This window comes from Escherichia sp. MOD1-EC6819, from assembly GCF_002965765.1.
GTDB classification, from domain to species: domain Bacteria; phylum Pseudomonadota; class Gammaproteobacteria; order Enterobacterales; family Enterobacteriaceae; genus Escherichia; species Escherichia ruysiae.
Map to the genome: position 1 here is coordinate 1 of NZ_PTRG01000002.1, position 115343 is coordinate 115343.

General features: G+C 53.1%; 88 protein-coding genes, 1 other RNA gene, 2 pseudogenes and 1 other annotated feature (1 of these 92 running past the window's edge). Of the genes and pseudogenes, 50 read left to right on the plus strand and 41 right to left on the minus strand.

Annotation, left to right across the window (positions count from 1 at the left end):
* From nrdR to pgpA, 6 genes are all read left to right on the plus strand, one after another.
* A partial coding sequence (nrdR, locus tag A7Z06_RS02565; RefSeq protein ID WP_097363765.1) for a transcriptional regulator NrdR occupies positions 1-350 on the plus strand: 350 nt, incomplete at its 5' end.
* A 3-nt stretch (positions 351-353) separates the two neighbouring features.
* Complete coding sequence (ribD, locus tag A7Z06_RS02570) at positions 354-1457, plus strand: bifunctional diaminohydroxyphosphoribosylaminopyrimidine deaminase/5-amino-6-(5-phosphoribosylamino)uracil reductase RibD (RefSeq protein ID WP_001150412.1); 1104 nt, start codon at positions 354-356, stop codon at positions 1455-1457.
* A gap of 88 nt (positions 1458-1545) precedes the next feature.
* A complete protein-coding gene (gene ribH / locus A7Z06_RS02575) occupies positions 1546-2016 on the plus strand; it encodes a 6,7-dimethyl-8-ribityllumazine synthase (protein ID WP_001021161.1) in 471 nt (156 codons plus the stop codon).
* 19 nt (positions 2017-2035) lie between these two features.
* Positions 2036-2455 carry a transcription antitermination factor NusB gene (nusB, locus tag A7Z06_RS02580; RefSeq protein WP_000801125.1) on the plus strand — a complete coding sequence of 140 codons (420 nt, stop codon included), beginning with the start codon at positions 2036-2038 and terminating at the stop codon, positions 2453-2455.
* A gap of 77 nt (positions 2456-2532) precedes the next feature.
* Entirely contained in the window at positions 2533-3510 is a 978-nt protein-coding gene (gene thiL / locus A7Z06_RS02585) for a thiamine-phosphate kinase (protein ID WP_105279331.1), read from the plus strand.
* Positions 3488-4006 (plus strand): phosphatidylglycerophosphatase A, encoded by a 519-nt coding sequence (gene pgpA / locus A7Z06_RS02590; RefSeq protein WP_000154038.1) that lies wholly within the window; start codon positions 3488-3490, stop codon positions 4004-4006. Before thiL ends, pgpA begins: the two co-directional genes overlap by 23 nt.
* Before the next feature lie 82 nt (positions 4007-4088).
* Here the strand turns inward: pgpA and yajO are convergent, their stop codons facing one another.
* The 4 genes from yajO to xseB are packed head-to-tail and all read right to left on the minus strand — an operon-like array spanning position 4089 to position 8146.
* On the minus strand, positions 4089-5063 hold the full coding sequence (yajO, locus tag A7Z06_RS02595) for a 1-deoxyxylulose-5-phosphate synthase YajO (protein WP_001199775.1): 975 nt from the start codon (positions 5061-5063) through the stop codon (positions 4089-4091).
* Between the two features lie 54 nt (positions 5064-5117).
* Positions 5118-6980: a 1-deoxy-D-xylulose-5-phosphate synthase gene (gene dxs / locus A7Z06_RS02600; RefSeq protein ID WP_000006803.1), complete on the minus strand. Its 1863-nt coding sequence runs from the start codon at positions 6978-6980 to the stop codon at positions 5118-5120.
* A gap of 24 nt (positions 6981-7004) precedes the next feature.
* A complete protein-coding gene (ispA, locus tag A7Z06_RS02605) occupies positions 7005-7904 on the minus strand; it encodes a (2E,6E)-farnesyl diphosphate synthase (RefSeq protein WP_000347245.1) in 900 nt (299 codons plus the stop codon).
* Positions 7904-8146, minus strand: coding sequence for an exodeoxyribonuclease VII small subunit (gene xseB, locus A7Z06_RS02610; protein WP_001124936.1), 243 nt, complete (start codon positions 8144-8146; stop codon positions 7904-7906). The genes ispA and xseB overlap by 1 nt, the downstream gene beginning before the upstream one ends.
* A 205-nt stretch (positions 8147-8351) precedes the next feature.
* Between xseB and A7Z06_RS02615 the strand changes: the two genes are divergently transcribed.
* Positions 8352-9800, plus strand: coding sequence for a tRNA 4-thiouridine(8) synthase ThiI (locus A7Z06_RS02615; protein WP_000668662.1), 1449 nt, complete (start codon positions 8352-8354; stop codon positions 9798-9800).
* Positions 9801-9853: 53 nt separating this feature from the next.
* On the opposite strand, the gene yajL is transcribed toward A7Z06_RS02615, so the two are convergent.
* Positions 9854-10444: a protein deglycase YajL gene (yajL, locus tag A7Z06_RS02620; RefSeq protein WP_001276330.1), complete on the minus strand. Its 591-nt coding sequence runs from the start codon at positions 10442-10444 to the stop codon at positions 9854-9856.
* On the minus strand, positions 10407-11318 hold the full coding sequence (gene panE / locus A7Z06_RS02625) for a 2-dehydropantoate 2-reductase (protein ID WP_000705825.1): 912 nt from the start codon (positions 11316-11318) through the stop codon (positions 10407-10409). The genes yajL and panE overlap by 38 nt, the downstream gene beginning before the upstream one ends.
* Before the next feature lie 167 nt (positions 11319-11485).
* Between panE and yajQ the strand changes: the two genes are divergently transcribed.
* The gene (gene yajQ / locus A7Z06_RS02630) at positions 11486-11977 is read left to right on the plus strand and encodes a nucleotide binding protein YajQ (protein ID WP_001138897.1); all 492 of its coding nucleotides are present in this window, start codon (positions 11486-11488) and stop codon (positions 11975-11977) included.
* Between the two features lie 138 nt (positions 11978-12115).
* On the opposite strand, the gene A7Z06_RS02635 is transcribed toward yajQ, so the two are convergent.
* The 8 genes from A7Z06_RS02635 to A7Z06_RS02670 all read right to left on the minus strand — a co-directional run bounded on the left by A7Z06_RS02635 (position 12116) and on the right by A7Z06_RS02670 (position 20983).
* Positions 12116-13480, minus strand: a complete 1365-nt coding sequence (locus tag A7Z06_RS02635; protein WP_001000994.1) for an MFS transporter — start codon at positions 13478-13480, stop codon at positions 12116-12118.
* Positions 13481-13630: 150 nt separating this feature from the next.
* Positions 13631-14521: a heme o synthase gene (gene cyoE / locus A7Z06_RS02640; RefSeq protein WP_000971334.1), complete on the minus strand. Its 891-nt coding sequence runs from the start codon at positions 14519-14521 to the stop codon at positions 13631-13633.
* A gap of 11 nt (positions 14522-14532) precedes the next feature.
* A complete protein-coding gene (locus tag A7Z06_RS02645) occupies positions 14533-14862 on the minus strand; it encodes a cytochrome o ubiquinol oxidase subunit IV (RefSeq protein ID WP_000019801.1) in 330 nt (109 codons plus the stop codon).
* Positions 14862-15476 (minus strand): cytochrome o ubiquinol oxidase subunit III, encoded by a 615-nt coding sequence (locus tag A7Z06_RS02650; protein WP_000179822.1) that lies wholly within the window; start codon positions 15474-15476, stop codon positions 14862-14864. Before A7Z06_RS02650 ends, A7Z06_RS02645 begins: the two co-directional genes overlap by 1 nt.
* Entirely contained in the window at positions 15466-17457 is a 1992-nt protein-coding gene (gene cyoB / locus A7Z06_RS02655; protein WP_000467154.1) for a cytochrome o ubiquinol oxidase subunit I, read from the minus strand. Before cyoB ends, A7Z06_RS02650 begins: the two co-directional genes overlap by 11 nt.
* 21 nt (positions 17458-17478) lie before the next feature.
* Positions 17479-18426: a cytochrome o ubiquinol oxidase subunit II gene (cyoA, locus tag A7Z06_RS02660; protein ID WP_001239436.1), complete on the minus strand. Its 948-nt coding sequence runs from the start codon at positions 18424-18426 to the stop codon at positions 17479-17481.
* A 459-nt stretch (positions 18427-18885) separates the two neighbouring features.
* On the minus strand, positions 18886-20361 hold the full coding sequence (gene ampG, locus A7Z06_RS02665; protein WP_105279332.1) for a muropeptide MFS transporter AmpG: 1476 nt from the start codon (positions 20359-20361) through the stop codon (positions 18886-18888).
* A 43-nt stretch (positions 20362-20404) separates the two neighbouring features.
* Positions 20405-20983, minus strand: coding sequence for a lipoprotein (locus A7Z06_RS02670; RefSeq protein WP_000473500.1), 579 nt, complete (start codon positions 20981-20983; stop codon positions 20405-20407).
* A gap of 304 nt (positions 20984-21287) precedes the next feature.
* Between A7Z06_RS02670 and bolA the strand changes: the two genes are divergently transcribed.
* The 9 genes from bolA (at position 21288) to fadM (ending at position 31626) form a co-directional block, all read left to right on the plus strand.
* On the plus strand, positions 21288-21605 hold the full coding sequence (gene bolA / locus A7Z06_RS02680; protein WP_000973458.1) for a transcriptional regulator BolA: 318 nt from the start codon (positions 21288-21290) through the stop codon (positions 21603-21605).
* A 341-nt stretch (positions 21606-21946) separates the two neighbouring features.
* On the plus strand, positions 21947-23245 hold the full coding sequence (gene tig / locus A7Z06_RS02690) for a trigger factor (RefSeq protein ID WP_001198383.1): 1299 nt from the start codon (positions 21947-21949) through the stop codon (positions 23243-23245).
* A 245-nt stretch (positions 23246-23490) separates the two neighbouring features.
* Positions 23491-24114 carry an ATP-dependent Clp endopeptidase proteolytic subunit ClpP gene (gene clpP, locus A7Z06_RS02695; protein WP_000122253.1) on the plus strand — a complete coding sequence of 208 codons (624 nt, stop codon included), beginning with the start codon at positions 23491-23493 and terminating at the stop codon, positions 24112-24114.
* A gap of 125 nt (positions 24115-24239) precedes the next feature.
* Positions 24240-25514, plus strand: coding sequence for an ATP-dependent protease ATP-binding subunit ClpX (gene clpX / locus A7Z06_RS02700; protein WP_000130305.1), 1275 nt, complete (start codon positions 24240-24242; stop codon positions 25512-25514).
* A gap of 187 nt (positions 25515-25701) precedes the next feature.
* The gene (lon, locus tag A7Z06_RS02705) at positions 25702-28056 is read left to right on the plus strand and encodes an endopeptidase La (protein ID WP_001295325.1); all 2355 of its coding nucleotides are present in this window, start codon (positions 25702-25704) and stop codon (positions 28054-28056) included.
* Between the two features lie 190 nt (positions 28057-28246).
* Positions 28247-28537 (plus strand): nucleoid-associated protein HU-beta, encoded by a 291-nt coding sequence (gene hupB, locus A7Z06_RS02710; RefSeq protein ID WP_254892905.1) that lies wholly within the window; start codon positions 28247-28249, stop codon positions 28535-28537.
* Between the two features lie 191 nt (positions 28538-28728).
* Positions 28729-30600 carry a peptidylprolyl isomerase gene (gene ppiD / locus A7Z06_RS02715; RefSeq protein WP_000969349.1) on the plus strand — a complete coding sequence of 624 codons (1872 nt, stop codon included), beginning with the start codon at positions 28729-28731 and terminating at the stop codon, positions 30598-30600.
* A 150-nt stretch (positions 30601-30750) separates the two neighbouring features.
* Complete coding sequence (locus A7Z06_RS02720; RefSeq protein WP_000680306.1) at positions 30751-31122, plus strand: helix-hairpin-helix domain-containing protein; 372 nt, start codon at positions 30751-30753, stop codon at positions 31120-31122.
* 105 nt (positions 31123-31227) lie between these two features.
* Positions 31228-31626 carry a long-chain acyl-CoA thioesterase FadM gene (gene fadM, locus A7Z06_RS02725; RefSeq protein ID WP_001194533.1) on the plus strand — a complete coding sequence of 133 codons (399 nt, stop codon included), beginning with the start codon at positions 31228-31230 and terminating at the stop codon, positions 31624-31626.
* A 50-nt stretch (positions 31627-31676) separates the two neighbouring features.
* On the opposite strand, the gene queC is transcribed toward fadM, so the two are convergent.
* Together queC and A7Z06_RS02735 are read right to left on the minus strand one after the other, a co-directional pair.
* Complete coding sequence (gene queC, locus A7Z06_RS02730) at positions 31677-32372, minus strand: 7-cyano-7-deazaguanine synthase QueC (protein ID WP_001250474.1); 696 nt, start codon at positions 32370-32372, stop codon at positions 31677-31679.
* Positions 32373-32436: 64 nt separating this feature from the next.
* On the minus strand, positions 32437-34137 hold the full coding sequence (locus A7Z06_RS02735; RefSeq protein WP_001238152.1) for an SgrR family transcriptional regulator: 1701 nt from the start codon (positions 34135-34137) through the stop codon (positions 32437-32439).
* 99 nt (positions 34138-34236) lie between these two features.
* On the opposite strand from A7Z06_RS02735, the pseudogene cof reads away from it, so the two are divergent.
* The 6 genes and pseudogenes from cof to amtB all read left to right on the plus strand — a co-directional run bounded on the left by cof (position 34237) and on the right by amtB (position 41076).
* A pseudogene (gene cof, locus A7Z06_RS02740) lies at positions 34237-35054 on the plus strand (HMP-PP phosphatase).
* 152 nt (positions 35055-35206) lie between these two features.
* Positions 35207-35665: a DNA-binding transcriptional regulator DecR gene (decR, locus tag A7Z06_RS02745; protein WP_000884589.1), complete on the plus strand. Its 459-nt coding sequence runs from the start codon at positions 35207-35209 to the stop codon at positions 35663-35665.
* A gap of 29 nt (positions 35666-35694) precedes the next feature.
* Positions 35695-37467 carry a SmdA family multidrug ABC transporter permease/ATP-binding protein gene (locus A7Z06_RS02750; RefSeq protein ID WP_105279333.1) on the plus strand — a complete coding sequence of 591 codons (1773 nt, stop codon included), beginning with the start codon at positions 35695-35697 and terminating at the stop codon, positions 37465-37467.
* Positions 37460-39241 carry a SmdB family multidrug efflux ABC transporter permease/ATP-binding protein gene (locus A7Z06_RS02755; protein WP_001256189.1) on the plus strand — a complete coding sequence of 594 codons (1782 nt, stop codon included), beginning with the start codon at positions 37460-37462 and terminating at the stop codon, positions 39239-39241. The genes A7Z06_RS02750 and A7Z06_RS02755 overlap by 8 nt, the downstream gene beginning before the upstream one ends.
* A gap of 180 nt (positions 39242-39421) precedes the next feature.
* Positions 39422-39760, plus strand: coding sequence for a P-II family nitrogen regulator (gene glnK / locus A7Z06_RS02760; protein ID WP_000780338.1), 339 nt, complete (start codon positions 39422-39424; stop codon positions 39758-39760).
* Positions 39761-39789: 29 nt separating this feature from the next.
* Complete coding sequence (amtB, locus tag A7Z06_RS02765; protein ID WP_000685049.1) at positions 39790-41076, plus strand: ammonium transporter AmtB; 1287 nt, start codon at positions 39790-39792, stop codon at positions 41074-41076.
* A gap of 49 nt (positions 41077-41125) precedes the next feature.
* On the opposite strand, the gene tesB is transcribed toward amtB, so the two are convergent.
* Positions 41126-41986 (minus strand): acyl-CoA thioesterase II, encoded by an 861-nt coding sequence (gene tesB / locus A7Z06_RS02770; RefSeq protein ID WP_010347651.1) that lies wholly within the window; start codon positions 41984-41986, stop codon positions 41126-41128.
* A 217-nt stretch (positions 41987-42203) separates the two neighbouring features.
* On the opposite strand from tesB, the gene A7Z06_RS02775 reads away from it, so the two are divergent.
* The gene (locus tag A7Z06_RS02775) at positions 42204-42776 is read left to right on the plus strand and encodes a YbaY family lipoprotein (protein WP_000779815.1); all 573 of its coding nucleotides are present in this window, start codon (positions 42204-42206) and stop codon (positions 42774-42776) included.
* A 29-nt stretch (positions 42777-42805) separates the two neighbouring features.
* Here the strand turns inward: A7Z06_RS02775 and A7Z06_RS02780 are convergent, their stop codons facing one another.
* Positions 42806-43117, minus strand: a complete 312-nt coding sequence (locus tag A7Z06_RS02780) for an MGMT family protein (RefSeq protein WP_000409910.1) — start codon at positions 43115-43117, stop codon at positions 42806-42808.
* 162 nt (positions 43118-43279) lie between these two features.
* Here A7Z06_RS02780 and ffs point away from each other — a divergent pair.
* Positions 43280-43376, plus strand: an RNA gene (gene ffs, locus A7Z06_RS02785) — signal recognition particle sRNA small type.
* Positions 43377-43494: 118 nt separating this feature from the next.
* Positions 43495-43848, plus strand: a complete 354-nt coding sequence (locus A7Z06_RS02790) for a DUF1428 domain-containing protein (protein ID WP_000878149.1) — start codon at positions 43495-43497, stop codon at positions 43846-43848.
* 38 nt (positions 43849-43886) lie between these two features.
* Here the strand turns inward: A7Z06_RS02790 and pdeB are convergent, their stop codons facing one another.
* The 7 genes from pdeB to acrA form a co-directional block, all read right to left on the minus strand.
* Positions 43887-45437 carry a cyclic-guanylate-specific phosphodiesterase PdeB gene (gene pdeB, locus A7Z06_RS02795; RefSeq protein ID WP_010347656.1) on the minus strand — a complete coding sequence of 517 codons (1551 nt, stop codon included), beginning with the start codon at positions 45435-45437 and terminating at the stop codon, positions 43887-43889.
* 162 nt (positions 45438-45599) lie between these two features.
* A complete protein-coding gene (locus tag A7Z06_RS02800; protein ID WP_010347658.1) occupies positions 45600-46070 on the minus strand; it encodes a YlaC family protein in 471 nt (156 codons plus the stop codon).
* 114 nt (positions 46071-46184) lie between these two features.
* On the minus strand, positions 46185-46736 hold the full coding sequence (gene maa / locus A7Z06_RS02805) for a maltose O-acetyltransferase (RefSeq protein ID WP_000102550.1): 552 nt from the start codon (positions 46734-46736) through the stop codon (positions 46185-46187).
* Positions 46737-46907: 171 nt separating this feature from the next.
* Entirely contained in the window at positions 46908-47126 is a 219-nt protein-coding gene (locus A7Z06_RS02810) for an HHA domain-containing protein (protein ID WP_001280991.1), read from the minus strand.
* Between the two features lie 4 nt (positions 47127-47130).
* Positions 47131-47526 (minus strand): Hha toxicity modulator TomB, encoded by a 396-nt coding sequence (gene tomB, locus A7Z06_RS02815; RefSeq protein WP_000344801.1) that lies wholly within the window; start codon positions 47524-47526, stop codon positions 47131-47133.
* A 555-nt stretch (positions 47527-48081) separates the two neighbouring features.
* Complete coding sequence (gene acrB / locus A7Z06_RS02820) at positions 48082-51231, minus strand: efflux RND transporter permease AcrB (protein WP_001132459.1); 3150 nt, start codon at positions 51229-51231, stop codon at positions 48082-48084.
* A 22-nt stretch (positions 51232-51253) separates the two neighbouring features.
* Positions 51254-52447, minus strand: coding sequence for a multidrug efflux RND transporter periplasmic adaptor subunit AcrA (gene acrA / locus A7Z06_RS02825; protein WP_010347661.1), 1194 nt, complete (start codon positions 52445-52447; stop codon positions 51254-51256).
* A gap of 141 nt (positions 52448-52588) precedes the next feature.
* On the opposite strand from acrA, the gene acrR reads away from it, so the two are divergent.
* The gene (acrR, locus tag A7Z06_RS02830) at positions 52589-53242 is read left to right on the plus strand and encodes a multidrug efflux transporter transcriptional repressor AcrR (RefSeq protein ID WP_000101734.1); all 654 of its coding nucleotides are present in this window, start codon (positions 52589-52591) and stop codon (positions 53240-53242) included.
* Positions 53243-53363: 121 nt separating this feature from the next.
* Entirely contained in the window at positions 53364-56726 is a 3363-nt protein-coding gene (gene mscK, locus A7Z06_RS02840) for a mechanosensitive channel MscK (protein ID WP_032224796.1), read from the plus strand.
* Between the two features lie 238 nt (positions 56727-56964).
* On the opposite strand, the gene rsmS is transcribed toward mscK, so the two are convergent.
* Both rsmS and priC read right to left on the minus strand, forming a co-directional pair.
* Complete coding sequence (gene rsmS / locus A7Z06_RS02850; protein ID WP_000051156.1) at positions 56965-57132, minus strand: pleiotropic regulatory protein RsmS; 168 nt, start codon at positions 57130-57132, stop codon at positions 56965-56967.
* A gap of 13 nt (positions 57133-57145) precedes the next feature.
* On the minus strand, positions 57146-57673 hold the full coding sequence (gene priC, locus A7Z06_RS02855; RefSeq protein ID WP_000858965.1) for a primosomal replication protein N'': 528 nt from the start codon (positions 57671-57673) through the stop codon (positions 57146-57148).
* Between the two features lie 69 nt (positions 57674-57742).
* Between priC and A7Z06_RS02860 the strand changes: the two genes are divergently transcribed.
* The 8 genes from A7Z06_RS02860 to hemH all read left to right on the plus strand — a co-directional run bounded on the left by A7Z06_RS02860 (position 57743) and on the right by hemH (position 65938).
* Positions 57743-58120, plus strand: coding sequence for a DUF454 family protein (locus A7Z06_RS02860; RefSeq protein WP_001188910.1), 378 nt, complete (start codon positions 57743-57745; stop codon positions 58118-58120).
* A 152-nt stretch (positions 58121-58272) separates the two neighbouring features.
* Positions 58273-58824, plus strand: coding sequence for an adenine phosphoribosyltransferase (gene apt / locus A7Z06_RS02870; protein ID WP_010347671.1), 552 nt, complete (start codon positions 58273-58275; stop codon positions 58822-58824).
* A gap of 118 nt (positions 58825-58942) precedes the next feature.
* Complete coding sequence (gene dnaX / locus A7Z06_RS02875; RefSeq protein WP_000122041.1) at positions 58943-60874, plus strand: DNA polymerase III subunit gamma/tau; 1932 nt, start codon at positions 58943-58945, stop codon at positions 60872-60874.
* Positions 60207-60271 (plus strand) — a sequence feature (DnaX frameshifting element). It overlaps the preceding gene by 65 nt.
* A 52-nt stretch (positions 60875-60926) precedes the next feature.
* Positions 60927-61256, plus strand: a complete 330-nt coding sequence (locus tag A7Z06_RS02880) for a YbaB/EbfC family nucleoid-associated protein (protein ID WP_001515903.1) — start codon at positions 60927-60929, stop codon at positions 61254-61256.
* The gene (recR, locus tag A7Z06_RS02885; RefSeq protein WP_001195025.1) at positions 61256-61861 is read left to right on the plus strand and encodes a recombination mediator RecR; all 606 of its coding nucleotides are present in this window, start codon (positions 61256-61258) and stop codon (positions 61859-61861) included. The genes A7Z06_RS02880 and recR overlap by 1 nt, the downstream gene beginning before the upstream one ends.
* Positions 61862-61970: 109 nt before the next feature.
* Positions 61971-63845: a molecular chaperone HtpG gene (gene htpG / locus A7Z06_RS02890; RefSeq protein ID WP_000678201.1), complete on the plus strand. Its 1875-nt coding sequence runs from the start codon at positions 61971-61973 to the stop codon at positions 63843-63845.
* A 258-nt stretch (positions 63846-64103) separates the two neighbouring features.
* Positions 64104-64748: an adenylate kinase gene (gene adk, locus A7Z06_RS02900; RefSeq protein ID WP_001313630.1), complete on the plus strand. Its 645-nt coding sequence runs from the start codon at positions 64104-64106 to the stop codon at positions 64746-64748.
* Positions 64749-64975: 227 nt separating this feature from the next.
* On the plus strand, positions 64976-65938 hold the full coding sequence (hemH, locus tag A7Z06_RS02905) for a ferrochelatase (protein ID WP_001250121.1): 963 nt from the start codon (positions 64976-64978) through the stop codon (positions 65936-65938).
* Here hemH and aes read toward each other — a convergent pair.
* Entirely contained in the window at positions 65935-66894 is a 960-nt protein-coding gene (gene aes, locus A7Z06_RS02910) for an acetyl esterase (protein WP_000801857.1), read from the minus strand. The two genes, hemH and aes, sit on opposite strands and share 4 nt — an antisense overlap.
* Positions 66895-67045: 151 nt before the next feature.
* Between aes and gsk the strand changes: the two genes are divergently transcribed.
* The gene (gene gsk, locus A7Z06_RS02915; protein WP_000671589.1) at positions 67046-68350 is read left to right on the plus strand and encodes an inosine/guanosine kinase; all 1305 of its coding nucleotides are present in this window, start codon (positions 67046-67048) and stop codon (positions 68348-68350) included.
* Positions 68351-68467: 117 nt separating this feature from the next.
* Here gsk and ybaL read toward each other — a convergent pair whose 3' ends face one another.
* Together ybaL and fsr are read right to left on the minus strand one after the other, a co-directional pair.
* Positions 68468-70144 carry a YbaL family putative K(+) efflux transporter gene (gene ybaL / locus A7Z06_RS02920; RefSeq protein ID WP_000546195.1) on the minus strand — a complete coding sequence of 559 codons (1677 nt, stop codon included), beginning with the start codon at positions 70142-70144 and terminating at the stop codon, positions 68468-68470.
* 237 nt (positions 70145-70381) lie between these two features.
* Positions 70382-71602 (minus strand): fosmidomycin MFS transporter, encoded by a 1221-nt coding sequence (gene fsr, locus A7Z06_RS02925; RefSeq protein ID WP_001251623.1) that lies wholly within the window; start codon positions 71600-71602, stop codon positions 70382-70384.
* Positions 71603-71822: 220 nt separating this feature from the next.
* Here fsr and ushA point away from each other — a divergent pair, with 220 nt between their 5' ends.
* The gene (gene ushA / locus A7Z06_RS02935; protein WP_105279335.1) at positions 71823-73475 is read left to right on the plus strand and encodes a bifunctional UDP-sugar hydrolase/5'-nucleotidase; all 1653 of its coding nucleotides are present in this window, start codon (positions 71823-71825) and stop codon (positions 73473-73475) included.
* A 36-nt stretch (positions 73476-73511) separates the two neighbouring features.
* On the opposite strand, the gene ybaK is transcribed toward ushA, so the two are convergent.
* Both ybaK and A7Z06_RS02945 read right to left on the minus strand, forming a co-directional pair.
* Positions 73512-73991 carry a Cys-tRNA(Pro)/Cys-tRNA(Cys) deacylase YbaK gene (ybaK, locus tag A7Z06_RS02940; RefSeq protein ID WP_000186623.1) on the minus strand — a complete coding sequence of 160 codons (480 nt, stop codon included), beginning with the start codon at positions 73989-73991 and terminating at the stop codon, positions 73512-73514.
* Positions 73992-74195: 204 nt separating this feature from the next.
* The gene (locus tag A7Z06_RS02945; protein WP_000365146.1) at positions 74196-74990 is read right to left on the minus strand and encodes a TraB/GumN family protein; all 795 of its coding nucleotides are present in this window, start codon (positions 74988-74990) and stop codon (positions 74196-74198) included.
* A gap of 132 nt (positions 74991-75122) precedes the next feature.
* On the opposite strand from A7Z06_RS02945, the gene A7Z06_RS02950 reads away from it, so the two are divergent.
* Together A7Z06_RS02950 and A7Z06_RS02955 are read left to right on the plus strand one after the other, a co-directional pair.
* Positions 75123-75425: a type II toxin-antitoxin system RelE/ParE family toxin gene (locus tag A7Z06_RS02950; RefSeq protein ID WP_000057517.1), complete on the plus strand. Its 303-nt coding sequence runs from the start codon at positions 75123-75125 to the stop codon at positions 75423-75425.
* A gap of 35 nt (positions 75426-75460) precedes the next feature.
* Entirely contained in the window at positions 75461-75802 is a 342-nt protein-coding gene (locus A7Z06_RS02955; protein ID WP_000806439.1) for a HigA family addiction module antitoxin, read from the plus strand.
* A gap of 57 nt (positions 75803-75859) precedes the next feature.
* On the opposite strand, the gene copA is transcribed toward A7Z06_RS02955, so the two are convergent.
* On the minus strand, positions 75860-78364 hold the full coding sequence (gene copA, locus A7Z06_RS02960) for a copper-exporting P-type ATPase CopA (RefSeq protein WP_000083930.1): 2505 nt from the start codon (positions 78362-78364) through the stop codon (positions 75860-75862).
* 261 nt (positions 78365-78625) lie between these two features.
* Between copA and glsA the strand changes: the two genes are divergently transcribed.
* From glsA to cueR, 7 genes and pseudogenes are all read left to right on the plus strand, one after another.
* Positions 78626-79558 (plus strand): glutaminase A, encoded by a 933-nt coding sequence (gene glsA, locus A7Z06_RS02965; protein WP_001278186.1) that lies wholly within the window; start codon positions 78626-78628, stop codon positions 79556-79558.
* Positions 79559-79560: 2 nt separating this feature from the next.
* The gene (locus tag A7Z06_RS02970) at positions 79561-80853 is read left to right on the plus strand and encodes an APC family permease (protein WP_000982146.1); all 1293 of its coding nucleotides are present in this window, start codon (positions 79561-79563) and stop codon (positions 80851-80853) included.
* A 343-nt stretch (positions 80854-81196) separates the two neighbouring features.
* Positions 81197-82552: a TolC family outer membrane protein gene (locus A7Z06_RS02975; RefSeq protein WP_000113318.1), complete on the plus strand. Its 1356-nt coding sequence runs from the start codon at positions 81197-81199 to the stop codon at positions 82550-82552.
* A 108-nt stretch (positions 82553-82660) separates the two neighbouring features.
* A pseudogene (gene siiEA, locus A7Z06_RS02985) lies at positions 82661-103437 on the plus strand (BapA-related adhesin SiiEA).
* Between the two features lie 3 nt (positions 103438-103440).
* Positions 103441-105603, plus strand: coding sequence for a type I secretion system permease/ATPase (locus A7Z06_RS02990; protein ID WP_000739042.1), 2163 nt, complete (start codon positions 103441-103443; stop codon positions 105601-105603).
* The gene (locus A7Z06_RS02995) at positions 105600-106775 is read left to right on the plus strand and encodes an HlyD family type I secretion periplasmic adaptor subunit (protein WP_001014325.1); all 1176 of its coding nucleotides are present in this window, start codon (positions 105600-105602) and stop codon (positions 106773-106775) included. Before A7Z06_RS02990 ends, A7Z06_RS02995 begins: the two co-directional genes overlap by 4 nt.
* Positions 106772-107179 (plus strand): Cu(I)-responsive transcriptional regulator, encoded by a 408-nt coding sequence (gene cueR / locus A7Z06_RS03000; RefSeq protein ID WP_001026747.1) that lies wholly within the window; start codon positions 106772-106774, stop codon positions 107177-107179. Before A7Z06_RS02995 ends, cueR begins: the two co-directional genes overlap by 4 nt.
* Before the next feature lie 4 nt (positions 107180-107183).
* Here the strand turns inward: cueR and A7Z06_RS03005 are convergent, their stop codons facing one another.
* The 3 genes from A7Z06_RS03005 to A7Z06_RS03015 all read right to left on the minus strand — a co-directional run bounded on the left by A7Z06_RS03005 (position 107184) and on the right by A7Z06_RS03015 (position 109193).
* Positions 107184-107387: a hypothetical protein gene (locus tag A7Z06_RS03005; RefSeq protein WP_000650964.1), complete on the minus strand. Its 204-nt coding sequence runs from the start codon at positions 107385-107387 to the stop codon at positions 107184-107186.
* The gene (locus A7Z06_RS03010; protein WP_024165217.1) at positions 107384-107806 is read right to left on the minus strand and encodes a hypothetical protein; all 423 of its coding nucleotides are present in this window, start codon (positions 107804-107806) and stop codon (positions 107384-107386) included. The genes A7Z06_RS03005 and A7Z06_RS03010 overlap by 4 nt, the downstream gene beginning before the upstream one ends.
* Positions 107807-107906: 100 nt before the next feature.
* A complete protein-coding gene (locus A7Z06_RS03015; RefSeq protein WP_000859594.1) occupies positions 107907-109193 on the minus strand; it encodes a YadA-like family protein in 1287 nt (428 codons plus the stop codon).
* 365 nt (positions 109194-109558) lie between these two features.
* On the opposite strand from A7Z06_RS03015, the gene A7Z06_RS03020 reads away from it, so the two are divergent.
* Positions 109559-109921: a hypothetical protein gene (locus tag A7Z06_RS03020; protein WP_001001645.1), complete on the plus strand. Its 363-nt coding sequence runs from the start codon at positions 109559-109561 to the stop codon at positions 109919-109921.
* A gap of 110 nt (positions 109922-110031) precedes the next feature.
* Here A7Z06_RS03020 and A7Z06_RS03025 read toward each other — a convergent pair whose 3' ends face one another.
* Positions 110032-110490, minus strand: coding sequence for an NfeD family protein (locus A7Z06_RS03025; RefSeq protein ID WP_000571572.1), 459 nt, complete (start codon positions 110488-110490; stop codon positions 110032-110034).
* Positions 110487-111404, minus strand: a complete 918-nt coding sequence (locus A7Z06_RS03030) for an SPFH domain-containing protein (protein WP_000904498.1) — start codon at positions 111402-111404, stop codon at positions 110487-110489. The genes A7Z06_RS03025 and A7Z06_RS03030 overlap by 4 nt, the downstream gene beginning before the upstream one ends.
* A 145-nt stretch (positions 111405-111549) precedes the next feature.
* Between A7Z06_RS03030 and fetA the strand changes: the two genes are divergently transcribed.
* Complete coding sequence (gene fetA, locus A7Z06_RS03035) at positions 111550-112227, plus strand: iron efflux ABC transporter ATP-binding subunit FetA (protein WP_001157528.1); 678 nt, start codon at positions 111550-111552, stop codon at positions 112225-112227.
* A complete protein-coding gene (gene fetB / locus A7Z06_RS03040) occupies positions 112214-112993 on the plus strand; it encodes an iron efflux ABC transporter permease subunit FetB (protein ID WP_010347707.1) in 780 nt (259 codons plus the stop codon). Before fetA ends, fetB begins: the two co-directional genes overlap by 14 nt.
* Before the next feature lie 62 nt (positions 112994-113055).
* Here the strand turns inward: fetB and cnoX are convergent, their stop codons facing one another.
* The 3 genes in view from cnoX to tesA are tightly spaced (at most 60 nt apart) and all read right to left on the minus strand, a layout consistent with a single transcriptional unit that may run on beyond the window.
* On the minus strand, positions 113056-113910 hold the full coding sequence (gene cnoX, locus A7Z06_RS03045; protein WP_010347709.1) for a chaperedoxin: 855 nt from the start codon (positions 113908-113910) through the stop codon (positions 113056-113058).
* 60 nt (positions 113911-113970) lie between these two features.
* Complete coding sequence (gene ybbO, locus A7Z06_RS03050) at positions 113971-114780, minus strand: NADP(+)-dependent aldehyde reductase (RefSeq protein ID WP_000148957.1); 810 nt, start codon at positions 114778-114780, stop codon at positions 113971-113973.
* Positions 114770-115343, minus strand: the 3' portion of a protein-coding gene (gene tesA / locus A7Z06_RS03055) for a multifunctional acyl-CoA thioesterase I/protease I/lysophospholipase L1 (RefSeq protein WP_024165218.1). The gene runs 50 nt beyond the window's last position; 574 of the gene's 624 nt are visible here — the last part of the coding sequence; its start codon lies off the right edge, out of view; its stop codon occupies positions 114770-114772. The genes ybbO and tesA overlap by 11 nt, the downstream gene beginning before the upstream one ends.

The window sequence follows — 115343 nt, forward strand, 5'->3', positions numbered from 1 at the left end:
GTAATGAACGTTTCACCACTTTTGAGGTGGCGGAACTGGTTATGCCGCGCGTTGTAAAAAGCAACGACGTGCGCGAACCGTTTAATGAAGAGAAATTGCGCAGCGGAATGTTGCGGGCGCTGGAAAAACGTCCGGTAAGTTCCGACGACGTCGAAATGGCGATCAACCATATAAAGTCACAGCTACGTGCCACCGGTGAGCGTGAAGTGCCGAGCAAGATGATTGGCAATCTGGTGATGGAACAATTGAAAAAACTCGATAAAGTCGCCTATATCCGTTTTGCCTCTGTCTATCGCAGTTTCGAAGATATCAAAGAATTTGGCGAAGAGATCGCGCGCCTGGAGGATTAAACCGTGCAGGACGAGTATTACATGGCGCGGGCGCTAAAGCTGGCGCAACGAGGACGTTTCACTACTCACCCAAACCCAAATGTTGGGTGTGTCATTGTGAAAGATGGTGAAATTGTCGGCGAAGGTTACCATCACCGTGCGGGTGAACCACATGCCGAAGTACACGCGTTGCGTATGGCGGGTGAAAAAGCCAAAGGTGCGACCGCCTATGTCACACTCGAACCTTGCAGTCATCATGGTCGAACGCCGCCGTGCTGTGACGCACTCATCGCCGCTGGCGTAGCGCGCGTGGTCGCTGCGATGCAGGATCCGAACCCGCAGGTCGCTGGACGTGGACTTTACCGTCTGCAACAGGCTGGCATTGACGTCAGCCACGGGCTGATGATGAGTGAAGCCGAGCAATTGAATAAAGGCTTTCTCAAGCGGATGCGCACTGGCTTTCCTTATATCCAGTTAAAACTTGGCGCATCGCTTGATGGTCGCACGGCGATGGCGAGCGGTGAGAGCCAGTGGATCACTTCGCCTCAGGCGCGGCGCGATGTACAACGTCTGCGTGCGCAAAGTCATGCCATTTTAACCAGTAGCGCCACGGTGCTGGCGGACGATCCGGCCTTAACGGTGCGTTGGTCTGAACTGGATGAACAAACTCAGGCGCTCTATCCGCAACAAAATCTCCGCCAGCCGGTACGCATCGTCATTGACAGTCAGAATCGCGTGACGCCGGAACACCGCATCGTGCAGCAGCCAGGCGAGACCTGGTTTGCCCGAACGCAGGATGACACCCGCGAGTGGCCGGAAACAGTGCGCACTTTGCTGATCCCGGAACATAAAGGTTATCTGGATTTGGTTGTGCTGATGATGCAACTGGGCAAGCAACAAATTAATAGTGTGTGGGTAGAGGCGGGGCCAACGCTCGCTGGCGCACTGCTACAGGCTGGTTTAGTCGATGAGCTGATTGTCTATATCGCACCTAAACTTTTAGGTAGCGACGCCCGTGGATTATGTACGCTGCCAGGGCTTGAGAAATTAGCTGACGCCCCCCAATTTAAATTCAAAGAGATACGTCATGTAGGCCCGGATGTTTGCCTGCATTTAGTGGGTGCATGATCTCCCGGCTCGAAAGGGAAGCAGCGCACGAAATATTATGCTAAAATCCGCCCCCCTGCGGGGCCATACTCGAACCCGAAGGAAAAAAATGAACATTATTGAAGCTAACGTTGCTACCCCGGACGCTCGCGTCGCCATCACCATTGCGCGTTTCAACAACTTTATCAATGACAGCCTGCTGGAAGGTGCGATTGACGCACTGAAACGTATTGGTCAGGTAAAAGATGAAAACATTACCGTTGTTTGGGTGCCAGGTGCCTATGAGCTGCCGCTGGCGGCTGGTGCACTGGCTAAAACCGGTAAATACGATGCGGTGATCGCGCTGGGTACGGTTATTCGTGGTGGCACTGCCCACTTTGAATACGTCGCTGGTGGTGCAAGCAACGGCCTGGCGCATGTTGCCCAGGACAGCGAAATTCCGGTTGCTTTTGGGGTTCTGACCACTGAAAGCATTGAACAAGCGATCGAACGTGCTGGCACCAAAGCTGGTAACAAAGGTGCAGAAGCTGCACTGACCGCGCTTGAAATGATTAATGTATTGAAAGCCATCAAGGCCTGAAATTAGTAAGGGGAAATCCGTGAAACCTGCTGCTCGTCGCCGCGCTCGTGAGTGTGCCGTCCAGGCGCTCTACTCCTGGCAGTTGTCCCAGAACGACATCGCTGATGTTGAATACCAGTTCCTGGCTGAACAGGATGTAAAAGACGTTGACGTCCTGTACTTCCGTGAGCTGCTGGCCGGGGTGGCGACTAACACCGCATACCTCGACGGACTGATGAAGCCATATCTTTCGCGCCTGCTGGAAGAGCTGGGCCAGGTAGAAAAAGCAGTACTACGCATTGCGCTGTACGAGCTGTCTAAACGTAGCGATGTGCCGTATAAAGTGGCCATTAACGAAGCGATCGAACTGGCGAAATCGTTCGGCGCAGAAGACAGCCATAAGTTCGTCAACGGCGTACTCGATAAAGCAGCACCTGTGATTCGCCCTAACAAAAAGTGATATCCAGGCCGGCAGAGTAACGGAAAGCATTTCCGTACTCTCCGGCCTTTTCTTTTTTACCTGCTGAGGCATAACGTATGGCATGTGGCGAGTTCTCCCTGATTGCCCGTTATTTTGACCGTGTAAGAAGCTCTCGTCTTGATGTCGAACTTGGCATCGGTGACGATTGTGCACTTCTCAATATCCCCGAGAAACAGACCCTGGCGATCAGTACCGATACGCTGGTGGCGGGCAACCACTTCCTCCCTGATATCGATCCTGCGGATCTGGCGTATAAAGCACTGGCAGTAAACTTAAGCGATCTGGCGGCGATGGGCGCTGATCCGGCCTGGTTGACGTTGGCATTGACTTTACCGAACGTAGACGAAGCGTGGCTTGAATCTTTCAGCGACAGTCTTTTCGATCTGCTTAATTATTACGATATGCAACTCATTGGCGGCGATACCACGCGTGGACCGCTGGCGATGACGTTGGGTATCCACGGCTTTGTTCCGATGGGACGCGCCTTAACGCGCTCTGGTGCTAAGCCGGGCGACTGGATTTACGTGACCGGTACGCCGGGCGATAGCGCCGCCGGGCTGGCGATTTTGCAAAATCGTTTGCAGGTTGCCGATGCTAAAGATGCGGAGTATTTAATCAAACGTCATCTCCGTCCGTCGCCGCGTATTTTACAGGGGCAGGCATTGCGCGATCTGGCAAATTCAGCTATCGATCTCTCTGACGGTCTGATCTCCGACCTCGGCCATATCGTGAAAGCCAGCGACTGCGGCGCACGTATTGATCTGGCGTTGTTGCCATTCTCTGATGCACTTTCACGTCATGTCGAACCGGAACAGGCGCTGCGTTGGGTGCTGTCTGGCGGTGAAGATTACGAGTTGTGTTTCACTGTACCAGAACTTAACCGTGGCGCGCTGGATGTGGCTCTCGGACACCTGGGCGTACCGTTTACCTGTATCGGGCAAATGACCGCCGATATCGAAGGGCTTTGTTTTATTCGTGACGGCGAACCTGTCACGTTAGACTGGAAAGGATATGACCATTTTGCCACGCCATAAAGATGTCGCGAAAAGTCGCCTGAAAATGAGTAACCCGTGGCACTTATTGGCTACGGGGTTCGGGAGTGGGTTAAGTCCGATTGTCCCTGGTACGATGGGCTCGCTGGCGGCGATTCCGTTCTGGTATCTGATGACCTTTTTGCCCTGGCAGCTCTATTCGCTGGTGGTGATGCTGGGGATCTGTATCGGTGTCTATCTTTGCCATCAGACGGCGAAAGATATGGGCGTGCACGATCACGGCAGTATCGTCTGGGACGAATTTATTGGCATGTGGATCACCCTGATGGCGCTGCCGACCAATGACTGGCAGTGGGTTGCCGCCGGGTTTGTGATTTTCCGTATTCTGGATATGTGGAAACCGTGGCCGATCCGCTGGTTTGATCGCAATGTGCATGGCGGCATGGGGATCATGATCGATGATATTGTCGCTGGGGTGATTTCCGCTGGAATACTCTATTTTATCGGCCATCACTGGCCGATGGGTATTCTGTCGTAGGCCGAATAAGGCGTTCACGCCGCATCCGGCGGTTGCGCGCCGATGCCTGATACGACGTGAACGCCTTATCAGGCCTGGATATCTATTTAAATCCTACTATCGGATGGGGTTTATACGGCGTTTCCAGTTCGGCAATCTGCTCTGGTTTTAGCGTGATATCCACCGCGTTCAGCAACTCATCAAGCTGTTCTTCCCGCGAAGTTCCGATAATCGGCGCGGCAATGCCCGGTTTGCTCAATAGCCACGCCAGCGCCACTTGTGCTCGCGTAGCCCCCAATTCTTCACTCACGCCCGTTAATCGTTCTGCAATCTGCGCGTCATTTTCGTCGCTTTCGTTGTAGAGATTTTTTCCTACTTCATCGGAAACTAATCGTGCGGTGGTTTCTCCCCACGGACGAGTCAGACGTCCCCGCGCCAGCGGGCTCCACGGGATCACCGCGACGCCCTCCTGATAACATAGCGGCAGCATCTCGCGTTCTTCTTCGCGATAAATCAGATTGTAGTGATCCTGCATACTGACAAACTGCGCCCAGCCGTGCTGTTTTTGCAGCTCCAGAGCCTGAGCAAACTGCGAGGCGTGCATGGATGACGCGCCGATATAACGCGCTTTCCCGGCTTTTACCACGTCGTTCAGGGCTTCCAGCGTCTCTTCGATCGGCGTGTTGTAATCCCAGCGATGAATTTGCAGGATATCAACATAATCCATGCCGAGACGGCGCAGGCTGTCGTCAATAGAGCGCAAAATTTGTGCGCGGGATAATCCTTCTGGCAAATCACCGACACGATGGAACACTTTGGTGGCAACGACCACGTCTTCACGGCGGGCGAAATCCCGCAATGCGCGACCGACTATCTCTTCGCTGCTGCCGTCAGAATAGCTGTTGGCGGTATCAAAGAAATTTATGCCGCCTTCCAGCGCACGTTTGATGATTGGACGGCTGCTCTCTTCCGGCAGTGTCCATGCGTGATTACCGCGATCTGGCTCGCCAAAGGTCATACAGCCAAGGCAAAGTCGGGAAATGCGAAGGTCGGTTTTTCCTAAGGGGTTGTATTGCATGCTGCCACTCCTGCCATGAATAATTTCTTAAGCATAGCAGGAGTGGAGTAGGGATTATGCCAGCCAGGCCTTGATTTTGGCTTCCATTCCGGCGGCATCGAGGCCGAGCTCGGCGCGCATTTCTTCCTGAGTTCCTTGCGGAATAAAGAAGTCCGGCAGGCCAATGTTCAGTACCGGCACCGGTTTACGATGAGCCATCAGCACTTCGTTCACGCCACTGCCCGCGCCGCCCATAATGGCGTTTTCTTCAACGGTGACCAGCGCCTCATGGCTGGCGGCCATTTCCAGAATTAACGCTTCATCAAGCGGCTTCACAAAACGCATATCGACCAGCGTAGCGTTCAGCGATTCGGCGACTTTCGCCGCTTCTGGCATTAGCGTACCAAAGTTGAGGATCGCTAGCTTTTCACCACGACGCTTCACGATGCCTTTGCCAATCGGCAGTTTTTCCAGCGGCGTCAGCTCCACGCCGACGGCATTGCCGCGCGGGTAGCGCACCGCTGACGGCCCCTCGTTATAGTGATAGCCGGTATGGAGCATTTGGCGACATTCGTTTTCATCGCTCGGGGTCATAATGACCATTTCCGGAATGCAGCGCAGGTAAGAGAGATCAAACGCGCCCTGATGGGTTTGACCGTCAGCACCAACAATGCCCGCGCGGTCGATGGCGAACAGAACCGGTAGCTTTTGAATCGCCACGTCATGCAGTACCTGATCATAGGCGCGTTGCAGGAAGGTGGAGTAGATCGCCACGATTGGTTTGTACCCCCCAATCGCCAGACCCGCAGCAAAGGTCACTGCGTGTTGCTCAGCGATTGCCACATCAAAATAGCGATCCGGGAATTTACGTGAGAATTCGACCATGCCAGAACCTTCACGCATCGCCGGAGTAATCGCCATCAGCTTGTTGTCTTTCGCTGCGGTTTCGCACAACCAGTCGCCAAAGATTTTTGAATAGCTCGGCAAACCGCCGCTACTTTTCGGCAAACAACCGCTGGAGGGATCAAATTTAGGCACGGCGTGGAAGGTGATAGGGTCTTTTTCTGCCGGTTCATAACCACGACCTTTTTTAGTCATGATATGCAGGAACTGTGGGCCTTTCAGGTCGCGCATGTTCTTAAGCGTAGTGATTAGCCCCAGCACATCGTGACCGTCCACCGGGCCGATGTAGTTAAAGCCCAGCTCTTCAAACAACGTGCCAGGCACTACCATGCCTTTAATATGTTCTTCGGTACGTTTGAGCAGCTCTTTAATGGGTGGCACGCCAGAGAAAACTTTTTTCCCGCCTTCGCGCAGTGAAGAGTAAAGCTTACCAGAAAGTAGCTGCGCCAGATGGTTGTTGAGCGCGCCGACATTTTCGGAAATCGACATTTCATTGTCGTTAAGGACAACCAGCATATCAGGACGGATATCACCCGCATGGTTCATTGCTTCAAACGCCATGCCAGCGGTAATCGCGCCATCGCCAATGACACAGACGGTGCGGCGATTTTTGCCTTCTTTCTCGGCAGCAACCGCAATACCAATTCCGGCACTGATGGAGGTTGATGAATGCCCGACGCTTAATACGTCATATTCGCTTTCGCCGCGCCACGGGAACGGATGCAGGCCGCCTTTCTGACGGATGGTGCCGATTTTGTCGCGGCGTCCGGTCAAAATTTTATGCGGATAAGCCTGATGCCCCACATCCCAAATCAATTGGTCAAAAGGAGTGTTGTAGACATAGTGCAGCGCCACGGTCAGTTCGACCGTGCCCAGCCCGGAGGCGAAGTGCCCGCTGGAACGGCTCACGCTGTCGAGTAAATAGCGGCGCAGTTCGTCGCAGAGTTTCGGTAAACTCTCTTTTGGCAACAGTCGTAACTCCTGGGTGGAGTCGACCAGTGCCAGGGTCGGGTATTTGGCAATATCAAAACTCATCAGGGGCCTATTAATACTTATTGTTTATTTATTACGCTGGATGATGTAGTCCGCTAGCGCTTCCAGTGCCGAGGTATCGAGTGACTGTTCAGCCAGTTGTTTCAGCGACTGACGGGCATCGTCGATCAGATCCCGGGCTTTCTTCCGGGCTTGCTCAAGACCCAGAAGTGCAGGGTAGGTACTTTTGCCAAGTTGCTGGTCGGCACCCTGGCGTTTACCCAACGTTGCAGTATCTCCCACCACATCCAGGATGTCATCCTGAACCTGGAAGGCAAGGCCGATGCTCTCTGCATACTTGTCGAGTATAGGCAGTGCATTTCGTCCTTTATCTCCGGCGCTTAATGCACCAAGGCGAACGGCGGCGCGAATCAATGCGCCGGTTTTATGGCGATGAATACGCTCAAGCGCCTCCAGAGGTATGTGTTTGCCTTCTGCGTCTAAATCTAATGCCTGACCGCCGCACATTCCGGCAATACCGCTGGCATTTGCCAGTTCAGAAATCATCGCAATTCTGTCGCGATCTGATACTTCCGGCATATCGGCATCGCTTAAAATCGAAAACGCCAGCGTTTGTAAAGCATCGCCAGCAAGAATTGCGTTCGCTTCGCCAAACTTCACATGGCAGGTCGGCAACCCGCGACGCAGATCGTCATCATCCATTGCCGGTAAATCATCATGAATTAATGAGTAAGCGTGGATACACTCTACGGCGGCAGCGGGTGCGTCTAACGTGCTCATGCTAACGCCGAGCATTTGACCAGTAGCATAAACCAGGAACGGTCGCAGGCGCTTACCACCTAATAATGCGCCATACTGCATGGTTTCTACCACGGGAGTGTTCTGAAAGGGCAGTGGGGCGATAAAACGGCTCAGCGCCTGGTTGGCCTGCTTAACACAGGCTTCGAGTTGCTGCGGAAAGTCCATTACTCATTGTCCGGTGTAAAAGGTGTAGGAGAGGCGTCTTCGTTGTCAGACAGCAGGATTTGTACGCGCTGTTCGGCTTGTTGTAATTTGGCCTGCCCTTGACGTGCCAGCTGCACGCCACGTTCGAACTCGTTCAGTGCCTCTTCCAGCGGCAGGTCGCCACTTTCCAGACGGGTCACAATCTGTTCCAGCTCGCTTAGCGCCTTTTCAAAGCTGGCGGGCGCCTCATTTTTCTTCGGCATAATGAATGTCTGACTCTCAATATTTTACGCCCCGCCATGGTAACGGACTCAGGGCAAATAGCAAATAACGCGCAATGGTAAGGTGATGTGCGCAGCAAAGCGATGTTAGTGGTATACTTCCGCGCCTGGATGCAGCCGCAGGTGTGGGCTGCTGTATTTTTCCCTATACAAGTCGCTTAAGACTTGCCAACGAACCATTGCCGCCATGAAGTTTATCATTAAATTGTTCCCGGAAATCACCATCAAGAGCCAATCTGTGCGCTTGCGCTTTATAAAAATCCTTACCGGGAATATTCGTAACGTTTTAAAGCACTATGATGAGACGCTCGCTGTCGTCCGCCACTGGGATAACATCGAAGTTCGCGCAAAAGATGAAAATCAGCGTCTGGCCATTCGCGATGCCCTGACCCGTATTCCGGGTATCCACCATATTCTCGAAGTCGAAGACGTGCCGTTTACTGACATGCACGATATTTTTGAGAAAGCGTTGGTTCAGTATCGCGATCAGCTGGAAGGTAAAACCTTCTGTGTACGCGTGAAGCGCCGTGGCAAACATGATTTTAGCTCGATTGATGTGGAACGTTACGTCGGCGGCGGTTTAAATCAGCATATTGAGTCCGCGCGCGTGAAGCTGACCAATCCGGATGTGACTGTCCATCTGGAAGTTGAGGACGATCGTCTCCTGCTGATCAAAGGCCGCTACGAAGGTATTGGCGGTTTCCCGATCGGCACCCAGGAAGATGTGCTGTCGCTGATCTCCGGCGGTTTCGACTCCGGTGTTTCCAGCTATATGTTGATGCGTCGCGGCTGCCGCGTGCATTACTGCTTCTTTAATCTCGGCGGCGCGGCGCACGAAATCGGCGTTCGTCAGGTGGCGCATTATCTGTGGAACCGTTTTGGCAGCTCTCACCGCGTGCGTTTTGTTGCGATTAACTTCGAGCCGGTCGTCGGGGAGATTCTTGAGAAAATCGACGACGGTCAGATGGGCGTTATCCTCAAACGTATGATGGTGCGTGCCGCGTCTAAAGTGGCTGAACGTTATGGCGTACAGGCGCTGGTCACCGGCGAGGCGCTGGGCCAGGTGTCCAGCCAGACGCTGACCAACCTGCGCCTGATTGATAACGTCTCTGATACGCTGATCCTGCGTCCGCTGATCTCTTACGACAAAGAGCACATCATCAACCTGGCTCGTCAGATTGGCACCGAAGACTTTGCCCGCACGATGCCGGAATATTGCGGTGTGATCTCCAAAAGCCCGACGGTGAAAGCGGTTAAATCGAAGATTGAAGCGGAAGAAGAGAAGTTCGACTTCAGCATTCTCGACAAAGTAGTTGAGGAAGCGAATAACGTTGATATCCGCGAAATCGCTCAGCAGACCGAGCAGGAAGTGGTGGAAGTGGAAACCGTCAATGGCTTCGGCCCGAACGACGTGATCCTCGATATTCGCTCTATCGATGAACAGGAAGATAAGCCGTTGAAAGTCGAAGGGATCGACGTGGTTTCTCTGCCGTTCTATAAACTGAGCACCAAATTTGGCGATCTCGACCAGAACAAAACCTGGCTGTTGTGGTGTGAGCGCGGGGTGATGAGCCGTCTGCAGGCGCTCTATCTGCGCGAGCAGGGCTTTAACAATGTGAAGGTGTATCGCCCGTAATTTGTGGTTTTTACGTCGCATCTGGTCAGATGCGACGTTTGCCGCATCCGACACTACTCGTAATAATTATAAATCCCTGCCGCCATCACTAGTTGTGATGCCACCTCATGGGCTTTCTCGCGCCCAACCAGCAGGTCAATAATTTTCAGACCAAAATCAATAGCCGTGCCCGGTCCCTGACTGGTCAACAGTTTTACCCGTGCATCCCAGACGACGCGCTTGTCCTGCCATTGTTCAGCGGGAATTTTGTCTTTCAGCGTTGGGAAGCCGGTCATATTGCCAATCGGGAAGATATCGTGCGGCACCAGCACGATAGCTGGTGTGGCGCAAATAGCGGCAACGATACGCCCGGAACGGTGGAACTGTTTAACAGTTTCGACCAGCAGGGTGCTATCGCGAAAACACTCCGCGCCTTTAATGCCGCCAGGCAGCACGATCACGTCATATTCGCCATCCGCCACTTCGACCAGCGGCGCATCCGCCAGCAGCTTCACGCCGCGCGAGCAGGTAATTGCCAGGTTGCCATCGCTGGCGACGCTGGCAGTGGTGACATTAATACCACCGCGAACCAACAGGTCGATGGTGGTGACCGCTTCAGTCTCTTCACTACCAGGGGCGAGGCAGACCAGTGCCGATGCGCTCATATTCACTCTCCTTTCTTTTTACCATTTCAAACAGGCGGGTGTTTTCCGGTACAGCAATCCCATGCGCGCGGGCGCGGCGTAAGAGAAAACCATTGATATAGTCGATTTCTGTATGGCGCATTGCGCGGATGTCCTGCAACATCGACGAAATGTTTTCTGCTGTGGCATCAATCACCTGCATCACGTAATCACGTAAATCTTCCGCTGAAGTATGATGCCCTTCGCGTTCGATCACCGCCGCGACTTCTTCGCATATCTGCATAATCTCTTGCGGGTGATGACGTAATTCACCGTTCGGGCAATTCCAGATGGCAGTGAGCGGATTAATCACACAGTTTACCGCCAGCTTGCGCCACAGCTCGGCGCGAATATTGTTATGCCAGGCAACGTCAGGCAACACGGTTTGCAAAATATCCGCCAGATAACTGTAATCACCGTCCTGTTGCCGTGCCGGGCCGATATGTGTGATACCGTTTGCCACGTGAATGATGACGTTGCCGTCGCGGCGCGCTGCATGGGTGGTCGTGCCCATCAGTAACGGTTGCCCGATATTCTGTAACTCTTCAATGGTGCCCATGCCGTTGTGGATCAGCAGAATTGGCGTGGTTACAGGTAGCGTCGACGCCAGGCTTTTGACGGCATCAGATACCTGCCAGGCTTTCAGCGTCACCAGGAGTAGATCGCTGGTGGCCAGAAAATCAGGATCATTGGCGGTCAGCGATTCGTTAAATATCGAACCGTCTGTCTCCACCAGATTCACGCTACAATAAGGTTGCGGTACGCGCAGCCAGCCCTGAACCTCGTGACCTTGTTTGCAAAATGCTGTAAGCCATAATTGCCCTAAGGCACCGCATCCCAATACGGTAATTTTCATTGTTCCTCCTCACCCGCAACCACACCGGGTGTTCAATAAGGCTATCCCTTAATTGTGCATGGTGTTGTGACTATGCACAATTAAGGGATACGTCCTGGCGCAGGACTGTCTGTTATTTAACTTTGCAGGTATTATGCTTCGCATCAAAAATGAAGGGAGAGAAAAAGATGCCATCTTTCGATATTGTCTCTGAAGTTGATCTTCAGGAAGCGCGTAACGCGGTCGATAACGCGAGTCGCGAAGTAGAGTCTCGTTTTGACTTCCGTAACGTTGAAGCGTCGTTTGAGCTGAACGACGCTAACAAAACTATCAAAGTGCTGAGTGAGTCCGATTTCCAGGTCAATCAGTTGCTGGATATTCTGCGTGCCAAACTGCTGAAACGCGGCATTGAAGGCAGTTCGCTGGATGTACCGGAAAATATCGTTCATAGCGGTAAAACCTGGTTTGTGGAAGCGAAGCTGAAGCAGGGCATTGAGAGTGCGACCCAGAAGAAAATCGTCAAGATGATCAAAGACAGCAAACTGAAAGTGCAGGCGCAAATTCAGGGTGATGAGATCCGTGTGACCGGTAAATCCCGTGATGATTTGCAGGCTGTTATGGCGATGGTACGCGGTGGCGATCTCGGCCAGCCGTTCCAGTTCAAAAACTTCCGCGATTAATCTCGATAACGTGCGCTCTGTTCATGCCGGATGCGGCATGATCGCCTTAACTGGCCTGCAAAAGTTTGTGATTTCAAAAGATTACAACAACTTTGTAGGCCTGATAAGCGTAGCGCATCAGGCAATTTAGCCTCGTTTTTATGCCTGGCGAATTGCCTGTTCAACCTCAAAGCGATTTGTCACTTTGCTGTCGATTTTCACGTAAGCCGAATGTTCTTCTTCTGCAATCAACACTTCTTTGACGCCAGCCGTTTCCAGTAAACGAACTTTTAACAAATCATTTGCGGCAACTTCAGCCGGGATTTCAATGCGCAAGCTGCTGACATACGGCGGTTCTTTCATCGTACTGGCGACCGCCAGCCACACCGCCGCCAGTATTGCACCTGCCAGAAAAACCCCCTGACCGTCAAACATGCCGTCAATCCAGCCGCCCAGAGAACCGCCAATCGCCACGCCAAGAAACTGGCTGGTGGAGTAAACACCCATCGCCGTGCCTTTGTAACCTGCTGGCGACTCTTTACTGATAAGTGAAGGCAGGAGGGCTTCCATCAGGTTAAACGCCACAAAGAAAAGCTGCACGCCGACCACTAACTGCCAGAACTGCGTTTGTGCGTTCCACAACACGATTTCCGCAATGACGATCAGCCCGACGCAGAAGATAAAGACCTGTTTCATTTTGCGCTTAACTTCGGCGTAGATAATGAAAGGCACAACCGAGCCAAAGGCGATTAACATCGTCGCCAGATAGACCTTCCAGTGTTCAGCTGCCGGAAAACCCGCGCCAGCCAGTTGCCCTGGCAGGGCAACAAACGTCGACATCAGCAACATGTGCAGACACATAATGCCGAAGTTGAGTTTCAGCAGGCGTGGTTCCGCCAGCACTTTACTGAAACTGCCTTTCACCATCCCGGACTCACGATTAAGTACGTGCGTGCGGCTGTTAGGCACAACCCAAATGGTCAACGCAATGCCGGTCGTTGCCAGAATAGCGATCATCCAGAATAGCGCATGTAGCCCAAGTTTGTGAGTGATGATCGGGCCAAGCACCATCGCAATGGCGAAGGTAATGCCAAAACTGACGCCGATAAATGCCATCGCTTTGGTACGGTTTTGTTCGCGAGTCAGATCAGAAAGTAGCGCCATAACGGCTGCGGCTATGGCGCCAGAACCTTGTAACGCACGACCCAGAATGATCCCCCAGATGGAGTCGGAAAGCGCGGCAATCACGCTACCCGCGACGAACACAGCTAACCCGCCAACGATAAGCGGTTTGCGGCCTATGCGGTCGGAAAGCAGGCCAAATGGAATCTGAAAAACGGCCTGAGTCAGACCATAAATGCCAATCGCAATACCGATCAACGCTTCACTGGCGCCTTGCAGAGCCATGCCGTACGTGGTCAGAACCGGCAGAACCATAAACATGCCCAGCATACGCAATGAAAATACGGTTCCTAAACCCCAGGTCGCGCGCCGCTCGCCTGGCGTCATTTTATAATCGTTCATTACCACCTCTGTTTTAAATTCGCGACTAGTGTAAAGCGGCAAACGAATGGGGTAAACATGCGGATTTTTTAGTAAATATTTCGTGAGGGATATGTTTCTAATGCTAAGAAAAAAGGTGCCGTAGCACCTTTTTTAACAGGGAAGTCGCAGTTACCAAACGCCAGCCAGCAGCGTATGCGAGTCTGGCACCATAAAATCAACTGACATCATTACCGAGAGGGCAGTGATGGCGATGATAGAGAAGCCGAATAGCTTGCGCGCCCAGATTCGGTCATCAGCAACTTTATAACCACGCAGGGCCATACCTAACCACCAGACGCTGACTGCCGCAGCGACCACCAGATATTTGTATCCAGCGTAACCGCCAAGAGAGAGCATTAGCGTGGCAACAGCAAAGGCGATGATATACAGCGTGATGTGATTCTTCGCCACTGAAATGCCTTTCACCACCGGCAGTACCGGAATGTTCGCCGCCTGATAATCCTTGAAGCGGAAAATGGCGATGGCATAAGAGTGGGGCATTTGCCACAGGCTGAAGATAGCCAGCAGGATTGCAGCGCCGCTATCGAAGTCGCCTGTCACCGCACAGTAGCCGATCACCGGCGGCGCAGCGCCGGAAAGCGAACCAATCAACGTGCCGTAGACAGAGTGGCGTTTCATGTACAGGCTATAAACGCCGACATACACCACAAAGCCCATCACCCCCAGCCAGCAGGCCAGCGGATTCGCGCCAAACCACAGCAGCATAAAGCCAGCAATACCCAGCAAGGTGGCGTACACCAGCGAGACAGCAGGAGAGATCAGGCCTTTAACCAGCACCCGATTCTTCGTCCTTTCCATCTTTCTGTCGATATCCCTGTCGATGTAGTTGTTAAACACACAACCCGACGCCACAACCAGTGACACCCCAACCAGCGTGTAGATAAACAGGGGATAATCAATGCTGCCCTTTGAGGCCAGCAGGAATCCCCCAATCACCGAGATCAGGTTGCCAAAGATGATGCCTGGTTTCGTTACTTGCAGGTATTGCTTAAACATCATAACCGCCGCTCTTAGTGCATCATCATGTTGTAGTTGAGGTTCCACATGATCCAGATGGAGCCTACAACCAGAATCGCGATGATTAGCACGGTGAAGACAAACGCCGTCATGTTCCAGCCTTCATCTGATTTAGTATTCATGTGCAGGAAGCACACCAGATGCACCAGAACCTGTACCACTGCCATTGCCAGGATTGTTCCCAGAATTACGGCCGGAGAGGCAGAACCTGACATCACCATCCAGAACGGAATCACCGTCAGAATGATCGACAGGATAAACCCTGTCATATAGGTTTTTACGCTGCCATGGGATGCGCCGCCGCTCACGTTAGAATGACTCATTACATCGCCCCCATCAGATAAACAACAGTGAACACACAGATCCACACCACATCCAGGAAGTGCCAGAACAGGCTCAGACACATGATGCGGGTACGGTTAGTGCTGGTCAGGCCACGACGGGCGATTTGCACCATCAGCACCGCCATCCAGATAAGACCGGAAGTGACGTGCAGACCGTGTGTCCCGACCAGCGCAAAGAACGCTGACAGGAAGCCGCTGCGATCCGGACCCATGTCGTTAACAATCAGATGATGGAATTCATAGAGTTCCATCCCGATAAATCCGGCACCAAACAACCAGGTCAACGCCAGCCAGGAGATAACCTGGCTTTTGTTGTTTTTGTACATGGCGATAGCCGCCATGCCGTAGGTGATGGAGCTGAACAACAGCAAGAAGGTTTCAACCAGAACGAACGGCAGTTCGAAAATGTCCTTACCTGTCGGGCCGCCTGCGGTGCCGTTCACCAGAACGGCATAGGTAGCAAACAAGATGGAGAACAGAATGCAGTCGCTCATCAGGTAGATCCAGAATCCGAAGATTTTGGTTCCGCCTGCATCGTGGTGCCCGTGTTCGTGCGCGTGGGCAGTCGCGTGCGTCAAAGTATCAGTTGCCATTTTTCAGCCCTGCCTTAGTAATCTCATCGAAATGCTGGTTTTCCAGTTTTTCGATTTCTGCCACCGGCACGTAGTAATCCACGTCCTCGTCGAAGCTTTTCACGATCCAGGTGATGATCATGCCTGCGAAGCCAACAATCGCCAGCCACCAGATATGCCAGATCATGGCGAAACCGAAGATGGTGGAGAAAGCCGCAATGACAATACCGGCGCCGCTGTTTTTCGGCATATGAATTTCTTCATAGTGGTCAGGCTTTTTGTACGCTTCGCCTTTCTCTTTCATTTCCCAGAATGCATCACGCTCGTGAACGTGCGGCACAACGGCAAAGTTATAGAACGGAGGCGGGGAAGAGGTTGCCCACTCCAGCGTACGGCCACCCCACGGGTCGCCAGTCAGATCACGGTTCTGGTCGCGGTCGCGAATAGAAACGTACATCTGAATCACGAGGCAGAGAATACCCAGCGCAATCAGTACCGCACCGCTGGCTGCAATCATCAGCATAGTGTGGAACTGCGGGTCAATCTGCTGGCTCAAACGACGGGTCATACCCATAAAGCCCAGCGCATACAGCGGCATAAAGGCAACGAAGAAGCCGATGATCCAGAACCAGAACGCGCGTTTACCCCAGGTTTCGTTCAGTTTGAAACCGAACGCTTTAGGCCACCAGTAGGTCATCCCTGCGAAGCAGCCGAAGACCACGCCGCCGATGATCACGTTATGGAAGTGCGCAATCAGGAACAGGCTGTTATGCAGAACGAAGTCCGCGCCCGGTACTGCCAGCAGCACGCCAGTCATACCGCCCACCGAGAAGGTGACGATAAAACCGATGGTCCACAGCATCGCGGAATGGAACACGATGCGACCCTGATACATGGTGAACAGCCAGTTGAAGATCTTCACCCCGGTCGGGATGGCGATAATCATTGTGGTGATACCAAAGAAGGCGTTTACGTTCGCGCCCGCACCCATCGTAAAGAAGTGGTGCAGCCAGACGATGAACGACAGCACGGTGATACAGACGGTTGCCCATACCAGCGAGGTATAACCAAACAGACGTTTACGCGAGAAGGTTGCCGCAATTTCGGAGAACACACCGAAAACAGGCAGGATCAGGATGTAAACTTCCGGATGTCCCCATGCCCAAATCAGGTTGATGTACATCATCATGTTGCCACCCATATCGTTGGTAAAGAAATGGGTGCCCAGATAGCGATCCAGGGTCAACAACGCGACGGTAACCGTCAGAATTGGGAAGGAAGCAATAATCAGAATGTTTGCGCACAATGATGCCCAGGTAAATACTGGCATCTTGAACATGGTCATGCCCGGTGCGCGCATCTTCAGAATGGTAACGAAGAAGTTGATACCAGTTAGCGTCGTACCAATACCGGATAGCTGGAGACTCCATATCCAGTAATCGACACCGACCCCCGGACTGTACTCTATTCCCGATAGCGGTGGATAGGCCAGCCAGCCGGTCTGCGCAAACTCGCCCACGCCGAGAGAAACGTTAACCAGAATCACACCAACAACGGTAAACCAGAAGCTTAAGTTGTTGAGGAACGGGAACGCAACGTCACGCGCGCCGATCTGCAGCGGAACCACCAGGTTCATCAGACCGATAACGAAAGGCATCGCCACGAAGAAGATCATAATCACGCCGTGCGCGGTGAAGATCTGATCGTAGTGGTGAGGCGGCAGGAAGCCCGCTTCGCCCGCTGAGGCAAGAGCCTGCTGGCTACGCATCATAATGGCGTCAGCAAAACCACGCAGCAGCATCACAATTGCCACGATGATATACATGATACCAAGGCGTTTATGGTCGACGGAGGTCAGCCACTCTTTCCACAGGTAGGTCCACTTACCGAAGTAAGTGATCAGGCCAACGAGCGCCAGACCTCCCAAAATAATGGCAGCGATCGTAACCATGACGATAGGTTCATGGAACGGGACTGCATCAAGTGATAATTTTCCGAACATCTTTATTCTTCCTCAACCCCTTTAATGGGCGGATTCCGCGTGGCTCATGTCCATGCCTTCCATACCTTCGTGTGCGCTGTGCTCACCTTCTGGCTGGGTCATGTCCATGCTCTTACCGTGAGCCATAAACTTGTTAATCACATCGGCAAACAAATCTGGTTTCACGTTGGAGAAATATTCCACCTGGTTGTATTCGCTAGGCGCGGCCAGTTTTTCGAACGCAGCCATGTCAGACATGGTGTTCGGCGACTGTTTGGCTTTTGCGACCCATTGGTCGAATGCGGCACGATCCGGTGTTGCGATAGCTTTGAACTTCATACCTGAGAAGCCCGGGCCGCTGTAGCTGGCGGAGATACCGTCATAAGTACCGGGTTCGTTGGCGATCAGATGCAGGCGAGTCTGCATACCGGCCATGGCATAAATCTGGCTACCCAGACGCGGAATAAAGAAGGAGTTCATCACGGAGTTGGAGGTCACTTTGAAGTACACCGGAGTGTTCGCCGGGAAAGCGATTTCATTCACGGTTGCAATGCCCTGTTCCGGGTAGATGAAGAACCATTTCCAGTCCATGGAAACCACTTCGATGGTAATGGGCTTCTCGTCGTGTGCCAGCGGCTTGCTAGGCTCAAGAGCGTGAGTGGTTTTCCAGGTTAGTACCGCAAGGAAGATGATGATTAAGATAGGCACCGTCCAGACCACAGCTTCCACTTTATTGGAGTGTGACCAGTTCGGGCTGTACTTAGCATCTTTATTGCTCGCACGGTACTTCCAGGCGAAACCAACAGCCATCAAGATTGCGGGAATAACGACAATCAACATCAGGCCAAATGCCGTCAGTATCAGTGAACGTTGCTCCAGACCAATCTGTCCTTTGGGATCTAACAGCGCAGAATTACAACCACTGAGCAATACAGTGCCTGCAAATAATGACAACCATCCCAAACTTTTATTGTATTTCCTGAGTCTCATTTAACGACCTCAATTCCACGGGATCTGGTGGCGTTTAAAGTGTGTGGGCATTTTACGGGAAGGTTACATTACTGTAAACATGATTAAATTCCTGTTACTTGGATTTGGTTGTCAGGTCACATATGTTGCAAAACATATCAGGTTGATTTTAAGAATCTGTTACAAAAGGGCGTTATAACGAAAGGGGACTACAGAAGGGGGTGGGGATGGCAATTGGTATAACCAATCTCAAAATAAAACAATTATTTAACAAATAATCATCATTGAGGTGACAAATCAGGCGTAGGGAAATAAAGAGTCATTAGCTGAATCGTGTAAAAAAATAAAACATATAGATTCAGTCAATAATTTCAGAAATCTAAGCCGCACAAAAGAACAAATATTATTAAGCGATGCTGATGTTTATTTAGCCGTAATAATTACGCCGGGTGATTACTACAGCTAAATTATATTCACAGATTACGTCAGATGCGTTTTTCGTAGCGCCAGATAATCCAGAAAACCACCAATCACGACGCCGCCCAGGGCGACTAAAACGCCGACTTCCAACAGCGCAGGCAGGAAAGAGAAGTGGGTCAAATCCAGCGCGTCCATTGTCAACAGCAGTAACCACACGGCTAACAGACCGACGCCCGCCGCCAGTGTCCACATGGCAAAAGCATAACCTGACGGATATTCGGTTCGTGGGATAAAGTTGTCGTTGACCCGTGTATATTCAAGCGTCTGGCGACAAACCAGTAGCAAAATAAGCCCTGGTACAGCGGCCGCAACAGAGAACAGATAAAACGTCGGCCAGCCGTGTGATTCAACAAACCAGCCCGCCACGGGGCCGACATATACCCGTCCGACAGCGGAAAGCGCCGAGAGCAGGGCAAACTGAGTAGCGGAGAATGACTTATTACACAGCGTCATTAACAGCGCCACAAATGCCGATGTGCCCATCCCGCCACACAGGTTTTCGAAAAAGACGGCTGCGCCCATGCTGTAGAGATGCTTATCAGTCACCGAAAGCAGCCAGTAACCGGCGTTGGACGCACCTTGTAAAAGGCCGAAAATCAGTAGTGCACGGAACAGCGAAAGACGCTGCATCAGAATACCACCGTACAACGCGCCGACGATGGTCGCCAGCAAACCGAGCGTTTTGTTAACCACGCCCACTTCACCGGCATCAAACCCGACGCCGCGAATCAAAAAGGTGGTAGTCAGACTCATGGCGAAAGCATCGCCCAGCTTATACAGCACGATTAAAAGCAGAATCAGCCATGCGTTATTGCGACCGAAGAAATCACGTAACGGTGCTACAACGGCTTGTTCTAGTGTTTTGGGAACAGGAATAGTGTCGGTTGGTTCTGGCGCAAGCAACGTTGCGATAATACAGGGGATCAGCAGAGCCGCCATCAACCAGTACATGCCTTGCCAGCCCAGCCATTTATCTGCCAGCCATAAGGCTAAACCACCAGAAACCAGCATCCCTAAACGGTAGCCCAGCACGCTGATTGCTGCACCTGCGCCACGTTCTTCCGCAGGAAGCACATCCGTTTTCCATGCATCAAAGACGATATCCTGAGAAGCGGAGCAAAAAGCGATAACCACCGCCAGTGCCGCCATCCAACGAAGTTGAGTACCCGGTTCGAGAAACCCCATCGCCGCAATCGCCAGTAACAGCAACGCTTGCGTAGCGAGCAGCCAACCGCGTCGACGTCCGAGGAACGGCGGGGTATAGCGGTCCATCAGCGGCGACCAGAGGAATTTAAAGACGTATGCCTGACCCACCAGAGAGAAGAAACCAATGGTTTTAAGATCGATATTCTCGACGGTCATCCACGCCTGTAAGGTGCCGGATGTCAGGGCGAGCGGCAGCCCGGAAGCAAAACCCAAGATCAGCAAAATAGCTGAACGTGGCTGTTGGAAAATACGTAAATATTGACTGGACATGGGCGTCTACAGGCCCGATTTACACCGGGCCAGAGGGCAGAAATTAACGTGCGTTCTGCTTGATAAATTCGTGGATGCTGGTGTCCTGAGACATATCAGCAATGGTGTCGGTCAGCACACTGTTAACCGCATCGGCGATGTTTTTGTTGGAGGCCTGGAATGCACCTTCAACGTTGTAGCTGGCACGATAGTTTTTAGTCATTTTGTTGCCATTCTGCGCGGTGGCAATGATGGCGATATCTGCTTTAGTAGCAATGTTGTAGCGCACGTTGCCCTGGGACACGTCGGCATACAGTTGGCTAACGATGATTTGCAGATTAACCGGGCCATTCGGGCCAACCATATAACCGCGAGCGGTCATCTGTTTTTCCAGCACTTCTTGCAGCAGGAAGCGCAGATCGCGGGAAGCGGTCAGGGTAACGATTTGATTATCGCGGGTGACTTTTGCCAGCGCCTGATCGGTACGCTGATCGGCACCATTAATGCTAACGGTGATGCCCATCAGACTAGGATCTTGCTGTGGCAGCGTCATCGTCGGAGAAACTTCAATGGTTGTTGGCGGTTTTGCACATCCTGCAAGCATAAACAGAGCAACTAACGGGAAGAGGATTTTTTTGAACATGTTCTGGCTCTCAGAGACTTTTTAGCGTGTTTGGTAAAGATTCCAGCCATCATAACATCGCCAACGACGAGGGGAAGTGGGTAAGACATGTAAATTCATTATGTTGACGAAATAATCGCCTTGGGTAAAAGAAACACCGATGTGAAGCCGGTGAATCAATCTTTAAATCAGTAAACTTCATACGCTTGACAGAAAAAATAGGATGAAAGCTAATTATTTGTTGTTAAGCTGTAATGGAAACGGTTAAAGCGGCTAGTATTTAAAGGGATGGGTGACATCTCAGCGTTGTCGGAGGAGATATTTCATGATGATACGTGAGCGGATAGAAGAAAAATTAAGGACGGCGTTCCAACCCGTATTCCTCGAAGTTGTGGATGAAAGCTATCGTCACAATGTCCCAGCCGGCTCTGAAAGCCATTTTAAAGTTGTGCTGGTCAGCGATCGTTTTATGGGTGAACGTTTTCTGAATCGTCATCGAATGATTTACAGTACTTTAGCGGAGGAACTCTCTACTACCGTTCATGCGCTGGCTCTGCATACTTATACCATTAAAGAGTGGGAAGGATTGCAGGATACCATCTTTGCTTCTCCTCCCTGTCGTGGAGCTGGAAGCATTGCCTAAACGCATTTGCAACAGTTAGCGTTTTTCCAGTATGTTGTTAAAGATTTTATGAAAAACGGCCTGCGGGCCGTTTTGTTTTGTCTGGATTTTGTGCTTTTTGCCCAGCATTCAGACGAAAATTACCTGAGAATTGTGAAAAAATACGCGGCAGCGCGCAATAACCGTTCTCGACTCATAAAAGTGATGCCGCTATAATGCCGCGTCCTATTTGAATGCTTTCGGGATGATTCTGGTAACAGGGAATGTGATTGATTATAAGAACATCCCGGTTCCGCGAAGCCAACAACCTGTGCTTGCGGGGTAAGAGTTGACCGAGCACTGTGATTTTTTGAGGTAACAAGATGCAAGTTTCAGTTGAAACCACTCAAGGCCTTGGCCGCCGTGTAACGATTACTATCGCTGCTGACAGCATCGAGACCGCTGTTAAAAGCGAGCTGGTCAACGTTGCGAAAAAAGTACGTATTGACGGCTTCCGCAAAGGCAAAGTGCCAATGAATATCGTTGCTCAGCGTTATGGCGCGTCTGTACGCCAGGACGTTCTGGGCGACCTGATGAGCCGTAACTTCATTGACGCCATCATTAAAGAAAAAATCAATCCGGCTGGCGCACCGACTTACGTTCCGGGCGAATACAAGTTGGGTGAAGACTTCACCTACTCTGTAGAGTTTGAAGTGTATCCGGAAGTTGAACTGCAGGGTCTGGAAGCGATTGAAGTTGAAAAACCGATCGTTGAAGTGACCGACGCTGACGTTGACGGTATGTTAGATACTCTGCGTAAACAGCAGGCGACCTGGAAAGAAAAAGACGGCGCTGTTGAAGCAGAAGACCGTGTGACCATCGACTTCACTGGTTCTGTAGACGGCGAAGAGTTCGAAGGCGGTAAAGCGTCTGATTTCGTACTGGCGATGGGCCAGGGTCGTATGATTCCGGGCTTTGAAGACGGTATCAAAGGCCACAAAGCGGGCGAAGAGTTCACCATCGACGTGACCTTCCCGGAAGAGTACCACGCAGAAAACCTGAAAGGTAAAGCAGCGAAATTTGCTATCAACCTGAAGAAAGTTGAAGAGCGTGAACTGCCGGAACTGACTGCTGAATTCATCAAACGTTTCGGCGTTGAAGATGGTTCCGTAGAAGGTCTGCGCGCTGAAGTGCGTAAAAACATGGAGCGCGAGCTGAAGAGCGCCATCCGTAACCGCGTTAAGTCTCAGGCGATCGAAGGTCTGGTAAAAGCTAACGACATCGACGTACCGGCTGCGCTGATCGATAGCGAAATCGACGTTCTGCGTCGCCAGGCTGCACAGCGTTTCGGTGGCAACGAAAAACAAGCTCTGGAACTGCCGCGCGAACTGTTCGAAGAACAGGCTAAACGCCGCGTAGTTGTTGGCCTGCTGCTGGGCGAAGTTATTCGCGCCAACGAGCTGAAAGCTGACGAAGAGCGCGTGAAAGGCCTGATCGAAGAGATGGCTTCTGCGTACGAAGATCCGAAAGAAGTTATCGAATTCTACAGCAAAAACAAAGAACTGATGGACAACATGCGCAATGTTGCTCTGGAAGAACAGGCTGTTGAAGCTGTACTGGCGAAAGCGAAAGTGACTGAAAAAGAAACCACTTTCAACGAGCTGATGAACCAGCAGGCGTAATTTAAGCAGCATAACGCGCTAAATTCGCACAAAGGCCCGTCACCGCCAGGTGGTGGGCTTTTTTTTGTCATGAATTTTGCATGGAACCGTGCGAAAACCCTCTTTCGGTGTTAGCGTAACAACAAAAGATTGTTATGCTTGAAATAGGATGATGCCGTACCCATAACACAGGGACTAGCTGATAATCCGTCCATAAGGTTACAATCGGTACAGCAGGTTTTTTCAATTTTATCCAGGAGACGGAAATGTCATACAGCGGCGAACGAGATAACTTTGCACCCCATATGGCGCTGGTGCCGATGGTCATTGAACAGACCTCACGCGGTGAGCGCTCTTTTGATATCTATTCTCGTCTACTTAAGGAACGCGTCATTTTTCTGACTGGCCAGGTTGAAGACCACATGGCTAACCTGATTGTGGCGCAGATGCTGTTCCTGGAAGCAGAAAATCCAGAAAAAGATATCTATCTGTACATTAACTCCCCAGGCGGGGTGATCACTGCCGGGATGTCTATCTATGACACCATGCAGTTTATCAAGCCTGATGTCAGCACCATTTGTATGGGCCAGGCGGCCTCGATGGGCGCTTTCTTGCTGACCGCAGGGGCAAAAGGTAAACGTTTCTGCCTGCCGAATTCGCGCGTGATGATTCACCAGCCGTTGGGCGGCTATCAGGGCCAGGCGACCGATATCGAAATTCATGCCCGTGAAATTCTGAAAGTTAAAGGGCGCATGAATGAACTTATGGCGCTTCATACGGGTCAATCATTAGAACAGATTGAACGTGATACCGAGCGCGATCGCTTCCTTTCCGCCCCTGAAGCGGTGGAATACGGTCTGGTCGATTCGATTCTGACCCATCGTAATTGATGCCAGAGGCGCAACTGTGCCGCTATACTTATCCAGGGCGGCACAACGCTGTAAGCGGCTTGCGCCTGAGAATGGCATTTGCGTCGTCGTGTGCGGCACAAAGAACAAAGAAGAGGTTTTGACCCATGACAGATAAACGCAAAGATGGCTCAGGCAAATTGCTGTATTGCTCTTTTTGCGGCAAAAGCCAGCATGAAGTGCGCAAGCTGATTGCCGGTCCATCCGTGTATATCTGCGACGAATGTGTTGATTTATGTAATGACATCATTCGCGAAGAGATTAAAGAAGTTGCACCGCATCGTGAACGCAGTGCGCTACCGACGCCGCATGAAATTCGCAACCACCTGGACGATTACGTTATCGGTCAGGAACAGGCGAAAAAAGTGCTGGCGGTCGCGGTATACAACCACTACAAACGTCTGCGCAACGGCGATACCAGCAATGGCGTCGAGTTGGGCAAAAGTAACATTCTGCTGATCGGTCCGACGGGTTCCGGTAAAACGCTGCTGGCCGAAACTCTGGCGCGTCTGCTGGACGTCCCATTCACCATGGCCGACGCGACCACGCTGACCGAAGCCGGTTATGTGGGCGAAGACGTTGAAAACATCATTCAGAAGCTGTTGCAAAAGTGCGATTACGACGTACAGAAAGCACAGCGTGGGATTGTCTACATCGATGAAATCGACAAGATTTCTCGTAAGTCGGACAATCCTTCTATTACCCGAGACGTTTCCGGTGAAGGCGTACAGCAGGCACTGTTGAAACTGATCGAAGGTACGGTTGCCGCCGTCCCACCGCAGGGTGGACGTAAGCATCCGCAGCAGGAATTCTTGCAGGTAGATACCTCTAAGATCCTGTTTATCTGTGGTGGTGCGTTCGCTGGTCTGGATAAAGTCATTTCCCATCGTGTAGAAACCGGCTCCGGCATTGGTTTTGGCGCGACGGTAAAAGCGAAATCTGACAAAGCAAGCGAAGGTGAACTGCTGGCGCAGGTTGAACCAGAAGATCTGATTAAGTTTGGTCTGATCCCTGAGTTCATCGGTCGTCTGCCAGTTGTCGCAACGCTGAATGAACTGAGCGAAGAAGCCCTGATTCAGATCCTCAAAGAGCCGAAAAACGCCCTGACCAAGCAGTATCAGGCGCTGTTTAATCTTGAGGGCGTGGATCTGGAATTCCGTGACGAGGCGCTGGATGCTATCGCTAAGAAAGCGATGGCGCGTAAAACCGGTGCTCGTGGTCTACGCTCCATCGTAGAAGCTGCGCTGCTCGATACCATGTACGATCTGCCGTCCATGGAAGATGTCGAAAAAGTGGTTATCGACGAGTCGGTAATTGATGGGCAAAGCAAACCGTTGCTGATTTATGGCAAGCCGGAAGCTCAGCAGGCATCTGGTGAATAATTAACCATTCCCATACAATTAGTTAACCAAAAAGGGGGGATTTTATCTCCCCTTTAATTTTTCCTCTATTCTCGGCGTTGAATGTGGGGGAAACATCCCCATATACTGACGTACATGTTAATAGATGGCGTGAAGCACAGTCGTGTCATCTGATTACCTGGCGGAAATTAAACTAAGAGAGAGCTCTATGAATCCTGAGCGTTCTGAACGCATTGAAATCCCCGTATTGCCGCTGCGCGATGTGGTGGTTTATCCGCACATGGTCATCCCCTTATTTGTTGGGCGGGAAAAGTCTATCCGTTGTCTGGAAGCGGCGATGGACCATGATAAAAAAATTATGCTGGTCGCGCAGAAAGAAGCTTCAACGGATGAGCCGGGTGTAAACGATCTTTTCACTGTCGGGACCGTGGCCTCTATATTGCAGATGCTGAAACTGCCTGACGGCACCGTCAAAGTGCTGGTTGAGGGGTTACAGCGCGCGCGTATTTCTGCGCTCTCTGACAATGGCGAACACTTTTCTGCGAAGGCGGAGTATCTGGAGTCGCCGACCATTGATGAGCGGGAACAGGAAGTGCTGGTGCGTACCGCAATCAGCCAGTTCGAAGGCTACATCAAGCTGAACAAAAAAATCCCACCAGAAGTGCTGACGTCGCTGAACAGCATCGACGATCCGGCGCGGCTGGCGGATACCATTGCCGCGCATATGCCGCTGAAACTGGCTGACAAACAGTCCGTTCTTGAGATGTCCGACGTTAACGAACGTCTGGAATATTTGATGGCGATGATGGAATCGGAAATCGATCTGCTGCAGGTTGAGAAACGCATTCGCAACCGCGTTAAAAAGCAGATGGAGAAATCCCAGCGTGAGTACTATCTGAACGAGCAAATGAAAGCTATTCAGAAAGAACTCGGTGAAATGGACGACGCACCGGACGAAAACGAAGCCCTGAAGCGCAAAATCGACGCGGCGAAGATGCCGAAAGAGGCAAAAGAGAAAGCGGAAGCAGAACTGCAGAAGCTGAAAATGATGTCTCCGATGTCGGCAGAAGCGACCGTGGTGCGTGGCTATATCGACTGGATGGTGCAGGTGCCGTGGAATGCGCGTAGCAAGGTCAAAAAAGACCTGCGTCAGGCGCAAGAAATCCTTGATACCGACCATTATGGTCTGGAGCGCGTGAAAGATCGTATCCTTGAGTATCTTGCGGTTCAAAGCCGTGTCAACAAAATCAAGGGACCGATCCTCTGCCTGGTTGGACCGCCGGGGGTAGGTAAAACCTCCCTGGGTCAGTCCATCGCCAAAGCCACCGGGCGTAAATATGTCCGTATGGCGCTGGGCGGCGTGCGTGATGAAGCGGAAATCCGTGGTCACCGCCGTACTTACATCGGTTCTATGCCGGGTAAACTGATCCAGAAAATGGCGAAAGTGGGCGTGAAAAACCCGCTGTTCCTGCTCGATGAGATCGACAAAATGTCTTCTGACATGCGTGGCGATCCTGCCTCCGCACTGCTTGAAGTGCTGGATCCAGAGCAGAACGTGGCGTTCAGCGACCACTACCTGGAAGTGGATTACGACCTTAGCGACGTGATGTTTGTCGCGACGTCGAACTCCATGAACATTCCGGCACCGCTGTTGGATCGTATGGAAGTGATTCGCCTCTCCGGTTATACCGAAGATGAAAAACTGAACATCGCCAAACGTCACCTGCTGCCGAAGCAGATTGAACGTAATGCGCTGAAAAAAGGTGAGTTGACCGTCGACGATAGCGCCATTATCGGCATTATTCGTTACTACACCCGTGAGGCGGGCGTGCGTGGTCTGGAGCGTGAAATCTCCAAACTGTGCCGTAAAGCGGTTAAGCAGTTACTGCTCGATAAGTCTCTAAAACATATCGAAATTAACGGCGATAACCTGCATGACTACCTCGGTGTTCAGCGTTTCGACTATGGTCGCGCGGATAACGAAAACCGTGTCGGTCAGGTAACGGGTCTGGCGTGGACGGAAGTGGGCGGTGACTTGCTGACCATCGAAACCGCGTGTGTACCGGGCAAAGGTAAACTGACCTATACCGGTTCGCTGGGTGAAGTCATGCAGGAGTCCATTCAGGCGGCGTTAACGGTGGTTCGTGCGCGTGCGGAAAAACTGGGGATCAACCCTGATTTTTACGAAAAACGCGACATCCACGTGCACGTACCGGAAGGTGCGACGCCAAAAGATGGTCCGAGTGCCGGTATTGCCATGTGCACCGCGCTGGTTTCTTGCCTGACCGGTAACCCGGTTCGTGCCGATGTGGCGATGACTGGCGAGATTACTCTGCGTGGTCAGGTGTTGCCAATCGGTGGTTTGAAAGAAAAACTGCTGGCGGCACATCGCGGCGGGATTAAAACAGTGTTAATTCCGTTCGAAAATAAACGCGATCTGGAAGAGATTCCGGACAACGTGATTGCCGATCTGGACATTCATCCTGTGAAGCGCATTGAGGAAGTTCTGACTCTGGCGCTGCAAAATGAACCGTCTGGTATGCAGGTTGTGACTGCAAAATAGTGACCTTGCGCAAATTGCACTAATAAAAAGAGGGCTGGCGGGCCAATTCGGACTTGCCAGCCTTTTTTTGTCTCGTTAAGTTAGAGGGCGGATTAGGCTTGCCCTTATTAAGGGGTGTTGTAAGGGGATGGCTGGCCTGATATAACTGCTGCGCGTTCGCACGTTGAAGGATTCAAGTGCGGGATAAATTATAAAGAGGAAGAGAAGAGTGAATAAATCTCAATTGATTGACAAGATTGCTGCAGGGGCTGATATCTCTAAAGCTGCGGCTGGCCGTGCGTTAGATGCTATTATTGCTTCCGTAACTGAATCCCTGAAAGAAGGGGATGATGTAGCACTGGTAGGTTTTGGTACTTTTGCCGTTAAAGAGCGTGCCGCCCGTACTGGTCGCAACCCGCAGACCGGTAAAGAGATCACCATCGCTGCAGCTAAAGTACCGAGCTTCCGTGCAGGTAAAGCACTGAAAGACGCGGTAAACTAAGGATTATCCCCATTGGGGATGTGACGAAGTTCAAGGGCGCATCTACTGATGTGCCTTTTTTATTTGTATTGCGTGACTTTCTGCGAGTTGTGGGCTGACAATTGCCCCCGTTTCTTGTCACAATAGGCCTTTGCGCGCAGCGATATGTTGCGTGAGGTACACAGTCATCTACAGCGGAGTGTTGTTACACCATGATGGACAGCTTACGCACGGCTGCAAACAGTCTCGTGCTCAAGATTATTTTCGGTATCATTATCGTGTCGTTCATATTGACCGGCGTGAGTGGTTACCTGATTGGCGCAGGCAATAACTACGCCGCAAAAGTGAATGACCAGGAAATCAGCCGTGGGCAGTTCGAGAACGCCTTCAACAGCGAGCGTAATCGTATGCAGCAACAGTTGGGCGATCAATACTCTGAGCTGGCGGCGAACGAAGGCTATATGAAAACCCTGCGTCAACAGGTGCTGAATCGTCTGATCGACGAGGCGCTGCTGGATCAGTACGCTCGCGAACTAAAACTGAGTATCAGCGATGAGCAGGTTAAACAGGCGATTTTCGCAACCCCAGCGTTTCAGGTTGACGGCAAGTTCGATAACAGCCGCTATAACGGTATCCTCAACCAGATGGGGATGAGTGCCGATCAGTACGCGCAGGCACTGCGTAATCAGCTCACTACCCAGCAGCTGATTAACGGCGTTGCGGGCACCGATTTTATGCTGAAAGGTGAAACCGACGAACTGGCTGCGCTGGTCGCTCAACAACGCGTGGTGCGTGAAGCGACTATCGACGTTAACGCGCTGGCGGCTAAACAAGCTGTGACCGAACCAGAAATCGCCAGCTACTACGAGCAAAACAAAAACAATTTCATGACTCCGGAACAATTCCGCGTGAGCTACATCAAGCTGGATGCCGCAACGATGCAGCAACCGGTTAGCGATGCGGATATCCAGAGCTACTACGATCAGCATCAGGATCAATTCACCCAGCCACAGCGTACTCGCTACAGCATCATCCAGACTAAAACTGAAGATGAAGCGAAAGCAGTACTTGAGGAGCTGAATAAAGGTGGTGATTTTGCTGCGTTAGCAAAAGAAAAATCTGCCGATATTATCTCTGCCCGTAACGGCGGCGATATGGGGTGGTTAGAAGATGCCACTATCCCGGATGAACTGAAAAATGCCGGTCTGAAAGAAAAAGGCCAACTGTCTGGCGTCATCAAATCTTCGGTCGGTTTCCTGATTGTGCGTCTGGATGATATTCAGCCGGCAAAAGTGAAGTCGTTAGACGAAGTGCGTGACGATATCGCGGCGAAAGTGAAACACGAAAAAGCCCTCGATGCTTATTACGCGCTGCAGCAGAAAGTGAGCGATGCGGCAAGCAATGACACCGAATCTCTGGCTGGCGCAGAGCAGGCTGCGGGCGTTAAAGCTACCCAGACTGGCTGGTTCAGCAAAGATAAACTGCCGGAAGAGTTGAACTTCAAGCCGGTTGCAGATGCTATCTTTAACGGCGGTCTGGTAGGTGAAAACGGCGCGCCGGGCATCAACTCTGACATTATCACCGTAGACGGCGATCGCGCATTCGTGTTGCGCATCAGCGAGCACAAACCGGAAGCGGTGAAACCGTTGGCAGATGTTCAGGAACAAGTTAAGGCACTGGTTCAGCACAACAAAGCTGAGCAACAGGCGAAAGTGGATGCTGAAAAACTGCTGGTTGAGCTGAAAGCGGGCAAAGGTGCGGAAGCTATGCAGGCTGCCGGTCTGAAATTTGGCGAGCCGAAAACCTTAAGCCGTTCCGGTCGTGACCCGATTAGCCAGGCGGCGTTTGCACTGCCACTGCCAGCGAAAGACAAACCAAGCTACGGTATGGCGACCGATATGCAAGGTAATGTGGTTCTGCTGGCGCTGGACGAAGTGAAACAAGGTTCTATGCCGGAAGATCAGAAAAAAGCGATGGTGCAGGGCATCACCCAGAACAACGCACAAATCGTCTTTGAAGCTCTGATGAGTAACCTGCGTAAAGAGGCGAAAATCAAAATTGGCGATGCGCTGGAACAGCAATAATCCGGAAGCCGCCTCGCAAAAAAATGCTTTGCAGCTGTAACAAGAAAAGGTCGCTTTCGCGGCCTTTTCCATTTCTGAACATTGCCATTTGTTTACTGTTTTCGCTGCCGTTAAGGTGATTCCACTGTTAACAAACAAGGAGAAAACAGTATGAAACACGGAATTAAAGCACTGCTCATCACCCTGTCTCTGGCCTGTGCCGGAATGTCTCATAGCGCGCTGGCGGCAGCTTCTGCGGTGAAACCGGCAGCGGTAGAAACCAAAGCGGAAGCTCCTGCAGCACAAAGCAAAGCGGCAGTACCGGCGAAAGCCAGTGACGAAGAAGGCACCAGGGTCAGCATTAATAATGCCAGCGCGGAAGAGCTAGCCCGCGCGATGAATGGCGTTGGTCTGAAGAAAGCGCAGGCAATTGTCAGTTATCGCGAAGAGTACGGCCCGTTTAAAACGGTGGAGGATTTAAAACAGGTGCCGGGAATGGGCAATTCGCTGGTGGAACGTAATCTGGCGGTATTAACCCTGTAATTAATTTGCATAGTGGCAATTTTTTGCCAGACTGAAGAGGTCATACCAGTTATGACCTCTGTACTTATAACAGTTCTTATAATAACAACGTAAGGTTATTGCGCTATGCAAACACAAATCAAAGTTCGTGGATATCATCTCGACGTCTACCAGCACGTCAACAACGCCCGCTACCTTGAGTTTCTCGAAGAAGCCCGCTGGGATGGGCTGGAAAATAGCGACAGCTTTCAATGGATGACTGCCCATAACATCGCTTTCGTGGTGGTTAATATCAATATCAACTATCGCCGCCCGGCGGTATTAAGCGACCTGTTAACCATTACCAGCCAGTTACAGCAATTAAATGGTAAAAGCGGCATTTTGAGTCAGGTCATCACTCTTGAGCCGGAAGGGCAGGTGGTGGCGGATGCACTTATCACGTTTGTTTGTATCGATCTCAAAACGCAGAAAGCATTAGCTCTGGAAGGGGAACTGCGCGAAAAACTGGATCTGATGGTTCAGTAAACGTTTTGTTGGCCGGATGCTCAAGCCGCATCCGGCGACACCACGAATAATTACTGCAACCCGGTTTTCTGCTTCATCGCTGCCATCACCGTCGGTTTGTCGGCCAGATAATGATTCAATCCGTTAGCGCGCAGATTACATGCAGCACAATGACCACAACCATCGCCTTTAATGCCGTTATAACAGGTCAGCGTTTCGTTACGCACTAAATCCAGTTTGCCGTAATAATCCGCGAGCGCCCAGGTTTCCGCTTTATCAATCCACATCAGCGGCGTTTCAAATCGAATATCTTTCGCCATGCCCAGACTGACGGCATGGTTCAGTGCTTTCACAAACTCATCGCGACAATCCGGGTAGCCGGAGAAATCCGTTTCGCAGACGCCAGTAATTACGGCTTCTGCTTTTACCTGATAAGCATATATTGCCGCCAGCGTCAGGAACAGAATATTACGCCCTGGGACAAACGTATTCGGGATACCATCGGCTTCAGGTTCATAATCAGGCACCGGAATGCTGTCACGCGTCAGGCTGCTGACCGCCAGCTCGTTGAGTAGCGTCACATCCAGCACCTTATGCGCGCGTGCACCCAGTTTCAATGCCAGTTCGCGTGCCACGTCAATCTCTGCGCGATGGCGCTGACCGTAATCGAACGTCACGCAATGGACTTCATCATATTGCTGCAATGCCTGTACCAGACAGGTGGTGGAATCCTGACCTCCACTAAACACAACGACGGCACGTCTCATAGGTAATCCTGCTAAATCGATAAAAGCGTTATGGTAACGCCTGCGGTTAACCCCGACCAGTGCTTCATTGCGACGGCGCGGGAAGCCAGGCTTCGGTAAATTCAAACCAGCCGCGCGGTGTTAGCCGCACACCGTTCACTCCGGGCGGGGCGCTAATGCGATAGTGATAATTGAACAACGGGGTCAGCGTTGCATCTTCCATTAACTGGCTAAACACGGTTTTCAGCGCGTTATTCCGCTTTTCCTCATCAGCCATCAACTGCACGGTATCCAGTGTCGATTGCTGATGTGCATATGCGGAAGCGTCGAAAACATATGACCAGAGTGGATCGCAACGCAGCCACTGCTCCAGGGTATATTCCGGCGCTTCGCCAATTAGCCTGTCGCCCATCATCAAATCTGCCTGTGCCAGCGGGGTCGTGTCGTCCCAGTTTTTCGCGTTATGAAAAACAATCGTTAATTCGCAACCTTCTGCTGCCAGCGTCGTTCGTAATTGTTCTGCCATTACATGAAGTTCCACTGGCAGGTGATAAACCAACGTCAGGTTTTCCGGTAATTTGACCTCATCCGGTACATCCCATTGTGGAATAGCCCAGCCAGGCAGCAATGCATTACTGGCAGTGATCAGGTTTTCTCCGACTTCTAACGTTTGTAGTAAACCGGATTGATGGATAATGGAAATCACTTTTCGCGCCTGCCAGAGGGAAAGGCGGGGGCTTTTGCGCAACGTTAAATAGCAAAAACCTAAACTGATGCCGCTACTGACCTGGCTGACCCGTGGCAACTCTTCAGGTTTACCGATGGTGATTTGTACTGGATGCTGACAACTGGTTCCCAAATCTTTTTCAAAAAGTGGTGGGGTTATCCAGTACTCAACCGCTTTTAGCAGTGGGTGACGCAAATGGTAATAATCATGGCTTTCGAGTCGCACCAGTTCTGCTGTGAATTTTGTTAAGCGAAAAGGACCGGTTCCCACCAGCGATAATTGCGGATGCGCCAGATGACTACAATAGCTCGCCAGCCTGTGTGCCAGCCAATAATCAGGGCGATGTAAAAAGAAGGTCAGACACTGCGGATGGGGGACTTCAATACGCTTCACGCTAGTCAATAATTTCCCCAACGCTGGCAGTTGTAGCAGCATCAATAATCGCTGGTGTAGTTGCGTTGCTTTTACCACATCGCCGTTATGCCAGTGCAGCGTTGAACGAAGATAAAAATCCCAGCGTAGCCCGTCAGCAGAGATTTCCCAGTGATGTGCTAAATCGCCAATCGGGCGTTGGGTATTATTGTCGAAGCGGGTCAGACCGGAAAATATCTGCCCGGCGAGATGCTGCTCGGCACGACCGGGTAAAAAGCCCGGTTGTAGCGGTTCGAGCGGGCGATAATAGGGAATACGCAACGTTGGCGTATCGTTTTGCCATTGCCCGCCCATAAACGGTTGTAATAGGGTGCGCAGTTCACCAGGAGCCAGTTGCGCCAGCTCCAGCACATCTTGCTGTTTTCCGGTTTCCAGTGCCTGTTCCATCATCGCGTTGCGCAGGGATCCCGGTGTCACCAGAAAACGCAGGTGCCCGCGTTTTCCGCGTCCTGATTGCGCCTGCCACTCCAGCCATCCCGACTCCTGAGCCTGACGTAACAGGGTGCGCACGTGGCGTTCGCTGCAAAAACAGCGTTCGGCCAGTTCGCTGACGGTGACGGATTGCGGCTCTCCGGCAGAAGGTTGCCACAGACGTTGATACTGGTTAAGACGGTTTAGCAGTCGCATATAAACCCGGAACAATATTATTTAACTATTCACTATTACTTCCGTATATATCAGGTAATACTCAATCACCATTAACCGTGTCACAGAGTGGAGAAAGAAATGGCTCGTCTGGCAGCATTTGATATGGACGGCACTTTATTGATGCCTGATCACCATTTAGGTGAGAAAACCCTCTCGACTCTGGCGCGTCTGCGTGAACGCGATATTACCCTCACTTTTGCTACGGGGCGTCATGCGCTGGAGATGCAGCATATTATCGGGGTGCTATCGCTGGATGCGTATTTAATTACCGGCAACGGTACGCGTGTGCACTCTCTGGAAGGCGAACTTTTACATCGTGATGATTTGCCTGCGGACGCGGCGGAATTAGTGCTGTACCAGAAATGGGATACCCAGGCCAGTATGCATATCTTCAATGACAATGGCTGGTTTACCGGGCAAGAGATCCCAGCATTGTTGCAGGCATTTGTGTATAGCGGTTTCCGTTATCAGATTATCGATGTCAAAAAAATGCCACTCGGCAGCGTCACCAAGATCTGTTTCTGTGGCGATCACGACGATCTTATGCGCTTGCATATCCAACTAAACGAAGCATTAGGCGAGCGCGCACATTTGTGTTTTTCTGCGATTAATTGCCTGGAAGTGCTGCCAGTGGGGTGTAATAAAGGCGCGGCGTTGGCGGTGCTGACCCAACATTTAGGTTTTCACTGCACGACTGCATGGCCTTTGGTGATGCGATGAACGATCGCGAAATGTTAGGCAGCGTCGGTAGCGGTTTTATCATGGGCAATGCGATGCCGCAACTGCGCGCGGAACTCCCTCATTTACCGGTGATTGGACATTGCCGAAATCAGGCGGTCTCTCACTATTTGACGCACTGGCTGGACAATCCACATCTACCTTATTCCCCCGAATAACGAGATCTCTTCCAGCGCCGGGCAATCGCCCGGTTTTTTTTACTTTGAATTTGTCATTTTGTGCAGTGGCGTTTAAACCGCACAGAATAAATTGTCGGTATTTCGTCTTTAAAATAGAATTAAAAGAGAAAAAAATTCTCTGCGGATTGGCTATGTTAGATAAAATTGACCGTAAGCTGCTGGCCTTACTACAGCAGGATTGCACCCTCTCTTTGCAGGCACTGGCAGAAGCCGTTAATCTGACAACCACGCCTTGCTGGAAGCGTCTGAAACGGCTGGAGGATGACGGTATCCTTATCGGCAAAGTCGCCCTGCTGGATCCGGAAAAAATTGGCCTTGGGCTGACTGCTTTTGTGCTGATTAAAACGCAACATCACAGCAGCGAATGGTATTGCCGCTTTGTCACGGTGGTAACGGAAATGCCAGAAGTGCTGGGGTTCTGGCGCATGGCCGGTGAATATGATTATCTGATGCGTGTTCAGGTTGCCGATATGAAACGCTATGACGAATTTTATAAGCGTCTGGTAAACAGCGTTCCAGGTCTGTCGGACGTTACTTCCAGCTTCGCGATGGAACAGATTAAATACACCACTTCTTTACCCATCGAATAAATATCCAGAATCAGGTCAGGACACAACGCGTGCGATTATTTGCTCAACTAAGCTGGTATTTCCGTCGGGAATGGCGTCGCTATCTCGGGGCTGTGGCCTTGCTTGTTATTATCGCGATGCTGCAACTGGTTCCGCCGAAAGTGGTCGGTATTGTTGTCGATGGCGTGACGGAACAACACTTTACTACCGGGCAGATCCTGATGTGGATCGCCACCATGGTGCTGATTGCAGTCGTGGTTTATCTCCTGCGTTATGTCTGGCGCGTACTGCTGTTTGGCGCGTCTTATCAACTGGCTGTTGAACTGCGTGAAGATTATTACCGCCAGCTAAGCCGCCAGCATCCAGAGTTTTACCTGCGTCATCGTACGGGCGACCTCATGGCTCGTGCGACCAATGACGTCGATCGGGTCGTGTTTGCCGCCGGAGAAGGGGTGCTGACGCTAGTGGATTCACTGGTGATGGGCTGCGCAGTGTTGATTATGATGTCAACGCAAATTAGCTGGCAGTTGACCTTATTTGCACTATTGCCGATGCCAGTGATGGCAATCATGATTAAGCGCAACGGCGATGCTTTGCATGAACGCTTTAAGCTGGCGCAGGCGGCGTTTTCCAGCCTCAACGATCGCACCCAGGAGAGCCTCACCAGTATCCGCATGATCAAAGCCTTTGGTCTGGAAGATCGCCAGTCGGCGCTATTTGCCGCAGATGCTGAAGACACTGGCAAGAAAAACATGCGGGTGGCGCGTATTGATGCCCGTTTTGATCCGACTATCTATATCGCGATTGGCATGGCGAATTTGCTGGCGATTGGTGGGGGAAGCTGGATGGTGGTGCAGGGCAGCTTAACGCTGGGGCAGCTCACCAGTTTTATGATGTATCTGGGGTTAATGATTTGGCCGATGCTGGCGCTGGCCTGGATGTTTAACATTGTGGAACGCGGCAGCGCGGCATATAGCCGTATTCGGACGATGCTGGCTGAAGCGCCGGTGGTGAATGATGGTAGCGAACCAGTGCCGCAAGGGCGTGGCGAACTGGATGTAAATATTCGCCAGTTTACTTATCCACAAACTGATCATCCTGCGCTGGAGAATGTCAGTTTCGCACTCAAACCCGGTCAGATGCTGGGGATTTGCGGACCGACCGGTTCTGGCAAAAGTACTCTGCTGTCACTCATTCAGCGTCATTTCGACGTCAGCGAGGGGGATATCCGCTTTCATGATATTCCCTTGACGCAGCTGCAACTCGATAGCTGGCGTAGCCGCCTGGCGGTGGTCAGCCAGACGCCGTTCCTTTTTTCCGACACCGTGGCGAATAACATCGCGCTGGGTTGCCCGAATGCCACCCAGCAAGAGATTGAACACGTAGCGCGGTTAGCCAGCGTACATGACGATATTTTGCGTCTACCGCAAGGTTACGACACAGAAGTGGGCGAGCGCGGCGTGATGCTTTCCGGTGGACAAAAGCAGCGCATATCCATTGCTCGTGCGTTATTAGTCAACGCAGAAATCCTTATCCTTGATGATGCGCTTTCGGCGGTGGACGGACGCACAGAGCATCAGATCCTGCATAACCTGCGCCAGTGGGGGCAGGGAAGAACAGTAATCATCAGTGCCCATCGCCTTTCTGCGCTGACGGAGGCCAGTGAGATTATTGTGATGCAGCACGGACATATCGCCCAGCGTGGCAATCATGATGCGCTGGCGCAACAAAGCGGCTGGTATCGCGATATGTATCGCTATCAACAACTGGAGGCGGCGCTTGACGATGCTCCGGAAATTCGTGAGGAGGCCGTCGATGCGTAGTTTTAGCCAACTCTGGCCGACTCTCAAACGCCTGTTAGCGTATGGTTCGCCGTGGCGTAAACCACTAGGGATTGCGGTTCTGATGATGTGGGTTGCGGCAGCGGCAGAAGTCAGTGGACCGCTACTCATCAGCTATTTCATCGATAATATGGTGGCGAAAAATAATCTGCCGTTGAAAGTGGTTGCCGGTCTGGCGGCGGCGTATGTTGGGCTGCAACTGTTTGCCGCTGGATTGCACTACGCACAGTCGCTGCTGTTTAATCGGGCGGCAGTTGGCGTTGTACAACAGTTGCGTACCGATGTAATGGATGCTGCGCTACGCCAGCCATTAAGCGAGTTTGATATCCAGCCTGTCGGGCAGGTGATTTCCCGCGTCACTAATGATACTGAAGTGATCCGCGACCTCTACGTTACTGTGGTTGCGACCGTTCTGCGTAGCGCCGCACTGGTGGGCGCGATGCTGGTAGCGATGTTCAGCCTCGACTGGCGGATGGCGCTGGTGGCGATAATGATTTTTCCGGTCGTGCTGGTGGTGATGGTGATATACCAGCGTTACAGTACGCCGATTGTCCGCCGTGTGCGCGCCTATCTGGCGGATATCAACGACGGCTTTAACGAAATCATCAACGGTATGAGCGTCATCCAGCAGTTCCGTCAGCAGGCACGATTTGGTGAACGCATGGGTGAGGCCAGTCGGTCGCACTATATGGCGAGGATGCAAACCCTGCGCCTCGACGGTTTTTTACTGCGGCCATTACTGAGTCTTTTTTCGTCGCTCATCCTTTGTGGCTTGTTGATGCTGTTTGGCTTCTCCGCCAGCGGCACCATTGAAGTGGGCGTGCTGTATGCGTTTATCAGCTATCTTGGGCGGCTTAACGAACCATTAATCGAACTGACCACGCAACAGGCGATGCTGCAACAGGCTGTTGTTGCTGGTGAGCGCGTGTTTGAGCTGATGGACGGACCGCGCCAGCAATATGGCAATGATGATCGCCCGTTACAGAGCGGCACCATCGAAGTCGATAATGTGTCGTTTGCTTATCGCGACAACAATCTGGTACTGAAGAACATTAATCTCTCTGTGCCTTCGCGTAACTTTGTGGCGCTGGTCGGGCATACCGGCAGTGGCAAAAGCACCCTTGCAAGTTTATTGATGGGCTATTACCCGCTAACGGAAGGTGAGATTCATCTCGACGGTCGTCCATTAAATTCGCTAAGTCACAGCGCATTACGTCAGGGCGTGGCGATGGTGCAGCAAGATCCGGTGGTGCTGGCGGATACCTTCCTCGCCAACGTGACGCTGGGGCGTGATATCTCCGAAGAACGCGTCTGGCAGGCGCTGGAAACCGTGCAACTGGCGGAGCTGGCGCGTAGCATGAGCGACGGTATTTACACGCCGCTTGGCGAGCAGGGGAATAATCTCTCAGTCGGGCAAAAGCAACTGCTGGCACTGGCACGCGTGTTGGTGGAGACGCCGCAAATCCTGATTCTTGATGAGGCAACCGCCAGCATTGACTCCGGTACTGAACAGGCGATTCAACATGCTCTGGCGGCGGTGCGTGAGCATACCACGCTGGTGGTGATTGCTCACCGCTTATCAACTATTGTTGATGCCGACACTATTCTGGTGCTTCATCGTGGGCAAGCCGTGGAGCAGGGCACGCACCAGCAACTGCTGGCGGCCCAGGGGCGTTACTGGCAGATGTATCAACTGCAACTTGCGGGCGAAGAGCTGGCAGCCAGCGTGCGTGAAGAGGAATCATTGAGCGCCTGAATAGCGCAAAATTTCATCGTTGGTGCAAAAATGTAACGCACTGTGCACTGTCATAGTGCGTTTTCATTTTCAATCTTCTTAACTTCCTGCTCTCTTTCTCGTTTTTCATTTCTGGCACACCGCTTGCAATACCTTCTTCGTGTAGCAGAACCATTACCGAATTCTGACCGGAGGGGATCTATGAAGCTGGTGACCGTGATAATCAAACCATTCAAGCTGGAAGACGTTCGTGAAGCGTTATCTTCCATTGGTATTCAGGGGCTGACCGTCACCGAAGTGAAAGGTTTCGGGCGTCAGAAAGGACATGCTGAGCTGTACCGGGGGGCGGAATACAGCGTCAACTTCCTGCCAAAAGTAAAAATTGATGTGGCGATTGCTGATGACCAACTCGATGAAGTGATCGATATCGTCAGCAAGGCGGCTTACACCGGAAAAATTGGTGACGGCAAAATCTTCGTCGCTGAATTGCAACGCGTCATTCGAATTCGTACCGGCGAAGCCGACGAAGCGGCGCTGTAATCTCTGGCACACAGCAACAGGAACGAAAAATGAAGATAGCGACGATAAAAACTGGGCTTGCTTCACTGGCGATGCTGCCGGGACTGGTAACGGCTGCACCTGCGGTGGCCGATAAAGCCGACAATGCGTTTATGATGATTTGTACTGCGCTGGTGCTGTTTATGACTATTCCGGGAATTGCCCTGTTTTACGGTGGGTTGATTCGCGGCAAAAACGTGCTGTCGATGCTGACGCAGGTGACCGTGACGTTTGCACTGGTCTGTATTCTCTGGGTGGTTTACGGCTACTCGCTGGCGTTTGGTGAAGGCAACAATTTCTTTGGCAACATTAACTGGTTAATGCTGAAAAACATCGAACTGACGGCGGTGATGGGCAGCATTTATCAGTATATCCACGTAGCGTTTCAGGGATCGTTTGCCTGCATTACCGTAGGCTTGATCGTTGGGGCGCTGGCGGAACGAATCCGCTTCTCAGCTGTGTTGATCTTCGTGGTAGTGTGGCTGACGCTCTCTTACATTCCGATTGCGCATATGGTCTGGGGCGGCGGTTTGCTGGCTTCTCACGGTGCGCTGGATTTCGCGGGCGGCACGGTGGTGCACATTAACGCCGCAATTGCCGGTCTGGTGGGCGCATATCTGATAGGCAAACGCGTGGGCTTCGGCAAAGAGGCGTTTAAACCGCACAACCTGCCGATGGTCTTTACCGGGACTGCCATTCTCTATATCGGTTGGTTTGGCTTTAACGCCGGGTCAGCGGGCACGGCGAATGAAATCGCGGCACTGGCATTTGTGAATACTGTGGTCGCAACGGCAGCGGCAATTCTTGGCTGGATCTTCGGTGAATGGGCGCTGCGTGGTAAGCCTTCACTGCTGGGAGCGTGTTCTGGCGCGATTGCCGGTCTGGTCGGCGTGACGCCAGCCTGTGGCTATATTGGGGTTGGCGGTGCGTTGATTATCGGCGGGGTAGCTGGTCTGGCGGGCTTGTGGGGCGTTACCATGTTGAAACGCCTGCTGCGGGTGGATGATCCCTGCGATGTCTTCGGGGTACACGGTGTTTGTGGCATTGTCGGCTGTATCATGACCGGGATTTTTGCCGCCAGTTCGCTGGGGGGGGTGGGCTTCGCCGAAGGTGTGACGATGGGACATCAGCTGTTGGTACAGCTGGAAAGCATCGCCATTACGATTGTCTGGTCTGGTGTGGTGGCATTTATTGGCTACAAACTGGCGGATTTGACAGTTGGCCTGCGCGTGCCGGAAGAGCAGGAGCGCGAAGGACTGGACGTCAACAGCCACGGTGAAAATGCTTATAACGCGTAACAAGCACTGCAAAAAAATAGCCGGACGGTTTTCACCTCCGGCTGTTTTTTTAATTGTGATTACGCATTACCCCTTCCTGAACGGTCGAGGCAACCAGCACGCCGTCCTGGGTATAAAACTCCCCGCGCACAAAGCCGCGTGCGCTGGACGCCGAGGTGCTCTCCACGCTATACAACAGCCATTCGTTCAAATTAAACGGGCGATGGAACCACATGGAATGGTCAATGGTGGCAATCTGAATCCCCGGTTCAAGAAAACCGATGCCGTGCGGCTGTAAAGCAACCGGCAGGAAGTTAAGGTCAGAAGCGTAACCGAGCAGATACTGATGAACGCGCAGATCATCCGGCACGCTACCATTTGCGCGGATCCATACCTGACGATGCGGTTCTGCAACGTGCCCTTTCAGCGGGTTATGAAACTCTACCGGACGAACCTCCAGCGGACGATCGCAGATGAATTTATCTTTTAGCACCGGCGGCAGCAGGTGCGCCAGCGATTGGGCGATTTGCGTTTCCGAAGGCAGGCCATCAGGCGCTGGCGCGGGCGGCATCTCTTTTTGGTGCTCGAATCCAGCCTCTGGCGCCTGGAAAGAGGCCGTCATATAGAAAATCGGTTTACCGTTTTGAATAGCAGCAACCCGGCGGGCGCTGAAGCTGTTGCCGTCGCGTAGCGTTTCTACATCATAAATAATGGGTTTTTTGCTATCGCCAGGGCGAAGAAAGTAGCTATGAAACGAATGCACCAGACGCTCTTCCGGGACCGTCTCTTTTGCTGCATATAGCGCCTGACCAACAACCTGGCCGCCAAAGACCTGGCGTAAACCTAAATCCTCACTCTGGCCGCGAAAGAGTCCTTCCTCAATTTTTTCCAGATTTAACAATGTCAGTAAATTTTTTAGCGCCTGACTCATATAACTCTCCAGTAACAAAGCTGCCGCAGCAAGCCAAAGTGAGTTGAGTATAACGCAATTTTGGTACTGGTCCGATGGGTGCAATGGTCTGAATTACGGGCCAAATGCAGGCGTTAATACGTGACATGTGCCACACTTATTGACGTTACTATTTTGTTAACCACTCTTCCGGCGAGGAAAGTTAGCCCGCTGGTGCATTGATAATAAGGAGAAGTGAATGAAACTCGTGCACATGGCCAGTGGTTTAGCGGTTGCAATTGCGTTGGCAGCTTGCGCGGATAAAAGCGCGGATATCCAGACGCCAGCACCGGCTGCAAATACGTCTATTGCAGCGACACAGCAACCTGCTATACAACAACCGAATGTTTCCGGTACGGTCTGGATCCGTCAGAAAGTCGCACTGCCGCCTGATGCTGTGCTGACCGTGACACTTTCTGACGCGTCGTTAGCCGATGCGCCTTCTAAAGTTCTGGCGCAGAAAGCAGTACGTACCGAAGGTAAACAGTCACCGTTCAGTTTTGTTCTGCCATTTAACCCGGCAGACGTTCAGCCGAACGCACGTATCCTGTTGAGTGCGGCGGTTACCGTGAACGACAAATTGGTGTTTATCACCGATACCGTTCAACCGGTGATCAATCAGGGCGGAACCAAAGCTGACCTGACATTAGTGCCGGTTCAGCAAACCGCTGTACCGGTTCAGGCCAGCGGTGGCGCAACGACCACCGTACCTTCGACTTCACCAACCCAGGTGAATCCGTCTTCGGCAGTTCCAGCCCCTACGCAATACTAAGCGCCACTAACCCTCTCCGCTGGAGAGGGTTAGTAAATCCAGCGATAACGCTGTAAGTCGATTTGCCCGCTTCCCGACACCATCACTCCTTCTGCCAGTAATGCCTGCCGTTGACGCTGCAAATCCGGGCCGGTTAACGAGATTGTGCCGTGGCGATTAACCACCCGATGCCAGGGGAGGGTGCTGCCTTCGGGTAGACGCTTTAACACACCGCCCACCTGGCGCGCAGCACGGGGTGATCCTGCCAGTTTTGCGACGTCGCCGTAAGTGGTGACGTAGCCTTCGGGAATAGCGGCTACGATTTGCCAGACGCGTTGGGGAAATGAATCTTCTTTTTCCATCTTTTCTTCCTGAGGTAATTTTTCAGCATAATCTGGAAAAACCTCTGAGTGAAGCCGCATTGCGCAAGAAACCAGCATCCGGCACGCAATGGGTTGCAATTAGCCGGGGCAGCAGTGATAATGCGCCTGCGCGTTGGTTCTCAACGCTCTCAATGGGGGCTCTGTTGGTTCTCCCGCAACGCTACTCTGTTTACCAGGTCAGGTCCGGAAGGAAGCAGCCAAGGCAGATGACGCGTGTGCCGGGATGTAGCTGGCAGGGCCCCCACCCATTTCTGCTCCTGCCGTTTCGTCAAAAAATCCCAATGTGGCTAAACTTTAACCACGACTGACGCCGCAAGAATTGTCTGGCTGCGCAGTACGCTTCGGAGGTATTTCTGATGAAGTATGTTGATGGTTTTGTGGTTGCTGTTCCTGCCGAAAATAAAGATGCCTATCGAGAAATGGCCGCAAAGGCCGCGCCATTGTTTAAAGAGTTCGGCGCGCTTCGTATTGTTGAATGTTGGGCCAGCGATGTGCCAAACGGCAAAGTGACCGATTTTCGCATGGCAGTGAAAGCGGAAGAGAATGAGGAAGTGGTGTTTAGCTGGATTGAATACCCTTCAAAAGAGGTCCGCGACGCTGCCAATCAAAAAATGATGTCTGACCCACGAATGAAAGAGTTCGGCGAATCAATGCCGTTTGATGGCAAACGGATGATTTACGGCGGGTTTGAGTCAATCATCGACGAGTAGCGTGACGGGCTGTGCGGCGTGCCGCCAGCCCCCAAAATTTACAGATGGTAATCTGCCCAGCGTATGAAATCTTCTTTTGGCAACGCTTTGCTGTACAGCCAGCCCTGACCGTAATGCACGCCATGCTGACGTAGCCACTCTTCCTGTTTACCCGTTTCGATCCCTTCCGCCACCATTTTCAGTTTCAACGTTTTTGCCATTTCGATGATATGCGGTGTGACATTTTTATATTCCAACGCATCAACGAAGGATTTATCGATCTTCAGAATGTCGACATCCAGATCCTGTAAATAACTTAAACTTGAATACCCCGTACCAAAATCATCCAGGTAAATATCATGACCCGCTTCCCGGTAGCGCGAAATTATCGGGGCGCTGGTTTTCGGATCGGCAAATTCGCGCTCTGTGAGTTCAAGAGCGATCTGTTTGGGGTTAACCTGGTAGTGATTGATCATGTCTCGCAGCAGTTGCGGAATTTTTTCCGAGGCGAGCACGGTGGATTCAAGATTGATGGAAATATGTTGTTCCGGGTGTTGTCGCAGCCAGTCGCCCATATCTTCAAACACGTTTCTTATAATCAGCAGCGTCAGAGGCTCAGAAAGACCCGTTTGCTGTGCCAGCGGAATAAAACTATCTGGCGACAACCAACTACCGTCTGTCTGCGGCCAGCGCGCCAGTGCTTCGGCACCGACAATTTTGCCATTGGCTAAGGAGACAATCGGCTGATAGTGCACACAAATATCACGATTTTCGATGGCATCCTGCAAGCGATGATGCGGAGACTGGATACGACGCAAAATACGCAGCACAAACATGGCTGCCAGCAGGCCAATTAACAACCCTACAGGTAACCAGATAAAGACCTGCCGATGCCAGCCTTTTTGCAACGTTTTCGTTGAAGCCCAGGTGATGATGGAAATATTCATCTCTGGTAAGGGCAGAATGTCGTAAATGATCCCATTATTTTCGATGTGCTCACCGGGTGTTTTTTGCAATTGGGTAATAATACCCCGGGCAATTTCGTCGCTGCTGGTTATGACTATATTACGGGCATTGCCAATAATAGCGGCATCAATTTGCCATGAGCTATAAGGAATCACGTCGATAAAGGAGGCGGGGTCGATCATCACTACGTAATGTGCGGTTCCCATAGCAACCATGTAACGGGTAATACCTAAGTCATTGTGTGAGGTTAACCAGACCCGATAACCATCTTTTGAAATCTTCCCCGGCTCCGGAAAGGTATCCGGTGGGCTTTCGTGTTCCAGAGAAGAGCATTGGGGAACGTTGTTATCGATATAAACCACTTCCTGAATATAGCGATAGCTGTATGAAACCCGCCGCATTTCCATGAGATGCTCTTCACTACAGGCTCCGCCTTGCCATCTTTCCAGCTCTTGTAGTGCATCTTTCCCTTGCGTCGCCACTTTATTGGCTCGAATAGCGACGCGGGAGGAATAGGTATTCAGCTCTTCAACAAACGACGCTTCTACCTGCTGATGAGCCAGCCAGATGCTTAAGCCGACAGGCAGTAGTACTGAAAGTATAAGCACTCCCGAAATCAGGCCGACCAGATGTCGTGTTCTCACCAACATGTCCTTATCAACACAATGTAGGGAAAGTATATCTGATTGTGGAAAAAGGCTGGCAGGAGATAAGTGGGTAAGGTCAGTATTTCATGAAATGATGGGTGGCAACGATCATTGTCAATTGACCAGGCGCAGAGCTTACGCCTGGTGTGAAAGTCTGACTTAAGTTGTTGATTCGGCGCGAGCGAGAGTGAAAATATCGTAAAAAGACAGCTCGCCTTTACGGGCGATCATTTTTTGCAGTTGTTCTTTATGAACATCTGCGACACGCGGCGAGTTCAGTATGGTTTCAACCAGCGCGGCAGGGACAAAGCGCGTGTTATACCATTCGCCGTTATAGCAAACTCGAAAATCCAGCACGTCGATGTCTTCGTAGCGGTAGCGTGGGTAAACATCGAAAAAGAAGAAACCGTTGAGCAGGATGAATAGCACGACAAGGAGCCAGACTGAACCTGATAGCGTTTCGGACTGCAACATCACTGCCAGCGTAGCAAAAAAGGCAACATACATGCCAATAAACAGCCCCGGATGTTTGCGGATAAAACTGATACTAAAGCGGGGCTTGTTGTCGCGTTTTTCGCGCGTATTCAGAGATTCAATTGTTTCGGTCAGCAGGCGTTGTATTTCGGTCATCTTTTGCCTTCGTGGTATCTGCAACTCTCCAGGGAACACCCTATTTTAACGTGGGAATGACATGAGAAAAGTAACAGATTAACTACAATTTTGCATAACAGTTGCAAATTATAGTTACAGTTTTTTAATGACTCTGGCTGGGTTACCGCCTACGACAACATTATCAGGGACATCTTTGGTGACGACGGCACCTGATGCCACTACGACGTTATCGCCAATGGTAACGCCCGGGTTAATGATGGCACGACCACCAATCCAGACGTTGTTACCGATAGTCACCGGTTTCCCCAGTTCAACACCGCTATTACGTGCTACAGGGTCGATGGGATGTGTTGCCGTGTAGATATGGACACCAGGCGCCAGCATACAATTATCGCCGATATGAATAGGGCAGACATCAAGCATCACGCAATCGAAGTTCGCGTAAAACCCTTTACCGAGAAAAATGTTATAGCCATAGTCGCAGCGAAAGGAGGGCTCAATATACGCATCCGCAACCTGACCGAGTAAATCGGCGAGGATTTTTTGGCGTAAGGATTGATCTTCCGGCGAGGAATGATTGTATTGGTGAATAAGCTGACGAGCGCGCAGGCGATCGCGAGATAAAGTCTCATCTGCCGATCGATACAACTCACCAGCAATCATCTTTTCTTTTTCTGTGCTCATTACTGACGACCCGGTTGCTGGAAATGGGGCAACACAGTAATACGAAATGTCAGTGATGAGAACGTTCCCGTCACCTCTGTGTGACAGAAGTCACACGCGGCATGTCGTCATAGTAAAAATAAAATATATCTAATAAACAGATGGTTATAGTCCAGTGCTTATACTGTTTAATTATCGAATAAATTTCCACACCGAGGAAGGGATCTTGTCGTAAAGCTTATTCATGGTCAATTCTGCAAGACGGTGATCTGCGGCTGAGTAAAATACCGCCAGTTCATTATCTGATAATTCGTATTTATTTTTCTCGATAACACGTTCCAGCGTGTCAATTGTCTGACAACGACGCAAACGCATCAAATAATCGGTTTTCGTTAAAGGCTTATCGGACATACTTCTACCCATGGTTGTAATAATTAGAACAAGATAAACTCGCAGGATTCTCTTTAGTGGCGTTCACAAAACAACGGAACAGTCGGTTACCTGACTTCCGCCATTTCTGGAGATCCTGCATATTAATACCATAACTACTGAACAACATAAAGGTGTCGTCCAGATATTCATCTATCTGCTCAATGAGCTTATTGTCTTCATTATACTTAATTTTGTAATTAAGTGCGAAGGTCGCAATATGCTCAATGAGTTCATTAAGCTGCAGATTGATAGCCGAGGTAGGGTCGTTAACCCAACCATGGTTACTTTCTTCAAGGTTTGCAAGACAGTCATGATACAGGGTTTCGCAGAGAAATTTAAGCTGTGCAATATCATGTCTTTTTGGTGAGTATTCATCCATAACGCGTCCCCTTCTTAGTGGTTGAACTAACGGACACCTTTCGGGGTGGGAAAACTTACTGACCTGGACTTGCCCTCACAGTTGTTAGATTAACTATAATCCACTCTATGAAGGTTTTCATCGCATTATTACGAAAAATTACAATTAGTGGGAGGAGAGGGAAAAGGCTTACTTTTTCACCCTGCATCAACCACGTAAAGGCTAAAGCAGTTTGTTTGATGCTATTCATAACGTAATCAGGATCCTTGCGTCGGGGGTGATAAAATGAGACGGGAATTTGTCACACTAATACCCAGGATTACTCTGATTATGATGTAATTGATATGAATAAATAAAGGATTGCCGCAAATAAGTAAGAATAGCCTCTAGATGTCTATGGGTTATTATACCTATTACTGTCACTTAATATAAATTAACTAACAATAAGCATTTTTTATGAATTTTATGTAGCGTTAAAACTAACTTCCGTTTGCGAGATTAGCTGTAAACATTGTTATTTTAAGATTATACGTATTAAAAAGGCCGCTTGCGCGGCCTTAGTGATTACGAGATCTATCAATGATGATCGACAGTATGGTTATGTTCGATATCTTCATTTTTGCGGCTAAAGCGGCGGCGAACCACCACGAAGAACACCGGAACAAAGAAGATCGCCAGTACCGTTGCCGTCACCATCCCACCCATTACGCCAGTACCTACCGCATTTTGTGCGCCAGAGCCAGCACCAGTGCTGATAACCAACGGCATAACACCGAGGATAAACGCCAGTGAGGTCATCAGGATTGGGCGTAAACGCATACGCACCGCGTCCAGAGTTGCTTCAATCAGACCTTTACCTTCTTTATCCATCAAGTCTTTGGCGAATTCGACGATAAGTATCGCGTTCTTCGCCGACAACCCAATGGTTGTAAGCAGGCCCACCTGGAAGTATACGTCATTGGTTAAGCCACGGAAGGTGGCTGCCAGCAACGCACCGATAACCCCTAGCGGAACAACCAGCATAACGGAGAACGGAATCGACCAGCTCTCATACAGCGCCGCCAGACACAGGAACACCACAATCAACGAAATTGCGTACAGCGAAGGCGCCTGGTTGCCGGAGAGACGTTCCTGATAGGACATCCCCGTCCAGTCGTAGCCAACCCCCGTAGGCAGTTTGCTCGCCAGTTGCTCCATCAACGCCATCGCTTCACCGGTACTCTTGCCTGGTGCTGCCTGGCCTAAGATCTCCATGGATGGCAGACCGTTGTAACGTTCCAGACGCGGCGAACCGTATTCCCAACGGGAAGAGGAGAACGCCGAGAATGGCACCATCTGACCATTAGCCGCGCGGACATACCAGTTACCGATATCTTCTGGCAACATGCGGTATTTCGCTTCTGACATCACGTAAACTTTCTTCACGCGACCACGGTCGATAAAGTCGTTCACGTAGCTGCCGCCCCATGCAGCACCCAGAGTGGTGTTAATGTCGTTGATAGAAACACCCAGCGCCTGAGCTTTTTCCTGGTCGATATCAATTTTAAACTGCGGCGTGTCTTCCAGACCGTTCGGACGCACGCTGGTCAGCATATCAGGATGCTTCGCCGCTTCGCCCAGCAACTGGTTACGTGCCTGAGTCAGTTTTTCGTGACCGAGGCCGGCCTGGTCAATCAACTCAAAGTCAAAACCGGTTGCCGTACCCAGTTCTACAATCGCTGGCAGGTTAAAGGCGAACACCATCGCATCTTTAATCTGCGAGAAAGCGCGCGTTGCACGCGTGGTAATTGCTTCAACTTTGTTCTCATCACCCGGACGGTCAGCCCAGTCCTTCAACGAAACGAACGCAATACCCGTGTTCTGACCACGTCCTGCAAAACCGAAGCCGTTAACGGCGAACACCGATTCAACGTTGTTCTTTTCTTTGGTCAGATAGTAATTCGTCACTTCGTTGAGCACTTTCTGCGTGCGTTCCTGCGTTGCGCCTGCAGGCAGCTGAACCATGGTCATAAATACGCCCTGGTCTTCATCTGGCAAGAAGGAGCTTGGCAGACGCACGAACAGATAGGCCATGCCGACCACGATGATCAGATACAGCACCAGATAACGCCCCGTACTGCGCAGAATTCCGCCTACGCTGTCGGTGTAGTGGTGCGTGCTCTTCTCGAACATGCGGTTAAACCAGCCGAAGAAGCCTTTCTTGCCTTCCCCGTGATCGCCTTTGGCAATCGGTTTCAGCATGGTCGCACAAAGCGCCGGAGTCAGGATCAATGCCACCAGTACCGACAGTGCCATTGCCGAAACAATGGTAATGGAGAACTGACGATAGATTGCACCAGTCGAACCGCCGAAGAAGGCCATTGGTACGAATACCGCAGACAGCACCATCGCGATACCCACCAGTGCGCCCTGAATCTGCCCCATCGATTTACGTGTAGCTTCTTTCGGCGGCAAACCTTCTTCCGCCATCACACGTTCCACGTTTTCTACTACAACGATGGCGTCATCCACCAACAGGCCGATAGCGAGCACCATCCCGAACATCGTTAGCGTGTTTATCGAGAAGCCAAAGGCAGCAAGAACCGCAAAGGTTCCCAGCAATACCACCGGTACGGCAATGGTCGGAATCAACGTCGCGCGGAAGTTCTGCAAGAACAGATACATGACCAGGAACACGAGGATGATCGCTTCAACCAGCGTTTTAACCACTTCGTGAATGGAAATTTTCACGAACGGCGTAGTATCGTATGGATAAACGATTTTCAGACCCGATGGGAAGAACGGCTCCATCTTCGCCAGTTCAGCACGGATTGCCGCAGCCGTATCCAGCGCGTTCGCACCGGTCGCCAGTTTGATACCCAGACCAGAAGCGGGTTGTCCGTTAAACTCTGCGATGATGTCGTAGTTCTCACCACCCAGCTCAATTTTCGCCACATCACGCAGCAGTACGCGGGAACCATCCTGATTCACTTTCAGCAGAATTTTGCCGAACTCTTCAGTGGAGGTCAGACGCGTCTGAGCAATAATAGAGGCGTTAAGCTGCTGGCCTTTCACCGGCGGCGTACCACCGAGCTGACCGGCAGCGACCTGGGCGTTTTGTGCTTTGATAGCGGTAATGACATCAACCGGCGTTAACTGGTATTTGTTCAGCTCATTCGGGTTCATCCAGATACGCATCGCATACTGTGAACCGAACAGCTGAACGTCACCGACGCCTGATGTACGGCTGATGGCATCTTTCATATTCGCCGCTACATAGTCGGAGATATCCTCCTGCGTCATGGAGCCATCGGTGTTGATAACGCCGACAACCATCAGGAAGCTACTGGAGGATTTCTCAACGCTCACCCCTTGCTGCTGTACTTCCTGCGGCAGTAATGGCATCGCCAGTTGCAGTTTGTTCTGCACCTGAACCTGCGCAATATCCGCATCAGTACCAGACTCAAAGGTCAGGGTGATCTGCACAGTACCCGTGGAGTCACTGTTGGAGGACATGTACATCAGGTTATCGATACCGTTCATATTCTGTTCGATAACCTGTGTAACAGTGTCCTGCACCGTTTTTGCATCAGCGCCAGGATAGGAAGCGGAGATCGTTACTGCCGGCGGTGCAATCGTAGGATATTGCGCCACCGGCAGTTTGAGGATCGCCAGCCCCCCTGCCAACATGATGATGATGGCGATCACCCACGCAAAAATCGGGCGATCAATAAAGAAATTAGGCATGTCTTAACGGCTCCTGTTTAAGTTAAGACTTGGACTGTTCAGGCTGAGCACCGCTTGCGTCTTGCTGGTTGTTATCAGCGGTTATCTCTTGTGCTTTCACCTGGACACCAGGACGCACTTTCTGCAGCCCACTTACTACTACTCGTTCGCCTGCTTTCAGACCCTCAGTCACCAGCCACTTATCGCCAATGGCCTGGCTTGCGACGATCGGACGAGTTTCCACTTTGTCATCCGCGCCAACTACCAGAACGGTAGCTTCGCCGCGTGGTGTACGAGTTACACCTTGTTGCGGAACTAAAATGGCGGTTGGATTAAGCCCTTCTTCCAGACGTGCGCGCACGAACATACCCGGCAGCAGGGTGTGATCCGGGTTCGGGAAGATAGCGCGTAAAGTGATAGAACCGGTGGTCTGATCAACGGTAACGTCAGAGAACTCCAGCGTACCGTCCTGCGGGAACTTAATACCGTCACTGGTGATTAGCGAGACTTTGGCTTTACCGTTCTCTTGCTTCAGTGTGCCGTTGGCGAGTTCTTGTTTCAGACGCAGGAAATCGTTACTGGACTGAGTAACATCAACGTAGATCGGATCAAGTTGCTGTACGGTCGCCAGCGCAGTCGCCTGGCCGTTTTGCACCAATGCGCCTTCCGTCACGTTCGATTTACCAATACGGCCGGTAATCGGAGAGGTGACTTTGGTGTAAGCCAGATTGATGCGCGCGGTTTCAACAGCCGCTTTCGCCGCAGTAACAGCCGCATTTGCCTGTTGCGCATCAGCCAGCGCCTGATCGTACTCTTGCTTACTGATGTACTGAGTACCCAGCAGCTTCTGGTAACGATTAACAGTCAACTGCGCGATATTGGCTGCTGCCTGCGCTTTAGCCAGATCGCCTTTTGCACTGTCGTACGCTGCCTGATAGGTCGCAGGATCAATCTGATAGAGAGAGACACCTGCTTCGATGTCGCTACCTTCTTTGAAATTACGCTTCAGGATAATCCCGCTAACTTGAGGACGAACTTCTGCGATCCGGTAGGCACTGGTGCGACCCGGAAGCTCGGTTGTGATCTGCAGAGGTTCAGTTTTGACTGTTACTACCCCAACAGCGGGCATCTGCTGGCCACCTTGTTGGGCCTGTTTGTCGTCACATCCTGTAAGCGCTAAGCTGCCTGAGAGCATCAGAACGATCGCCAGAGGCGTAAACCCTCTGTTTTTGTTCATATGTAAACCTCGAGTGTCCGATTTCAAATTGGTCAATGGTCAAAAGTCGATAAACCCATTGCTGCGTTTATATTATCGTCGTGCTATGGTACATACATTCATAAATGTATGTAAATCTAACGCCTGTAAATTCACGAACATATGGCACGAAAAACCAAACAAGAAGCGCAAGAAACGCGTCAACACATCCTCGATGTGGCTTTACGTCTTTTCTCACAGCAGGGGGTATCATCCACCTCACTGGGAGAGATTGCAAAAGCAGCAGGCGTTACGCGTGGTGCAATCTACTGGCATTTTAAAGATAAGTCGGATTTGTTCAGTGAGATCTGGGAGCTGTCAGAATCCAATATTGGTGAACTAGAGCTTGAGTATCAGGCAAAATTCCCTGACGATCCACTCTCAGTATTAAGAGAAATACTAATTCATGTTCTTGAATCGACGGTGACTGAAGAGCGGCGGCGATTATTGATGGAGATTATTTTCCACAAATGCGAATTTGTCGGAGAAATGGCTGTTGTTCAACAGGCACAACGTAATCTCTGTCTGGAAAGTTATGACCGTATAGAACAAACGTTAAGACATTGTATTGAAGCGAAAATGCTGCCCGCAGATTTAATGACGCGTCGCGCAGCCATTATTATGCGCGGCTATATTTCCGGCTTAATGGAAAATTGGCTCTTTGCCCCGCAATCTTTTGACCTCAAAAAAGAAGCCCGCGATTACGTTGCCATATTGTTGGAAATGTATCTTCTTTGCCCTACGCTTCGTACACCGGCCACCAACGAAAAATCCTGAATCAGACTCCAGGATTTTTCCTGGACATTTTCTCTGTTGCTATTCTGGCTCTCTACGGCGTGCTATTCTAGCCGCTTGACTATTTCAGGTCGTCCTTCAGGTTCAGAAACCTTCATTCATCATGACTATGTTCCAGTATTACAAACGATCACGGCATTTTGTTTTTTCAGCATTTATTGCTTTTGTTTTGGTCTTGTTATGCCAGAACACGGCCTTTGCGCGGGCGTCATCAAATGGTGACTTACCGACGAAAGCGGATCTACAGGCACAGCTTGACTCGCTTAATAAACAAAAAGATCTTTCTGCTCAGGACAAACTGGTTCAGCAGGATCTGACAGACACATTAGCCACTCTCGATAAAATCGATCGCGTAAAAGAAGAGACGGTTCAGTTACGACAAAAAGTGGCTGAAGCGCCAGAAAAAATGCGCCAGGCGACCGCAGCGTTAACCGCACTTAGCGATGTGGACAACGACGACGAAACGCGCAAAATTCTGAGCACGCTTTCGTTGCGCCAACTGGAAACTCGCGTTGCCCAGGCGCTGGACGATTTGCAAAACGCACAAAACGATCTGGCGTCTTATAACAGCCAGTTAGTTTCTTTACAGACGCAGCCTGAACGCGTGCAAAATGCGATGTATACCGCCTCACAGCAGCTGCAACAAATTCGCAGCCGCCTGGATGGCACGGAAGTCGGTGAGACAGCCTTACGTCCCAGCCAGAAAGTGCTGATGCAGGCGCAGCAGGCTTTGTTGAATGCCGAGATTGACCAGCAACGTAAAAGCCTGGAAGGGAACACCGTCTTACAGGATACCCTGCAAAAGCAACGCGATTATGTGACGGCGAACAGCACTCGTCTGGAACATGAGCTGCAACTATTGCAGGAGGCGGTTAACAGCAAGCGTCTGACATTAACTGAAAAAACGGCGCAGGAAGCGGTAACGCCGGACGAAGCTGCGCGTATTCAGGCTAATCCGCTGGTGAAACAAGAGCTGGAAATTAACCAGCAGTTAAGTCAGCGTCTGATTAGCGCCACTGAAAACGGCAATTTGCTGATGCAGCAAAACATAAAAGTCAAAAACTGGCTGGAGCGGGCGCTGCAATCGGAACGCAATATCAAAGAGCAGATTTCTGTCCTGAAGGGCAGTCTGCTGCTGTCACGTATTCTTTATCAGCAACAACAAACGCTGCCCTCGGCGGACGAACTGGAAAATATGACCAACCGCATTGCGGATTTGCGTCTCGAACAGTTCGAAGTGAACCAGCAGCGTGACGCACTCTTCCAGAGCGATGCTTATGTCGCCAAACTGGAAGAGGGTCATGCGAATGAAGTCAACGACGAAGTCCGTGACGCATTGTTGCAAGTAGTTGATATGCGTCGCGAATTGCTGGATCAGCTTAACAAACAGTTGGGCAACCAACTCATGATGGCCATTAACCTGCAAATCAACCAGCAACAGTTAATGAGCGTATCGAAAAACCTGAAATCCATCCTGACCCAGCAGATTTTCTGGGTGAACAGTAACCGCCCGATGGACTGGGACTGGATTAAAGCGTTCCCACAAACGCTGCAGGATGAATTCAAGTCGATGAAAATTACGGTGAACTGGGAAAAAGCCTGGCCTGCCGTCTTTATCGCTTTCCTCGCTGGTTTGCCGCTGCTGCTCATCGCCGGGTTGATTCACTGGCGTCTGGGATGGCTGAAAGCGTATCAACAAAAACTGGCTTCCGCCGTAGGTTCCCTGCGTAACGACAGCCAGCTCAACACACCAAAAGCGATCCTTATCGATCTGATCCGCGCGCTGCCGGTGTGTCTGATTATTCTTGCCGTCGGTTTGATTCTGCTCACCATGCAGCTCAACATCAGTGAATTACTGTGGTCGTTCAGCAAAAAACTGGCGATTTTCTGGCTGGTGTTTGGCCTGTGCTGGAAGGTGCTGGAGAAAAATGGCGTTGCTGTTCGTCACTTTGGTATGCCGGAACAGCAGACCAGCCACTGGCGTCGGCAAATTGTCCGCATCAGCCTCGCGTTGCTGCCAATCCATTTCTGGTCTGTGGTGGCAGAACTTTCCCCGCTGCATCTGATGGATGATGTGCTGGGGCAGGCGATGATTTTCTTCAACCTGCTGCTGATTGCCTTCCTGGTATGGCCGATGTGCCGCGAAAGCTGGCGCGATAAAGAGTCGCACACCATGCGACTGGTCACCATTACCGTGCTGTCGATTATCCCGATTGCGTTGATGGTGCTGACCGCCACAGGTTATTTCTACACCACGCTGCGCCTCTCCGGGCGTTGGATTGAAACCGTTTATCTGGTGATCATCTGGAACCTGCTGTACCAGACGGTATTGCGCGGCTTAAGCGTAGCGGCGCGGCGTATCGCCTGGCGTCGTGCGCTGGCGCGTCGGCAGAATCTGGTGAAAGAGGGCGCAGAAGGTGCCGAACCGCCGGAAGAACCCACCATTGCACTGGAGCAGGTTAACCAGCAGACGCTGCGTATTACCATGTTGCTGATGTTTGCGCTGTTCGGTGTCATGTTCTGGGCAATTTGGTCCGATTTGATCACCGTGTTCAGCTATCTCGACAGCATCACGCTCTGGCATTACAACGGCACTGAAGCCGGGGTTGCGGTGGTGAAAAGCGTCACTATGGGCAGTCTGTTGTTTGCGATTATCGCATCGATGGTTGCCTGGGCGCTGATCCGCAACCTGCCTGGTTTGCTGGAAGTGCTGGTGCTCTCGCGACTGAATATGCGGCAGGGCGCGTCGTATGCCATTACTACCATCCTTAACTACATCATCATTGCCGTTGGTGCGATGACGGTGTTCGGATCGCTGGGCGTCTCGTGGGATAAACTCCAGTGGCTGGCAGCGGCATTATCTGTAGGTCTGGGTTTTGGTTTACAAGAGATCTTCGGTAACTTCGTTTCTGGTTTGATCATCCTGTTCGAACGTCCGGTGCGCATTGGCGATACGGTAACCATCGGTACTTTCTCCGGGACAGTCAGTAAGATTCGTATTCGTGCAACGACTATTACGGACTTCGATCGCAAAGAAGTGATCATCCCGAACAAAGCGTTCGTAACCGAGCGTCTGATCAACTGGTCGTTAACCGATACCACCACTCGTCTGGTGATCCGCCTGGGTGTGGCTTACGGTTCTGATCTGGAAAAAGTACGCAGAGTCCTGCTTCAGGCAGCGACTGAGCATCCAAGGGTGATGCACGAACCGATGCCGGAAGTCTTCTTTACTGCGTTTGGCGCCAGCACCCTGGATCACGAGCTGCGCCTGTACGTTCGTGAACTGCGCGACCGTAGCCGTACTGTCGATGAACTGAACCGTACCATTGATCAGCTGTGCCGTGAAAACGACATCAACATTGCCTTTAACCAGCTTGAAGTGCATCTGCACAACGAGAAGGGCGATGAGGTGACGGAAGTAAAACGCGACTACAAAGGCGACGATCCGACGCCAGCGGTAGGGTAATAACGAAAGGGGGCGACATTTATCCGCCCCCGAGATTGCTGACAAAGCCCGGCATATGCACGGACGATCCCCTCGCCCCATCGGGGAGAGGGCTAGGGTGAGGGGGCAGGCCAGCGCCTGTGCGAATAATACCCTCACCCCGACCCTCTCTCTAAAAGGGCGAGGGGGAAAGCCGTGCCCGTTTTGACCCGTAAGCGAGTTTGTCAGCAATCGCAGGGACGGCATCTAGCCACCCCATTTATTTTTCGCTTTGCGCCTCATCATCGCGCGTTAATTTCTTTTCATAATCACGTTTTACAATATCAAGGGCGCGCAGCACGGTACTGGCAGGGATCTGATTTTCCTCCAGCAGCACAATCAAATCGACGGCCAGTTTGACATCGTCAGGGGCATTTTCCAGTGACATACTCTCTCCATTGTTAGCGGGTTAAACGCGCTAACCTGTTTTCGATTTTTTCCAGCGCATGGCGACACCGCGCCAGACGCGCTTCATAGGCTTCTACTTCACGATGCAGCGTTTGCTGCTCTACGAGATCGGTTGCCTGCGCCAGACGGGATTTACGTTCCGCTACCATCTCACGTAATCGCCGTTCAAAATCCTGATGTTGAATCCTTTTTCGTTGCCAGCGGGCAATTTTTGGTGGCGCGCTGTCCCACTCGCGCAGTGACCAGGATGCCGCTTCACGGGCAATCGCTTCCAGTTGGGCGACCAGGTGTTCTGCCAGCCAGGCTACTTGCGGCAGCTGCTGCTGTTCGACTGCGTGACGAAGCGCAGCCATGTTATCGCCCGCCTCATCAAGACAAGCCTGTAACGTTGTCGCGCGAGTCTGAAAAAGATGCCTGTCGAAACGGGCGCTTAACGTGCTGAACTGCGCCACCGGGACACAACGCTGGCGCAGCGTGGCGAGCTGACTTTCCAGTTTTTCCAGCAGCAAGGTAGTTTTCACGATAAGACCTCAATGAAAATGATAATTGTTATGCTAAAGTAGCCACTCTGTAAGCTGACAACACTCAATATGCAACGAATCATTTTAATCATCATTGGCTGGCTGGCGGTAGTGTTGGGTACGCTGGGCGTGGTATTACCGGTATTGCCGACTACGCCGTTTATCCTGTTGGCGGCCTGGTGCTTTGCGCGCTCTTCCCCGCGTTTTCACGCCTGGCTGTTGTACCGCTCATGGTTTGGCAGCTATTTACGTTTCTGGCAGAAATACCATGCAATGCCGCGTGGCGCAAAACCACGGGCGATTTTATTGATACTCGTGACTTTTGCTATTTCACTATGGTTTGTGCATATGGTGTGGGTACGCATTTTGTTGCTGGTGATCCTCACTTGTTTGCTGATTTTTATGTGGCGAATCCCGGTGATTGATGAAAAGCAAGAAAAGCACTGAAGCACAACAATCGCTGTTGCAATTATCGCGCACAGCCAGTACATTCTGGCGTTTTCGAGCACAGGCGCAGGCGGTCAAAGGTTAAACAAAAGTTACTTTTGATACGTTTAAAACGCGCCGTGAGTACCACCGTAACAAGCAGGCATACACTTATGACCGCGACTGCACAGCAGCTTGAGTATCTCAAAAATAGCATCAAAAGCATTCAGGACTACCCAAAACCCGGCATTCTGTTCCGTGATGTCACCAGCTTACTGGAAGACCCGAAAGCTTACGCTCTCAGCATCGACCTGCTGGTTGAGCGTTACAAAAATGCGGGTATTACCAAAGTTGTCGGCACCGAAGCACGTGGCTTCTTGTTTGGTGCTCCGGTAGCATTGGGTCTGGGCGTAGGTTTTGTACCGGTACGTAAACCGGGCAAACTGCCGCGCGAAACCACCAGCGAAACTTACGAACTGGAATACGGCACCGATAAGCTGGAAATCCACGTTGATGCCATTAAACCAGGTGACAAAGTATTGGTAGTCGACGATTTGCTGGCAACTGGGGGCACCATTGAGGCGACAGTGAAATTGATCCGTCGTCTGGGCGGTGAAGTCACTGACGCTGCATTCATCATTAATTTGTTCGACCTCGGCGGTGAACAGCGTCTCGAAAATCAAGGCATTACCTGTTATAGCCTTGTCCCGTTCCCGGGCCACTAATTTTCGACAGCCCGCGCCATGGGCAGCACAAGATGTACATTCAGCCTCGCCGTTCTGACGGGGCTGTGTTAGCATTACCCCTTCGTGAATCCACCTTCCAGCGTTTCAGAGCCTGCCAATGAGTTATCAGGTCTTAGCCCGAAAATGGCGCCCACAAACCTTTGCTGACGTCGTCGGCCAGGAACATGTGCTGACCGCACTGGCGAACGGCTTGTCGTTAGGGCGTATTCATCATGCTTATCTTTTTTCCGGCACCCGTGGCGTCGGAAAAACCTCTATCGCCCGACTGCTGGCGAAGGGGCTAAACTGCGAAACAGGCATTACCGCGACGCCGTGCGGCGTATGCGATAACTGCCGCGAAATCGAACAGGGGCGCTTTGTTGATCTGATTGAGATCGATGCCGCCTCGCGCACCAAAGTCGAAGATACCCGCGACCTGCTGGATAACGTTCAGTACGCGCCAGCGCGCGGTCGCTTTAAAGTCTATCTGATCGACGAAGTGCATATGCTGTCGCGCCACAGCTTCAACGCACTGTTAAAAACCCTTGAAGAGCCACCAGAGCATGTGAAGTTTCTGCTGGCAACCACCGATCCGCAGAAATTGCCGGTGACGATTTTGTCGCGCTGTCTGCAATTTCATCTCAAGGCGCTGGATGTCGAGCAAATTCGTCATCAGCTTGAGCACATTCTCAACGAAGAACATATCGCCCACGAGCCTCGGGCGCTGCAACTGCTGGCGCGCGCCGCTGAAGGCAGCCTGCGAGACGCGTTAAGTCTGACTGACCAGGCGATTGCCAGCGGTGATGGTCAGGTTTCGACCCAGGCGGTCAGTTCGATGCTCGGTACTCTCGACGACGATCAGGCGCTGTCGCTGGTAGAAGCGATGGTGGAAGCCAACGGCGAGCGCGTAATGGCGCTGATTAACGAAGCCGCTGCCCGTGGTATCGAGTGGGAAGCGTTGCTGGTGGAAATGCTCGGCCTGCTGCACCGCATTGCGATGGTACAGCTTTCGCCTGCTGCGCTTGGCAATGACATGGCTGCCATTGAGCTGCGGATGCGTGAATTGGCACGTACCGTGCCGCCAACAGATATTCAGCTTTACTACCAGACGCTATTGATTGGTCGCAAAGAATTACCGTATGCGCCGGACAGACGGATGGGCGTTGAAATGACGCTATTGCGCGCGCTGGCGTTCCATCCGCGTATGCCTCTACCCGAACCGGAAGTGCCGCGCCAGTCCTTTGCGCCAGTCGCGCCGACGGCGGTAATGACGCCAATGCAGGTGCCGCCACAGCCGCAATCAGCGCCGCAGCAGGCACCGACCGTACCGCTCTCAGAAACCACCAGCCAGGTGCTGGCGGCGCGCCAACAACTACAGCGCGCACAGGGAGCAACCAAAGCAAAAAAGAGTGAACCGGCAGCCGCTACCCGCGCGCGGCCGGTGAATAACGCTGCGCTGGAAAGACTGGCTTCGGTCACCGATCGCGTTCAGTCGCGTCCGGCACCATCGGCGCTGGAAAAAGCGCCAGCCAAAAAAGAAGCGTATCGCTGGAAGGCAACCACCCCAGTGATGCAACAAAAAGAAGTCGTCGCCACGCCGAAGGCGCTGAAAAAGGCGCTGGAACATGAAAAAACGCCAGAGCTGGCGGCGAAGCTGGCGGCAGAAGCCATTGAGCGCGATCCGTGGGCAGCACAGGTGAGTCAACTTTCGCTACCAAAACTGGTCGAACAGGTGGCGTTAAATGCCTGGAAAGAGGAGAACGGCAACACGGTGTGTCTGCATTTGCGCTCCTCTCAGCGTCATTTGAATAACAGCGGTGCACAACAAAAACTGGCTGAAGCGTTGAGTACGTTAAATGGCTCAACGGTTGAACTGACTATCGTTGAAGATGATAATCCAGCGGTGCGTACTCCGCTGGAGTGGCGTCAGGCGATATACGAAGAAAAACTTGCGCAGGCGCGCGAGTCCATTATTGCGGATAATAATATTCAGACCCTGCGTCGATTCTTCGATGCGGAGCTGGATGAAGAAAGTATCCGCCCCATTTGATCGTAAGCACAGCTTACGATCGTCATCCTTAACGTGATTGAGAGAGAAACCTATGTTTGGTAAAGGCGGTCTGGGCAACCTGATGAAGCAGGCCCAGCAGATGCAAGAAAAAATGCAGCAGATGCAGGAAGAAATCGCGAAGCTGGAAGTGACCGGCGAATCCGGCGCAGGTCTGGTGAAAGTGACCATCAACGGCGCACACAACTGCCGTCGCGTTGAGATCGACCCAAGCCTGCTGGAAGATGACAAAGAGATGCTGGAAGATCTGGTTGCAGCGGCATTCAACGATGCGGCGCGTCGTATCGAAGAAACTCAGAAAGAAAAAATGGCCTCTGTTTCCTCCGGAATGCAGTTGCCGCCAGGCTTTAAGATGCCGTTCTGATGCAAACCAGCCCGCTGTTAACACAGCTTATGGAAGCACTGCGCTGTCTGCCGGGCGTTGGCCCGAAGTCGGCGCAGCGTATGGCGTTCACGCTGCTTCAGCGCGATCGTAGCGGCGGGATGCGTCTGGCGCAGGCGCTCACCCGGGCGATGTCGGAAATCGGTCACTGCGCCGATTGCCGCACCTTCACTGAACAGGAAGTCTGTAACATCTGTTCAAACCCGCGTCGTCAGGAAAACGGTCAGATTTGCGTGGTAGAGAGTCCTGCGGATATCTACGCCATTGAGCAGACGGGGCAGTTTTCCGGTCGTTATTTTGTGTTGATGGGGCACCTGTCACCGCTGGACGGCATTGGCCCGGATGATATCGGACTTGATCGTCTGGAACAGCGTCTGGCGGAGGAAAAAATCACCGAAGTGATCCTCGCCACCAACCCAACGGTCGAAGGTGAAGCCACCGCTAACTACATTGCCGAGCTTTGCGCGCAGTATGACGTGGAAGCCAGCCGTATTGCCCACGGCGTACCGGTTGGCGGCGAACTGGAAATGGTCGATGGCACCACGCTGTCGCACTCACTCGCCGGGCGTCATAAGATTCGTTTTTAAGCAAACGAGAGCAGGATCACCTGCTCTCGCTTGAAATTATCCCCCCTTGTCCCCATCTCTCCCTCATCCTGTTTTTAACCTTAAAATGGCATCATTGAGGTAGACCTACATGAAAGGACAAGAAACTCGTGGTTTTCAGTCAGAAGTGAAGCAGCTTCTGCATCTGATGATCCATTCTCTCTATTCCAATAAAGAAATCTTCCTGCGTGAGCTTATCTCTAACGCCTCCGATGCGGCGGACAAGCTGCGTTTCCGCGCGCTCTCTAATCCGGATCTGTACGAAGGTGATGGCGAACTGCGCGTTCGTGTCTCTTTCGATAAAGACAAGCGCACGCTGACTATTTCCGACAACGGCGTGGGGATGACCCGCGACGAAGTGATCGACCACCTGGGGACTATCGCTAAATCCGGCACCAAATCGTTCCTCGAATCTCTGGGATCTGATCAGGCGAAAGACAGCCAGCTGATCGGTCAGTTTGGTGTTGGTTTCTACTCCGCATTTATCGTGGCCGATAAAGTGACCGTGCGTACTCGCGCGGCAGGCGAAAAACCAGAAAACGGCGTGTTCTGGGAATCGGCTGGCGAAGGTGAATACACCGTTGCCGACATCACCAAAGAAGATCGCGGTACTGAAATCACCCTGCATCTGCGTGAAGGCGAAGACGAGTTTCTCGATGACTGGCGTGTGCGTTCCATCATCAGCAAATACTCCGACCATATCGCGCTGCCGGTAGAGATCGAAAAACGCGAAGAGAAAGACGGCGAAACCGTTATCTCCTGGGAGAAAATCAACAAAGCGCAGGCGCTGTGGACTCGTAACAAGTCGGAAATCACCGATGAAGAGTACAAAGAGTTCTACAAACACATCGCCCACGACTTTAACGATCCGCTGACCTGGAGCCACAACCGCGTTGAAGGTAAGCAGGAGTACACCAGCCTGCTGTACATCCCGTCCCAGGCTCCGTGGGATATGTGGAACCGCGATCATAAACACGGCCTGAAACTGTATGTTCAGCGTGTGTTCATCATGGACGACGCAGAACAGTTCATGCCGAACTATCTGCGCTTCGTGCGTGGTCTGATTGACTCCAGCGATCTGCCGCTGAACGTTTCCCGTGAAATCCTCCAGGACAGCACGGTAACGCGTAACCTGCGCAATGCGCTGACCAAGCGTGTGCTGCAAATGCTGGAAAAACTGGCGAAAGACGACGCGGAAAAATACCAGACCTTCTGGCAACAGTTTGGTCTGGTACTGAAAGAAGGTCCGGCGGAAGATTTCGCTAACCAGGAAGCGATCGCCAAACTGCTGCGTTTTGCTTCTACTCATACCGACTCTTCTGCGCAGACCGTGTCTCTGGAAGACTATGTTTCCCGCATGAAAGAAGGGCAGGAGAAAATCTACTACATCACCGCAGACAGCTACGCGGCAGCGAAGAGCAGCCCGCACCTGGAACTGCTGCGTAAGAAAGGCATCGAAGTTCTGCTCCTTTCTGACCGCATCGATGAGTGGATGATGAACTATCTGACTGAGTTCGACGGTAAACCTTTCCAGTCTGTGTCCAAAGTTGACGAGTCGCTGGAAAAACTGGCTGACGAAGTTGATGAGAGCGCGAAAGAAGCGGAGAAAGCACTGACTCCGTTTATCGACCGTGTGAAAGCCCTGCTCGGCGAGCGTGTGAAAGATGTCCGTCTGACTCACCGTCTGACCGATACGCCAGCGATTGTGTCTACTGACGCGGACGAAATGAGCACTCAGATGGCGAAACTGTTCGCTGCGGCGGGCCAGAAAGTGCCAGAAGTGAAATATATCTTCGAACTGAACCCGGATCACGTACTGGTGAAACGTGCGGCAGATACTGAAGATGAAGCGAAGTTCAGCGAGTGGGTAGAACTGCTGCTGGATCAGGCGCTGCTGGCAGAACGCGGTACGCTGGAAGATCCGAACCTGTTTATTCGTCGTATGAACCAGCTGCTGGTGTCGTAAACCTTTTACCCCCTTACCCTAACCCTCTCCTCAAAGGGGAGAGGGGATCGATCGTGCAGATATTAAAGAACTGCGCTGGTTTTCACCCTCGCCCCTTTGGGGAGAGGGCCGGGGTGAGGGGCTTCAACCGCACTTTCCCCCAAACTTTCTCCCCTTAACCGTTTCAGCCCCATGTGCCTTTCTTGAGGCAATTGCCTGTTGGTGGTATCGTTTATCGCTTTTTCAAAAAATTCGACACATTTTAAGGGGATTTTCGCAATGCGTATCATTCTGCTTGGCGCTCCGGGCGCGGGGAAAGGGACTCAGGCTCAGTTCATCATGGAGAAATATGGTATTCCGCAAATCTCCACTGGCGATATGCTGCGTGCTGCGGTCAAATCTGGCTCCGAGCTGGGTAAACAAGCAAAAGACATTATGGATGCTGGCAAACTGGTCACCGACGAACTGGTGATCGCGCTGGTTAAAGAGCGCATTGCTCAGGAAGACTGCCGTAATGGTTTCCTGTTGGACGGCTTCCCGCGTACCATTCCGCAGGCAGACGCGATGAAAGAAGCGGGCATTAATGTTGATTACGTTCTGGAATTCGACGTACCGGACGAACTGATCGTTGACCGTATTGTCGGTCGCCGCGTTCATGCGCCGTCTGGTCGTGTTTATCACGTTAAATTCAATCCGCCGAAAGTAGAAGGCAAAGACGACGTTACCGGTGAAGAACTGACTACCCGTAAAGACGATCAGGAAGAAACCGTGCGTAAACGTCTGGTTGAATACCATCAGATGACTGCGCCGCTGATTGGCTACTACTCTAAAGAAGCGGAAGCGGGCAACACCAAATACGCAAAAGTCGACGGCACCAAACCGGTTGCTGAAGTTCGCGCGGCTCTGGAAAAAATCCTCGGTTAATTCGAAAGCGCGCACGGATAGTCCCCTTGCCCTCGGGGAGAGGGTGAGGGGAACAGGCTTGCACAAGCAAACTTATCAGCAATCTCAGGCCGGATTTTCATTCGGCCTTTTACAAAAACCTCAATCTGCGTTATTCCTTTTTCTGATTTGACCTCTCACAGCAATTAGTTCTTCTTCCTCACTTTTCCGCTACAATTATCAACAAGTTGAATCGATAAGAGGCGGTAATGCGTCAGACAAAAACCGGTATCCTGCTGGCAAACCTGGGCACACCCGATGCCCCCACACCTGAAGCGGTAAAACGCTACCTGAAACAATTTTTAAGCGACAGACGCGTAGTCGATACTTCACGGCTGTTGTGGTGGCCATTGCTGCGCGGCGTGATTTTGCCGCTGCGCTCGCCGCGTGTGGCGAAGCTGTATGCCTCTGTCTGGATGGAAGGTGGCTCGCCGCTGATGGTTTACAGCCGCCAGCAACAACAGGCGCTGGCACAACGTTTACCGGAGACGCCCGTGGCGCTGGGAATGAGCTACGGCACGCCATCGCTGGAAAGCGCCGTAGATGAACTACTGGCTGAACATGTTGATCATATCGTGGTACTGCCGCTCTACCCGCAATACTCCTGTTCAACGGTCGGTGCGGTGTGGGATGAACTGGCTCGCATTCTGGCGCGCAAACGTAGCATTCCGGGGATATCGTTTATTCGTGATTACGCCGATAACCACGATTACATTAATGCGCTGGCGAATAGCGTTCGCGCCTCTTTCGCTAAACATGGCGAACCGGATCTGCTGTTGCTTTCTTATCATGGCATTCCGCAACGTTATGCGGATGAAGGCGATGATTATCCGCAACGTTGTCGCACAACGACTCGTGAACTGGCGTCTGCGCTGGGAATGGCACCGGAAAAAGTGATGATGACTTTCCAGTCGCGCTTTGGTCGGGAACCCTGGTTGATGCCTTATACCGACGAAACGCTGAAAATGCTGGGAGAAAAAGGTGTCGGCCATATTCAGGTGATGTGTCCGGGCTTTGCTGCGGATTGTCTGGAAACACTGGAAGAGATTGCCGAGCAAAACCGTGAAGTCTTCCTCGGTGCAGGCGGAAAAAAATATGAATATATTCCGGCGCTTAATGCCACACCGGAACATATCGAAATGATGGCTAATCTTGTTGCCGCGTATCGCTAAAGCTGAGCGGTAAAGAATTGAGCGCCGTCGCGAAGAGCATCGTCGGCGGTTTTCATCATCCGTGAATAATGCAAAAAGGCGTGCAGCGTGCCTGGGTAGAGTTTGAACTCACAGGGCTGCTGATGCGCCGCTAACGTCTGGTAAAGCAGACGGCTGTCATCCAGCAGCGGATCGAACTCCGCCCCGGCAATAAAACAGGGCGGAACTTCGCGAGTGAGATCATTATTAAACAGACAGTAATACGGCGACTCGCGGTCCGCGTCGTTGCTTAAATACGCCTCTTCATACATCTGCAAATCCTGTTGCGTTAAGCCATCCCAGTCCCCCCCCAACAGACGACGAGTCACGGAATCGCGTAATCCGTAAAGCCCATACCACAGCAAAACACCCACAACTTTGCCGCAATCGATCTGCTTATCACGCAACCATAAAGCACTGGCGAGCGCCAGCATGGCGCCAGCGGAATCACCGGCAAAACCAATGCGTGACATATTGATCTGATAATCGCCCGCCTGCTGGTGGAAGTGACAACAAGACGCCACGATTTCCTCTATCGCTTGCGGAAAACGCGCTTCTGGCGAAAGGGTGTAATCAATGCCAATCACCGTACACTGGGTGTACTTTGCCAGCAGACGCATAATGCGATCGTGGGTATCGAGATTGCCGAGAATAAAACCGCCGCCATGTAGATAAAACAGCGTCGCCGGACTATCCGGGTTCGGACAAAATTGCCGTGCTTCTACCTGACCATATTTTGTCGGAACCGCGTAAGCTCTGGTTTCCATTTCTGGAGCGCCAGCGTTCCAGAATCGGCGCTCAAGCGTGTAATGCTGGCGTTGTTCGGCAATCGTTCCCGTTGCGGGCCAGGGCGGTAAATCGGGCTGATGAGTGTTAACAACCGCCTTCATTTCGGCAGAGATTAGCTCCAGCACGGGTAGTTTGTTTTCCGGCTTCATGCAAAAACTCCTTTCAAATGGCACCATTGTAAGGAACATCTCCCATGAAAATGCGATCCCGTCGGCTGATATTGAAACTGCCTGCGTCTCGCGCGTTCAGGCATGATTGTGTTAACATTCGCCGCTCAGTTAACCACCCGTAAAAACAACCATGAAATTTCCCGGCAAACGTAAATCCAAACATTACTTCCCCGTAAATGCACGCGATCCGCTGTTGCAGCAAATCCAACCAGAAAACGAAACCAGCGCAGCCTGGGTGGTCGGTATCGACCAGACGCTGGTGGATATTGAAGCCAAAGTGGAAGACGATTTTATTGAACGTTATGGATTAAGCGCCGGGCATTCACTGGTCATTGAAGATGATGTTGCTGAAGCACTTTATCAGGAGCTGAAACAGAAAAACCTGATTACTCATCAGTTTGCAGGTGGCACTATTGGCAATACCATGCACAACTATTCTGTACTGGCAGACGACCGTTCGGTGCTGCTGGGCGTGATGTGCAGCAATATTGAAATTGGCAGCTACGCCTATCGTTACTTGTGCAATACATCCAGCCGTACCGATCTTAACTATCTGCAGGGTGTGGATGGCCCGATTGGTCGTTGCTTTACGCTGATTGGCGAGTCTGGCGAACGTACCTTTGCTATCAGTCCAGGTCATATGAACCAGTTACGGGCAGAAAGCATTCCGGAAGATGTTATCGCCGGAGCGTCGGCTCTGGTATTAACGTCCTATCTGGTGCGTTGCAAGCCGGGTGAACCGATGCCGGAAGCGACCATGAAAGCCATTGAGTATGCGAAGAAATATAACGTACCGGTGGTGCTGACGCTGGGCACTAAATTTGTCATCGCCGAGAATCCGCAATGGTGGCAGCAATTCCTCAAAGAACATGTCTCCATCCTTGCGATGAACGAAGAAGAAGCTGAAGCGTTGACCGGAGAGAGCGATCCGCTGCTGGCATCTGATAAGGCGCTGGACTGGGTTGATCTGGTGCTGTGCACCGCCGGGCCAATCGGCTTGTATATGGCGGGCTTTACGGAAGACGAAGCGAAACGCAAAACCCAGCATCCGCTGTTGCCGGGCGCTATCGCGGAATTTAACCAGTATGAGTTTAGCCGCGCCATGCGCCACAAAGATTGCCAGAATCCGCTGCGCGTCTATTCGCACATTGCGCCGTATATGGGCGGGCCAGAAAAAATCATGAACACTAACGGTGCCGGTGATGGGGCGCTGGCGGCGCTGTTGCATGACATTACCGCCAATAGCTATCACCGCACTAACGTGCCAAATTCCAGCAAGCATAAATTCACCTGGCTGACTTATTCGTCGTTAGCGCAGGTGTGTAAATATGCTAACCGTGTGAGCTATCAGGTACTGAACCAGCATTCACCACGTTTAACGCGCGGTCTGCCGGAGCGAGAAGACAGCCTGGAAGAGTCTTACTGGGATCGTTAAGCCATTGAACCAATGACAGTCGGATGCGGCGTAAACGCCTTATCCGACCTACGGAAGATGGCACCTGTGGGCCGGATAAGATGCGGCAGCATCGCATCCGGCAATGGCGTCAATGTATTACCCCGTCACCACTTCACCCGCCGGTGGCGTTTCCAGCAGTTCCAGCATAGTACGGGCGATTTCACGTTCACCCATCACTACCTGATTCGCGCCACGTTCGGTGATATACGCCACCTCATCGTCATAATGGGCGCGGGCGATAATCTCAATATCCGGGTTTTTGGCGCGAGCAGAGGCCACAATCTCGCCAGCTTCGTAACCGTTAGGAATGGTCAGAATCAGCCATTTCGCGCACTCCAGATGCGCCAGTTGCATGATCTCTTCATTCGCCGCGTTGCCCAGTACCGCGCGAACGCCGCGCTCACGCAGTTCATCGACGCGGGTTCGTGATGTTTCAATCACCACTAACGGAATATCAGAGGCGAGTAATTTCTCCCCCAGCAGACTGCCTACACGACCGTAGCCCACCAGTAGCGCATGGTTGCAAATATCCACCGGGATCTGCTTCTCTTCTTCGATTGCTTCTTCCAGCGTCTGTTCTTCCAGCGTTTCGGTTTTTGCCAGATATTTCTCCAGCAGCGCGAACAGCACCGGGTTGAGCATAATCGACAGGATCGCGCCTGCCAGTACCAGGTTTTGTCCGGCCTGCGGCAGTAAATTCAATGCCATTCCCAGTCCCGCCAGGATAAACGCGAACTCACCAATCTGCGCGAGGCTGGCGGCGATGGTTAACGCCGTGCGCTGGGAGTGACCAAACAGCCGGACGAGGAACAGTGCCGCGACAGATTTACCAAACAGAATAATTGCCAGCGTTGCCAGCACTGCCAGCGGTTGCTGAATCAGAATTAACGGATCAAATAACATCCCGACGGAGACAAAAAACAGCACCGCAAAGGCGTCGCGCAATGGCAGCGTATCGTGTGCGGCGCGGTGGCTAAGTTCGGATTCATTCAGCACCATCCCGGCGAAGAATGCACCGAGCGCAAAGGAGACGTCAAACAGTTCTACCGCACCAAAAGCAATGCCTAACGCCAGTGCCAGCACCGACAGGGTAAACAGTTCACGCGAACCGGTTGCCGCGCTGCGTGCCATAATCCACGGCACCAGACGGCGACCCACTAACATCATTATGGCGATAAATGCTACCACCTTGCCGATGGTGATCCCCATATCAACCGCCAGCGTCGCGAAGCCCACATCGCCCTGTTCCAGCATCCCTGCCACTGCGGGCAGCAACACCAGCGTCAGAACCATCACCAAATCTTCCACAATCAACCAGCCGATGGCGATTTGCCCACGCTGACTGTCTATTAATTGCCGTTCTTCAAGTGCGCGCAGTAACACCACGGTACTGGCGGTGGAAAGACATAAACCGAACACGATACCGGTCATTAACGACCAGCCCAGCACGGCAGAGAGCGCCATACCCAGCAGCGTCGCCACGGCTATCTGGGCGATCGCGCCGGGAATGGCAATGGACTTTACCGCCATCAAATCCTTGAGCGAAAAATGCAAACCGACGCCGAACATCAGCAAAATAACGCCCAGCTCCGCCAGTTCCGGCGCCAGCTTGGTATCGGCAACAAACCCTGGAGTGAATGGCCCTGCCAGCACGCCCGCTAACAGATATCCCACCAGAGGAGAAATACGCAGTTTATTAGCAATCATGCCGAGGATAAAAGCGAGCACAAGGCCGCCAACAATGGTGGTGATAAGCGGGGTGGCGTGATGCATTCCGTCTCCTGTTCCTGGTGGTTGTTGTCCATTTTTGGCTGGGAAAACCAAAATTACAGGTAATAGTTTATGACAATTTCATGGTTGATGTTTATGAATAATTGTTGAATTTTGCAGAAAAATGGAATTAACCGCAAAAAAGGCACGGATCGGAAAAGTGATAAGGTGTATGAAGAGGAAAGGCTTATGGCTACTGCAAAATGAAGCAGCCAAAGTTTACCTTTGGCTGCATGGAAATCAGGATTTATGCCGGTTATCAGGCAGGAATATGGTCAACATACCAAGAAGTGGAAGGAAAGCACAGATTTTATAAACTAACTCGATACTGGTATGATCGGCGATAAGCCCCAGAACCGCAGCGCCCAGCCCCCCCATACCGAAAGCAAAACCGAAAAACAGTCCAGAAACCATGCCGATACGTCCCGGAAGTAGCTCCTGAGCGTAGACCAGAATGGCGGAAAACGCCGAGGCGAGGATAAATCCAATAATCACCGTTAAAACCCCCGTCCAGTACAGGCTGGCGTAGGGTAAAATCAAGGTAAATGGCGCAACGCCGAGGATAGAGCCCCAAATTACATATTTTCGACCGATTTTATCCCCGACAGGCCCGCCAATCACCGTACCCGCCGCGACGGCAAACAGGAAGGCAAACAGATGAAGCTGGGCATTCTGGATAGATAATCCGAATTTTTGCATCAGATAAAAGGTGTAATAGCTGCTGATGCTCGCCATATAGAAATATTTCGAGAAAATCAGCACTAACAGCACACAAACAGCCAGCACGACCTTATTACGCGGCAGTGGATTGATTATTATTGCTTTCGGTTTGCCTTTACTCATCCGATGCTGTGCAGAGTACCAACGGCTGATTTGCGCCAGTACCACGATAGCCAGCAACGCCGCCAGCACAAACCATGCAACGTTGCCTTTGCCGTAAGGGGCGATGATCACCGCCGCCAGCAATGGCCCCAACGAACTACCAAAGTTACCGCCTACCTGGAAGATAGATTGCGCCAGGCCATGACGTCCACCAGACGCCATACGCGCCACGCGGGAAGATTCCGGGTGAAAGACCGACGAACCCGTACCGACCAGCGCCGCCGCCAGCAGAACCGTGCCAAAACTACCCGCCAGCGCCAGCAGTATCAGGCCGCTCATGGTAAAGCACATGCCAATCGGTAATGACCACGGCATTGGGTATTTATCTGTCCAGTAGCCGACTACCGGTTGCAGCAGCGAAGAAGCGAGCTGAAAGGTGAGGGTAATCATCCCAATCTGCATAAATGTCAGAGAAAATTCAGACTGGAGCAGAGGATAAATCGCCAGAATCAGCGATTGGATCATGTCGTTCAGCAGATGCGAGAGGCTAATTGCGCCTAAAATACCAAATGATGTACGAGCCTTAGTGGTCGATGCAGCCGCGCCCGCCGCAGGCTGGGTTTGTTCACTCATTGCCATAGGAAAGTCACTTTTTCAGAGTTGCGATGTAAAGAATGATCTTATTTGTGATTATTACCCGACTAACATACCTGTATGCGCTGTCTGAAGGAAGTCTCAATGCTTAATACAGAATTTCCATTTTTGTATGTAGATTTACCATCACCGAACACAGACTTGTCTATTATGTCGCGTCATACTAATTTTCAACACGTTGATATCTGGTCAGGGAGAGAGAAATATGAAGTTTTTGCAGCGGGGTGTGGCATTAGCACTATTAGCCGCATTTACACTGGCGAGTGAAACCGCCCAAGCTTATGAGCAGGATAAAACCTACAAAATTACGGTACTTCATACCAACGACCACCACAGTCATTTCTGGCGTAATGAATATGGCGAATATGGTCTGGCGGCGCAAAAAACGCTGGTGGATGGTATCCGCAAAGAAGTCGCGGCTGAAGGCGGTAGCGTGCTGTTACTTTCTGGAGGTGACATTAACACTGGTGTTCCAGAGTCTGATTTACAGGACGCCGAACCGGATTTTCGCGGCATGAATCTGGTGGGTTATGACGCGATGGCAATCGGTAATCATGAATTTGATAACCCGCTCACCGTATTACGTCAGCAGGAAAAATGGGCAAAGTTCCCGTTGCTCTCCGCCAATATCTATCAAAAAAGTACCGGCGAGCGTTTGTTTAAACCCTGGGCGTTGTTTAAGCGTCAGGATCTGAAAATCGCGGTAATTGGTCTGACGACCGATGACACGGCGAAAATTGGTAACCCGGAATATTTCACCGACATTGAATTTCGTAAACCTGCCGACGAAGCGAAGCTGGTGATTCAGGAACTGCAACAGACAGAAAAGCCGGACATTATTATTGCAGCCACGCATATGGGGCATTACGACAATGGTGAACACGGTTCAAACGCACCGGGCGATGTAGAGATGGCGCGCAGCCTGCCTGCCGGATCGTTGGCGATGATTGTCGGCGGTCACTCGCAAGATCCGGTCTGCATGGCAGCAGAAAATAAAAAACAGGTCGATTATGTGCCGGGTACACCTTGCAAGCCGGATCAACAAAACGGCATCTGGATTGTCCAGGCGCATGAGTGGGGCAAGTATGTGGGACGAGCCGATTTTGAGTTTCGCAATGGCGAAATGAAAATGGTCAATTACCAGTTGATTCCGGTGAACCTGAAGAAAAAAGTGACCTGGGAAGACGGAAAAAGCGAACGCGTGCTGTACACCCCGGAAATCGCCGAAAACCAGCAAATGATCTCGCTGTTATCACCGTTCCAGAACAAAGGCAAAGCACAGCTGGAAGTGAAAATTGGTGAGGTTAGTGACCGTCTTGAAGGCGACCGCAGCAAAGTTCGTTTCGTACAGACCAATATGGGACGGTTGATTCTGGCAGCACAAATGGATCGCACCGGAGCCGACTTTGCGGTGATGAGCGGAGGCGGAATTCGTGACTCCATCGACGCGGGTAACATCAGTTATAAAAACGTGCTGAAAGTGCAGCCGTTCGGCAATGTGGTGGTGTATGCCGACATGAGCGGTAAGGAGGTGATTGATTACCTGACCGCCGTTGCACAAATGAAGCCGGATTCCGGTGCCTATCCGCAATTTGCCAACGTCAGCTTTGTGGCGAAAGATGGCAAACTTAACGACCTGAAAATCAAAGGCGAACCGGTCGATCCGGCAAAAACTTACCGCATGGCGACGTTAAACTTCAATGCCACCGGCGGTGATGGTTATCCGCGCCTTGATAACAAACCGGGCTATGTCAATACCGGCTTTATAGATGCTGAAGTGCTGAAAGACTATATCCAGAAAAACTCGCCGCTGGATGCGAGCGCGTATGAGCCGAAAGGTGAGGTGAGCTGGCAGTAATCTGAAAGTGCCGGATGTTTGCATCCGGCACAATGCTTAATCCCGGCGGGCGATATCGGCAAATTTCGCATCGAGGATCTTCGCCAGATCGCCTGCCGCAAGTTCAATATCCAGTCCGCGCTTGCCACCGGAAACATAAATAGTGGCAAATTCTTGCGCGGGGGCATCAATAATCGTCGGCAGACGTTTTTTCTGTCCTAGTGGGCTAATTCCCCCAACTAAATATCCCGTCGAACGCTGTGCCACCATCGGATCGGCCATCTCTACCTTTTTGGCACCCAGCGCCTTTGCCACCTTTTTAAGATCCAGTTGACCGGCGACCGGCGTAACGGCCACCGCCAGATGTTTCATATCGCCGTTCACTGCGACCAGCAGCGTTTTGTAGACCTGATCTGCATTCAAGCCTAATTTTTTGACCACTTCATCGCCAAAGTTGGTTTCAGCCGGATCGTGATCGTAGGTATGAATCTGGAATGAAATTTTGTTTTTTTCGAGTAATTTAACTGCGGGTGTCATCGTAATTTTCCTGCCTTAAACAAAAAAACGGAGAAAGCATACGCCTGATGGCGGCTCAAAAAAAAGAGTCATCTTGCCTAATAGTATTGGCAGGATGGTGAGATTGAGCGACAATCGAGTTACACCGTCGCTTAAAGTGACGGCATAATAATAAAAATATGAAATTCCTCTTTGACGGGCCAATAGCGATATTGGCCATTTTTTTTAGCGCAACATTTGTGGCAAATTCCCTTCTCCATACAGATGTAACGCACCGACCGCGACCACATAGCGCCCCGGTGGCATGGCCCGTAATTTATCCCGCCAGGCAAGATTTCGCTGATGCATCAACACGTCGTACAGCGACTGGCTGAACGTATTGGGCAGCGTTATTTCATTATTTTGTGGCGGCGCATTCAGCCACCAGCTCATCATTTGTTGTAGTAGCCGTGCGTTGGTATGCCAGTGGGTCAGCGTATCGTCCAGCAGCGCCAGTCCTTTGTCGGGGAGCTGGAGCAACATGGCAATCTGATTTTCTGCCCCTTCCAGTTCAATCACGGGCTTATGTTGTTGTTTCGCCGCCTGCAATAGCTGGTAATCGATACCATATTCTGCCCGCAGCCCCAGTTTTTGCGCCTGCGTCGCCTGGAGAACCATCGCGATTTGCCACAGTGGTTGGGTAGAAAAGAGCGACGGAGAAATGCCCATTTCCTGGCTGATGTGCTGCAGATTTTGTAATTGTTCTTCGCTGATGCGCTCTTCCAGCGCCTCGCAGGCAGGCAAATTAGCAAAAGGCGTATCGCTGGTGGAAACATCTGCCTCGACAATCAGCGCATCGGCTTGTTTGAGCTTTTTAAGCAAACGGGCGGGTAGAGGAGCCATATCGTGGCTACCCATATGAATACTGCCAATCAGATGAAAATGGCGATTGCCGGGGAGGGAGATATCGATGGCAGGCCAGGTGTAATGATTACCGCGCAGCGCGGCCCAAAGTGTTTTTACCCGGTACAACAGATCCATACGACCTCCCTTTGTGAAATATCATGCTAGCGCGCGGGGAGGGATGGCGCAAATGGAGTTGATTGTTGCACTTGTGCACAGTGCTTGTGTGCATTATAATGATTAAATAATGGACAAGGAGATGAGAATGGAATGGCTCAAAAAATCAACATAAGGAGTTTTCGTGATGCCTGGCTGGCTGATTTTTTTGTCCACTCAACGCCACATCGAAAGATCCCTGCTGAAATCCATAACGCGTTATCAAGAAAATTGGACATCATTAATGCTGCCACTTCCCATCGGGATTTACGTTCCCCACCAGGGAACCGGTACGAAGAGTTATCGGGGAAATTGCAGGAATACTCCTCCATTAGAGTGAATAAACAGTACCGACTGATATTTAAATGGGTTAATGGCAAGGCCGAAGAATTGTTTTTAGATCCACACAACTACTAAAACATAGCTGTCGTATTGACGAGAAAGGTAAAACCATGAAACAGGCAACAAGAAAACCGACGACACCCGGAGATATTCTTCTCTATGAATATCTGGAACCGCTCGATTTGAAAATCAATGAGTTAGCAGAGTTGCTGCATGTTCATCGTAATAGCGTCAGTGCACTGATCAATAATAATCGTAAACTCACCACTGATATGGCATTTCGTCTGGCGAAAGTTTTTGATACCACAGTCGATTTTTGGCTAAACCTCCAGGCGGCAGTTGATCTTTGGGAAGTTGAAAACAACATGCGCACCCAGGAAGAATTGGGACGGATTGAAACAGTGGCTGAATATTTGGCACGCCGTGAAGAGCGTGCAAAAAAGGTCGCGTAGAATCATTTCCCTATAACGGATGCGCCACCCTAAAGCAGCGCATCCGCAATGACATACTTATTCCTTCGGTTTAAACCGCAGCAATCGGTTAGCGTTACTCACCACCGTAATCGACGAGAGCGCCATTGCCGCTCCGGCGACCACCGGGTTAAGCAGTGTTCCGGTGAACGGCCACAAAATACCGGCGGCGACCGGAATACCGATACTGTTGTAGATAAACGCGCCAAGCAGGTTTTGCTTCATATTGCGTAGCGTCGCGCGGGAGATGGCGAGTGCGTCTGCAACTCCCATCAGGCTATGGCGCATCAGGGTAATCGCCGCTGTTTCAATGGCAACATCACTCCCGCCACCCATTGCAATACCGACATCCGCCTGGGCCAGCGCCGGCGCATCGTTAATGCCGTCGCCCACCATTGCTACCTGGCGACCCTCGCTTTGCAGACGTTTAATCGCTTCGGCTTTACCATCCGGCAATACACCCGCAATCACTTCATCAATCCCTGCTTCTTTGGCGATCGCATTGGCGGTGGTTGGGTTATCGCCGGTTAACATTACCAGACGATATCCCGCTTTATGCAGACGTTGCAGCGCCGCCACGCTATCGCTACGCAATGGATCGCGTACCGCCAACAGAGCCACCGCTTTGCCATCAACGGCCAGTAACACCGGCGTTGCGCCTTGTGATGCCTGGGCTGAAATATCAGCTTCAATCGCTTTCGTATCGACTTGCTGGTCATTTAACAGAGCCTGATTCCCCAGCAGCAGTGAATGGCCTTCCGCTTCGCCACTTACCCCCAGTCCGCGCAATGTACGGAAGCTATTGACCTGTGGCAGCGTGATATCGCCTGCTTTATCGAGGATTGCCCGCGCCAGCGGATGGCTGGAACCTTGCTCCAGTGCCGCCGCCAGACGCAATGCCTGCGCTTCATCAATATCAGCAAACGTTTTTACTGCGACAACCTGTGGTTTACCTTCGGTCAGCGTCCCGGTTTTATCGAACACCACGGTGTCGAGCGTACTGGCACGTTGCAGCGCATCGGCGTCACGCACCAGCACCCCAAATTCTGCCGCGCGCCCGACGCCGGAAATAATCGACATCGGCGTTGCCAGCCCCAGCGCACACGGACAGGCGATAATCAGCACCGTGGTGGCAATCACCAGGGTATAAACAATTTGCGGTGCGGGTCCAAAGAAATACCAGATTGCCGCACTGATCAACGCAATCACCACTACCACCGGCACAAACACGGCAGAGATTTTATCCGCCAGTTGACCGATTTCTGGCTTACTGCTCTGAGCCTGGCGCACCATGCGAATGATCCGCGACAGCGTGGTATGGCTGCCGACTGCGCTGGCGCGAAACAGCACACTACCGTCCTGTACCACTGTCCCGGCATGAACGCTATCGCCTTCGCCTTTTTGCTGTGGAATAGGTTCGCCCGTTAACATCGCCTCATCCAGCCACGCTTCGCCCTGAGTGATTTCGCCATCCACCGGCACACGGTCACCGGTTGTCAGGCGCAGCAACATACCTGGCTGAACGTCTGCCAGCGGCACACTCTTTTCACCTTCGTCAGTAACCAGTCGCGCCGTCGGCGGGGTTAAATCGAGTAATTTCTCCAGCGCCTTCGATGAACGCTGGCGCGCACGCGCTTCCAGCATATGACCGAGGTTGATCAGACCGATAATCATCGCGCTGGCTTCGTAATAAAGATGTCGCGCTTCCATCGGGAACCACTGCGGCCACAGGTTAACGCTCATTGAATAGAGCCATGCCACGCCAGTACCCAGCGCCACCAGCGTATCCATCGTCGCCGCGCCGTTGAGCAGGCTCTTCCATGCACTGCGGTAAAAATGTCCGCCAGCGAAAACCATAACCGCCAGGGTTATCAGCCCAATAACCAGCCACAGGCTGCGGTTGTCGGCGGTGACCATCATGTTATCGCCGATCATCCCCCAGACCATTACCGGGATACCCACCGCCAGAGCGACAATTGCCTGCCAGCGGAAGCGTTTCATGGTAGCGACGGCTGTTTCCTGCTGGCGCTCACGGCGTTTAGCGTCATCTTCAATCGCTTCCGCGCCGTAGCCTGCTTTTTCCACCGCCTGCACTAAATCTTGTGCGGAGGCACTGCCCATCACCAGCGCAGTGCGCTCCGCCAGGTTTACCCGTGCCTGGGTGACGCCCGGTACGCTTTGCAGCGCATTTTGTACGCGGGTGACACAGCTGGCGCAGCTCATGCCGCTCAACAGCAACTGCTGGCTATCGTCGTCATCGGCGGTTGCTGCCGGAAGCTCATCAGAAACCGCTGTCAGTGCTTCCGACGGGATTGATGACTCCGCCAGCGGTTTAGCCTTTGGGTGGCTTACAGATGCGTCATAACCCGCTTGCTTGATGGTTTCGATAAGCTGTTCCGCGCTGGCAGTACCTGTGACGTGCGCTTCAGTAATTGACACATCTGCCTGCTCAACGTCCGGGCGCTGTTCGAGACTTTCTTTCACGCGTTTAACGCAGTGACCGCAGGACAGGCCGTCCAGGGTCAGGTCGATAGTTTGTGACATAACGTACTCCTTTAAGACAGTTTTGACTGACTGTGATAAAGGGTAAACCTTCCAGCAAGGGGAAGGTCAAGAAATTATTTCGTAGCGCAATGAAAACGCGGTGGAGATTAAAAGATTGGCTCAATTTGCATCAGGATTAGACATTTATCTCTTTGTTTTCCTTTGGTTAAGTTGCGGGTGCTAAGTTAAATCAGGATGCCTGAAAATTGGCATCGGGATGAGGAATAGCCTCCCGCATCTATAAAAAGGAGTTAACAACAGATGTCAGATGCAAAAAATTTACAGCAGGCAGTGGATCAGGCATATGCCCAATTTCACTCACTTAGCGGCGGGCAAAATGCCGATTACATTCCCTTTCTGGCGAATGTCCCCAGCCAACTGGCGGGGGTAGCTATTGTGACTTGCGATGGCAACGTCTATCGCGCGGGTGATAGTGATTACCGCTTTGCGCTGGAATCCATCTCGAAAGTCTGTACTTTAGCCCTCGCGCTGGAAGATGTCGGCCCGCAGGCGGTGCAGGACAAAATTGGCGCTGATCCGACCGGATTACCTTTTAATTCAGTCATTGCCTTAGAACTTCATGGTGGCAAGCCGTTGTCGCCGCTGGTAAATGCAGGCGCTATCGCCACTACCAGTCTGATCAAAGCCGATAATGCTGAACAACGCTGGCAGAGAATTTTACACATCCAACAACAACTTGCTGGTGAGCAGGTGGCGCTTTCTGAGGAAGTGAACCAGTCGGAACAGACCACCAACTTCCACAACCGGGCGATTGCCTGGCTGCTGTATTCCTCTGGATATCTCTATTGCGATGCGATGGAGGCCTGTGATGTGTACACCCGCCAGTGCTCCACGCTTATCAATACCGTTGAGCTGGCTACGCTTGGCGCGACACTGGCGGCGGGCGGTGTTAATCCGCTAAGCCAAAAACGCGTTCTCCAGGCTGACAATGTGCCGTACATCCTGGCCGAAATGATGATGGAAGGGCTGTATGGTCGCTCCGGTGACTGGGCGTATCGCGTTGGCTTACCCGGCAAAAGCGGCGTCGGTGGCGGCATTCTGGCGGTAGTGCCTGGCGTGATGGGGATTGCCGCGTTCTCGCCACCGTTGGATGAAGAAGGCAACAGTGTTCGTGGACAAAAAATGGTGGCATCGGTCGCTAAACAACTCAGCTATAACGTGTTTAAGGGCTGATCATGATGAACACGGAAGGTAATAACGGTGACAAACCTCTGGGACTATGGAATGTGGTTTCCATAGGTATCGGGGCGATGGTGGGGGCGGGGATCTTTGCCCTGTTGGGGCAAGCGGCGTTGCTAATGGAAGCCTCGACCTGGGTCGCTTTTGCTTTTGGCGGCATTGTGGCGATGTTTTCCGGATATGCCTATGCGCGCCTTGGTGCAAGTTATCCCAGCAATGGCGGGATTATTGACTTCTTTCGCCGGGGGTTAGGCAACGGTGTTTTTTCGCTGGCGCTCTCGTTGCTGTACCTGATGACGCTGGCGGTGAGTATCGCGATGGTTGCCCGTGCCTTTGGTGCTTATGCTGTGCAGTTTTTGCATGAGGGCAGCCAGGATGAGCATCTTATTTTGCTCTACGCGCTGGCGATCATTGCCCTGATGACGCTGTTCAACTCCTTAAGCAACCATGCGGTAGGGCGACTGGAAGTGATCCTTGTCGGCATCAAAATGATGATCCTGTTGTTGCTGATTATTGCGGGCGTCTGGTCGCTGCAACCGGCGCATATTTCCGTCTCTGCGCCCCCCAGCTCCGGCGCATTCTTCTCTTGTATCGGGATTACCTTCCTTGCTTATGCGGGCTTTGGCATGATGGCAAACGCGGCGGATAAAGTGAAAGATCCGGCGGTCATTATGCCGCGAGCATTTTTGCTGGCGATAGGCGTTACCACACTGCTCTATATTTCCCTGGCACTGGTGCTGCTTAGTGATGTTTCGGCATTAGAGTTAGAAAAATATGCCGATACCGCCGTAGCACAGGCCGCTTCTCCACTGCTTGGGCATGTGGGTTATGTGATAGTGGTGATAGGTGCTTTGCTGGCGACGGCATCAGCCATCAACGCAAACCTGTTTGCGGTGTTTAATATCATGGACAACATGGGCAGCGAGCGTGAACTGCCGAAGCTAATGAATAAATCCCTGTGGCGGCAGAGTACGTGGGGCAACATCATCATAGTGGTGTTGATCATGCTGATGACGGCGGCGCTTAATTTAGGTTCCCTGGCCAGTGTTGCCAGCGCCACCTTTTTGATCTGCTACCTTGCGGTGTTTGTGGTGGCGATCCGTCTGCGTCATGATATTCACGCCTCGTTGCCAATCCTCGTTGTCGGTATGATGGTCATGCTATTGGTAATCATCGGTTTTATTTACAGTCTATGGTCCCAGGGCAGCAGCGCACTGATGTGGATTATTGGCGCACTATTACTAAGCCTTATTGTGGCAATGGTAATGAAACGCAATAAAACCATATAAAATCTACCTGCGCGCAGTGCTTTCTGTGCTGCGCCTTTATTTTTTTTCTTAATCAAATCCTCCGTCTTATACTTTTAATAAATAAGTCACAAAAAAATGGTATATACACGATAAAACTGTGATTCTTATCACTTCTTACTATGGATTATTCTCAATGCGGATGATGGTAATCTAAAACTCGTAGTGTATTCTTAATAAATAACGTATAAGCTTTTTAGCTGCATTTCTTTTAATAGGGGGAATAAAAACGAAAGAGATGCACAAGTTATTACCCTTCTTAAATAAAATGAGGCTGGTTATAAAAACCAGTTAAAATAATGACCTGGAAGGAAGTGACTTATCTATGGCGCGATTACAATTAAAAAACCGTAAAAATAAATGCCTGATATTTTTAATAAGTTTTATTGTGATGGGAGAAAACGCGCTTGCAGCGCCATTACCACAATGGGCTAACGCCCCTGCGGTTACGTCGGTTGCCAGTTTATCCTTACAGGAAAGTATATTACGCGCATTTGCGCGAAACCCCGACGTCACCCAACAGGCGGCGCAGATAGGTATTGGCGAAGCGCAAATCGATGAAGCCAAAAGTGCCTGGTATCCGCACGTTGGCTTAACCGGTAACGCGGGGCCGTCCCGACAAACGGACTCCAGCGGCAGGCTTGATAACAACGTTTCGTATGGCATAACCCTGACGCAGTTGGTGTATGACTTTGGTAAAACGAACAACGATATCAAACTGCAAACTGCCGCTCGTGACAGCTACCGATTTAAATTGATGGCAACCCTAACCGATGTCGCAGAGAAAACGGCGACCACCTATATGGAAGTTAGCCGTTATCAGGCTTTGTGCGATGCGGCTCAACGTAATATCCACTCGCTGGAAAATGTCTACAACATGGCGGCACTACGCGCCAACGCCGGCCTGAACTCATCTTCTGATGAATTGCAGGCTCAGACACGCATTGCCGGAATGCGCTCGACGCTGGAGCAATATCAGGCGCAAATGGCGAGCGCCAAAGCGCAACTGGCGGTGCTGACTGGCGTACAGCCGGAGGCGATAGCCGCGCCACCTGCGGAATTAGCCGAGCAGCCGGTATCGCTAAAAAATATTGATTACCAGTCCATTCCGCTGGTGCTGGCGGCAGAAAATTTACGCCAGTCGGCACAGTACGGCGTGGAAAAAACCAAAGCGCAATACTGGCCGACGCTCAGTATTCAGGGAGGCAAAACGCGCTACCAGACCAGCGATCGCTCGTACTGGGACGACCAGTTACAACTGAACGTTAACGCGCCGCTGTATCAGGGCGGCGCAGTTTCTGCCCAGGTGCAACAGGCCGAAGGGCAACAAAAAATCTCTGCCTCGCAGGTCGAACAGGCAAAACTGGATGTGCTGCAACGAGCGTCTGTGGCATATGCGAACTGGACCGGCGCACGGGGTCGTGAAGAAGCCGGTTTAGCGCAATCCGAAAGTGCGCACAAAACGCGAGATGTGTATCAAAATGAATATAAATTAGGTAAACGCAGTCTGAATGATCTATTAACCGTCGAGCAAGATGTCTTTCAGGCGCAATCTGCTGAAATAAATGCCAGTTATGATGGCTGGGTTGCCGCAGTAAATTATGCCGCTGCGGTTAATAACCTTATTCCATTAGCGGGAATTAAACAGGGCTTATACAACGACTTACCCGATTTAAAATAATCCTGCCATTATTAATATCAGGTAGGCATCGTTGTTGAGTTATTACCTTTGTCTTATTTAGATAAATGGACTCGCTAAGGATGTGCGCCATTTATCAGGAATGCCATTATGAGCCTGATTATTGATGTTATTTCGCGTAAAACATCCGTCAAACAAACGCTGATTAATCCTGGCGACGTTACGGTTGTTATTTATGAGCCCTCTGTGGTGCAGGTTCATGCTCAGGCATCTGCCGTTGCGCGTTACGTTCGCGAAGGAAATGATCTGTTGATCTATATGCAGGATGGCACGGTTATCCGTTGCAACGGCTATTTCCTGCAAGCGGCAAATACCACTGAACAATCGGAACTGGTCTTTGCCGATGGACAACAGCTAACTCACGTAACGTTTGCCGATGCCGCAGCGGGGGGATTAGCCCCCGTAGAACTGAGCGCCCAGACCACCGCTATTGAAAGCATTGCGCCATTTCTTGATACCGTTGCTCAGACCAGCACCTTCCCGTGGGGATGGTTAGCCGGTGCGGCGGTAGGTGGCGGTGCGCTTGGCGCTTTACTGGCAAGCGGTGGCGATGACGATTCAAAAACTGAAGTGGTTAACAACCCTCCGCCACCCGCCGAGCCAGGCAATGCGACCCCATCATTTTTAGTCACCGATAATCAGGGCGATCAGCGCGGTATTCTTGCCACCAATGACATCACCGATGACACCACGCCAACCTTTAGCGGTAGCGGGCAGGCGGGTGCGACCATCCAAATCAAAGACAGCAACGGCAATACTATTGCCAGTACTCAGGTAGACAGCAACGGGCACTGGAGCGTCTCTTTACCCACGCAAAGTGCAGGTGAACATACCTGGTCAGTGGTGCAAATTGTCGGCAGCACCATCACTGACGCTGGTTCGATAACGTTAACCATCGACGACAGACAGGCCAGCGTGCAGGTCGCCACCACCGCAGGCGATAACATTATTAACGTCAGCGAACAGGCCGCCGGATTTACGCTTTCAGGCACGACGAGCAACTTGTCGCAGGGAACAGAACTCAGCGTCACGCTAAACGGTAAAACCTACACCACCAGCGTAGGTGCTAACGGCGCGTGGAGCGTGCAGGTGCCGACCGCTGACGCCCAGGCGTTAGGCGAAGGGAATCAGGCAGTGCTGGTCAGCGGGAAAGATGCCACGGGCAATACGGTCACCGGCGCGCAGCTGTTAACCGTCGATACTCAGCCGCCGACGCTTGCTATCAACACTATCGCCCAGGACAACATTGTCAGCGCCGCAGAACATAACGCCGCGCTGGTATTGAGCGGGACTTCGAATGCTGAAGCCGGGCAAATCGTTACACTGACAGTAAATGGTAAAAGCCATACAGCAACCGTCGGTAGCGATGGCACATGGCAGGTGGCGCTGCCTGCCGCAGAAGTGCAGGCGCTGGCAGATGGTAACTACGCCGTAAATGCCAGCGTCAGCGACCGGGCAGGAAACACCACCAGCAACAGCGCGAATTTCGTGGTAGATACCAGCGCGCCGACGATTAACGTCAACACCGTGGCGGGCGACGATATTCTTAATAATGCCGAACAGGCCGTCGCACAGATCATCTCCGGAAATGTCAGCGGTGCTTCTCCTGGCGATACGGTGACTGTGAAATTGGGCGCTCATGTCCTGACGGGCGTCGTGCTGGCAGACGGTAGCTGGAATGTGGCGCTGGATCCGGCGGTAACCCGCACGCTGGATCGCGGAGCCAATACGATTTTCGTCACCGTGACAGATGCCGCCGGAAATACCGGCGCGGCGTCTCGTGCAATCACGCTGGTAGGTGTTTCTCCGTTGATCACCATTAACACCGTCTCCGGCGATGACATTATCAGTGGCGCAGAAAAAGGTGCGCCACTGACCCTTACCGGTAGCACTCAACAGGCCGAGACAGGACAAACCGTCACAGTAACCCTGGCTGGACAGAGTTTTACCACTACCGTGCAGGCCGATGGCTCCGGAGTCTGACAGTACCCGCTGCCAATATGGGTGATCTGCCTGACGGTGCCGTAGCGATTACCGCTTCTGTGACGGATCTCAGTGGTAATACCGGCAACACCTCCCGCACCATTACCGTCGATAGCCAGGCGCCGGCCTTAAGCATTGATCCACTGACCGCCGACAACATCATCAACGCCGCCGAAAGCGGGCAGGATCTGCCCATCACTGGCACCACTGACGCCCAGCCGGGGCAGACGGTAACGGTGACGCTTAACGGGCAGACGTATCAGGGCATCGTGCAACCAGATGGCACATGGAGTGTGACTGTTCCTGCCGCCAACGTTGACGCACTGGCTGACGGCAACGCCACGGTCACCGCCAGCGTGAACGATGTTGCTGGTAACCCGAGCAGCGTTTCACGCGTGGCGCTGGTCGATGCCACGCCGCCTGTGGTGACCATTAATCCGGTGGCGACTGATAACGTCATTAACACGCCGGAACATACCCAGGCGCAAATCATCAGCGGCACGGTTACCGGCGCGCAGGCTGGCGATATTGTCACCGTTACGCTGAATAATGTGGATTACACCACGGTGGTGGATGCTTCCGGCAACTGGAGCCTGGGCGTTCCGGCTTCCGTTGTCAGCGGGCTGGTGGACGGCAGTTATCCGATCAACGTTTCAGTGACTGACCGCGCCGGAAACAGCGGCAGCCAGGCACTCACCGTCACGGTTAATACCGCCGCGCCAGTGGTTGGAATTAATACCATTGCTGGCGATGATGTGATTAACGCCAGCGAAAAAGGAGCCGATGTTCAAATTACCGGCACCAGCGATCAACCTGTTAATACCGCCATCACCGTGACGCTGAACGGGCAAAATTACACAACCACGACCGATGCCTCTGGTAACTGGAGCGTCACCGTTCCGGCGTCGGCGGTAACCGCATTAGGCCAGGCCAACTACACGGTGACGGCAGCGGTGACCAGTAGTATTGGCAACAGCGCCACCGCCAGCCATAACGTGCTGGTCGATAGCGCGCTGCCCGGCGTGACCATTAATCCTGTGGCGAGCGACGATATTATTAACGCCGCCGAAGCGGGCGCTGCGCAAACCATCAGCGGACAGGTGACTGGTGCAGCCGTTGGCGACGCGGTAACTATTACGTTGGGCGGTAATACCTACACGACTACCGTTCAGGCTGGTTTAAGCTGGAGCGTGAGCGTTCCGGCAGCAGATATTCAGGCGCTGGGTAATGGTGATTTAACGGTTAATGCCTCGGTCACCAATCAAAACGGCAACACCGGTAGCGGCTCGCGGGATATCACCATCGACGCCAATCTGCCTGGCCTGCGGGTCGATACGGTAGCGGGTGATGATGTGGTCAATATCATCGAGCACGGGCAGGCACTGGTGGTCACTGGCAGCAGCTCGGGGCTGGCTGAAGGCACGCCGCTTACCGTCACGATTAATAACGTCGAATACACCACTGCGGTGCAGGCCGATGGTAGCTGGAGCGTGGGCGTGACGGCGGCGCAGGTTAGCGCCTGGCCTGCGGGGACGGTGACGGTTGCCGTGTCCGGGGAAAGTAGCGCGGGAAATCCGGTGAGCATCGCCCATTCCGTTACGGTCGATCTCACACCGGCGGCGATCGCCATCAATACCATCGCCACGGACGATGTGATTAACGCCGCAGAAAAAGGCGCTGATTTAACCCTTTCCGGCACCACCACTAACGTAGAACCCGGACAAACGGTCACCGTCACTTTTGGCGGTAAAAATTACACAGCCACGGTTGCAGGCGATGGTAGCTGGACAACCACTGTACCCGCTGCCGATTTAGCGTCATTAACCGATGGTAGCGCCACCGCGCAGGCCAGCGTCAGCAACGTCAACGGCAATAGCGCCTCGGCGGTGCATAACTACAGCGTCGATAGCAGCGCGCCGACCATCATTATCAATACTGTTGCCAGCGACAATATCGTTAACGCCAGTGAAGCCGACGCGGGCGTGACGGTGAGCGGTAGCACCACCGCCGAAGCGGGGCAGATTGTTACGATAACGCTCAATAGCCCGACCGTGCAGACGTATCAGGCGACGGTACAGGCCGATGGCAGCTGGAGTATTACTATTCCGGCGGCAGATCTTGAGGCATTGACGGATGGCAGCCACACCCTGACCGCGACGGTCAATGACAAAGCGGGCAACCCGGCGAGCACCACGCATAATCTGGCGGTGGATCTCACCGTTCCGGTACTGACTATCAACACCATTGCGGGCGACGATATTATTAACGCCGCCGAACACGGGCAGGCGCTGGTGATTTCCGGTTCCAGCACCGGCGGGGAAGCGGGGGATGTCGTTACCGTCACGCTAAACAGTAAAACCTATACCACGACGCTGGATGCCTCCGGCAACTGGAGCGTCGGCGTTCCGGCAGCGGATGTCACCGCGCTGGGCAGCGGTTCACAAACCGTAACGGCGAGCGTTACCGATGCGGCGGGCAATAACGATATTGAGACGCACACGGTCACCGTTAACCTTACCGCGCCGACCATTGGCATTAACACCATCGCCACCGATGACGTGATTAACGCCACGGAAAAAGGCGCGGATCTGCAAATCAGCGGCACCAGCAACCAGCCCGCAGGCACCGCAATTACGGTGACGCTTAACGGGCAAAATTACACCGCCACGACGGACGCAGCAGGTAACTGGAGCACCACGGTGCCCGCTTCCGCAGTAGGTGCGCTGGGCGAAGCCAGCTACACGGTGACGGCGAACGTCACCGACAGCGCAGGTAACAGCAATTCCGCCAGCCATAACGTGCAGGTCAATACCGCGCTGCCTGGTGTCACCATTAATCCGGTGGCGAGCGACGATATTATTAACGCCGCCGAATCGGGCGTGGCGCAGACCATCAGCGGCCAGGTGACGGGCGCGGCGGCGGGCGATACCGTCACCGTAACGCTTGGCGGGAAAACCTACACCGCCACCGTGCAGGGCAATTTAAGCTGGAGCGTGGACGTTCCGGCGGCGGATATTCAGGCCATCGGTAATGGCGATCTGACGGTTAACGCTTCGGTGACCAACGGCGTTGGCAACACCGGCAGCGGTTCGCGAGATATTACTATCGACGCCAATTTGCCGGGTCTGCGCGTTGATACCGTGGCGGGCGATGATGTGGTCAACAGCATCGAGCACGCTCAGGCGCTGGTGATCACCGGTAGCAGCAGTGGGCTGGCGACGGGCGCGGCACTGACGGTGGTGATTAACACGGTCACTTACGCTGCAACAGTATTAGCCGATGGCACATGGAGCGTTGGCGTTCCGGCGGCAGATGTGGGCAACTGGCCTGCGGGGACGGTGAATATCACGGTTTCAGGTGCCAGTAGCGCCGGAAACCCGGTCACTATTACCCACCCGGTCACCGTCGATCTGGCGGCGGTGGCGATCTCCATTAACACCGTTTCCGGTGATGATGTGATTAACGCCGCCGAAAAAGGGGCAGATTTAACCCTGTCCGGCAGCACCTCTGGCGTGGAAGCGGGGCAAACGGTCACCGTCACCTTTGGCGGAAAAACCTATACCGCGACCGTAGCGGGCGATGGTAGCTGGACAACCACCGTGCCTGCCGCCGATCTCAACGCGTTACGCGATGGCGACGCCACGGTACAGGCCAGCGTCAGCAACGTTAACGGCAACACGGCTTCGGCGACGCACGCCTATAGCGTCGATGCCACGGCACCGACACTTGCCATTAACACCATCGCCACTGACGATATTCTTAACGCCGCCGAGGCGGGCAATCCGTTAACCATCAGCGGCACCACTACCGCCGAAGCGGGGCAGATGGTTACCGTTACCCTTAATGGCGTGACTTATACTGGCACCGTCCAGGCGGACGGAAGCTGGAGCGTCAGCGTGCCGACAACGGATCTCAGCAATCTGACCGCCAGCCCGTACACCGTCAGCGCCTCGGTAAACGACAAAGCGGGTAACCCGGCGTCCGCAACTCACGGTCTGGCGGTGGATCTCACCGTGCCGGTGCTGACCATCAACATCGTCTCCGGCGATGACATTATTAACGCCGCCGAACACGGACAGGCGCTGGTGATCTCCGGTTCCAGCACTGGCGGCGAAGCGGGCGATGTCATCACCGTCACGCTAAACAGTAAAACCTACACCACCTCGCTGGATGCTTCCGGCAACTGGAGCGTCGGCGTTCCGGCGGCAGATGTCACCGCGCTTGACAGCGGTCCGCAAACCATCACTGCGACCATTACCGACGCGGCAGGCAACAGCGACGACGCCAGCCGCACGGTTACTGTGAATCTGACCTCACCAACCATTGGCATCAACACCATTGCTACAGATGACGTGATTAACGCCACGGAAAAAGGTGCGGATCTGCAAATCACCGGCACCAGTAATCAGCCAGCGGACACTACGGTTACGGTGACGCTAAACGGTCAAAATTACACTGCCACTACCGATAGCAACGGCAACTGGATCGCCACGGTGCCAGCCTCGGCGGTTAGCGCGCTGGGTGAGGCCAACTACACAGTAACGGCAAACGTCACTGACACGGCAGGCAACAGTAATTCCGCCAGCCATAATGTGCTGGTCAACAGCGCGCTGCCTGGCGTTACCATTAACCCGGTGGCGAGCGATGACATCATTAACGCTACCGAATCGGGCAATGCACAAACCATCAGCGGGCAGGTCACGGGTGCGGCGCAGGGAGATACGGTCACCATTACGCTGGGCGGCAATACCTACACCGCCACGGTGCAGGCTAATTTAAGCTGGAGCGTCAGCGTTCCGGCGGCGGATATTCAGGCGCTGGGTAACGGCTCCTTGACGGTTAACGCCTCGGTGACCAACGTCGTCGGCAACACCGGCAGCGGTTCGCGAGACATCACTATCGATGCCAATCTGCCTGGCCTGCGTGTCGATACCGTAGCGGGTGATGATGTTATTAACAGCATTGAGCACAATCAGGCGCTGGTGATCACCGGGAGCAGCAGCGGATTAACGGTGGGAACCGCGTTAACGGTCGTTATCAATAACGTCACTTACGGCGCGACAGTGTTAGCCGACGGCACATGGAACCTCGGCGTTCCGGCGGCAGACGTCAGTAACTGGCCTGCGGGTACGGTGGATATCACGGTAAGCGGCACCAACAGCGCCGGAACAACCTCCACCATTACCCATCCAGTCACCGTCGATCTGGCGGCGGTCGCTATCACCATTAACACCCTTTCCGGCGATGATGTGATCAACGCCGTCGAAAAAGGCGAAACGCTGGTCGTAAGCGGCAGCACCAGCGGCGTGGAAGCCGGGCAGACGGTGACCGTCACCTTTGGTGGCAAAAATTACACCACTACCGTTGAAGCCAACGGCAGCTGGACGGTGAATGTGCCGCCTGCCGATCTCGCTGCGCTGCCGGACGGCGCGGGCAACGTGCAGGCGAGCGTCAGCAACATTACCGGTAACAGCGCCCAGGCCGATCGCGCGTACAGCGTCGATGCCACCGCACCGCTTGTGACCATCAACACCATCGCCAGCGACGATACTCTCAACGTGAGCGAAGCGGGCGCGGGGATAACCATCAGCGGTACCACCACGGCACAGGCCGGACAGACGCTGACCGTCACGCTCAATAACAACACATACCAGACCACCGTTCTCGCGGATGGCACCTGGAGCGTGAATGTTCCGGCATCGGATTTAAGCGGATTAACCGCCAGCAGCTATACCGTGACCGCCACGGTAAGCGACAAAGCGGGTAACCCGGCAAGCGCCGACCACGCACTGGCGGTGGATGTCACCGCGCCGGATCTCACCATTAACACCGTCGCGGGCGATGACATCATCAACGCCATCGAACACGGTCAGGCACTGGTCGTCAGCGGAACCAGTACGGGCGCGGCGGCGGGCGATGTGGTCACGGTTAACCTGAACGGTAAAAACTACACCACCACGCTGGACGCCTCCGGTAACTGGAGCGTGGGCATTCCGGCGGCGGATGTCACGGCGCTGGCAACCGGCAGCCAGACCATCACCGCCAGCCTGAGCGATCGCGCGGGCAACAGCGACAGCACGACTCACGATGTGACCGTTGATCTCAGTGGCCCGACGCTGACCATCAACACCGTCTCCGGCGATGACATCATTAACAATACCGAGAAAACCCAGGATCTGACCATCAGCGGCGGCTCCAGCGGTCTGGCGACCGGCACCACGGTCACCGTGATGTTGAACGGCCTGGCGTACAGCGCCACCACCGATGGTTCTGGCAACTGGAGCATTACCGTGCCTGCTTCGGCGGTCGGCGCCCTGGGCGAGGCGGTTTATTCGATTAGCGCCAGCGCCACCGACAGCGCGGGCAACAGCGGCAGTACTACCCATACAGTGAATGTCGAATCGCTCCTGCCTGGGGTGATCATTAATACCGTGGCAGGCGATGACATTATCAACGCAGCTGAAATCGCCGTTAACCAGACCATCAGTGGTCAGGTCACGGGAACGGCGCAGGCGGGGAATACGGTGACGGTCACGCTTGGTGGCAACCAGTATACCGCTACCGTGCAGCCAGATTTAAGCTGGAGTGTCAGCGTGCCGGCGGCAGATTTGCAGGCGTTGGGTAACGGTGAGCTGACCATCAGCGCCTCGGTGACCAACACCACAGGCAATACCGGCACCGCCACGCACGACATCGTGATAGACGCCAACCTGCCTGGTCTGCGCGTCGATACCGTGGCAGGCGATGATGTGGTCAATATTATCGAACACGGTCAGGCGCTGGTTGTCACTGGTAGCAGTACCGGACTGGCGGTGGGGACGCCACTAACTGTGGAAATCAACAGCGTCACCTATGGCGCAACGGTATTAGCCGATGGCACCTGGAGCGTGGGCGTTCCGGCGACGGATGTCGCTAACTGGCCTGCGGGGACAGTCGATATTACGGTTACAGGCACTAACACCGCCGGAACAACTACCAGTATTAGCCATCCGGTCACGGTCGATCTCGCTGACGTGGCGATTACCATCAATACACTTTCCGGCGACGATGTGATTAACGCCGCCGAAAAGGGCAGTGATTTGCAGCTTTCCGGCACCACCTTCGGCGTGGAGGCGGGGCAGACTATTACCGTTATTTTTGGCGGCAAAAGCTACACCACGACGGTTGCTGCGGATAATACCTGGGGGATGACAATCCCAGCCGTCGATCTCACGGCTTTACCAGACGGCGCAGCAAACGTACAAGCCAGCGTCAGCAACGTAGCTGGCAACATCGCCCAGACAACACATGCTTACAGCGTTGATGCCACCGCGCCCTCTGTCACCATCAACACCATCGCCACGGACGATATTCTTAATGCCGCCGAAGCCGGAACGGCGCTGACCATCAGCGGCACCAGCACGGCAGAAGCCGGGCAGATGGTGACCGTGACGCTAAACGGCGTCAATTACAGCGGCAACGTACAAGCAGACGGAAGCTGGAGCATCAGCGTACCAACTGGCGATTTAGCGAATCTCACCGCCAGCTCGTATACCGTCAACGCGGCGGTCAGCGACAAAGCCGGAAATCCGGCCTCGGCAACGCATAATCTGGCGGTGGATCTGATTGCCCCAGTCGTCACCATCAACACGGTGGCGGGCGACGACATCATTAACGCCACGGAACACAGCCAGGCGCAGATTATCAGCGGCTCGGCAACGGGCGCGACCACAGGTAACACGGTTTCCGTGACGATTGGCACGACCACCTACACCACCGTGCTGGACGCCAACGGCAACTGGAGCATCGGCGTGCCTGCCAGCGTGATTTCCGCACTGGCGCAGGGCGATGTGACCATTACCGCCACGGTCACCGACTCCGCAGGCAACAGCGGCACAGCCTCGCACATCGTCAGCGTGGCGCTCGGTGCTCCGGTACTCGGCATTAACACTATCGCCGTCGACGACATCATCAATGCCACGGAGAAAGGCGCGGATCTGGCGATTTCCGGCAGCAGCAACCAGCCTGCGGGCACGCAGGTAACCGTGACGCTCAACGGGCAAAATTACACCACCACAGCCGATGCTTCCGGTAACTGGAGCGTGACCGTTCCGGCGTCCGCTGTGAGCGTGCTCGGTGAAGCCACTTACACGGTGACCGCCGCCGCTACTGACTCCGCTGGCAACAGCGGTTCCGCCAGCCATAACGTGCAGGTTAATACCGCGCTGCCGGGCGTCACCATTAACATTGTGGCAACGGACGATATTATTAACGCTGCCGAAGCAGGGGCAGATCAAACTATCAGCGGTCAGGTTACAGGCGCGGCGGCGGGCGACACGGTGACCGTCACGCTGGGTGGCGAGACTTACACGGCGACAGTGCAGGCCAATTTAAGCTGGAGTATTAATGTTCCGGCAGCCGCTTTACAGGCGTTGGGCAACGGCGAGTTGAGCATTTCGGCTTCGGTGACGAACAGCGTGGGCAATACTGGCAGCGGTACGCGTGACATTACCATTGACGCTAATCTCCCAGGTCTGCGGGTCGATACCGTCGCTGGCGATGATGTGGTGAATATCATCGAGCACGGTCAGGCACTGGTGGTAACCGGCAGCAGTTCTGGTCTGGCAGCGGGTGCCGTACTCACGGTTTCGATTAATAGCCAGACCTATAGCGCAACGGTTTTAGCCGATGGTTCATGGAGCGTCGGCGTTCCGGCGGTGGATGTCAGCGCCTGGCCTGCGGGGACGGTCACGATTACGGCGAGTGGTAGCACCACCGCCGGAAATCCGGTCAGCGTCACGCACCCGGTCACCGTCGATCTCACGGCGATTGCCGTCAGCATCAACGCCATTACCGCTGATGATGTGATTAACGCCGCCGAAAAAGGCGCGGCGTTAACGCTCTCCGGCAGCACGTCCGGCGTGGAGGCCGGGCAAACGGTCACCGTCACCTTTGGCGGCAAAAACTACACTGCAAGCGTCGCGGCGAATGGTTCATGGAGCACCACAGTTCCCGCGTCGGATATGGCAGCCCTGCGTGATGGCGATGCCAGCGCACAGGCCAGCGTCAGCAATGTTAACGGCAACAACGCCATCACTACCCACGCGTACAGCGTCGATGCCAGCGCGCCAACGGTGACCATCAACACTATTGCGGGCGACGACATTCTTAACGCCACCGAAGCCGGTACGGCGCTGACCATCACCGGCAGCAGCACGGCGGAAGCGGGGCAAACGGTGACCGTCACGCTCAATGGCGCAAACTATACCGGCACCGTACAAACGGACGGTAGCTGGAGCGTCAGCGTGCCGCCAGCAGCGTTAAGCGCCTTGACCGCCAGTAACTACACCGTCAGCGCGGCGGTGAGCGACAAAGCCGGAAACCCGGCCTCCGCTAACCATAACCTGACGGTGGATACTTCCGTTCCGGTTGTCACCATCAACACGGTGGCGGGTGATGATGTGATCAACGCGACTGAACACGCCCAGGCGCAGATTATCAGCGGCTCCGCCACGGGTGCGGCAACCGGTAGCACCGTCACGGTGACTATCGGCACCAATACCTTCACCACGGTGCTGGATGCCAGCGGTAACTGGAGCGTCGGCGTACCGGCAAGCGTTGTCTCGGCACTGGCGAACGGCACGGTGACCATCAACGCCAGCGTCACCGATGCCGGGGGCAACAGCGGCAGCGCCACGCATCAGGTGACGGTTAATACCGGGCTGCCGACCATTACCTTTAACGCCATCAGCGGCGATAACGTTTTGAACGCCGATGAAAAAGGTCAGCCGTTGACCATCAGCGGCAGTAGTACGGGGCTGGCGACCGGCGCACAGGTTACCGTCACGCTCAACGGTCATAACTACAGCGCCACCACCGACGCGGCGGGCAACTGGACGTTAACCGTACCGGTGAGCGATCTGGCGGCCTTAGGCCAGGCTAACTATACGGTCAGCGCCAGCGCCACCAGTGCGGCAGGCAACACCGCCAGCAGCCAGGCGAATTTACTGGTCGACAGCGGCCTGCCGGGCGTCACCATCAACACCGTGGCGGGCGACGATATTATCAACGCCGCTGAAGCGGGCGCCGATCAAACCATCAGCGGGGTGGTGACCCGCGCCGCCGCTGGCGATACGGTCACCGTCACGCTGGGCGGCAATACTTATACTGCACAAGTTCAGGCCGATTTAAGCTGGAGCGTCAGCGTTCCGGCAGCCGATTTACAGGCGTTGGGTAATGGTCATTTGACCATTACCGCTTCGGTCACCAACGCCAGTGGCAACACCGGTAGCGGCACGCGAGATATCACCATTGACGCCAACCTGCCAGGTCTGCGCGTGGATACCGTCGCGGGCGATGATATCGTCAACAGCATAGAGCACGGACAGGCGCTGGTGATCACTGGTGGCAGTAGCGGTTTGAATACCGGCGCCGTGCTGACGGTCACCATCAACGGCACGGCCTATGCCGCCACGGTACAGGCGGATGGTAGCTGGAGCGTAGGTATTCCGGCGGCAAACGTCAGCGCCTGGCCTGCGGGGCCGTTAACCGTTGAGGTAGCAGGGCAGAGCAGCGCCGGAAACCCGGTCAGCGTCAGCCATCCGTTCACCGTCGATTTAACAGCGGTGGCTATCAGCATCAACACTGTTGCCAGCGACGACGTGATCAACGCCGCCGAAAAAGGTGCCGGGTTGACCCTTTCCGGCAGCACCAGCGGAATTGAAAGCGGGCAAACCGTTACCGTCACTTTTGGCGGCAAAACCTACACTGCAAGCGTCGCCGCCAACGGGAACTGGAGTGTGAACGTTCCGGCGGCGGATCTGGCAACCTTGCCAGACGGCGCGGCAAACGTGCAGGCCAGCGTCAGCAGCGCGAGCGGCAATAACGCTTCGGCAACCCATGCGTACAGCGTCGATGCCAGCGCGCCGACGCTCACCATAAACACCATAGCCAGCGACGATATCCTGAACGCTACGGAGGCCGGAAGCCCACTCACCCTCAGCGGCACCAGCACCGCCGAAACCGGGCAGACGGTGACCGTCACCCTTAACGGCGTAACCTACACCGGTAATGTACAGGCGGACGGTAGCTGGAGTGTCAGTGTTCCTACTTCAGCCTTAGGCGCGCTCACCGCAAGCAATTACACCGTCAGCGCCACGGTCAACGACAAAGCGGGCAACCCCGGCAGCGCCAGCCATAATCTGGCGATAGACACCATCGCACCGGTTCTCACCATTAACACCGTGGCAGGCGATGACATCATCAACGACGCCGAGCACGCGCAGGCGCTGGTGATCTCCGGCACCAGCAGCGGCGGGGAAGCGGGCGATGTGGTGAGCGTTGTGCTCAATGGCAAAACCTACACCACCACGCTGGACGCCTCCGGTAACTGGAGCGTCGGTGTACCGGCGGCGGATGTGACGGCGCTGGGTAGCGGTGCGCAGACCATCACTGCCAGCGTCAGCGATCGGGCAGGCAACAGCGATGACGCCAGCCGCACCGTTACCGTCAGCCTCACTGCGCCAGTGATTGGTATCAACACCATCGCGGGCGATGATGTGATCAACGCGACGGAAAAAGGATCTGATCTGGCGCTTTCCGGCACCAGCGATCAGCCTGCGGGTACGGCGATCACCGTCACGCTGAACGGACAAAACTACAGCGCCACCACCGACGCCTCCGGCAACTGGAGCGTCACCGTTCCTGCCTCGGCGGTCAGTGCGCTGGGTGAAGCCACCTACAGCGTCACGGCGAGCGTCACCAACGCTCAGGGCAACAGCAGCACCGCCAGCCATAACGTACAGGTCAATACCGCGCTGCCGGGCGTCACCATCAATCCGGTGGCGACGGACGATATTATCAACGCCGCCGAAGCAGGCAGTGCGCAAACCATCAGCGGCCAGGTCACCGGGGCGGCGGCGGGCAGCACCGTCACCGTTGAACTGGGCGGTAAAACTTACACCGCCACCGCCCAGCCAGATTTAAGCTGGAATGTGAGCGTACCTGCCGCCGACTGGCAGGCGTTGGGTAACGGTGAGTTAACGGTTAACGCCTCGGTGACCAACGCCGTTGGCAATACCGGCAGCGGCACGCGCGATATCACCATCGATGCCAGTCTGCCCGGTCTGCGGGTCGATACTGTCGCTGGCGATGATGTGGTCAATATCATCGAACACGCTCAGGCACAGGTGATCACCGGCAGCAGCTCCGGCTTTGCCGCAGGTACGGCGTTGACGGTGGTGATAAATAACCAAACTTACGCCGCCACGGTGCTGGCGAACGGCACCTGGAGCGTCGGCGTTCCGGCGGCGGATGTCAGCAACTGGCCTGCGGGAACGCTGAATATTACCGTTAGCGGCGCGAACAGTGCCGGAACGCAAACCAGCATTACCCATCCGCTGACCGTTGATTTCACTGCTGTCGCTATCAGCATTAACGCCATCACCGCCGATGATGTGATAAACGCCGCCGAAAAAGGTGCAGCGTTAACGCTCTCCGGCAGCACCTCCGGCGTCGAAACGGGGCAAACCGTTACCATTACCTTTGGCGGCAAAACCTACACCACCACGGTGGCGGCAAACGGTAGCTGGAGCACCACCGTTCCGGCAGCGGATATGGCGGCTCTGCGTGATGGCGATGCCAGCGCCCAGGTGCGGGTGACAAACGTTAACGGCAACAGCGCCACGGCAACGCATGAATACAGCGTCGATAGCGCCGCGCCAACGGTGACCATCAACACCATTGCCAGCGATAACATCATCAACGCCAGCGAAGCGGCGGCAGGTGTGACGGTTTCCGGCACCAGCACGGCGGAAGCGGGGCAAACGCTGACCGTCACGTTTAACGGCAGTAACTACCAGACCACGGTGCAGGCAGACGGGAGCTGGAGCTTAACGCTGCCTGCCGGCGACTTAACCGCGCTTGCCAATAATGGCTACACCCTGACCGCTACGGTCAGCGATCTGGCGGGTAACCCTGGCAGCGCCAGTAAAGGCGTAACCGTCGATACCACCGCGCCGGTGATCAGTTTTAACACCGTGGCGGGCGATGATGTGATTAACAACGTCGAGCACACCCAGGCGCAGATTATCAGCGGCGCCGCCACGGGCGCGGTAGCTGGTGACCGCCTGGTGGTGACCATCGCCGGGCAGCAGTATGTCACCAGCACCGATGCCAGCGGCAACTGGAGCGTCGGCGTGCCTGCCAGCGTAATTTCCGGTCTTGCGGATGGCACGGTGACCATCAGCGCCACCATCACCGACAGCGCAGGCAACAGCAGCACGCAGACCCACAACGTGCAGGTGAATACGGCGGCGGTATCGCTCTCGGTCAGCACCATCAGCGGCGATAACCTCATTAACGCCGCCGAAGCAGGCAGTGCGCTGACCCTTAGCGGCACCGGCACCAATTTTGCGACAGGCACAGTGGTGACCGTGTTGCTTAACGGCAAAGGCTACAGCGCCACCATTCAAAGCAACGGGAGCTGGAGCGTGAATGTGCCAGCGGCAGACGTTGCGGCGCTTGCGGATGGCACCAGCTATACGGTTAGCGCCTCCGCTCAGGACAGCGCCGGAAACAGCGCCACGGCCTCGCGCAGCGTGGCGGTAGATCTCACCGCGCCGGTTATCAGCATCAACACCGTTTCAACGGACGACCGACTCAACGCCGCCGAACAGCAGCAGCCGTTAACCCTTAATGGATCGACCAGCGCGGAAGTGGGGCAGACGGTCACCGTGACCTTTGGCGGCAAAACCTATACCGCCACGGTAGCCGTCAATGGCACCTGGGCGCTGAACGTACCTGCGGCGGATCTGGCAACACTCGGGCAGGGCGCGCAGACCATCACCGCCAGCGTGAACGATCGCGCGGGCAACCCCGGTCAAACCACGCACGCCCTGACCGTTGACACTGCTGCGCCGACGGTGACCATCGCCACGGTAGCGGGCGACGATATTATCAACAACGTCGAGCAGCTTGCCGGGCAGACCATCAGCGGCACCACCACCGCCGAAGTGGGTCAGACGGTAACCGTCACCTTTAACGGTCAGAGCTGGAGTGCAACGGTTGGCAGCGGTGGAAGCTGGTCAGTGTTTATTCCGGCGCAGCAGTTTGCCGGATTAAGCGACGGCAGCTACACCATTAGCGCGTCGGTCAGCGATCAGGCCGGAAACCCCGGCAGCGCCAGCCGTGGTGTCACGTTGAACGGCGACGTCCCCACCGTCACCATCAACACCTTTGCGGGCGATGATGTGGTGAACGCGGCGGAACACGGTTCGTCTCTGGTTATCAGCGGCACCACCACCGCGCCGGTCGGCCAGACGCTGACTCTTACCTTAAACGGCAAAACCTACACCACCACGGTGCAGACCAGCGGTAGCTGGAGCTACACTCTCGCCAGCGCCGATGTCACCGCGCTGGCGGATGGCAACGCCTATGTGATTAACGCCTCGGTCACTAACGCCATTGGCAACACCGGCAGCAGCAATCACACTATCACCGTCGATCTCAGCGCCCCGGCGATGGGGATTAATATCGATTCCCTGCAAGCCGACACCGGCCTTAGCGCCAGCGACTTTATCACCAGCGTCAGCCCGGTGGTGGTCAATGGCTCACTCACCGCCGCGCTTGCCAGTAACGAGACGGCGCAAATCAGTATCGACGGCGGCGCAACCTGGAGCACGCTCACCGTGACCGGCACGACCTGGCGCTATAACGACAGCCGCACGCTGACTGATGGCAACTATCTCTATCAGGTGCGGGTGATTGATGCGGCGGGCAACGTCGGCGCGACTGACAGCCAGAACGTGGTGATCGACACCATCGCGCCAGATCCAGCGGTGAAAACCATCGCCATCAGCGCGATCACCACCGATACTGGATTGATCACTAACGATTTTATCACCAGCGACACGACGCTGGCGGTGAGCGGCACGCTGGGGGCGACGCTTTCTGCCGGCGAGTTCGCGCAAATCAGTATCGATGGCGGCACCACCTGGCAGAATCTTTCGGTAAGCGGTTTGACCTGGACGTACCTTGATGGGCGCACGCTGACTGACGGCAACTACAACTATCAGGTGCGGGTTATCGACATCGCCGGAAATATCGGCGCGACCGCCAGCCAGATTGTCACCGTTGACACCAGCGCGCCGCTGGCGAGCAAAACCATCGTCATTGCGGGCATTAGCGATGACACCGGCTTAAGCAGCAGCGATTTTGTTACTCGCGACACGACGCTGACCGTTCGCGGGACGCTCGGCGCGGCGCTGGCGGCAGATGAACGGGCGCAAATCAGCCTCGACGGCGGGGTTACCTGGACAACCTTAACCGTTATCGGCACCAACTGGAGCTATGCCGATGGTCGCACACTGACCGACGGCACCTGGAACTACACGGTGCGGGTGGTGGATCTGGCGGGGAACGTAGGGCAGACCGCGACGCAAAACGTGGTGGTCGATACCACCAGCCCTGAAGCGGCGAAAAGCATCACCATTACCGGTATCAGCGATGACACCGGAGCCAGCAGCAGCGACTTTATTACCAGCGATACTACGCTTACCGTGCGCGGCGTGCTGGGCGCGGCGCTCGGCGCTAACGAATTCGCGCAAATCAGTACCGACAACGGCGCAACCTGGGTGAACGTGACGCTGGCGGCAGACGGCCTTAACTGGACATACGCTGATGGGCGCACGTTGACTAACGGCACGACAACCTGGCTGGTGCGGGTGGTCGATCTGGCGGGCAACGTTGGTGCCACCGGCAGTCAGTCGGCGCAGATTGATACCGTTAACCCGGCGCAGGTGTTGACCATCGCCAGCATCAGCACCGACACGGGTAGCTCGGCAACCGACTTTATCACCAGTGATACCACGCTCACGCTAACCGGTTCGCTGGGAGCGGGGCTTGCCAGCGGCGAAGTAGCGCAGATTAGCCTTGATGGCGGCGCGACCTGGACTACGCTCACCACCAACGGCACGCAGTGGACTTACACCGACAGCCGTACATTGACCGACGGCAGCTATGTTTATCAGGTGCGGGTGCTGGATCTGGCCGGGAACACCGGTCCGGTGGTGTCGAAAACGGTGGTGGTCGATACGATTAACCCCACCGCCACGCCAGGTATTGTGTCGTATACCGATGATGTCGGGCAGCGGCAGGGGACATTAAGCAGTTCGCAGGCCACCGACGACACTACGCCGCTGCTGAACGGTGTACTTTCCGCGCCGCTTGCCAGCGGTGAAGTCGTTTACCTCTACCGCAACGGCCTGCTGTTAGGCGCGGTGACGATGGTCGGCGCACTGAACTGGACCTACAGCGACAGCGGGCTACTCAGCGGTGCGTATACCTACAGTGCGCGGGTAGTGGATCTGGCAGGGAATATCACCGCCTCCAGTGATTTTATCCTCACCGTCGATACCTCTATTCCGACCACGCTGGCGCAAATCACCAGCCAGACCACGCGCGATACCACGCCGATTATCAGCGGGGTGATCACTGCCGCGCTCGCCAGCGGGCAGTATGTCGAAGTGGTCATCAATAGCAAAACCTACACCTCGCAGCCGGGCGGTGCGGTGGTAGTCGATCCGGCGCACAACACCTGGTATGTGCAGTTACCGGATACCGATGTGCTGGCGGCTTCCGCAACCGCTTATAACGTCACCGCGCAGGTGAAAAGCTCGGCGGGCAACGGCAACACCGCCAACGTCAGCAATGGCACGGTGACAGTCAACGCGGCAATTGATTACACGCCAGCCTGGACGACCGCCAATAAAACAACGGCCTGGGGGCTGACCTACGGCCTCGACACGCACGGAATGTGGACGGTGCTGGCCAACCAGCAGGTGATGCAATCTACCGACCCGCTTACCTGGTCGAAGACCGCCCTGACGCTGTATCAGAGCGGCAACAACTACGCCACCAGTTCCATTGCCGATTACGACCGTAACGGTACGGGCGATCTGTTTATTACCCGTGATGATTACGGCACGGGCTATATCAACGGCTTTACCAATAACGGCGACGGCACGTTTTCCAGTGCCATTCTGGTCGCCGTTGGCACTCTGACGTGGTATGGCTCGGTAGTGGCGTTTGATAAAGAGGGCGACGGCTATCTTGATTTCTGGATTGGCGACGCCGGGGGGCCAGACTCCAACACCTTCCTGTGGAATAACGCGGGCACCCTGGTAGGCAACTCCACTGTTGCCAACAACGGGGGGAGCGCCACGGTCGGTGGGGCGGTGACGGGGTATCTTTCGCTCAACGAGGGTTCTGGCGTTGATCTTAACAACGACGGCAGGATTGACCTGGTTCAGCACACTTTCAACCTGAATAACTATTACACGCTGTCCTCGCTTATCAGCCAGGGCAACGGCACGTTTGTCTGGGGGCAGAACACCATCAATACTTTCCTCAGCACGGCGGGCAGCGGCGGCAACTCGACGTCTGTCTCCATGACCTGGGCGGATTTCGATGGCGACGGCGATATGGATCTCTTCCTGCCCGCCAGCCAGGGAAGAGCTAACTACGGCTCCCTGTTATTCAACACCAACGGCGTGCTGGGAAATCCGGTGGCGGTGGGGGCAACGGCAACCACCTACGCCAGCCAGTTTAGCCTGGCGGTGGACTGGAACCACGACGGTCTGATGGATATCGCCCGTATTGCCCAGACCGGACAATCCTACCTTTACACCAACGTTGGCGGAGCCAGCAACTGGACGCAGTCGGTACTCGGCGGCAGCCAGAGCGGCACTACCAGCGGCGTGGCGGCAATGGACTACGACTGGGACGGCGCGGTGGATGTACTGGTGACCAAACAGTCGGGCAGCGTGTTCCTGATCCGCAACACCAACACGGTGAGCTACGGCACTTCGCTGCACCTGCGCATTACCGATCCCAACGGCATTAACGTTTATTACGGCAATACCGTAAAACTGTACAACTCGGCGGGAGTGCTGGTCGCCACGCAAATCATCAACCCGCAGTCGGGGATGGGGGTTAACGACACCTCGGCGCTGGTCAATTTCTACGGGCTGAATGCCGGAGAAACCTACAACGCCGTGCTGATCAAATCCACTGGCGCGACTGCCAGCAATATCGATCAGACGGTAAACACCACCTGGGGCGGCTTACAGGCTACCGATGCCACTCACGCTTACGATCTCAGCGCCGAAGCCGGGACGGCGAGCAATAACGGCAAGTTCGTCGGCACCGGTTATAACGACACCTTTTTTGCCACCGCAGGCACCGACACCTACGACGGTTCCGGCGGCTGGGTGTACAGCTCTGGCACCGGAACCTGGCTGGCAAACGGCGGGATGGACGTGGTTGATTTCCGGCTTTCGACGGTGGGCGTGACCGCTAACTTAAGCAGTACCGCCGCGCAGGCCACCGGTTTTAACACCTCGACATTTACCAATATTGAAGGCATTTCCGGCTCGAATTTTAACGACACTCTGACCGGCAGTACGGGCGATAACCAACTGGAAGGGCGCGGCGGTAACGACACGCTCAACATCGGCAACGGCGGCCATGACACCTTGCTCTATAAACTGCTCAACGCCAGCGACGCCACTGGCGGCAACGGCTCGGACGTGGTGAATGGTTTTACGGTAGGGACATGGGAAGGCACCGCCGACACCGACCGCATTGATATTCGTGAACTGTTGCAGGGCAGCGGCTACACCGGCAACGGCAAAGCCAGCTACGTCAACGGCGTGGCAACGCTGGATGCGCAGGCCGGAAACATCGGTGATTTTGTCAAAGTTACCCAGAGCGGCAGCGACACCATCGTGCAGATCGACCGCGACGGGACAGGTGGCGGCTTTGCGACAGCTAACGTGGTCACGCTGACGGGCGTGCATACCGACCTCGCCACTTTGCTGGCGAATCATCAGTTGATGGTGGTGTAGATAATGAAAAAAAATGCCCAGTCCGTGGAAGCCTGGCTGGAGGCGATGATCGCCGTGGCGCGCTATTATCGGCTCGATTTTTCTCAGGAGAATGTGCGCGCAACCGTCAACTGGGAGCGCGACAGTAAGCGGGAGGAGTTACTCACCGACATGGCGCGGCAGTTGGGAATGGGGCTGCGGCTGGTCGAGTTCTCCGCCGATTCGCTTAACCCGTGGCGGCTGCCGTTGATCGCGGTGTTTGATAATCAGCAGATTGGCGTGATCACCCGCCGCGACAATCACGACAATATCAGCATTCAGTTCAGCGGTGACGAAGGGCTGGAAACCACGCTTAACGTCGCGGATGTTGAGGATAAAATCGTCGAACTGGCGCTGCTGCGCCCGCTCAGCGCCATTCCAGATGCACGGGTGGATGACTACATTCGCCCGTATCAGGCGAACTGGTTCTGGAATCTCTCGCTAAAAGACTGGCGGCGCTACGGCGATATTATGCTGGCGTCACTGGTGGCGAACGTGCTGGCGCTGGCGGCGATGATTTTCTCGATGCAGGTTTACGACCGGGTAGTTCCGGCGCAGTCCTACCCGACGCTGTGGGTACTGTTCGCCGGGGTGATGATGGCGATCCTGTTTGAGTTCTGTATGCGCATGGTGCGCACACATCTTTCCGATGTGATTGGTAAACGGGCGGATTTACGCATTTCGGATCGCGTTTTTGGTCATGCGTTACGGCTGAAAAATAACGTGCGCTCGAAATCCACCGGGTCGTTTATCTCGCAGATCCGCGAGCTGGAATCGGTGCGGGAGCTTATTACTTCCACCACCATCGGTGCGGTGGCGGATCTGCCATTCTTCCTGCTGTTTGTCTTTATTCTGTGGATGATCGGCGGCTGGCTGGTGCTGGTGGTTTTGCTGGCGCTGCCGTTGCTGGTGATCCCCGGCCTGCTGGTGCAACGCCCGCTGGCGCGGCTGGCGAACGAAGGGATGCGCGAGTCGGCGGTACGCAACGCGACGCTGGTGGAAGCCGTGCAGTCGATTGAAGATATCAAACTGCTGCGCGCCGAACAGCGTTTCCAGAATCAGTGGAATCATACCAACGACGTGGCGTCCTCCATCAGCATGAAGCAACGCTTTCTCACCGGGCTGCTGCTCACCTGGACCCAGGAAGTGCAATCCATCGTCTATGTGGTGGTGCTGCTGGTGGGCTGTTTTATGGTGATGAACGGTGACATGACCACCGGCGCACTGGTCGGGACGACGATCCTGGCTTCGCGCACCATTGCGCCGCTGTCGCAGATTTCCGGCGTACTCTCGCGCTGGCAGCAGGCGAAAGTGGCGCGTAATGGCCTTGATGAACTGATGAAGCGCCCGGTGGATCAGCCCGAGCACGGCAAACTGGTGCATAAAGCGGTGCTGCACGGTAATTATCAGTTCAGCAACGCGGTGTTTTATTATGACGAAGAAGAGAAGATTGCCGATGTGGCGATTGGCAAACTCAACATTCAGGCTGGTGAGAAAATAGCCATTCTTGGGCGCAACGGCGCGGGTAAATCAACGCTGCTGCAAATGCTCGCCGGAATGCGTATCGCCCAGCAGGGGCAGGTGTTGCTGGATAACATCAGCATCGGGCAGCTTGATCCGGCGGATCTGCGCCGCGACATGGGGCTGCTGAGCCAAACCGGACGACTGTTTTTTGGTTCGCTGCGGGAAAACCTCACCATGGGAATGCCGGAGGCCAGCGATGAAGATATCGAACGCGCATTAACCCTCAGCGGGGCGCTGCCCTTTGTGCAGAAGCAGAAAAACGGCCTCAACTACATGATTCAGGAAGGGGGATTTGGCCTCTCTGGTGGTCAGCGGCAAACGCTGCTGCTGGCGCGGCTGCTCATCTCTCAACCCAATATCGTGCTGCTCGATGAACCCAGCGCCTCGCTGGACGAAATGGCGGAAGCGTATTTAATCGAACAACTGAAACAGTGGATTGGGCATCGCACGCTGATTATCGCCACTCACCGCACGGCGATGCTGCAACTGGTGGACAGGATAATCGTGATGGATCAGGGGCGCATTGTGATGGACGGCGCGAAAGAGACTATTTTGCGTGAACAGGGCGAACCCACGGCGCGACGCGTGGTGTTGCAGGAGAAGAATAAGGGGTCTGCCGCATGAACGGACAACTGCAATACAACCGTGGCCTGACTGAACCTCGCCTGCCGCGTTCGGCGCTGGCGGTACGCGTGACTGCCGTAATGCTGCTCTGTTTTCTCGGCTGGGCGTGGTACTTCCAGCTTGATGAAGTGACCACCGGCAGCGGCACGGTAGAACCCTCCGGGCGCGAACAGGTGGTGCAGTCGCTGGAAGGCGGAATTCTGTATCATCTCGACGTCAAGGTTGGCGATATTGTTGAACAGGGCCAGCCGCTGGCGCAGCTTAACCGCACCAAAACGGAATCCGACGTCCAGGAAGCGATGTCGCGCTTGTACGCGGCGCTGGCAACCTCGGCGCGGCTGCGGGCGGAAGTGAGTAATAAACCGCTGGTCTTCCCTGACGAACTGAATAAATTCCCCGAACTTATCGAGTCGGAAACGGCGTTGTACAACACTCGCCGCGACGGGTTGAACAAAGCCACCACCGGGCTGACGCAGGGGATTAGCCTGGTCAACCGTGAACTGGCGATGACCCAGCCGCTGGTGAAACAAGGGGCTGCGAGCAGCGTCGAAGTGCTGCGCCTGCAACGCCAGGCCAATGAACTGGAAAACAAACTTAGCGACGTGCGCACGCAATACTACGTACAGGCGCGGGAAGAGTTAGCGAAAGCCAATGCGGAAGTGGAAACCCAGCGTTCGGTGATCCGTGGGCGTGAAGACTCCCTCACCAGGCTCAACTTTACTGCGCCAGTTCGTGGCATTGTTCAGGATATTGATGTCACCACGGTTGGCGGCGTCATTGCCCCCGGTGGTAAACTGTTGACCATTGTGCCGCTGGATGAGCAATTGCTGATTGAGGCAAAAATCTCCCCGCGCGATGTGGCGTTTATCCATCCTGGGCAAAAATCGCTGGTGAAAATAACCGCTTACGATTACTCCATTTATGGCGGTCTGCCGGGAGAAGTGGCGGTGATTTCACCGGATACCGTGCAGGATGAAGTGCGGCGCGATGTTTATTACTATCGGGTGTACATTCGCACTTTCAGCAACCATCTGGAAAATAAAAGCAAACAGCAGTTTCCGATATTTCCCGGTATGGTGGCGACGGTCGATATCCGCACCGGCAAAAAGAGCGTGCTGGATTATCTGTTGAAACCCTTTAACAAAGCACAGGAGGCGTTGCGCGAACGATGAACATTAGCGATGTAGCAAAAATTACCGGCCTGACCAGCAAAGCCATTCGCTTCTATGAAGAGAAGGGGCTGGTGACACCACCGATGCGCAGCGAAAACGGTTATCGTACCTACACGCAGCAGCATCTCAACGAACTGACCTTACTGCGCCAGGCGCGCCAGGTGGGCTTTAACCTGGAAGAGAGCGGCGAACTGGTGAATCTGTTTAACGACCCGCAGCGCCACAGTGCTGATGTAAAACGGCGCACGCTGGAGAAGGTGGCGGAGATCGAGCGACATATCGAAGAACTGCAATCCATGCGCGACCAGTTACTGGCGCTGGCGAATGCCTGCCCCGGCGATGACAGCGCCGACTGCCCGATTATCGAAAATCTCTCCGGCTGCTGTCATCATCGGGCGGGGTGAAAAATCAGTTAATCCCCGTTTGCACCGAAAGAATATGCTGCAAACTTTCTACCATAATGCGTCCCGTCTGAAATAAGCCTTCCTGTATTGCGTTGCTGGCATTAACCGCGTGAACCAGGGAGGCTAATAATACTACTTGCAAGAAGGCAAAAATAAACGCACCGATAATCAGAATATGTGTCAGGGATATTTTCTTTTCATCCTTCATTTTAAATAGCCCACAAACTGGCCTTCCTTCATTAATGCGACTTTTCCTGTGTGATGATAAACAATCACGTTATACAGACCCGACTGATAAACTGTGGCATCGGCATTATCTTCATCAATCGCACATAATGAATCATTGAGATAAGCAAAGTTCTTACTGCTCATTCTAAAGGTCACGCCAAAACCTTTATAAATGGATTTTTTAACGGCTTGGGCGTGTTGTGCGGCTTCTGCATTTTTAAATGCCTGCGCTTCGGATGCACTTAAAATAGCCGCCTGACGCTGTTGTTCGGCAAGATAACAGGTGTCATGAGATACGCCTTGCGCCTGGCAGTCTGCAATGCGGGACGCGGGAGAGCTACAACCAGCCAGCATGATTAACGCCAGCAGGGAAATCGATTTAATGGTGCTATTCATCATTGTTAACCTTAAAATGTAGTAAAGAGTAAAACAGGCAAACGTCCTTGCTCTAATTTATTTAATGGTTTTTATTGATATTGATAAAGTATCCAGCGAAATCTTAGAACGAATATCCGACCCCGACACCCGCACCGAAATCAGATTGCGTATCCGCAGAAACACCCGCTTTAAGCACTGTATGCGTTCCGGCATTAAAAGACGTGCCGACAGATACCGCTGATTCACCATTAAACGTTCCCGCGCCCGCAGACACCATCATTAAATCACCGGTTTTTACCTGCGGCTGTGAGGCAATGGCAATAGCTGACGCAATCCCCGCATTGGCATCTTTACGGTTGTCTTCAACTTCGTTTTTCAGTGAGCTGAAATGGTTATTGAGCGTATTAATTTGTTGGCTGTTATCCGCTACTCGTTTTTGCGTGGTTGATAACTGCTGATGTGTATCGGTGGAATCCTGCACCAGATTTTGAATTTGTTCACCGTAATGAACGCTATCAATCTGTTGTTGTGCCGCCAGCTTACTTACCGCAGTGTTGGTTTTTGTTATATCGCCATGAATTTCTTCCAGTTCTTTTGATTGGTTCTCGGTGGCAACACTTTGAGATACCGTCGTCATGGTAGAAGAAAGAGCGTCAATTTTTTTCCCTTGCTCCGCAGAAGCGCGCGTGCTGGCTTCATTTTCCGCAGCCAGTTTAGCGTTGACCATACTCTGATAACGGGCGGCAGTCTGAACATCACCGGTGGCAGCGACCGTTTTTTGTGTGGCTTCGATTTGCTTTTGTTGCTCGGTAATCTGCGTTTGTTGGGCTTCGGCTTGTTGCTGCTGTGCGTTATCCGCAGCCTCCTGACGGGCGTTGACCATACTCTGATAACGCGCTGCGTTCTGGACATCACCGGTAGCAGCAACCGTTTTTTGCGTATCGTTAATTTGGTCTTGTTGAGCTCTAAGAATGTTCTTCTGTTCGATAATGTCGTCAGTATTTTTATGAATAGCCGCTTTGCTGGCGTCAATCTCGGTTTGCGCTGACGTAATGGCCTGGTGCGCTTCATTGGCGGTCGACACTGCTGTGTTAGCGGTGGTTTGCGCATTCTGGATGGCGGTATCCTGTGCCGCATCGCGGTCTGCCTGGGTCTGTTCCGGGTAGATATTGTCGCCCGTCTCTGGAGACATATACCCATGCGAAAACAGGTAGTTTTGCGCGGCTTCTGTATTTCCAGTACGAATCATGAAGCGTCCAATTTTCTGGTCAACTTCTTCATGTGACATCCCTGGTTGGATTGCCTCCAGTTCTGTCGCTGCCGCCTCAATCGTATCACCTGCAAAGGCAGATGGACTGACAGCAGTAGCAATAACGACAGCCAGTAAAGATATCTTTACAGTTTTCATTCATTTTTTCTCAATCAAAGTAAGTCGCATTTATGTTTCTTATAGCAACATTAATTGTTGTTATAAGAAATGTTATGCGTTTCGTATTGATCGAAATCTACGCTGGCATTTGTGTGATGTAAAGCGCGTTTTTATACGATGTAAGCGTAAACACCGACTAATAGAAACTAAAAAAGTTTCCATTAGAAATAAAATGGAAAATCATTTTGTGCTATTTCTCAGTAACAAACCGTAAAGACTTGTTTTGATAAGCGAAATAAACTCTGTTTCTGCACTAAACGTGATGCTGTTGCTGATGTATGTTAGAATGCGTTTCTTTGATAAATCTCAATTTTGAAGAGGTTTACGCCAGGCAGGAAAATTAAATGAATGAATTTGAGAAGATTTTTAATGAAATGAATCTGGACAGGGCGTTACTCCCTATCCTTTTTCGTTCGAATCGCTCCACGGTGTGGAAGTATTTAAGCGGCGATAGTACGGCTCCTGCCTCTGCCATGTCGCTGATCATGCTGTTGCAGTTGATCCAGAAGAGAAACCCCGATTTGTTAGCCGAATGGTTAACGCTTTCTGATTTCACCATTCCGCCAGAAGTTTACCTGGATCAGCCCGATTACTGGAAAGGGTGGGTGTATACCCAACATAAGGTCAATAAAAACGTCCTGGAATATTTAAAAAAACATTATCCGGATGAAGACCAGAAAAGTATGGGTAAAACCACAGAAGAGTAAATTGCCATTCCCCGCCCACATGCCGGATGCGGCGTAAACGCCTTATCCGGCCTACGTTCGCGCATAGACTGGCAGGTTTTGTAGGCCTGATAAGACGCGTCAGCGTCGCATCAGGCGATGACCGCACGGATGATCAACGTTATCCCTTCAATCGCAATCACCTCAACATGCGTACCTGCGCCGAGATCCTCGCTGGCGCTGACTGGCCATGAACTGTCGCCGACGCGCATATGACCGCGCCCGTTGACCAGCGGCGATTCCAGCACAAACCGCCTGCCAATCAACTGCTGGCCACGCTGGTTTAAATGACTGTCGCTGTGCTTTTGTTCGCGTACCCGCCGTGACAACCATTTCCACCACAGCCAGGCGGCGAGCAGCGTCAGGATGGCAAAGATCACCCCTTGCCACTCCCAACCCAGCGGCAGCAGCCAGACCACCAGGCCAGTAATCACCGCCGCGACACCGCTCCACAACAGATAACCGTTTCCGCCCAGCATCTCGGCAGCCAGCAATAAACCGCCGAGACTCAGCCAGAAAATATGCGGGTGTACTACCAGCAGCTCGATCATGATTTATTTCGCTCGTTGGCGCTGTCTTTCACCAGTTCGGCAATCCCGGCAATCGACCCCATCAGGCTGCTGGCGTCTAATGGCATCATCACCACTTTGCTGTTACTGGACGAACCGATCTGTTGCAACGCTTCGGTGTATTTCTGTGCTACGAAGTAGTTCACCGCCTGAATATCACCGGAGGCGATGGCTTCAGACACCATTTGGGTCGCGCGAGCTTCCGCTTCGGCGGAACGTTCTCGCGCTTCAGCCTGTAAAAACGCCGACTGACGTTCGCCTTCCGCTTTCAGGATTTGCGACTGTTTTTCACCTTCGGCTTTGAGGATTTCCGCCTGACGGATCCCTTCCGCCTCAAGGATGTAAGCGCGTTTGGTACGTTCCGCTTTCATCTGCGCGTTCATCGAAGAGATAAGCTCTGCCGGTGGGCGCACATCACGAATTTCAATACGGGTGACTTTAATCCCCCACGGGTTGGTGGCTTCATCGACAATATGCAGCAGGCGCGAGTTAATGCTGTCGCGCTGGGAGAGCATTTCGTCCAGTTCCATTGAGCCAAGCACGGTACGGATGTTGGTCATGGTCAGGTTGATGATTGCCAGCTCCAGATTGCTGACTTCATAAGCGGCGCGCGGGGCATCAATCACCTGAATAAAACAGACTGCGTCGATGGTCACGTTGGCGTTATCTTTCGAGATAACTTCCTGGGAAGGGATATCGAGCACTTGCTCCATCATATTGATCTTGCGACCAATGCGATCCATAAATGGCACCACCAGACTGAGCCCCGGCTGTAACGTTTTGGTATAGCGACCAAAACGTTCTACCGTCCACTGATAGCCCTGCGGCACGATTTTGACGCCCGCGCCGACAATCACCAGCGCGACAAAAATGAGAATCGGGATAAAAATAAGCATCGGAAAAACCTCCTGTTGTACCGTCCATAAAGAGCAAAATTGCTGCTTGATTAAACAAATTATACCTGATTACTGAAAGAGAGTTCCCCCTTATTCTTGCGGAGGATAAACTGTTTTTAGTAAAAATCAGAAAAAGGGATGGGTAATGCAGGAAAATAGTCTTTTGCTCCAACTGCAAAATGTTGGATATCAGGTGGGCGATACGAAGATTCTCAATAACATCAATTTTTCGCTGCGTGCTGGCGAATTTAAGTTAATTACCGGCCCTTCCGGCTGCGGCAAAAGTACGCTACTAAAAATTGTTGCTTCATTAATCAGTCCGAGTAGTGGAACGTTACTATTTGCAGGCGAAGATATATTCACCCTGAAGCCAGAGGAGTATCGCCAGCAAGTCTCCTACTGTGCCCAGACACCAGTGTTGTTTGGCGACACGGTATACGATAACCTGATTTTTCCCTGGCAGATCCGTAACCAGCAGCCTGACCCGGCCATTTTTCTCGATTTTCTCGAACGCTTCGCTTTGCCGGACAGCATTTTGACGAAGAATATCGCCGAGCTATCTGGTGGTGAAAAACAACGCATCTCATTGATTCGTAACCTGCAATTTATGCCGAAGGTTTTATTGCTGGATGAAATAACCAGTGCACTGGATGAAAGTAATAAACATAACGTTAATGAGATGATCCACCGTTATGTGCGCGAGCAAAATATTGCCGTACTGTGGGTAACACACGATAAAGATGAAATTAATCATGCGGATAAAGTGATTACGCTGCAACCGCATGCCGGAGAAATGCAGGAAGCACGCTATGAACACGCATAATATTACTAACGAATCATTGGCACTGGCATTAATGCTGGTGGTGGTGGCAATCTTAATTAGCCATAAAGAAAAACTGGCGCTGGAGAAAGATATTCTCTGGAGTGTCGGACGGGCGATAATCCAGCTGATTATTGTCGGCTATGTGCTGAAATATATTTTCAGCGTTGATGATGCCAGCCTGACATTATTGATGGTGTTATTTATCTGCTTTAATGCGGCGTGGAACGCGCAAAAACGCAGTAAATATATTGCTAAAGCTTTTATCTCATCGTTTATTGCCATTACGGTCGGGGCGGGAATTACCCTTGCGGTGCTGATTCTCTCAGGGTCGATTGAATTTATCCCGATGCAGGTGATCCCTATCGCCGGGATGATAGCCGGTAACGCCATGGTAGCGGTGGGGTTGTGTTACAACAATTTAGGGCAACGGGTCATTAGCGAACAGCAACAGATTCAGGAGAAACTGAGTCTTGGCGCGACGCCAAAACAAGCTTCAGCGATATTAATACGCGACAGTATTCGAGCGGCGTTAATTCCAACGGTGGATTCAGCAAAAACGGTTGGCTTAGTGAGTTTACCAGGAATGATGTCCGGGTTGATATTTGCCGGGATTGATCCGGTGAAGGCGATTAAATATCAGATTATGGTGACCTTTATGCTGCTCTCAACCGCCAGCTTGTCGACCATTATTGCCTGCTATTTAACCTATCGTAAGTTTTACAATTCGCGCCACCAGTTGGTGGTGACGCAATTGAAGAAGAAATGATGCGATACCGGATGCGCAGCATCGCATCCGGCGTTGTGGTTCATGTGCCGATCAACGGAATATCAATACAACAATGCATACAACTGGCGGCGATACTTCGACGCCAGCGCATCACCCGTACCCAGCGCAGCGAGGATCTCCTGGAACGTTTTACGTGTCTGACCGTCTGCGGCGGTGAGATCTTTACGCAGATGCCCGAACAGTAACTCCAGCGCCTCTTCATTGCGCCCAACCTGATGCAACTGTAGCGCCAGTTGCGTTGCCAGTGCGGCATCTTCAGGATTCTCCGCTACCTGCTGTTGCAATTGTTGAATTTCCGGCGTATCAGCCGCCTGTTTCAGCAGTTCGATTTGCGCCACCAGCCCCTGGTAGCGGGTGTCCTGATCCTGCAACGGAATGGTTTTCAGCACCGCTTCTGCATCTTCAGAACGGTTCAGCGCAATCAGCGTTTCTGCCAGTAGCAGGCCGATCTCCCCGTTCTGATTCGACAACTGCCAGGCGTCTTTCAGCAATGGCAGGGCGTCGGTGTAATTGCCTTCCTGCATCAGCTGCATCGCCTGCTGCGCTTTCAGCTCTTCTTCGCGCGGCAGCACTTTATCCAGCAGGGCGCGGATCGCCTCTTCCGGTTGCGGCCCCTGGAAGCCGTCTACCGGTTGCCCGTTCTGGAACAGATATACGGTCGGAATCGCGCGCAGACCAAACTGCGCGGCAATCATCTGCTCCGCGTCGCAGTCCAGCTTCGCCAGAATAAATTGCCCGTTGTACTGCGCCGCAAGGCTTTCCAGAATTGGGGTTAACTGCAAACAGTGCTGGCTACGTTCAGACCAAAAATAGAACAGCACAGGTGTGGTCATCGACTGTTCAAGAACCTGTTGCAGGTTAGATTCGTTAATGTTGACAATATTTTCTATGGACATGGAGTCGCTCTCTGTTGTCGATATTTTCTTTGACATGGGGGCTTAAGCACGCGCTTCAACTCACCCCTGCAATATTTTGTCCATCATGCGCCCCGGCAGCAGGCGTTTGAGCACCATTACCGCCCAGGTCACCAGCGTCACCGGATAGCGCATCTTCGGCTTCTCGCTAATAAAAGCGTGGCGCACTTTGGCGACCACCGCTTCCGGCCCCAACGTAAAGCGGGCAGCAATGCCGGGGTTTTCGACCGGTTTATCACTTTGCGTCTGGTTGACGTTGTCGGTAAAGCGAGTACGAATGGGCCCCGGCTCAATCAGGCTGACTTTAATTCCGCTGTGGCGCAGCTCCATGCGCAGCGCGTCTGACCACGCCTCCAGCGCATATTTACTGGCCGCGTAAGCGCCGCGACCCGGTGTGGAGATTAATCCCATCACCGATGAGGTCATGACAATACGCCCTTCACCGTGCGGCAACATAGCGGGTAACAGGCGCATGGTGAGCTGATGCGCGCCGAAAAAGTTGGCGGAAAACTGCTGTTCCATCTGCGCGCGGCTGATGGTGGAAAGGGGGCCATACATGCCGAATCCGGCATTGTTAAAGATCCCATACAGACAATTATCGGTCAGGGCGATCACTTCGTCGGCAGCGCGATCAACACTTTCTGGCGAATCCAGATCGATCAACACACCGGTGAATCCCATGCTGTTCATGCGCTCAACATCATCCGGCTTCCGGCAACCTGCCAGCACATGAAAACCCTGACGTTTTAATTCGAGCGCGCTTTCCAGGCCAATTCCACTGGAACATCCGGTAATTAAGACCGATTTTTGCATAACTTTACCTGTCAGGATCTCCGTTGCTTTATGAGTCATGATTTACTAAAGGCTGCAACTGCTTCGCCATCCAGTCGGCAATAAACGGCTGGGCGTCGCGGTTGGGATGAATACCGTCATCCTGCATCCATTGTGGCTTGAGGTAGACCTCTTCCATAAAAAAAGGCAGCAGCGGAACATCAAACTCTTTGGCGAGTTTGGGGTAAATGGTGCTAAAGGCTTCATTATAACGGCGACCATAGTTTGCAGGCAGACGTATTTGCATTAACAATGGTTCAGCGTTGGCGGCTTTGACATCCTGCAAAATCTGGCGCAGCGTTTGCTCGGTTTGCTGTGGCTGAAAACCACGCAATCCATCATTGCCGCCCAGTTCAACCAGCACCCAGCGCGGCTGATGCTGCTTCAGCAAAGCCGGAAGGCGCGCCAGCCCTTGTTGCGAGGTGTCGCCGCTGATGCTGGCATTAACTACCGACGTTTTACTCTGCCACTTATCATTCAACAAGGCAGGCCAGGCCGCGCTGGCAGACATTCGATACCCGGCGCTCAGGCTATCACCCAGAATCAATAACGTGTCCGCTGCGGCGGCACGGAAGGTTAACAGA

Bases quoted from the DNA above. Each gene is read 5' to 3' on its own strand.
- ribH (WP_001021161.1), top strand. From the start codon at position 1,546: ATGAACATTATTGAAGCTAACGTTGCTACCCCGGACGCTCGCGTCGCC.
- thiL (WP_105279331.1), top strand. From the start codon at position 2,533: ATGGCATGTGGCGAGTTCTCCCTGATTGCCCGTTATTTTGACCGTGTA.
- pgpA (WP_000154038.1), top strand. From the start codon at position 3,488: ATGACCATTTTGCCACGCCATAAAGATGTCGCGAAAAGTCGCCTGAAA.
- yajO (WP_001199775.1), bottom strand. From the start codon at position 5,063: ATGCAATACAACCCCTTAGGAAAAACCGACCTTCGCATTTCCCGACTT.
- dxs (WP_000006803.1), bottom strand. From the start codon at position 6,980: ATGAGTTTTGATATTGCCAAATACCCGACCCTGGCACTGGTCGACTCC.
- ispA (WP_000347245.1), bottom strand. From the start codon at position 7,904: ATGGACTTTCCGCAGCAACTCGAAGCCTGTGTTAAGCAGGCCAACCAG.
- xseB (WP_001124936.1), bottom strand. From the start codon at position 8,146: ATGCCGAAGAAAAATGAGGCGCCCGCCAGCTTTGAAAAGGCGCTAAGC.
- A7Z06_RS02615 (WP_000668662.1), top strand. From the start codon at position 8,352: ATGAAGTTTATCATTAAATTGTTCCCGGAAATCACCATCAAGAGCCAA.
- yajL (WP_001276330.1), bottom strand. From the start codon at position 10,444: ATGAGCGCATCGGCACTGGTCTGCCTCGCCCCTGGTAGTGAAGAGACT.
- panE (WP_000705825.1), bottom strand. From the start codon at position 11,318: ATGAAAATTACCGTATTGGGATGCGGTGCCTTAGGGCAATTATGGCTT.
- yajQ (WP_001138897.1), top strand. From the start codon at position 11,486: ATGCCATCTTTCGATATTGTCTCTGAAGTTGATCTTCAGGAAGCGCGT.
- A7Z06_RS02635 (WP_001000994.1), bottom strand. From the start codon at position 13,480: ATGAACGATTATAAAATGACGCCAGGCGAGCGGCGCGCGACCTGGGGT.
- cyoE (WP_000971334.1), bottom strand. From the start codon at position 14,521: ATGATGTTTAAGCAATACCTGCAAGTAACGAAACCAGGCATCATCTTT.
- A7Z06_RS02645 (WP_000019801.1), bottom strand. From the start codon at position 14,862: ATGAGTCATTCTAACGTGAGCGGCGGCGCATCCCATGGCAGCGTAAAA.
- A7Z06_RS02650 (WP_000179822.1), bottom strand. From the start codon at position 15,476: ATGGCAACTGATACTTTGACGCACGCGACTGCCCACGCGCACGAACAC.
- cyoB (WP_000467154.1), bottom strand. From the start codon at position 17,457: ATGTTCGGAAAATTATCACTTGATGCAGTCCCGTTCCATGAACCTATC.
- cyoA (WP_001239436.1), bottom strand. From the start codon at position 18,426: ATGAGACTCAGGAAATACAATAAAAGTTTGGGATGGTTGTCATTATTT.
- ampG (WP_105279332.1), bottom strand. From the start codon at position 20,361: ATGTCCAGTCAATATTTACGTATTTTCCAACAGCCACGTTCAGCTATT.
- A7Z06_RS02670 (WP_000473500.1), bottom strand. From the start codon at position 20,983: ATGTTCAAAAAAATCCTCTTCCCGTTAGTTGCTCTGTTTATGCTTGCA.
- bolA (WP_000973458.1), top strand. From the start codon at position 21,288: ATGATGATACGTGAGCGGATAGAAGAAAAATTAAGGACGGCGTTCCAA.
- tig (WP_001198383.1), top strand. From the start codon at position 21,947: ATGCAAGTTTCAGTTGAAACCACTCAAGGCCTTGGCCGCCGTGTAACG.
- clpP (WP_000122253.1), top strand. From the start codon at position 23,491: ATGTCATACAGCGGCGAACGAGATAACTTTGCACCCCATATGGCGCTG.
- clpX (WP_000130305.1), top strand. From the start codon at position 24,240: ATGACAGATAAACGCAAAGATGGCTCAGGCAAATTGCTGTATTGCTCT.
- lon (WP_001295325.1), top strand. From the start codon at position 25,702: ATGAATCCTGAGCGTTCTGAACGCATTGAAATCCCCGTATTGCCGCTG.
- ppiD (WP_000969349.1), top strand. From the start codon at position 28,729: ATGATGGACAGCTTACGCACGGCTGCAAACAGTCTCGTGCTCAAGATT.
- A7Z06_RS02720 (WP_000680306.1), top strand. From the start codon at position 30,751: ATGAAACACGGAATTAAAGCACTGCTCATCACCCTGTCTCTGGCCTGT.
- fadM (WP_001194533.1), top strand. From the start codon at position 31,228: ATGCAAACACAAATCAAAGTTCGTGGATATCATCTCGACGTCTACCAG.
- queC (WP_001250474.1), bottom strand. From the start codon at position 32,372: ATGAGACGTGCCGTCGTTGTGTTTAGTGGAGGTCAGGATTCCACCACC.
- A7Z06_RS02735 (WP_001238152.1), bottom strand. From the start codon at position 34,137: ATGCGACTGCTAAACCGTCTTAACCAGTATCAACGTCTGTGGCAACCT.
- decR (WP_000884589.1), top strand. From the start codon at position 35,207: ATGTTAGATAAAATTGACCGTAAGCTGCTGGCCTTACTACAGCAGGAT.
- A7Z06_RS02755 (WP_001256189.1), top strand. From the start codon at position 37,460: ATGCGTAGTTTTAGCCAACTCTGGCCGACTCTCAAACGCCTGTTAGCG.
- glnK (WP_000780338.1), top strand. From the start codon at position 39,422: ATGAAGCTGGTGACCGTGATAATCAAACCATTCAAGCTGGAAGACGTT.
- amtB (WP_000685049.1), top strand. From the start codon at position 39,790: ATGAAGATAGCGACGATAAAAACTGGGCTTGCTTCACTGGCGATGCTG.
- tesB (WP_010347651.1), bottom strand. From the start codon at position 41,986: ATGAGTCAGGCGCTAAAAAATTTACTGACATTGTTAAATCTGGAAAAA.
- A7Z06_RS02775 (WP_000779815.1), top strand. From the start codon at position 42,204: ATGAAACTCGTGCACATGGCCAGTGGTTTAGCGGTTGCAATTGCGTTG.
- A7Z06_RS02780 (WP_000409910.1), bottom strand. From the start codon at position 43,117: ATGGAAAAAGAAGATTCATTTCCCCAACGCGTCTGGCAAATCGTAGCC.
- A7Z06_RS02790 (WP_000878149.1), top strand. From the start codon at position 43,495: ATGAAGTATGTTGATGGTTTTGTGGTTGCTGTTCCTGCCGAAAATAAA.
- A7Z06_RS02800 (WP_010347658.1), bottom strand. From the start codon at position 46,070: ATGACCGAAATACAACGCCTGCTGACCGAAACAATTGAATCTCTGAAT.
- maa (WP_000102550.1), bottom strand. From the start codon at position 46,736: ATGAGCACAGAAAAAGAAAAGATGATTGCTGGTGAGTTGTATCGATCG.
- A7Z06_RS02810 (WP_001280991.1), bottom strand. From the start codon at position 47,126: ATGTCCGATAAGCCTTTAACGAAAACCGATTATTTGATGCGTTTGCGT.
- tomB (WP_000344801.1), bottom strand. From the start codon at position 47,526: ATGGATGAATACTCACCAAAAAGACATGATATTGCACAGCTTAAATTT.
- acrB (WP_001132459.1), bottom strand. From the start codon at position 51,231: ATGCCTAATTTCTTTATTGATCGCCCGATTTTTGCGTGGGTGATCGCC.
- acrA (WP_010347661.1), bottom strand. From the start codon at position 52,447: ATGAACAAAAACAGAGGGTTTACGCCTCTGGCGATCGTTCTGATGCTC.
- acrR (WP_000101734.1), top strand. From the start codon at position 52,589: ATGGCACGAAAAACCAAACAAGAAGCGCAAGAAACGCGTCAACACATC.
- mscK (WP_032224796.1), top strand. From the start codon at position 53,364: ATGACTATGTTCCAGTATTACAAACGATCACGGCATTTTGTTTTTTCA.
- rsmS (WP_000051156.1), bottom strand. From the start codon at position 57,132: ATGTCACTGGAAAATGCCCCTGACGATGTCAAACTGGCCGTCGATTTG.
- A7Z06_RS02860 (WP_001188910.1), top strand. From the start codon at position 57,743: ATGCAACGAATCATTTTAATCATCATTGGCTGGCTGGCGGTAGTGTTG.
- apt (WP_010347671.1), top strand. From the start codon at position 58,273: ATGACCGCGACTGCACAGCAGCTTGAGTATCTCAAAAATAGCATCAAA.
- dnaX (WP_000122041.1), top strand. From the start codon at position 58,943: ATGAGTTATCAGGTCTTAGCCCGAAAATGGCGCCCACAAACCTTTGCT.
- A7Z06_RS02880 (WP_001515903.1), top strand. From the start codon at position 60,927: ATGTTTGGTAAAGGCGGTCTGGGCAACCTGATGAAGCAGGCCCAGCAG.
- recR (WP_001195025.1), top strand. From the start codon at position 61,256: ATGCAAACCAGCCCGCTGTTAACACAGCTTATGGAAGCACTGCGCTGT.
- htpG (WP_000678201.1), top strand. From the start codon at position 61,971: ATGAAAGGACAAGAAACTCGTGGTTTTCAGTCAGAAGTGAAGCAGCTT.
- adk (WP_001313630.1), top strand. From the start codon at position 64,104: ATGCGTATCATTCTGCTTGGCGCTCCGGGCGCGGGGAAAGGGACTCAG.
- hemH (WP_001250121.1), top strand. From the start codon at position 64,976: ATGCGTCAGACAAAAACCGGTATCCTGCTGGCAAACCTGGGCACACCC.
- aes (WP_000801857.1), bottom strand. From the start codon at position 66,894: ATGAAGCCGGAAAACAAACTACCCGTGCTGGAGCTAATCTCTGCCGAA.
- gsk (WP_000671589.1), top strand. From the start codon at position 67,046: ATGAAATTTCCCGGCAAACGTAAATCCAAACATTACTTCCCCGTAAAT.
- ybaL (WP_000546195.1), bottom strand. From the start codon at position 70,144: ATGCATCACGCCACCCCGCTTATCACCACCATTGTTGGCGGCCTTGTG.
- fsr (WP_001251623.1), bottom strand. From the start codon at position 71,602: ATGGCAATGAGTGAACAAACCCAGCCTGCGGCGGGCGCGGCTGCATCG.
- ushA (WP_105279335.1), top strand. From the start codon at position 71,823: ATGAAGTTTTTGCAGCGGGGTGTGGCATTAGCACTATTAGCCGCATTT.
- ybaK (WP_000186623.1), bottom strand. From the start codon at position 73,991: ATGACACCCGCAGTTAAATTACTCGAAAAAAACAAAATTTCATTCCAG.
- A7Z06_RS02945 (WP_000365146.1), bottom strand. From the start codon at position 74,990: ATGGATCTGTTGTACCGGGTAAAAACACTTTGGGCCGCGCTGCGCGGT.
- A7Z06_RS02950 (WP_000057517.1), top strand. From the start codon at position 75,123: ATGGCTCAAAAAATCAACATAAGGAGTTTTCGTGATGCCTGGCTGGCT.
- A7Z06_RS02955 (WP_000806439.1), top strand. From the start codon at position 75,461: ATGAAACAGGCAACAAGAAAACCGACGACACCCGGAGATATTCTTCTC.
- copA (WP_000083930.1), bottom strand. From the start codon at position 78,364: ATGTCACAAACTATCGACCTGACCCTGGACGGCCTGTCCTGCGGTCAC.
- glsA (WP_001278186.1), top strand. From the start codon at position 78,626: ATGTCAGATGCAAAAAATTTACAGCAGGCAGTGGATCAGGCATATGCC.
- A7Z06_RS02970 (WP_000982146.1), top strand. From the start codon at position 79,561: ATGATGAACACGGAAGGTAATAACGGTGACAAACCTCTGGGACTATGG.
- A7Z06_RS02975 (WP_000113318.1), top strand. From the start codon at position 81,197: ATGGCGCGATTACAATTAAAAAACCGTAAAAATAAATGCCTGATATTT.
- A7Z06_RS02990 (WP_000739042.1), top strand. From the start codon at position 103,441: ATGAAAAAAAATGCCCAGTCCGTGGAAGCCTGGCTGGAGGCGATGATC.
- A7Z06_RS02995 (WP_001014325.1), top strand. From the start codon at position 105,600: ATGAACGGACAACTGCAATACAACCGTGGCCTGACTGAACCTCGCCTG.
- cueR (WP_001026747.1), top strand. From the start codon at position 106,772: ATGAACATTAGCGATGTAGCAAAAATTACCGGCCTGACCAGCAAAGCC.
- A7Z06_RS03005 (WP_000650964.1), bottom strand. From the start codon at position 107,387: ATGAAGGATGAAAAGAAAATATCCCTGACACATATTCTGATTATCGGT.
- A7Z06_RS03010 (WP_024165217.1), bottom strand. From the start codon at position 107,806: ATGATGAATAGCACCATTAAATCGATTTCCCTGCTGGCGTTAATCATG.
- A7Z06_RS03015 (WP_000859594.1), bottom strand. From the start codon at position 109,193: ATGAAAACTGTAAAGATATCTTTACTGGCTGTCGTTATTGCTACTGCT.
- A7Z06_RS03020 (WP_001001645.1), top strand. From the start codon at position 109,559: ATGAATGAATTTGAGAAGATTTTTAATGAAATGAATCTGGACAGGGCG.
- A7Z06_RS03025 (WP_000571572.1), bottom strand. From the start codon at position 110,490: ATGATCGAGCTGCTGGTAGTACACCCGCATATTTTCTGGCTGAGTCTC.
- A7Z06_RS03030 (WP_000904498.1), bottom strand. From the start codon at position 111,404: ATGCTTATTTTTATCCCGATTCTCATTTTTGTCGCGCTGGTGATTGTC.
- fetA (WP_001157528.1), top strand. From the start codon at position 111,550: ATGCAGGAAAATAGTCTTTTGCTCCAACTGCAAAATGTTGGATATCAG.
- fetB (WP_010347707.1), top strand. From the start codon at position 112,214: ATGAACACGCATAATATTACTAACGAATCATTGGCACTGGCATTAATG.
- cnoX (WP_010347709.1), bottom strand. From the start codon at position 113,910: ATGTCCATAGAAAATATTGTCAACATTAACGAATCTAACCTGCAACAG.
- ybbO (WP_000148957.1), bottom strand. From the start codon at position 114,780: ATGACTCATAAAGCAACGGAGATCCTGACAGGTAAAGTTATGCAAAAA.